Below are 115,343 nucleotides of genomic sequence, written 5' to 3' on the forward strand. Positions count from 1 at the left end.
AGGTCGGGCCGGATGTTCCCGATAATCGGCCAGATGAGCACCGCGGCGACGACGGCGACGGCGATCCACGGGCTGCTGAAGTCGGTGACCCCGAATCCGGCGCCGGCGTCGTGACCCCAGAACAGGAAGACCGCGAAGAACATGAAGAAGATGTTCCACTCCAGCGGCACCGCCAGAGGGATGGTGGAGATGATGAACGCGTGGAGGGCGAGCATGCCGAGCACGGCGATGAAGGTGAGGACCCGGTTCGTGGAGAACAGCAGGATCAGCGGGGCCCCGCCCTCGAGGAGCGTGCCGGGGACATGGGCCATGAAATGGGTGAACCCGGAGGGCCGCAGGTCATCGGGGTAATTCGGCTCTTCCGGTTTCAGAGTGCGTTGATTGCGCCCCGGAGTCCGCCCGAGTGGATCAGTGACCGCAAGATGTAGTTGGCCTTGTTCCGGAATCCCAGGGCGATACCGCGCAGGTGTCCCAGCTTGCCGTTGATGTTCTCGACCGGACCGTTGGACGCACCGGTGTCGAAGTACGCGAGGATGTCAGCCTGCCGCCGCCACAGGGTCTGACCCAGCACCCGCAGTTCCCGCAAGTCATTGGGGATCTTCACGTGCAGAGCCTTGATCACCTTGAACATCCGCAGCTTCCCGTCGCGTGGCCGGTCAGCCTGATAGGCGGCAAGAATCTCCTGGTAGAAATACCACGTCACCTGCACCGGCAGGTGCGCCTCGGCGGTGAGCACGTCATCAAGTTTCACCGCGTTGGCCGGGGTCACCAGTGACTTGCGGGTCAGCAGGATGCGCCGGATCCCGTACAACGGATCCCCGGACCGCCCTCGGTGTCCTGTCGTCTCATTCTGGACCCTTTGCCGACATGCGGTGAGCTTGTCGATGGCCAGATGGACGACATGGAACGGGTCCATGACCTGCCGGGCCTGGCTCAGATGCTGGGTCGCGGCTTTCGCGTAGCCGGTGAATCCGTCCATGGTCACCACCCGGATCCTGTGGCGGAACGTGCTGCCGCGGGCGTCGAGCCAGTCGCCGAACGCGTCGGCACTGCGGCCGGGCACCATATCGAGCAGTCGGGCCGAGCCCACCCCGTCGACCAGTGGGGTCAGGTCCACGATCACGGTGACGAACCCCGGTGACCCGTCACCACGGACGTGCTTCCACTTGTGCTCGTCGACGCCGAGGACCCGGACCCGGTCCAACCGGGACGGATCCTGATAGGACAACTGCCGGCAGGCCGACAGGGCCAGTTGGTTGACCTTGTCCCAGCCGATACCCAACGCCCGGGCACAGGCGGTCACGCTCATCCCGTCGGTCGCCATGCGCTGGAGGATCCAGCGGGTCACTCGGCAGGTTACGGACTGTCGATCGTCGGCCGCCTGTGGGATCGACGCCCGGAAGATCGTGACCTCACAGTCGTCGTTGCCGCAGGCCAGTCGGGGTACACGGACGTGCAGGAGGCTGGGGTGGCCGACGATAGGCAGGTCCGTGAGCCGGCGTTCGACATGGTCACGGACCCGGCAGGCATGCCCGCAGCCCGGGCAGTTGGAATCGACGGTCACCGGGTGGCAGAACAGGTGGGTGACGTTTTCGGCGTCGGCGGCATTGTCGATGGACAGGCCCAACTCGGCGGTGCGGCAGATCGTGTCAGCGACGAGGTTCGGGACAGCAGAAGGCGTGACGGTAGGGTGAGACATGGATCCTGGAGCGGCTGGATGGTGATTAGACACCTTCATCCTGTCACTGCAGGATCCTTCTGCATTTCCGGCCCCAGCCCCTACATGTTGTGGTGACCCATTCAGCCTGCTTCACATCTGATACGCACTCTTCATCCGGAAGAGCCGGTAATTCTTGTACAGTTTGCGCTTGATCCAGGTGCCCGGCACCCAGGGGGCGTTGGCGATCATGGCGCACACGGTGGGGGAGAAGTGGTGGCCGATCTTGGAGAAGGCCGCGCCGCACCAGACGACGACGATGACGATCTTCGCGGCGAGGATCATGTCGGTGTAGTTGCTGAGGACGGCGAAGGCCAGCAGGATCAGCGGGTACTGCTCCGAGCGGGCCGCGAGGAAGACGGTCTTGTCGCGCAGTCCCATGACGCAGATGAGGACGATGTAGCTGAGGACCGCCCAGGCGGGCAGCAGTCCCGCCTTCGCATCCGGCACGATGTCGTAGCGCTCACCCGGGGCCACCAGCAGGTAGATCAGGTTGGCGAGGATGACGGCGTAGAGGACCACATCGAACATGGTCCGTCGGTCACCGCGGGTGAACGGGATCTTCTCCCACGGCGGCAGCCGGATCGTGTCCGGACGCAGCCAGTAGTGGAAACCGCCGAACAGCGGCTTGACGTTGAAGGAGAGCGGGCCGGAGGACGCCGAGAGGCCGAGAATCTCGCAGAGGATCGTCCAGACCATCAGTTTGAGGTAGACCATCGGTTCGGTCCACCAGTCGGTGAAGTTCCCCCACCCGCCGAGATCCGGGGTGGTGAGTCCGACGATGAGGATGCCGAAGCCGACGTAGGCGGCCATCTTGGCGACGTAGAAGAGCGACAGTACCTTCGGGACGCCGAAACCGTGGTCGACCCAGTGCTGGTCGAGGACCCGCATCCGGTCGGAGAACGGCAGGCGGACGACCTTGTCGAGGTCTCCGGGCGGGAGTTCGGGTGAGGTGAAACCCATGATCTTGTCCTTACGCGGTCGTGGAGTACGTGGCGTACGTGGTGTGGAGTGTCAGACGGTGGTGGTCAGGCCGGCGCGCAGCGTCGGCTTGTCGATCTTGCCCACCGGGTTCTTCGGGATCTCGTCGACGATCTGCAGGTCGACGGGGACCTTGATCTTGGTGAGATGGCGCCGGCAGTGGGCCAGCAGCTCGTCGGTGGTCAGCGGGCTGCCCTGCATGAGCGAGACGACGGCGACCGGTTCCTCGCCCAGCCGGGGGTGGGGGCGGGCGATGACCGCGGCCTCGAGCACCCCGTCCACCCCGTAGAGCAGTGCCTCGATCTCCTTGGGGTAGATGTTTTCCCCGCCGCGGATGATCATGTCCTTGATCCGGTCGATGATGGTGAGGTAGCCGTCCTCGTCGAGGCTGCCGACGTCACCGGTGTGCAGCCAGCCGTCGACGACGGTCTCGGCGGTCGCCGCGGGCCGGTTGAGGTAGCCCTGCATGACCGTGGGGCCGGAGATGAGGACCTGGCCGGCGGTGCCGGTCGGGACGTCGGCACCGGCCTCGTCGACGATCCGGATGGTCTGGCCGGGCATGGCGGGGCCGACGGTCCCGACCTTGCAGGGCCCGGCCACCGGGTTGCAGGCGTTGGCGCAGGTCCCCTCGGTCAGGCCGTAGCCTTCGACGACGGTGATGCCGAGCTGTTCCTCGGCCCGGACCAGCAGTTCCGGGGACGCCGGTGCCGCCCCGCAGATGACGAACCGCAGCGAGCCGGTGTCCGGCCGGTCCTCCAGCGGCAGGTCGGTGATGTGGGAGAGGATCGTGGGGACGCAGGAGAAGTACGTCGGACGGTGGGTTTCGACGAGCTCCAGGAACGGGCGGGGAGCGAACCGTTCCACCATCGTGATCCCGGCGCCGACCCGCATCGGGGTGAGCACACTGACGAGGATCGCGTTGACGTGGAACAACGGCAGGACGAGGATGCAGTGGTCGTCGCCGGTGATGCCGGTCCGTTCCGTCATGGCGGCGGTCATGGCGTCCAGTTGGGCGTGACCGAGCATCGCGCCCTTCGGGCGGCCGGTCGAGCCGCTGGTGTAGACGACCAGGGCGGTGTCCTCCCCGGACAACGGTGCCGGATCGGCGAGCTCGTCGGACGCCCCGCCAGGGTCCGGCAGCCCGACGATCTCCGCCGCGTCGAGGACGGTGGTCAGGTCGTCGAACCGGCCGGGTTCGGTGCAGACGAGGACGCCGGCGCCGGAGTCGGTGAGCTGCCGGGCGGCCTCGGTGTCGGTGAAGACCGGGTTGACGGGGGTGACGACGGCACCGAGATACCAGGCGCCGAACATGGCGGCCAGGAATTCCGTGCAGTTCGGGAGCATGACGGCGACGACGTCGCCCCGGCGGACGCCGAGTGCGTGGAGCCGGGCGGCGACGGCGCGGGCACGCCCGGTGAGTTCCCGGCGGGTCCATCCCCGGTGCCGGTCGCGCACGGCGGGCAGGTCCGGCTGCTCGGCAGCGCTGTCGGTGCCGTCGGGGCCGTTCCAGGGGAGATAGGGGAAAAGCACGATGTCCTCCTCGTGATGTGGGGTGACATCACTCTAAGGAGGCTGTGACCGGGGTCACATCGGCTCGGGCGGACGAAGAATCCGGCGGTGGTTGTGCCCGGTGAACAAAAATCCCGGGCCCGTCAGGCCCAGCCGACGGAGCGTTCCACCGCCCGGTTCCACACGGCGAAGGCGGCGTCCCGCTCCTCCTCGGAGGCCTGCGGGAGGTAGGTCCGGTCCTCCTGCCACAGCGCGCGGATCTCCGCGACATCCTCGAAGTAGCCGACTGCGAGCCCCGCCGCGTAGGCGGCGCCGAGCGCCGTGGTCTCGGGGACCTTCGGCACCGTCACCGGCACCCCCAGCTGGTCGGCCTGGAACTGCATGAGCAGACTGTTGACCACCATGCCGCCGTCGGCCTTCAGACCGGTCAGCGGCACCCCGGAATCGGCGTTCATCGCGTCGACGACCTCCCTGGTCTGGAAGGCGGTGGCCTCCAGCGCGGCCCGGGCGATGTGCGACTTGTTGACGTACCGGGTCAGTCCCACGATCACCCCGCGGGCACTCGGGTCCCAGCGGGGTGCGAGCAGACCGGAGAACGCGGGGACGACCACGCAGCCGCCGTTGTCGTCCTCGGCGCGCGCCAGGTCCTCGATCTCGTCGGAGGAGCGGATGAGGCCGAAATTGTCGCGCAGCCACTGCACCAGTGAGCCGGTGACCGCGACCGAGCCTTCGAGGGCGTACACCGCGTCGGCGTCCCCGATCTGGTAGGCGACGGTGCTGATCAGACCGTGGTCCGAGGTCTTCGGTTCGGTGCCCGTGTTGAGCAGCAGGAAGTTTCCGGTGCCGTAGGTGCACTTCGCCTCACCCGGCTCGGTGCACGCCTGCCCGAACGTCGCGGCCTGCTGGTCGCCGAGGATCCCGGCGATCGGCACCCCGTTGACCGGGCCCGACCGGCGGACCTTGTCGATGACCCCGGAAGAGCTGACGATCTCCGGCAGCAGGGACATCGGCACCCCCATCGCCGCGCACAGCTCCGGGTCCCAGGTGCGGGTCCGCAGATCCATGAGCATGGTCCGGGACGCATTGGTGACGTCGGTGACGTGGCGGGCCCGGTGCCGTTGGCTGCGTCCGGTGTGGCGGGACCGGCGGGTGAGTTCCCACACCAGCCAGGAGTCCATTGTCCCGAAAGCCAGTTCGCCGTGCTCGGCACGCTCCCGGACCCCGGGGACGTTGTCGAGGATCCACCGGATCTTCGGTCCCGCGAAGTAGGTGGAGACCGGCAGCCCGGTCCGGTCCCGGAACATCTCCGCCCGGCCGGTGTTCTCCAGCTCATCGCAGATGTCCGCGGTGCGCGTGTCCTGCCAGACGATCGCGTTGTAGACCGGCTCACCGGTCTCGCGGTCCCAGATGACCGTCGTCTCCCGCTGGTTCGTGATCCCCAGTGCGGCGATGTCCTCGGTGCCGATGTCGGCGCGGGCCACGGCGTCCGCGATGACGCGCCGGGTGTTCAGCCGGATCTCCTCCGGGTCGTGCTCGACCCAGCCGGGGCGGGGGAAGATCTGGCGGTGTTCGAGCTGCCCGACCGAGACCACGGCACCGTCGGCGTCGAAGACCATCGCGCGGGTGGAGGTGGTGCCCTGGTCGAGGGCGAGGAGGTAGCCCCGGCCGTGACGGTCGGTACGGAAGCGGGCGAACAGGTCGGCCATCGTTACCGGATCTTCAGCAGCGGCTCGGACTTCTTCACGCCGTCACCGGCGGAGACATGGATCTCGTCGACGATGCCGGCCTTGTGCGCCTTCACCGGGTTCTCCATCTTCATCGCCTCGAGGACGAGGACCCGGTCGCCTTCGGCGACCTCCTGGCCGGGCTCGACGAGCAGTTTGACGACCGTGCCCTGCATCGGCGCGGCGATCTCGTCGCCGGAGGCGGCGGCACCGCCGGTGCCGGTGGTGCGGCGGGCCGGACGCCGCTTGGGGCCGCCGGTACCGATGAGGTCGGCGGGGACGGCGACCTCGATGCGGCGACCGTCGACCTCGACGGTGATGCGACGGGTCGGGGCGGGGGTCTCGTCACCGACGGGGGCGGTGTCTTCCCCGTCCCACGGCTGCAGCGGGTTGTCCCACTCCTCCTCGATCCAGCGGGTGTAGACGTCGAACCCGGCGACGTCGGCAGCGCTGGTTGTCCCGGCACTGTCGGCACCGTCGGCGAGCTCCGGGGCGAACGCCGGGTCGGTGACCACCGCCCGGTGGAAGGGGATGACCGTCGGCAGACCCTCGACGAGGTACTCGTCGAGTGCCCGGGCGGAGCGCTGGAGCGCCTCGGCGCGGGTCTCCCCGGTCACGATGAGCTTCGCCAGCATCGAATCGAACTGGCCGCCGACGACGGAACCCTGCTCGACCCCGGAATCCACCCGGACGCCGGGGCCCGCGGGCTCGCGGTAGGTGGTCAGCGTGCCCGGGTGGGGGATGAAGCCGGCGCCCGGGTCCTCGCCGTTGATACGGAACTCGAAGGCGTGGCCCCGCATCTCCGGGTCGGTGGTGCGGGACAGCTCCCGGCCCTCGGCGATGCGGAACTGCTCGCGGACCAGGTCCCATCCGGTGACCTGCTCGGTGACCGGGTGCTCGACCTGCAGCCGCGTGTTGACCTCGAGGAAGGAGATGAGTCCGTCGGCGCCGACGAGGAATTCGACGGTCCCGGCGCCGTGGTAGCCGGCGGCGCGCAGGATGTCCCTGGACGAGGACCGGAGGCGGGCGTCCTGCTCCGCGGAGAGGAACGGGGCGGGGGCCTCCTCGACGAGCTTCTGGAAGCGACGCTGCAGGGAACAGTCCCGGGTGGAGGCGACGACATAGTTGCCGTGCATGTCGCCGAGGACCTGGCACTCGACGTGGCGGGCCCGGTCGAGGTACCGCTCGACGAAGCACTCACCGCGGCCGAAGGCGGCGGTGGCCTCCCGGGTCGCGGACTCGAAGAGCTCCGGGATCTCCCCGAGCGTGTGCGCGACCTTCATGCCGCGGCCGCCGCCGCCGAAGGCGGCCTTGATCGCCACGGGCAGGCCGTGGGCACGGGCGAAGGCGACGACCTCGTCGGCGTCCGCCACCGGTCCGTCGGTACCGGGCGCCATCGGGGCACCCACCTGCTCCGCGTAGTGCCGGGCGGTGACCTTGTCGCCGAGCTCCCGGATGGCGGTCGGCGGGGGGCCGATCCAGATCAGACCCGCGTCCTCGACCGCCTGCGCGAAATCGGCGTTCTCGGAGAGGAAGCCGTAGCCGGGGTGGACGGCGTCCGCGCCCGAGCGGACGGCGGCGTCGATGATCTTCACCGTGTCCAGGTAGCTGTCCGCGGCAGTCCGGCCGCCGAGCGCGAACGCCTCGTCGGCCATCCGCACGAACGGTGCGGTGGCATCCGGTTCGGCGTAGACGGCGACCGTGGCGAGGCCCTCGTCGCGTGCGGCACGGATGACTCGGACCGCGATCTCACCGCGGTTGGCGATGAGTACCTTGCGGATTCTCCGGGTTGCTGCCGGGACTGACGGCACTGACTTCTCCTCACTCACGACAAAACAGCTGATGCAAAACTCTAGAAACGCTACTACGGCGGCCATCGGCCGGGCCAGCCCGCCCGTTAGCCGGCATCGGCAGGCCCGGACGGAATCAGTCGACGGCGATCGGCATCCGGACCATGTTGCCCCACTCCATCCAGGACCCGTCGTAGCACCGGACCGTGTCCCAGCCGAGCAGGTGGTGCAGCACGAACCACAGATGTGCGGCGCGTTCCCCGGCGTGGCAGTAGGTCACGGTGGAGACGGTGGCGTCCAGCCCGGCGGCGGTGAGCATCGCCTCGATCTCCGACCTGGGGCGGAACCGGCCGCTCGGGAGCACCGCCGCATCATGGCGCAGGTTCACCGCGCCCGGGATGTGGCCGGCCCGGCTGACGGGTCCGGTCGGGCCGGTCGTGCCACCGTCCCCGGCGCCGTGGAACTCGTCCGCGTCCCGCAGGTCGATGATCTGCAGGTCCGGTGTGCCGGTGAGGTGCTGGTCGACGGCTTCCCGGACCCGGTCGACGAAGACCCGGAAGGTGGTGTCGTCGCGCTCCACCACGGGGTAGCCGGACGTCGGTGCCGGTGGGGCATCGTAGGAGGTCTCCCGTTCCTCCTGCATCCAGGCGTCCCGGCCGCCGTCGAGGAGGCGGACATCCGGGTGGCCGAAGAGCTCGAAGACCCAGAACGTGTAGGAGGCCCAGAGATTCCCCTCGTCGCCGTAGATGATGACCGTGTCATCCCGGGAGATTCCCTTCTCGTCCATGAGACGGGCGAACGCGGCCCCGTCGACGAAGTCGCGGGTGACCGGGTCGCCGAGATCGCTGTGCAGGTCGATGCGGATGGCGGTGGGCAGGTGCCCGATGTTGTAGCGGATCGGGTCGGAGTCCGACTCGACCACCTTCAACCCGTGCCCGCCGAGTTTCGCACCCAGCCAGGAACTGGTCACCATCTTCTCCGGGTGGGCGTACTGTGCCAGCTGTGGGCTGGGGTCCAACTCGATTCCCATGGGTGGGGATACCGCCTTTCGTCTCGTCACCGTGCATTCTAGCCGCCTGCGGGGGTGCCGGATGCGGCGACCGCGCCACGGCGGCGGGCGGGAATGCCGGGAATGTCAGCGCCAGAATTCGTGGATGTCATGTCCGGCCGCTGCGGCGGCGCGCCGGACCAGCGGCAGAGACAGCCCGATGACGCTCGACGGGTCGCCCTCGATCCGGTCGATGAACCAGCCGCCGAGGGCTTCCAGGGTGAACGCCCCGGCACACTCCAGGGGTTCACCGGTCGCCGCGTAGGCGGCGATGTCGGCGTCCGAGGCGTCGGCGAAGTGCACGACGGTTTCGCTGACTGCGGTGCGGACTGCGCCGCCGTCTTCCGGGGTGGTGAAGGCGTGCCCGGTGACCAGGGTGGCGCTGCGGCCGCGCTGGGCCCGCCACCGTGCCACCGTGCGGTCGACGGTGTGCGGTTTCCCCTGCAGTTCGCCGTCGAGCAGCAGCATCGAGTCCGCGGCGACGACGAGGGACCCGGCGGGGATGTCCCCGGCGAACTGGTCGGTGACCGCGCGGCTCTTCGCCGCCGCGAGGTGACTGACCACCTGTGCCGGCGTCGGATCGGCCACGCGGGAGCGCAGCTCGGCCACGGCGGCGTCCTCGTCGACCCCGGGGACGAGGACCAGCGGTTCCACGCCGGCGGCGCGCAGCACGGACAGCCGGGACGGGGAGGAGGACGCCAGGACGATGCGGGGCCGGTCTGATCGCTCAGGCAGCTCAGGCACGGTAGCCGCCGGGGTTGAAGGTGGCGGGACCGAACAGCTGCTCCGCCGGGGTACCCCAGGTGCCCCGGTTGCTGCGCCGGGCGGCGAGGCGGGCGGTGGTGGCGGGGGAGAGCGTCGCCGACGAGGCCGGGTCGGCCGCGGCGACGGCGGAGAGTGCGGCGACGACGGCCGCGAGCTCGGTGTCGGTGGGGGCACCGCGCAGGACGGTGACGGGCAGGGTCGACGGGGTCGACGGCACTGCCGGGGAGGTGGACGTGACGGTCATGTGCGGTTCCTTACAGCGGCAGGTTGCCGTGCTTGCGCGGGGCGGACTGGACGAGTTTGCGCTCCACCAGCGCCAGGCCGTCGATGAGGCGACGCCGGGTCTCCGACGGCGGGATCACCATGTCGACATAGCCGCGTTCCGCGGCGGCGTACGGGTTGACCAGCGTGCTCTCGACCTCGTCGAGGAGGGAGGCGCGCAGGGCGTCGACATCCTTGCGGCGTCGCTCGGCCTTGGCGAGGGTCTCGGCGTGCACCGCGGAGACGGTGTTCTCCGCGTCCGCGTTGGAGATCTGGGCGGTTGGCCAGGCGTAGACGAGGTCCGCGCCGATGTTCTTCGAGCCCAGCGCCACATAGGAGGTGCCGTAGGCCTTGCGGGTCACGACCGTGACCATGCCGACGGTCGCCTCGGCCACCGCGTACAGCAGCGGGGCGGACTGCCGCAGCAGCCCGGCCCGCTCTCCGTCGACACCGGGCAGGAAACCGGGCGAATCGACGACGAAGACGAGGGGGAGGTTGAAGGCGTCGCAGAAGCGGATGAACCGGGCGGCCTTGCGGGCGGCGTCCGCGTCGAGCGCACCGGCGAGGACGAGCGGCTGGGTGGCGACCACTCCGACGCTCCGGCCGTCGACCCGGGCGAACGCGGTGACCACGTTGCCGGCGAAGTCGGGCTGCAGCTCCAGCAGACTGTCCGGGTCGACGACGCCGGCGAGCACGTCGTGGACGTCGTACCCGCCGAGCGGGGAATCGGGCAGCAGGGTGTCCAGGGCGGCGGTGTCCGGGGCAGCGTCCGGGGCGGTTCCCGCCGCCTCGACGACGGGGGCGGGCGCCCGGTTGTTCGCCGGCAGCTGGGCGAGCAGGTCCCGGACCGTGGCCAGTGCGTCACTGTCGGAACTGACGGCCAGATGCGAGGTGCCGTTGGCCATGAGGACATCCGCGGACCCCAGTTCGGCGGCGGTGGTCTCCTCGCCGACGACCTGTGCGGTGGTCTGCGGGTCGGTGAGGTAGAGCGCCCCGGCGTCCCGCACCGTGACGACGAGGTCGGCCAGTGCCGGCTGGTGGGCCTCGGTGCCCGCGGTCGGCCCGGCGATCACCGAGATCTGCGGCACCACTCCGGACAGCTGCGTGCGCAGCCGGTACAGCCGGGCGGCGGTCCCCAGCGAGACCACACCCTCCTTCACCCGGCCACCGGTCGAGTCGTGGATGCCGATGAGCGGCACCCCGGAGCGCAGCGCGAGCTCCATGACCTTCACCAGCTTCTCGCCGTGGGTCTCGCCGACGGTGCCGTCGAAGACCGTGGCGTCCTGCGAGAACACGCAGACCTGACGACCGTCGACGGTGCCGTACCCGGTGACCACACCGTCGGTGACCGGGCGTTCCCGGTCCAGGTTGAAGGAGGTGGAGCGGTGACGGGCGAGGGCGTCGATCTCGGTGAACGAGCCGTCGTCGAGCAGCCCGGTGACCCGCTCGCGGGCGGTGAGGCGCCCGGCGCCGTGGACGGCGGCGACGGCATCCTCACCGGCGGGGGCCGCGGTCTCCGCGAGCCGGGAGCGCAGGTCGTCTAGTTTCCCGGCGGTCGTCGCGAGGTCGGGGGAGGAGGACGGGGCGGAGCTGGCAGTCATGGGCTTCAGTCTAAGAGCTTTCGGGTCGCAGATCGATGGCGGGCTAGTCTGGTCGGCATGAACGACGCGACCACGGCCGATGTTAACGGACCAGGGACCGGGGATTCCCGACATCCCGTCAGCGCGGCGGCGGTCGCCGCCCACCTGACGGACACGCCGCTCACCGTGACCTGGGTCGAGCACACCGGATCGACGAACAGCGACCTCAGCGCCGCAGCCGGACGCGGCGAGGTCGCCGACCGGACTGTCCTGCTCACCGAACGGCAGGACGCCGCCCGCGGCCGCCTCGGCCGACCGTGGACCGCGCCCCAGGGGTCGCAGACGATCCTCAGCGTGCTGCTGCGCCCGGACCCGGCGACCGAACCCGTCGACCCCGAACGGTTCGGCGAGCTGCCGCTGTTCATCGGCGTCGCCGCCGCCGAGACCGCCCGGGCCTACGGGGTGCCCGCCGGCCTGAAGTGGCCCAACGACCTGGTCGTGCCGGACGCTGTGCCGGACGCCGCACCGGGCGCGACCGGGTACCGCAAACTCGCCGGTATCCTCGTCGAGGCCGTCACCGTCGACCCGCCGACCATCGTCGTCGGTATGGGCCTCAACGTGTCGATGACCGCCGCCGAGTTCGCGGCGGCCGGCCTGCCCGCCGCCACCTCGCTGATCCTCGCCGGCGCCGAGATCCCGGATGCGGCGACCCGTGCCCGGTTCACCGCCGACCTGCTCCGCAACATCGTCGGGGTCGACCGTGCCTGGCGCGCCGGGGGAGAGGCGTCCCGCGCGGTGCGGGACCGGTACCGGGCCCTGTCGGAGACCCTCGGCGCCCGGGTGCGCGCCGAACTGCCCGGCGACCGGGTCCTCACCGGCACCGCCGTGGACCTGGGGCAGCACGGCGAACTGGTGCTGCGCACCGACGGCGGGGAGACGGTCACCGTCACCGCCGGCGACGTCACCCACCTGCGTCCCGCCGCCGACGGGCGTTAGGGGTCCCGCGCAGTGCCCAAGATCAGGTTCGCCCCCGACGAGCAGATCCTCGCCGAACTCAGCCCGACCCGCCGCAGTACCGTCATGCCGCTGGTCGAACTGGTGCTGCTCACCGGCATCGCCTGGTTGGGGATCGGACTGCTCGACGCGCACCTCGCACACATCGCCGAGACGACCCTCGGCTACGTCCCGGAGAACATCACCCGCGTCCCCGAGCTCGTCGCCGACGGCGGTGCCACCGCCACCGTCTGGGGCCGCCGCCTCCTGCTGCTCGCCTGGGTCTGGCTCGCGTGGCGGCGGTGCGGCCGGTTCCTGCTGTACCGGCAGCGGTCCCGCATGATCCTCACCGACCGGCGGCTGATCACCGCCACCGGCCACCTGCGCAGCAGGATCGGGGAGATCCCGCTCGACCAGATCGGCGACGTCACCCGCCGCGGCACCACCGTCGACGTGTGGCCGCGCGGCGGCGGCCGGCCGCTGCGGCTGACCGACGTCCCCTTCGCCGCCCGTTTCACCCGCATGGTCAGCGACCGGATCGTGCCGTACGCCCGCCCGGTATACTGACCGACCGTGAGTGAAACCGCGCCTGACACAGCTGACACAGCAGATACCGCAGATACCGCGAACCCGGATCTCCGACTCGCCCGACCGGAGGCCCACGCCCCGGACATGCCGCTGGTGACCGTCATCGGTGACGGCCAGCTGGCACGGATGATGCAGCAGGCCGGCATCGAACTCGGCCTCACCGTCCGCCTCCTCGCCGGCTCCGGCGGTGCCTCCGCCGCCCAGGCCACCGGCGACGTGTGGCTCGGCGACTACACCGACGAGACCGCCGTCCGCGCCGTCAGTGAGGGAGCAGACGCGGTCACCTTCGACCACGAGCACGTGCCCAACGGCTTCCTGACCGACCTCATCGCCGAGGGCGTGAACGTCCAGCCGCAGCCCACCGCCCTGATCAACGCGCAGGACAAGCTCGTCATGCGGCGGCGGATGCGGGAGATCGGCGCCCCGGTGCCGCCGTTCGCCGAGATCCTCTCCGTCGCCGACGGGGACGGGTTCTGGGACGCCACCGACGGTGCGGTCTGCCTCAAGGCCCGCCGTGGCGGCTACGACGGCAAGGGCGTGTGGTTCCCCGCCACCCGCGAGGAGAACTCCGACCTCGTCGCCGAACTGCTCGACCAGGGTGTGCCGCTGATGGCGGAGAAGAAGGTCACCCTCGTCCGGGAACTGTCCGCCATGGTCGCGCGCACCCCCTCCGGGGAGACCGCCTCCTGGCCCGTCGTCGAGTCCGTGCAGGCTGACGGCATCTGCTACCTGGCCGTCGCCCCGGCACCGGTCGTGTCGGAGGCGCAGGAACGGGTCGTGGCGCAGGCTCATGCGCTCGCCCGCGACGTCGCCGCCGAACTGGGGGTGACCGGGGTGCTGGCCGTCGAACTCTTCGAGACCGTCGACGCCGCCGGCCAGCCCGAACTCATCGTCAACGAACTGGCGATGCGCCCGCACAACACCGGCCACTGGACCCAGGACGGGTGCGTGACCAGCCAGTTCGAGCAGCACCTGCGGGCGGTGCTCGACCGGCCGCTGGGGTCCACCGAGCTGACCGCCACCACCACCGTGATGGCCAACGTGCTCGGCGACCCGGTGGCGGATCCCGCCCAGCCGATGCCGGCACGGATGGACGAGGTCTGGCGCCGCTTCCCGACGGCGAAGATCCACCTGTACGGCAAGGAGTGGCGTCCCCGCCGCAAGATCGGGCACGTCAACATGTCACTGCCCCTCGGCGTCCCCGCCACCGCAGACAATGTCGAGGCACTGCGGCGGGACGCCCGCCTCGCCTCCGACTACCTCGTCACCGCAACCTGGAAGGACCAGTAGAGAACATGGCCGCAACGGCAGAGAACACCGGACCGCTCGTCGGGATCGTCATGGGGTCGGACTCCGACTGGCCCACCGTCGAACCCGCCGCCGAGGTCCTCGCGGAATTCGGCATCCCGATGCAGGTCGGCGTCGTGTCCGCGCACCGCACCCCGGAACGCATGATGGAGTACGCGCGGACCGCCCACGAGCAGGGCGTGGACGTCATCATCGCCTGTGCCGGCGGCGCCGCCCACCTGCCGGGCATGGTCGCCGCCGCCACCCCGCTGCCGGTCATCGGCATCCCGCGGGCGCTGAAGAACCTCGACGGACTCGATTCGCTGCTGTCGATCGTCCAGATGCCCTCCGGCGTGCCGACCGCCACCGTCTCCATCGACGGGGCGAAGAACGCCGGCCTGCTCGCCGCCCGCATCCTCGGGACCGCCTACCCGGCCCTGCGGACCCGGATGCTGGCCTACCAGCAGAAGATGCACGACGAGGTGCTGGAGAAGGACCGGCGCCTCAAACAGAAGCTCATGGGGGAGTAGCGCGGCGGTGATGTCGTGATCTCGGGATCCGTCCTGGTCAGTGTCCTGCTGATCCTGCTGGCGGGAGTGACCGCCTGGAGCGTGAAGACACGGTCACGGTGGGCCGGCAACGGGTGGCTGATGCTCGCCCTGGCCGAACTCGCCTGGCTGTGGATGCTCGTCATCGCCGGCGGGGTGGGGGTCGCCGGCTGGCTGTGGGTGACGTTCGCACTGGTTCAGGTGTTCCTTGTCGCCGTCGGGGTGCTCGTCGCCCGGTGGATGGGGGACGCCCTGCCCGGTGTCGACGGTCGTGGCTGGTTCCACCTGTCGACGGTGGTGGCCGCCGCCGGGGCGTTCAGCCTCGGTATCGGTGCGGTCGTCCTGCTGGTGCGCTGTTGGCGGGGCCTGGCGGACGGGGCACCGCAGGGCAACTCGGACGGGCTGGTGGCGCTGATCGTCCTCGGGGTGGTCGGCCTGCTGGTGTGGGCCGCCGGCGTGTTCTCCCTGCTGAAGTTCGTCCGGGACGTCCGCCGGGGGCGGCACCGTGCGGTGCCCCGGCGGGCGGACGCCGTCATCGTCCTCGGCGCCGGGCTGGTCCACAACCGGGTCAGTCACCTGCTGGCGTGCCGGTGCGACCGGGGTGCGGACGCCTGGTGGACCCTGACCGCGGCGGCGCCGGCGTCCCGCGTGCCGCTCATCGTCACCGGCGGACGCGGCGAGGACGAGCCCTGCACCGAGGCGGAGGCGATGCACCTGTACCTGTCGCAGCGGGGGATCCCGCGCGGGGCGGTGCTGGAGGAGGACCGGGCGACGGACACCACGGAGAACCTGCATTTCAGTCTCGACCTGCTGGCCGAGCGTGGGGTGCGGGATCCGCATGTGGTGGTGTGCACCTCGGATTTCCATGTGCTGCGCACGGAGCGGATCGTGGAGATCCTCCGGGCGGAGCGGGGTGCGGCCGGGCGGCCGTTCGCGGCGGTGGTGCTCGGTGCGCCGACGCCGAAGCCGTCGATTCCGGCGTCCTATCTGCGGGAGTTCGTCGCCCTGACGATCCACCGGCTGCTCGGCCGGGCGTGACGGGCTGACGGGCCAGACGGAGACTGGCTGGCGCAGTCCCCGGTAGGCTCACGTGCCGGCTGCCGCGCTGACCTTCAGCGTCGGCTCTCGTACCGTGCCCCGCCTCCCCGTCTGCCGACCTGCCGACCTGGCGAAGTATTACCAGGGGCGCCCGGTAGCACTTTTCGCGACCTGGCCTTTTCCCGGGATCTGCGCGGAAATCCGGCGATGACCCGGTAACACTTCCGGCGCCGTCGGTTGGTGCGTTCCCGCTGAGCTTGAGCCCGCCCCCTCAGCCCTCCCCCTCAGCCCGTCCCTCGGTCCGGTCCTCAGCTTGAGCCAGGTGGACTACTGCAGATGTCGGTTTTACGAACCGAGGGGTCATCCACGTCCCGGGGTGGTCGGGTTCACGAACCCAGGTGCGGTCTCAGGACCGAAAATTCGACCTGTCGGTTCGTTCCGTGGGAATCCGGGTCAGTGTATCCACGGCGTCCCCGGGAAGTCCTGGTCGAAGCACCCCCGGTTGAAGCATACCCGGTCGACCTAGTCGTAGGTGCGCCACGTCCGCCAGGCGAGCCAGGTGAGCACCAGCAGCACCAGCAGCAGGATCGCCGGGCCGACCGACGGGGAGTCCCGGAACATGTTCCACACCGCCTGGACGAGCGCGAGGACATCGAAGACGGCGAGGAAGCCCAGGGCGGACTCCCACATCATCCGGCGGCGCCGGGATTCGGAGGCGTCGGGATGTGGCCGGTCTCCTGCGGCCACTACTTCACTCCGCCGGCGGTCAGACCGGAGACGATCCGCCGCTGGAACACCAGCACCATGATCACCAGCGGCACGGTGACGATCGCCCCGGCGGCCATGACGGCGGCATACGGGTACTCGTAGGCGTTCGCGCCGGAGAACCGGGCGATCGCCACCGTCACCGGTTCCGTCGCCGTGGTGGACAGCTGCTTGGCCAGCATGAACTCGTTCCACGTGTTGATGAAGGCGAGGATCGCGGTGGTGAACACCGCGGGGGCTGCCAGCGGCAGGATGATCTTCCGGAACGCCAGGCTGCGGGAGGCACCGTCAACTCGGGCGGCCTCCTCCAGCTTCCATGGCAGTTCCCGGAAGAACGAGGTGAGTGTGTAGACCGTCAGCGGCAGCACGAAGGAGATGTTCGGGATGATCAGCGCCTGGTAGGTGCCGATCCAGCCCAGGTCGCCGAACAGCTGGAACAGCGGGGTGACCAGGGCGACACCGGGGAACATCGAGGCGCCGAGGATGATTCCGGTGACGAATCCCTTCCCCCGGAAGTCGATGCGGGCCAGGGCGTAGGCGGTGAACACGCCGACGACCAGGGCGATGGCGGTGGTGGCGGCGCCGATGATCAGCGAGTTGCCGATCGAGGCGAGGAAGTTGTTGCCCTTGTCGGTGGCCAGTGCCTCGGAGAAGTTGGCGAGGGTGAGGTGACTGGGCAGCGGGAAGGTGTCGAAGGTGTGCGACTTGTCGCGGAAGGCGGTGACCAGCATCCAGTAGAACGGGGCGAGCGCCCAGACGACGATGACGATCACGCCGAGGTAGTTGCCGACGGTGCGGCCGAGGGAGTGTCGGGTCCGGTTCACTGTGCGTCCTCCTTCTTGCGCAGCGACCAGCGTCGCTTCTTCCCGTTCTTCCCGGACGCCGTGGGCATGTTCTGGGTCCCCGCCACATCAGCACCGAGGAACTTCACCATGATGAAGGCGACGGCGAAGATGAGCAGGAAGATCAGGGTGGAGATCGCCGAGGCGGAGTTGAAGTTGCCGCCCTGCATGTCCTCGATGACCAGCTGGCTGAGCACGGCGGTCGGCGAGTTGGAGGAGCCGCTGATCATGATGACCGGCAGGTCGTACATGCGCAGGGCGTCCAGCATGCGGAACAGGACCGCGACCATGAGGGCCGGCTTGACCAGCGGCAGCGTGATCTTCGTGAACTGCTGCCAGCGGGAGGCGCCGTCGACCCGGGCGGCCTCGTAGACCCCGGCGGGGACCATCTGCAGTCCGGCGAGGATGAGCAGCGCCATGAACGGGGCGGTCTTCCACACGTCGGCGATGATCACCGCGAATCTCGCGGCCCACGGGTCGGTCGTCCAGGCGACGTCGAGTCCGGTGAGGGAGTTGACGATGCCGTCGGGGGCGAACATGAACTGCCACAGTTTCGCGGTGACGGCGGTGGGGATGGCCCAGGGGACCAGCACGGCGGCGCGCAGCAGGCTGCGGCCGACGAAGCTGCGGTTCATCACGGTGGCCATCCAGAGACCGAGGACGGTCTCGAGCGCGACGGTGACGACGACGAAGAACAGGGTGACGCGCAGGGCGGGCCAGAAGTCCATGGCCAGGTTGCCCGGGGCACAGGTCGAGACGGTGCCGTTGGGGGACATGCAGCGCTGGGTCAGCCAGTACAGGTAGTGGTCGAAGCCGGCGAAACCGCCGTCGACGAACATGCCCGTGGACTTGTCCAGGTGCCGGTCCGACTGGAAGGACAGGTAGACCGCCCGGACGACCGGGTAGCCGATGACGACCGCCAGCAGGGCCATGCTGGGGCCGACGAGCCACACGGGCCGGAAGTCACGCTTCTTCGGTGTCTTCGTTGTCGTTGTCGTTGCCACGGTGAGTCACCTTACGTCAGGGGAGGAACTGTCCGGTCCTACTCGGTGACGTTGCGGATCGCGGAGTCCATGTCGGCGGTGGCGGTGTCCACGTCCTTCTTCCCGGTGATGGCCGCGTAGCCGTTGTCCTGCACGGCCTTCGACAGCTCGTCGTAGTTCGGGGAGACCGGGCGGGGCTTCGCGTTCTCCAGGGACTGCTTCAGCGCCGGCAGGTAGGGCTGGTCGGCGATGAGCGACTGGTCGTCGTAGATGGAGGACAGCACCGGCGGGAAGGACGCCTCAGCGAAGGACTTCTGGTTGTCCTCGTTGATGATGAACTTCATGAAGTCCAGGGCGGTCCCCATGTGCTTGGAGTTGACGTTGATGCCGTTGTTGTAGCCGCCGAGGGTGGAGACCCCGGTGCCGTCCTTGGCGACGAGCGGCTGGACCTCGACCTTGCCCTTGGTGGCGGCACCGTCGGCCTGGGACTCGGCGTACATGTACGGCCAGTTGATGGCCATGGCCGTCTTGCCGCCGGTGAAGGACAGGTTGGTCTCCTCCTCGCTGGCGGCGGTGGAGGACGGGGCGATGGTCTTGTCCTTGTAGGCGTCCACGAGGGCCTGCAGGCCGGCCTTCGAGGCGTCCGAGGTGACGGTGGGGCGGCCGTCCTCACCGAGGATGCCGCCACCCCAGCCGTCCATGAAGTTGCCGGTGTTGATGGTGACACCCTCGTACTGCTTGAGCTGGGTGGTCAGGCAGTCCTTGTTCTCCTCGACGATGGCCTTGCAGGCCTCGACGACGTCATCCCACTTCTGCGGGGCGTCCTTGACCTGGTCGGTGTTGCGGTAGAGCAGCTGACCGTTGGTGTTCTGCGGCAGGGCGTAGAGCGTGTCGTTGTAGGTCGCGGACTGCACCGGGGCGTCCAGGATGCCGTCGGTGCTGGTCGCCAGATCGCCGGTGAGCGGGGCGAGCCAGCCGTTCGCGGCGAACTGGGCGGTCCAGATGACGTCGAGGGCCATGACGTCGTACTCGTCGGAACCGGACTGCAGCGACTTCACGAGCGTGTCGCGCTGGTCGCCCTCTTCACCGGCGAGCTCCTTGAGCGTCACCTTCTCGTCGGGGTGGTCCTTGTTCCACGCCTCGATGACCGGGGTGAGCTTGTTCGTGTCGTTCTTGCCCATCGCGAAGGTGATGGGGCCGTGGTCGGTGTTGATGTCACCGCCGGATCCGTCATCGTCGGAGGAGCAGGCGACGAGTCCGGTGGTGAGACCGGCGGCCGCGAGCGTGGCGAGCAGCTTCTTGGGCAGGGTGGCCATGGGATGACCCCTTTCAGTGGGCGGGAACCTCTGTCGACGTCGCCGGGGGCACTCGCTCCCCGGGTCCTTCGGGACAGTGTAGTGACCCCGGCGGACAGACGGGGGCATTGGTGACGGTTCACCGGAGTTCCGGACGCCCGTTTCGGGGGTGTGGAGGGGTGGCCGCAGCTCAGGCGGGCGCGACCGCCTGCCCGTCGGCGTCGAAGAAGTACAGCCGCGCCCCCTCACTGAGCGTGAAGGTCACCGACCCGCCGACCGGCGGCAGCGTCCCCGGGTGGTCCTGGGTCCGGGCCGTGACCTGGCCGTAGGGCGTGTCGGCGTAGACGTTCGCGTCCGCCCCGAGCTCCTCGACGAGGGTGACGGTGCCGGTGAGACCGGGGGCAGCTCCACCTGCGGCCTCGCCGGGGGTGACGGTGAGGTGCTCCGGGCGGACGCCGACCCGCACCGCGCCGGCCGGGCCGGTCACACCCAGCTCGGGGACGGTCCCGGCCGTGCCGTCGGGGGTGTCGAGCAGGTTCATCGCGGGGGAGCCGATGAAGCCGGCGACGAAGTCGTTGACCGGGTCGGTGTACAGGTTCTGCGGCGTGTCCACCTGCTGCAGCTCGCCGTCCTTGAGCACCGCGACCCGGTGCCCCATCGTCATCGCCTCGACCTGGTCGTGGGTGACGTACACGGTGGTGACGTCGAGGTTCTTCTGCAGCGTGACGATCTGCGCACGGGTCTGGACGCGCAGCTTGGCGTCCAGGTTGGACAGCGGCTCGTCCATGAGGAAGACCTTCGGCTCCCGGACGATCGCCCGGCCCATCGCCACCCGCTGCCGCTGGCCGCCGGAGAGGTCCTTCGGCTTGCGGTCGAGGAACTCGGTGAGCCCCAGCAGTTCGGCGGCGTGGTCGACCCGCTCGGCGATCTCCGCCTTCGGCCGCTTCTTGATGGACAGCGCGAAGCCCATGTTCTCCCGCACCGTCATGTGGGGGTAGAGGGCGTAGTCCTGGAAGACCATGGCGATGTCCCGGTCGCCGGGTTCGGTGCCGGTGACGTCGCGGCCGCCGATGGAGATCGTGCCCGCCGCCGTCGGCTCCAGTCCGGCCAGTGCCCGCAGGATGGTGGACTTGCCGCAGCCCGACGGGCCCACGAGCACGAGGAACTCCCCGGCGGCGATGTCGAGGGAGAGGTCCTTGACCGTCGGGGCGTCCGCACCCGGGTAGCGGATCTGTACGTGATCGAAGACGACGTCAGCCTTGGTTGCCATGGTGGAGGATCATACCGCAGGCTGATCCCGCCCCGCGGGCATGCGCCGTAAGGTGGGGCGCTGTGACTGAGTCCCCGGTGGTGCAGGCGGGCCCGGGTCCCTTCTGGCGGGACCGCGGGTTCTGGGTGCAGGCTGTCATCCAGTCCGCCCTGTTCCTCTTCTTCGGGGCGGTGGACCTGGCGAGCCGCGTCAACGTCGACGACCATAGCGACCACACCGTCACCGCACTGCTGCTCATCGCCGGGTACGGCATCACCTTCGTCGGTCTGCTGCTGCAGCGCCGGCGGCCGGAACCCGGTCTCGCCGTCGTGGCGGTGGGGCTGGTGACCGTCGCGGCGAGCCTGTCGGGCATCTATGTACTGGCGGCGGGCATCGTCGGCTACGAGGCGTGGTTCATCTCCGGGTTCATCCGGTTGCGCCGTCGACTGTGGCTGGGCGTCCTGCTCGTCGGTGCGGTGACGACGGCGGTGCTTGCCGTGCTCTCCCCGGTCAAGGGCATCGGCTGGGGCGGAGCGCAGGGTGCGGAGGAGCTCTACGGGGTGGCGCCGACTGTCCGGGAGACCGCGGTGGCCCTGACGGTCCTGACGGTGCTCATCCTGGTCTCCGTCGCCCTGTGCTGGCAGCTCGGCCTGGGCGTCCGGCACCAGCACGAGCGCATCGAGAACCTCGCCGCCCGCGCCGAACTCGCCGCTGTCGCCGAGCGCAACCGCATCGCCCGCGAGATGCACGACATCGTCGCCCATTCCCTCACCGCCGTCATCGCCCAGGCCGACGGTGGCCGCTATGCGGGGAAGAAGCACCCGGAGAAGGCCATCGAGGCACTCGACACGATCAGCTCCACCGGTCGGGAGGCGCTGGCGCAGATGCGGCAGCTGCTCAGCGTGCTGCGGGAGGACGACTACCGGGACGTCGGCGCGGCGCCGGGTGTCAGCGGGGTGCCGGCGCTGGTGGCGGACGCCCGCCGCTCCGGGCTGCGGGTCTCCTCGGAGACCGTCGGGACGCCGCGGGAGATCTCCGCCACCGTCGGCCTCACCGTGTACCGCACGGTGCAGGAATGTCTGACCAACGTGCTCAAACACGCGGGCCGGGTGGAGACGGCGCTGGTGCTCGACTGGTCGGTGCCCGGAGCTCTCACCATCCGGGTCGACAATGCCCCCGGCACCGGACTGGTGGACGCTGCCTCCCCGGCCGGCAGTGTCGGCGGACCCGGTGGCCAGGGGCTCGCCGGCCTGTCCGAACGGGCCCGGATCCACGGCGGGTCCGCCACCTGGGGACCGTCGGAGGTCTGGCCGGGCGGGTGGCGGGTGACGGTTATGCTGGCGGTATGACCGGACACATCACCGTCGCCCTGGCCGACGACCAGCAGCTGGTCCGCGCCGGGTTCGCCATGGTGCTCGACTCGCAGGACGACATCGACGTGGTCTGGCAGGCCGCCGACGGGGCGGAGGCGGTACGGTCCGCCGCGCAGCAGCCGGTGGACATCATCCTCATGGACGTGCAGATGCCGACCCTCGACGGGATCGCGGCGACCCGGCAGATCGTGGACGCCGGGGTGACCGGCCCCGGTGGGGAACCGACCCGGGTGGTGGTGCTCACCACCTTCGACAACGACGAGTACGTGATGAACTCCATCGCCGCCGGGGCCAGTGGTTTCCTGCTCAAGGACGCCGACCCGGAGGAACTCATCGACGCGGTCCGGACGGTGGGGGAGGCCTCGGCGGTGATCTCGCCGAAGGCGACGGCGCGGCTGCTGCGGCAGGTGCGGGAGAGCGGCCCTGTTCCCGCGGCACCTGTCGTACCGGGGCCCGATGATGATCTCGGACTGGTCGATCCGTTGACCCCGCGGGAGCGGGAGATCCTGGTGCTCATGGCGACCGGGTCCTCGAACCAGGAGATCGCTGCGCGACTGTTCGTCTCCCTGCCGACGGTGAAGACGCACGTCGGTAGGGTACTGGCGAAGACCGGCTCGCGGGACCGGGTCCACGCGGTGCTCTTCGCCTTCCGGTGCGGGCTGGTGGATCCGGGGTCGGTGCTGGACGGGGAGTAGCGGGCTGCGTGGCGGGCCTGTACATCGGCCGGGACGGCCCGGGGAGTTACACGGGGGGGTGATATCCGGGGTGGGAGAAGTCGATGGGTGAGGGCGGTTCCGGAGGGGTTCTGAACAGGAAAGACATGTGAAGATATGCATTTTTGAAAGATGGGAACGGAAATTAATGATGTGTCACATATGTGCATTTATTGCATAACGACGTATTTTCTCTGCTATCTTCCCTCGGGTGTCTACCTGTAGTCCACACTCCAGGTAGTCCGTTGACGATTCAAGAAGAAACCGACAGTGCCGCTGACCTGCGTATGCGGCTGGTCAGTGGCGCGCATAGCCGACAGGACCCTCACGACCGTGGGCACGCACCCCTTGAACAACACCGGAGTGACCCTGAGAGCGGGGGTGAGCAGCACCGGTACCGGGAGGCACCGTGCTGTCTCCCACACCCGTCGTGGGGCAGCTGTGGTGATCGGCACTCTGGGCGTCTCCGGTATCGGCGCCTCCACTGCCACCGGTGCCGGCGCGGACATCGTGGACTACCTGCCGTGGCCGGCCCAGGTGTCCGGTGGGGAGGTCACCCTGGGTGACCGGGAGGAGTCCCGTACCACCGCCGACGGGTGGGTGCTGCATGCAGGGAAGACCAACGAGTCGCTGTACCTTTCCCCGGCGTTGGACGGTGGCCTGTCCACCGGGGAGTTCTTCGGCACCCTCGACGGGCGGGTGTGGATCGACGGGGACGGGGCCCCGGAACTGACCGGCGCGTTCTTCGAGACGGGATACCAGATCGGCTGCGGTGTGGATATCGCCGGTGGCGTGTCGGCGCAGGCCGGCTTCACCCAGGGGGTCGCACCGCACGCCGATGCGGGCATCACCGGTGGACCGAGTGCGAATGTCGCACTGCCGGACATCGCGGGGATGCAGGCCGGGGCAGATGCCACCGCGACGATGCAGGCGGGGGTCGACGGGAAGGCGGAGGCGGACCAGAACTTCACCGCGCAGCTGAACCCGGGGTCGGTCACCGATGTGCCGCTGGTGTCCCAGCCGCTCGATCCGGAGTTCAAGCGGGCTGCCGCCGGGTTCACCGGTGCGCACCTGCAGATCAACGGATGCCTGGGGCCGGTGAGCGTCCGCTCCTATGTCACGGTCACCTCCACGTCACCGACGTCGACTGATGCGGTCAGTGTCTACGGCGACGCCCGCCGGGTCCGCTGACCATTCCGCTTTGTCGACATCTCGTCGACATTTCTTCTGCCTGGAGGTTGAACTACATGCTCTCTCATTCTTCCCGTGCACGTCGGTGGCTGACCCGGGGTGCGGTGGCCACCGCCGGCATCGGTATCGTCGCCGGGGCGCTGGCCCCGGCGGCCTCGGCCGCGAACAGCTCCACCATCCCCACCGGCAGTCGTTTTGACTGCCGGGTGTACGACGACCTGGTCGCCGGCCCCCTGCGAGCCGGAGAGACCTTCGGCGACTGCCGGCTTCCCGCCGGAGCATTCGTCGCAGGAGGCCCGGGGACCGCGGACTCCTACTCACTCGGTCAGGTCTTTCTGCCTGACGGCGCCAGCTATTCCGCCTGGATCGACAAGGTCTGGTGAGCGGCACAATGACAACGTCAACAACGTCAACGGCAACGACAGCAACAACACCGGTCACCCGTCCCGCGGACCAGGATGACCAGTCTCCTGCCCGGGTCGATCCCGCTCCTGAGTCCGCCGATTCCGCGGTGGGGGTGCCGGTCGCCAAGATCATCGTCGGAGTGTGCATCGTCCTGGCCGGACTGTGGTGGTCCTGGCAGCGCTTCGCCACACTCGGCCATGGCGAGTACGTGTACACCATGTTCGGCTACATGCTGGTGATGATGCTCGGTGGTGGACTGCTGGCCAACGGGGTGATCACCATCGTCAAGCAGATCCGCGACGGCATCACCGGTGGCAAAGAAGATACTGCGTCCGAAGCATCCGGACCCCGGGAAGGCACTCGGTGAACGGCACAGCACCCCTGAGGTTCCGACTGGCCGCGGGTGCGGCCATCGCAGCGTTCGGGCTCCTGGCACTCGCCGGGGTGGTCGGCGTGCTGACCGCCCCGGAGACGTCCGCGCAGGAGGCCCCGGAGTGGGTCACCGAAACCCCCGAGCAGCGGTGCGCAAGGCAGACTGCTGAATGGGACGCCTCCATGGAGGCCGCGTGGCGGGCCGCTCATCCCGGTCAGGAACCCGGTCCGGGTGCCTGGCCGCCGTACATCTGCGTCGACGTGCCTACCCCCGATGTCCCGGTACCGCCTGTGCCGCCGGTCGGTGGTGGATCGGTGACGGTCGGTAACCCGCCGGGGCGTGAACACCAGTGGGACATCCGCGGCGATGAACCCAGCGAGTACCGGCAGGACATGCGCCTGGGATCCGCCCGCGACCACCGCACTGCACCGCAGGCCGGTACGACCGCAACGTCCGGTCGCAGGGCCGGTGATTCCGCCCGATCCAATGTTCCTCTGCCGTCGGGGTGGTCGACGACCGCCACCGACAGTGAGGGCAACCCCCGTGACGTGCGGGTGGTGGACACCGAGGACGGTGTCCTGGTCGTTGATCCGGAGGGTCGGGCGACCGGTGATGTTCTGGTCACTGATCCGGACACCGGTGAGTCCCGGCTGGAACACCGTGACGGTGTGAGTGGCCATGAGATCGGCGCGCCCGAGGACAGGGAGAATAGCGGCGGCGGGTCTGGTGGTCCGGCAGAACCGCGTGCAGACAATTCAGCCGGTGCGGCGGCCGCCGGTGGCGACGAAACGGGTGACATTGATCCGGCAGTGCCGGTGGGTGTCGCCGGTGCGCTGGCCGGCGGGTTCGTCGCGGTCCGGGGTAACCGGGGATTCCGTAATGGTCGGGGTGGCTCCGGTCGCTCTCAGCCTGGCACTCTGCCTGGCTTGGATGCTGCCCCGCGGGTGACGATCAGTCATCTCACCGGTGCCGAGCAGACCATCTTCGCGCTGCTGTCGCCGGCGTCTGACCACACCCAGGAGTTCGACCTGAACATCCCCGAGGGCGGACACGCTGAGATCCGACCTGACGGTGGCGTTGATGTCCTTGATGCTGACGGCACTCTGGTGCGTCAGGTCGCTCCGCCATGGGCGTTCGATGCCCGGGGTATCCCGCAGCCCACGTGGTTCACGATCGATCCGGAGACCGGGAACCTTGTCCAGCACGTTGCCCCGCTGGAGGGGGCGCTGTACCCGATCATTGCAGACCCGGCGGAAGAGATCGGGTATGAGAAACCCTCAGACGGCAGTGGTGCTCCCCCCCCGCTGCTCCCGACGGCTTCGAGTATGTGCCGAATGATGTGTGCACACCTGACTATCCTTACGGCTACTGGAGTTTGCAGGAGAGACAAAAAGAGGAGTCTCCGTCGGACTATGTGGGTTCCGAAGAGCAACGGCAAGACAATAATGCTCTTGCGGCTGCTTCGACAGGAAACAACAATCCTGCTGACATCAGGGCGCAGCAAGAAGCTGACGAGGTAAGGGCGGCGGAAGCTCAGGCTCTGATTGCGGATGGAGAAGCGGGCTACAATCGGCTCGACGGCAAGGAGGAAAATGGTACTAATGCGGCTCCAATCATAGGATATGAAAACACTTCCGATGGTGCGGGGGCCCCACCCGATGCGCCTGAAGGGTACGAATATGTTCCTCGGGATATCTGTACCGCAGAGTATCCTAACGGTTTTTGGGAGCTGCAGGAAGAGACTCTGGATTCGGATGCGGAGCCTGGATACCCCCAGATTCCAGGTGAGTCGACTCTTGCCAACAGTGGAGTGGACGGAGCTGCCTCGACCCTCAATCAGAGCCAGGAGGTGACGGAGTATGGCAATCACGCCAAACCCCATGTTCCAAGCACCGCGGAAAATCTAATTTCTGATGCAGGTCGGATAGCTAAGCTCGTTGGCATTGCAGCGGCTGGGTACAATATTGTGACAGCTGATAATCCTGCAGAACAGGCATCCAAGGAAGCAGGTGGAGCTATTGGAGGGACTGCTGGTGCAGCGATTTTGGGAACAGTTGGAGCAGCGGGAGGTCCCGTCGGTGCGGCTCTGCTTGGCGGCGCTGGAGCTGTCGTGGGTGACTGGGCTGGACAGCACGTGGGAGGATGGGTTCACGGGATTTTCTCGTGAAGATGGAATCCCATGATTCTCGGCATTATATTGTTTTCCTTAGCACTATTGATTTCTATCATCGCGTCCAGTGGACTTGACGGCTTTGGGTTTTGGACCGGATTATTGTGGAACGCGTGTGCCATTCTTGGAACGGCTGCGATAGTGTCAATCCGTCCTGAAGTCGACGAATATGTTCAATTAATTGTTATCCTCCTATCCCTGTCTGTAATATGTTTTCTGGCGAACTACAGGATGCATGGATCTTGGCATAGATTTATCGTTGACTGGTGTACGGTGCCGATGTATGTCACTATTCTTACACTGAAGATACTTGGCATAATGGTCGGGGGTGACACCAAAAAAGGACTTAGGCATTGGGAGACTTGTTTGTTTGAAATTGTAACTTACAAGCCAAAAGTCTCAAAGTCCGCAGCCCGATGGGGTATCCATCCGTTGAAGGAACGGAAACAAAATAAGGATCAAAATGAATGAAACTGAGAACGCGTACCCGTGCTCAACTATCAATTTATTAAGCGAGGCTGTCGGACCCGTCGAAATGATGCCCGTAGTGAGTTTCAATAAGTATTTGAGCGCTCTGAAGGTGCCGGATGCGTGGGTGCGAGTAGATTATTCGGAGAGTCCTGACGGCTGCGCATTGTACTCGAATTTGAAGACTATTTCATCTGTGGATGGGCCAATTGCTGATACGATCGTAGTCTCGGGTTTTAAGTTTTCGGGGTCAGTATCGAGACGAATGTTGATATCCGCCGCGCGGTCGGAGTCGAATGCCGTAGGATTTCGTTTTAACGGGCCATCGGAATCCTCTGAGTGGTGTCATATGAAAGGTAACTATGATGCTCATGGGATTCGTCATGCTTCCGAAAGTGCATATCGATCAGTAGGGGATAGCTCAGTCTTGCAAGTGACTCTCACGTTGGTATCTTCTCAAGCGATCGATCAGGGAATTATGGATTGGTGTCTCAATATATAAGAGTGAAGCTTCTCAGTGTGGGGCTGTTGTTTCATGTTCTTTGAAATCGAGGACTACGTCGAGAATTCGGCAGGGAAGAATGATTTCAGAGTTGGCCCGGGTGAAGGAGGCGCCCATCTTCCTTGCATCTGTGTAGTCTGGGTCGGTGAACCAGGCAGTTCGTGCATCTTTGAAGTCAATATCGATCAACCGGGAATGACGATTATGATCAGCCTATGGGAAGACACGATATGTCGACAACTACCACAGTCGTCATTTGTCCTAGCGCGGGATCAGAGGGTAGTTCTGAAGTGCGCTACGAACATACTGGCTCTTCCGGATCGGGAGTGCGTAGCGGGGATGAAGCAAGGCGGATGAGGGACCACAACATGTAGGGGGTTGGGGCCGGGAACGTAGAAGGACCCTGCAGTGACAGGATGAAGGTGTCTAATCAACAACCTCGTCAACCACAGGATCCATGCCCAACCCTACCGTCACCTCCGCTTCTGCCCCGAACCTCGTCGCCGACACCATCTGCCGCACAGCCGAGTTGGGCCTGTCGATCGACAACGCCGCCGACGCCGGCGAGGTCACCCACCTGTTCTGCCACCCCACCGCCATCGACGCTGCATGCCCTGGTTGCCACGAGGTCGGGACACTGCGCGATCACGTCGAACGACGGCTGACCGACCTCCCGATCGTTGGACATCCGTGTGTGCTGCACGTGAGTGTGCCGCGTTACGCCTGCGACAACCCACGCTGCCAGGGCAGCATCTTCCGGGCTGGACTTCCCCGAGCTGCTGGTCGCAAGCAGTCGGTGACCCGGCGGGTGACCCGGTGGATCCTGCAACGCATGGCCATCGACAATATGAGTGTCAAAGCCTGCGCCCGCGCGTTGGGTATCGGCTGGGACAAGACCAATGATCTTGCCGTTGCCGCATGTCGGCACCTGGCCTACGGGGACCCGAACCGTCTCAAACACGTCCGGGTCCTCGGGGTGGACGAACACAAGTGGAAGCACGTCCGCGGTGACGGCTCCCCGGGATTCGTCACCGTGATCTGTGACCTCACCGGGGTCGTGAACGGTACCGGCCCGGCACGCCTGTTGGACATGGTGCCGGGCAGGTCAGCTGACGCGTTGGGCGACTGGCTGGCCGATCGGGACCAGAACTTCCGCGACACCGTCAAGATCACCACGATGGACGGGTTCACCGGCTACGCCACCGCCGCCGAGAAGCACCTCGCCCACGCGCGGACGGTGATGGACCCGTTCCACGTGGTCCACCTGGCAGCGGGCAAGCTCGATGACTGCCGACGGCGGGTGCAGAACGATACGCTGGGCCACCGGGGCAGGAAAGGCGATCCGCTGTACGGCATTCGCCGCACGATGCTGACCCGGATCTCCCTGGTGACCCCGAAACGCGGTGAGCGACTCGATGAGGTGCTCACCGCTGATGAGCATGTGGCGGTCCAGGTCACGTGGCGCTACTACCAGGAGATGATCGCCGCCTACGGTGAGGACCAGCCTCGTGAAGGAAAGAAGCGGATGTTCAAGGTGATGAAAGCACTGGACAAGAAAGTGCCCGATGAGCTCAAGGAGCTGCGCAGTCTGGGCCGGACGTTGAACAAGCGCAGGAAGGACATCCTGGCGTTCTTCGACACCCGGGCATCCAACGGTCCTGTCGAGGCCTTAAATGGCAGGCTCGAGCACCTGCGGGGCATCGCGTTGGGGTTCCGGAACAAGGCCAACTACATCTTGCGGTCACTGATCCACTCGGGTGGACTCCGGGGCGCAATCAACGCACTCTGAAACCGGAAGAGCCAACATACTGTGCACGATTGGGACTGGTATTATTTTGGCGCTCATGAGGAGGTTGATCAGGCAGAATATGCCCCGAAAAATACTTATGAGGCTTCATTGATGGGGATCGCTAAGCCTTTTGAGGTTTCCGGCGAAGGAAATGTAATTTCGGAGGCGGTCCGACTGTGAGAACCAAATTTCTCCCGAGGTCAGATAGGTCCGACTGTGTTATATATGGAATTGCGACAGCAATCCCATTCTATATAGTATTCCATATACTCCTAAGAGGGGTGATAGGCCAGTTCGTATCCTATGACGCTGTTGTAGTTTATCGTCTCTGCGGAGTGATGACGCTACCCGGGATCGGAATCATAGCCTACTCGTTTGCGGAAGTCATAATACTAGCAGTGGTCTACGTTGTATTGTTTTTATATTTCAAGCCGAAAATGGAATTCGTCGTCAAGTCATCCGGATTTTCCGGAACCATCTTTTTGATTTCTGTTCCTTGGTCGTTATATAGCTACACTATGGCGATTTCGGAAATTGTCAAATAGAAGTACCCAGCGTTATTCGTAGCGCGCCTATATATGGTGGCGCTGACTCTTGTGAGCTCTGGGTGGGCACTGTCTCCGGCGCCGTTCGACGGAACGATGCTTTCGGACAATATTTAGGACTGAATCGAAATACGCGGACCTTCGGTGTAGGAAGTTCCCCAGCCTGCTCCGAGATGCTGCTCGACGAAGTCGGAGCCCCTAATTCTAGTGGCTTCAGGGCTACTGCCCTGGCGCGCGAATTCCGATGACGGTGAAATCACCGCTCGTCCCGATTAGATTGGTGAATCCACCGTCGGCGTCACTGAGCCGACTCTTCCCGCTGGTCGGTGCCCGAGCCACCACAGCCGACGGGTGGGTGTGGATCGGCGGGGACGGGGCCTCGAAGCGGACCGTCGCATACTTCGAGACGGGCTAACAGATCGGTTGCGGCGTCGATATCGGCGGCGGTACGTCGGCGCAGGGCCGGTTTCACCCAAGGGGTGCAAAGCCCGACGATGTGGGCAGCACCGGTGGTCCGAGTGCGCATGTCGAGCTGCCGGACATCGCAGGCAAGGGTTATTAGTCAGCAGGCTAGACTCTTTGACTGACGGTATAGAGGAACGTTTCCAGAAGCTCAGGGATCTGCAATGGTGGTATATATTATATTGCTTCTTATGATTACTGCGACACTTTTGTCGGGCTTGAGGATGAGCCTATATCCTCGTCCGCGTTCGGAGTATAGAAAAGCGGTGGCGCACGGATCGACGATTTCTATCAGCGCCTTAATCCTGATTGTGGAATCGTCGGCGCCATTGCTACCGGGGATTTGTCGTTGGCCGTATTCGGTGTGGCGGCGTCAATAATTCAATATTGGCTCGTGCGTTGGCGCGAAGAGAGCCTCATCGCACTGCCAAAACTGAAGAAGGTGGTGGTCGACATTCGAGTATATGTACGAACCTGGAGGGATGGTCGGAAAAGGCTGGCAGAATTTTGTTTCGGTCGAGGGTGGAAATTGCCGGACGATTACCCTGAGTCCGCCAGAGAACTGTTCAGTGTACTAGATCATGAGCAATAATCGATGTATAGCATAGTTGGATGTTTGGATCCGTGGTGTCCATCCTTTTGGGGTTGCTTTTAGTGGCTCTTCCGGATGAAGAGTGCGTAGCAGGTGTGCAGCAGGCCGGATGGGCCACCACAACATGTAGGGGCTGGGGCCGGGAACGTAGAAGGACCCTGCAGTGACAGGATGAAGGTGTCTTAAGCATCCATCCAACCGCTCCAGGATCCATGTCTCACCCTACCGTTACCCCTGGTCCCGCCCCGAACCTCGTCGCCGACACGATCTGCCGGACTGCCGAGCTGGGCCTGTCGATCGACAACGCCGCCGACGCCGGAAACGTCACCCACCTGTACTGCCACCCAGTGACCTTCGACCTCAACTGCCCGGGCTGCGGGTATGCCTGCCGGGTCCGTGACCATGTCGAACGCCGGCTTACGGACCTGCCTATCGTCGGCCACCCCAGCCTCCTGCACGTCCGTGTACCCCGGCTGGCCTGCGGCAACGACGATTGTCCTGTCACCGTCTTCCGGGCGTCGATCCCACAGGCCGCTGAGGATCGACAGTCTGTGACCCACCGGGTGACCCGCTGGATCCTCCAGCGCATGGCCATCGACGGCATGAGCGTGAAAGCCTGCGCCCGGGCATTGGGGATCGGCTGGGACAAGACCAACCAGCTGGCCCTGACAGCCTGCCGGCACCTGTCCTACGGAGATCCCACCCGACTGGACCGGGTCCGGATCCTCGGCGTGGACGAGCACAAATGGAAGCACGTCCGCGGCGACGGGTCCCCCGGCTTCGTCACCGTCATCGTGGACCTGACCCCACTGGTCGACGGGGTAGGCTCGGCCCGGCTCCTGGACATGGTGCCCGGCCGCAGTGCCGACGCCTTCGGCGACTGGCTCGATGCCCGCGGCAGCACGTTCCGCCACCGGATCCGGGTCGTGACCATGGACGGGTTCACCGGCTACGCGAAAGCCGCGACCCAGCATCTGAGTCAGGCCAGGCAGGTCATGGACCCGTTCCACGTCGTCCATCTGGCCATCGACAAGCTCACCGCATGCCGACAAAGGGTCCAGAATGAGACGACAGGTCACCGCGGGCGGTCGGGGGATCCGTTGTACGGGATCCGGCGCATCCTGCTGACCCGCAAGTCACTGGTGACCCCGACCAACGCGGCGAAGCTCGATGAGGTGCTCACCAGCGAGGCACACCTTCCGGTGCAGATGACGTGGCATTTCTACCAGGAGATTCTTGCGGCATACCAAGCGGACCGGCCCCGCGACGGGAAGCTGCGGATGTTCAAGGTCATCAAGGCGCTACACGTGAAGATCCCCAACGACCTGCGGGAACTGCGGGTGCTGGGCCAGACGCTGTGGCGGCGACGAGCCGACATCCTCGCCTACTTCGACACCGGTGCGTCCAACGGGCCGGTGGAGAACATCAACGGCAAGCTGGAGCACCTGCGCGGTATCGCCCTGGGGTTCAGGAACAAGGCCAACTACATCTTGAGGTCACTGATCCACTCGGGCGGACTCCGGGGTGCAATCAACGCACTCTGAAACCGGAAGAGCCCTTTTAGTCAGCCAGAGAGGGATTCCCGGTCATCGCGGTGGCTGGTGGAGTCTACAAAACCCTGTGGTTACAACATGATATGGAGGCTGTTGTTCGAATGCGGTTATTTGTACTGCTAGTGGCGGCTCCTGCGGTTCGGGTGATGGCGGGTGTTACAGGAGGGGTAGTTGCTGGCGCGGCAATCAGTCAACGGGTTCCAGGAGGGTTCTTATGACCCATAGTGATTTTAAGTTTGGAAAAAGCATCGGTACTTACATACTGATATTTGGTGGGCAAGGCATCAGTATCGTTCTGATGATTGTTCTTATCGCCCATGGGTCTCTTAGTGGGGACATCTCCTCGCTTGTCGTCGCTGTTGTCCTGTGTGCTTTCACTCTGATGTGGGTCATGACGTATCTGTGCAACAGAAGGTCTAAGAGCGGTGGACCGGCGGATATAATTAATGGAGAATATAGGCTATCTCTGGTTGATCGTCTCGCATCCTACCCCTCATTCATTTCATTCTTCGTGGTTGTCGTGTTCGTTGGGTGGAAAATGCTCGGCGCTGCGGACGGGGTCATGTCGTGGCGTAGAAAGTCGACAACGGTACTTGTTGTGGGCTGCATCGGAATCGTCGTGTATATCGCCGAAGCGCTGAGGCCCTGGAAGATCAGAGTGACAGATGATGAAGTGGTTCTCTTGAGATACGGTACGGTGTCCCGTATCACCCGCGTTTCGCTGTTACATTCGCGTGGAACATCACTGCAGGGAGTGATTGTCGACGGGGAGATGGTGGCAGGGAAAGGTGCTGCCGGTGCTCCGGCTCGGTGTGTGGTGGACTTCCCGCTCCGCGGTTGGAAAGCGGTTGACGCAACCACCGCTCATACCCAGGTATGACCGGCCAGCGCCACAGACCACCACACAATCAGCCCGTGGACCGATGAACGCCGGCCGGCCGGCGACGACCATGTAGTCCATGATCACCGTCACCGACCTGCACAAGAGGTACGGCAGGAAAGAAGCCGTCACCGACCTCTCCTTCACCGTCCCCGATGCCACCGTCACCGGCTTCCTCGGCCCCAACGGCTCCGGCAAATCCACCACGATGCGCTGCATCCTCGGCCTCGACCGACCCAGCTCCGGCACCGTCACCGTCGACGGCAGCGACTTCACCGCCCTGCCCGACAAGTCCTCCGTCGCCGGCGCCCTGCTCGACGCCGGCTGGTTCAGCCCCGCCCGCAGCGGACGGTCCCACCTGCGCGTCCTCGCCCGCGGCGCCGGCATTCCCGACCGCCGGGTCGAGGAGTGCCTCGCGATCGTCGGGCTCACCGAGGCGGCGTCCAAGAAAGTGGGCGGCTACTCGCTCGGCATGAAGCAGCGCCTCGGCCTCGCCGGCGCCCTGCTCGGCGATCCGAAGCACCTCATCCTCGACGAACCCGTCAACGGCCTCGACCCGGAGGGCGTCAGCTGGATGCGTCACACCATCCGCACGCTGGCGGCCCAGGGCCGTGCCGTCCTCGTCTCCTCCCACCTGCTGTCGGAGATGCAGCTCACCGCCGACCGCCTCGTCGTCATCGGCCGCGGTCGGATGATCGGCGAGTACACCATGGACGAGTTCCTCGCCGGCGGCAGCCACGTCCTGGTCGAAACCCCCTCACCGCAGTTCAGCGAATCATTGGGCACCCGGCTGCGCGACGCCGGTTTCGCCGCCGCCTTTGGGACCGGGGGCGGGGACCGTCCGTCCGCCGACCTCACCGTCGAGATCCCCGACGGCGGCACCGACGCCGAGGTCCGCCGGGCCGTCGCCGAGATCGCCCTGGCGGCGTCCGTCCCGGTCACCGGGCTGCGCGCCGAGACCGCCGACCTGGAATCCAGGTTCCTCGCCGCCACCGCGGACGCCCAGGAGTACCGCACCGAAACCGCCACCGCCGGAAGGAACTGACCGTCATGTCCACCCCGTCCACCCTGTCCACGCAGTCTACCCTGACCACATTCATCCGCGCCGTCCACGCCGAGACGACGAAACTGTTCAGCGTCCGCGCCTCCGCCGTGTACGCCGTCCTGCTCACCGGCTCCCTGTTCGGCCCGGTCACCCTCATCGGCATCTTCGGCAAACACGGCACCGACATGGACTGGTCCACCATCCTGTTCGGCCTGCAGATCTTCCAGCTCATCGCCGTGATCTTCGCCGCCGCCACCACCGCCGGCGACATCCGCAACCACCTGCACGCCCAGGCATTCCTCACCCAGGCACGCCGCTGGCAGTGGGTCGCCGCGAAAATACTCGTCACCACGGTCTTCATCGCCGTCACCTTCGTGGTCGGCACCGTCCTGGCCGTCGGCGTCGGCGCAGCCCTCGGCGGCACCCTGGCCCTCGGCACGGCTACGCACCTGCCGGTCGTCGGGCTGGTGACCTCGGTCCTGTTCGCCGCGATGACCGTCGGCCTGGCCTGCATCATCCGCTCCCAGGTGGCCGCGGTCGCCGTGCCGGTGGCGTGGCTGCTCGTCATCGACGGGATGCTCGGCATGGCCGCCGAACACATCGACATCTTCCGCCCGCTCGCCGCCGTCGCCCCCGGGCAGCGGATGAACCAGCTCATGTCCGGGGAGGACCCGCTGGGCCTCGGCCTGGGCACCGCCGCCTGCTACCTGGTGATCGTCGCCTGGTTCGTCGTCCTCAGCGCCGTCGGCCTGTGGCGCAACCACCGCGCCGACGTCCGCTGAGCCACCCGGTAGCCTGGCGGCATGGACATCCCGCTCGGACAGACCGGCCGCACCCTGCACCTCCCCGACGACTGGGAGATGCTCAACACCCTCCCGGAGGACGCCCCGGGCACCGTCGCGGTGGGCTACCAGCTCGCCGGGAGCAACGCGGTGGTGACGATCGCGCCACTGACCTCCCAGATGATGCCGGTGGACCGGGACGAGGTCGTCGCCGGCATCCGCCCGAGCCTGCGGGAGTTCCACGCCGGACTCGTCGAGGCGGACGCGGGGGAGACCCCCGCCGGGGACGTCATCGTCTACACCATCGTCAAGACCCTCCCGCCGGACGAGGGGGACGGCTCCGGGACCGGCGCCGGGATGCAGTACAACCTCACCCTGCACCTGGCGGTGGACAACGGCGAGTACCTCGAACCCTGGCAGATCCAGGGCTTCTTCACCGAGACCGGCGTCACCGGGCTGCGGGACGCCGCGGTGATGGACCTCAAGCGCCGCGAGGGAGCCATCGAGATCACCGACGGGGGACTCGTCGGCTGGTTCGTCGACCCCTACGACCCGTCCCTGACCCCGGCCGACGGCTACCTGCTGGCGAACCTCTCGGAGGACCGGGAGTACGACGCCCGCTTCGCCGAGCATCCGCTGTCGCAGGCGCGTGACCTGGTCACCGCCGTCATCGGCATCGACTGAGGCCGGCTCAGTCTGCGACCGTGCCGCGTTCCACCTCGGCGAGATGGGCCAGCCGGGCCGCGGCACCGTCGGTGCTGACGACCACCGATCCGCCGACGAACAGCGGGAGCAGCCGGTCGACGAGACCGTCGGTGTCCGACCAGGCGGGGGAGACCGCACGCACGGCGTCCTGCCCGAACCGTGCCGCCGCCCGGGCCTGCAGGTCCGCACCGGTGAGCGCGGCACCCGAGGCGTCCCGCAGCAGCACCTCGCCGGCCCCGGACTCCGGGCCGGCGTAGCGGTCGCCCTGCACCCGCAGCTCCGGCGACAGGTCGGTCACCCCGAACGGCACCTCGCCGCCGGATTCCGCCACCCCCCGGCCGAACGGGTCGGTGGACAGGGCGAGCACCTCACCGGTGAAGTCGGGGTGCGCGTCCGGATCCGTGGTGACCAGCGCCGCGGCGTCCCCGAACGCGGGGGAGGCCGGTGAACACACCGCCACTCCGGCCCGCCAGCAGCCGAGCACCAGCGCGGCGGGCAGCCAGTCGGCCGGCGCATCCACCGCGACCGTGTCCCCGGGCATCAGCCCCAGCTCCCCGGCGACGAGATTGCCGCCCTTCGCCGCCCAGTTCGCCGCCGTCGCCGCCGACAGTTCCATCCGCCCGCGGTCGGTGTACGTCGTGATGCGGGGGGACGCCGGGTCCGCCGCGAGAAAGGGCGCCATGAGATCCATGGCGGCCAGACTACCCGGCGACCTCCGCCGGATTCCCGAGCACCGGGCCGAGGAGCACCAGCGCGGCGAACACCACCACAGCCACCAGAGTGACCGCGGTGACCACCGTCGCCCACCTGCGCGCCAGTGTCGACGAGCCCCGCAGGAACAGCCACGACACGACCGCGCCGACCAGGGCGCCGGCGGTGTTGCACAGCACGTCAGTGACATCGCTGCGCCCCAGCAGGAAGATGTACTGCGTCACCTCGATGAGCACACTGGCCGCCGCGGCCACGCCCACGGTCAGCCACAGCCGGCGGGTGAGATTCATCAGCAGCAGTCCGACCGGCACGAAGAAGGCGACATTGCCGAGGATGTCGAAGGCGGCGCCGAAGGTCGTCGACGAATCGTGGATGATCCCGAACGGCACGAGCCGCAGCTCGCGGGTGCGCTGGTTCTCCGGCTTCCACAGCAGCCCGATCGAGTAGAAGGACTTCAGGCACGTCAGCGCCACCACCACGCCGACGTAGCCGACGAGTGCGGTCCAGGTCCACCGCGTCCGGCCGGGTGCGGGCCGGCGGCGCCCGACCGTGCCGGGGATCGTGCGCGGGACACGTGGGGCAGGCATGCCGGTGAGTGTAGACATGGCTGACAGCCTAGGTGCGGGGGATGCCCGGGGGATGGGGGTGAGCTGGCAGCGGCCTGGCATCCGCCGGTCCGGCTAGCGTGGGGGCATGGACAGCTCCACCGTCTACACCGTCGACCAGATCCGCCAGGCCGAGACACCGCTGCTGGATGCCGAGACCCGCACCGATGAACTCATGCAGTCCGCCGCCGCCGGGGTCTCCGCCGCCGCCCGGATGATGCTGACCCGCACCCCGGTGAACCCCCGGGCGACGCGCATCCTGCTCGCCGTCGGTGGCGGCGGCAACGGCGGGGACGCCCTCTACGCCGGCCGGGACCTGCTCGCCGAGGGGTGGTCGGTGGACGCCGTGCTGCTGGGCCGCGACCGGACCACCGGGGAGGTACGGGCACAGCAGACCGCGCTGGACGCCTTCACCGGGGCCGGGGGACAGGTGGTCGACTTTGACGACCTGTGGGCCGACCGGCCCGCCCCGTACCGGCTGCTCATCGACGGGATCCTCGGCATGGGCGGGGCCGGCGGGGTGTGGCCGGAGGCGGCGGTGGTGCTGGACATGGCCGACCGCTGGATGGTCCCGCTGCTGTCGGTCGACGTGCCCTCCGGCATCGACGCGGACACCGGTGCCACCCCCGACCCGGTGGAGGCGACCGACCCGCTGGTGGGAGCCGCCATGCCGTTCCCGTCCCATGCCGTCGCCGACGTCACCGTCACCTTCGGCGGCTGGCGGCGGGCCCATGCGGTCAGCGCCTGGTGCGGGCAGGTGTTGCTCGCCGACCCCGCCCTGGACTCCGGGGACTCGATCGGTGACCGGCTCGCGGAGATCGACCGGTGGTCGTCGCGGGGGCCGGGCGTCCACGTCGGCTTCTCGCTGGCGGTCATCCCTGCCCCGGACGCCCGGCACGTGCGCGGGGGTCTCGACCACGGCGGCCGGTGGGACCCCGCCATCCCGGTGGAGTCCGGCCTGGTCGAACCCGACCTGCACGCCGCGCAGCTGGAGGGACCCACCGAGCCCGGCCCCGACGACGACAAGTACACCGGCGGGGTGGTGGGGATCTGTGCGGGTTCCTCGACCTATCCGGGGGCCGGGGTGCTGGCCACCACCGGTGCGGTCCGGACGACGAGTGCGATGGTGCGCTACGTCGGCGGTGGCGCCCCCGAGGTGCTGCGCGCGACCCCGGAGGTCATCTGGTCGCCGACGGTCGCCGAGACCGGCCGGGTGCAGGCCTGGGCCGTCGGACCGGGGCGGGGGACCGGGGAGCTCGCCGCCGCCGAACTCGCCACGCTGCTGGACCGGCCCGAGCCGCTGCTCATCGACGCCGACGCCCTGACCCTGCTCGCCGAGCGGGCAGAACTGCGGGACAAACTCATCGCCCGGTCACCGGGGGAGCAGGGGGCACAGCGTGATGACCGGGTGACCCTGCTGACCCCGCACGCCGGGGAGTTCCGGCGGTTGGCCGCTGCGGTGGACGCCGGCATCCCCGACCCGGACGAGGACCGGATCGCCGCGACGGTGGCCCTGGCTGAGGCGCTGCACTGTGCGGTGCTGCTCAAGGGCCGGCACACCGTCGTGGTGGACCGGGCGCGGGCCGGACGGGACGGTGACAACCCCTCGACCCGGGTGATCTGCGTGGATGCGGGGACCTCCTGGGGTGCGACGCCGGGCTCTGGTGACGTGCTCTCCGGGATCACGGGTGCGCTGCTGGCCGAACACGCCGCACGGTACCCGCGGGTGGCCTTCCCGGCGGCGCGGGCCGTGGCACTGCACTCGCTGGCCGCGGCGGTCGCCGCGGAGACCCCCGACGGTTATGCGCCGACCTCGGCGTCCCGTATCGCGGATGCCGTGCCGCGGGCCTGGGCGCGCAGCGGCCCCGCCACCACCCGGCGCAGCACCGCGTCCTGAACCGGGGGGCCTGGCACCAGCGGCCTCCGTCCGCCGGTCAGTTGACGCACATGAGTCCGTCGCCGCCGGCGTCGATCGGGTCCTTGTTCTCCTCGGTGCTGGTGTCCCCCATGGTGCCCGGGGTGCCGACGGAGCCGCTGCTGCTGCCGGACCCGGATCCGCTGCTGCTGCCGGACCCGGAGCTGTCGCTGCTGCCGGACGTGGAGCTGTCGAGCGTGCGGGTGTCGTCCGCGGTCGCACCGGGGCCGGAGTAGTCGTTGGCGAGGGTCACGCTGACGGTGCCGGGGGCGAGGCTGCTGTCCTGGACGACCTCCAGGCCACCGAGCCGCTTCGCCAGGTCCCGGGCCGCCGGGTCGCTGGTGTCTGCGACGTTGACCTGGCTCTCGGAGACCCCCGACTCGTCGTGGTTGCCGACCTCGCCCATGGCGAAGCCCCGGTCGGAAACGAGGTCGCCGACGCGGGAGGCCAGACCGTCGACACTGCCGCCGTTGAAGATGTTGACCGTGGTCTCGGCCGGGTCGTAGTCCGGGATGTTGTCGTCCGCAGACTCCGAGGATCCGGAAGAGCCCGAGGAGTCGGAGCTGTCGGAGGAGTCGCCGTCCTCGCCGAGCAGATCCTCGAAGAACTTGTGCACCTGCTCGGGGTCGACGGTGACCACGGACTGTTCGCCGTCGTCGCTGGTGCCGTCGATGCTGGTGACCGGGATGGTCTGGAAGGTGACATTGCCGCCGGAGAGATTCTGCATCTGGGTGGCCAGGTTCATGATGTCCCAGCCGGAGTCGATCGTCACCGAACTCTCGATTGCTTTATTGAGTCTGTCGAGCATTCCGTGGTCTGTGAGGGTCTTCGAGCTCAGGATCTTGTTCGACAGGCTCGCCAGGTAGGCCTGCTGCCGGGTGATGCGGTCGAGGTCACCACGGGGGAGATCGTGGCGCTGCCGGACGAAGCTCAGGGCGTCCTGGCCATCGAGGGTCTGCCGGCCCGCCGGGAAGTTCGCACCGGACAGCGGCTCGTCGACCGGGTTGTTGAGGCAGACGTCCACGCCGCCGACGGCGTCAGTCAGCATCTGGAACCCCAGGAGACCGACTTCGGCATAGTGGTCAACGGTGATGCCGGTGAGGTTGCCGACGGAGTGGATGAGGGCCTCTCGGCCGGCCTGGGTGGACTTCTCGTCGATGGACTTCTCGTCAGGCTCCCTGCCCTCGGCGGCGGCCTCCTGCTCGAGTTCGTCCTTCTTCATGAACTTCGTTCCGCCGTAGACACCGTTGAGCTTGGTGTTGCCCAGCTCGTCGCCACCGTCGACGTAACTGTCGCGCGGCAGGGAGACTGCGGTGGCGGAGGAGCCGTCATTGGGGATCCGGATGAGGATCATCGTGTCGGTGCTGGTGGTGTCCGCCTCACCGGCACGCAGCATGTCGATCTGCTCCTGGGACAGCGGGTTGCCCTTGGCGTCGGTCCGCGAGTCAATACCGACGAGGAGGATATCGGTGGCGCCGTCCTTTTGGTCGCCGAGGTTGAGACCCCCGGCCTGGTTGATGTTGCTGTCGAGCCGGCCGATGGCGGAATAGGCGTAGCCGCCGGTCACGAGCAGGAGGACCGCGACGATCGCGAGGACGACCTTGACCGGGGTGGGGCCGAGCTGGCGGTGGACGAGGGCGGCACCGTCCCCGGCGACGGTGCGGGGGGTGCGGGTGCCCGGGGTGCGACTGTCCGACGCGGAGGAACTGTTCCGGGAGCGCCGGTCGCCCCGGGGCGTGCCCGCGCCCCGCTGATCGTGGGGGTCGCCGGAATCACGGGAGCGCCTGGAGTGGCGGCCTCCGGTGGAGTCGCTCATCGTTCACCTTTCGGTTCTGGGCACGGGTCGGGGCAGACTTTACTAGCTGACGGGGCGAACGCCACGGCCGCGGCCGTATCATTCACCTGTGAGAATCATCGCAACTGGCGCGACCGGTCAGGTCGGGCGGGAACTTGTGGCCCTCGGCGCCGAGCCACTGACCCGCCGCGAACTCGACCTCACCGGGGGTAGCAGAGACACCGTCATGACCGCGGCCCGCCGGCTCTTCGACGGGGCGGACGCCGTCATCCACACCGCGGCCTTCACCGCCGTCGACGCGGCCGAGGACCCGTCGAACGCGGCCGAGGTCACCGCGGTCAACGCCGTCGCCCCCGGCCTGCTGGCCCGGGCCGCCCGGGAGGTCGGGGCCCGGTTCCTCCACGTCTCCACCGACTATGTCTTCTCCGGCCGGCCCGCCGGGGACCGGCCGTGGCGGGTCGATGACCCGGTGCGTCCGGTGAATGTCTACGGGGCGACGAAGGAGCAGGGTGAGCGGGGTGTGCTCGACGCCGGCGGGACGGTGGTGCGCACGTCCTGGGTGTGGTCGGGTCCCGCGGCACCGGGCAAGGATTTCGTCACGACGATGGCCGAGCTCGCCGGGCGCGGGGTGGATCCGCAGGTCGTGGACGACCAGACGGGGCGTCCCACCTACGCACCGGATCTCGCCGCGGGACTGTGGGATCTTGTACGGCGTCCGGACGCCGCCACGCCGGGCATCCTCAACTACACGAACTCCGGGGAGCCGGTGACCTGGTGCGGCCTCGCCCGCGCCGTGTTCGCGGGACTGGGCCACGATCCGGAGCGGGTGCGGCCCTGCACGACGGCGGAGTACCCGACACCGGCGCCGCGTCCGGAATGGTCGGTGCTCGACCTCGCCCCGTGGACGGCGGCGGTGGGCCGACCGCCGGAGTGGCGGGACGCGCTGGCCCGTGGTTTACGGTGGTAGCCGTGAATGACAGCGCAGCGCCGATCGGCATCGTGACCGTGACCTACTCCCCGGGGGAGTACCTCACCCGGTTCCTGGACTCCGTCCCGGGGGCCACCGACCGGGGGGCGGTGGTCGTGATGGCGGACAACGGGTCGACCGACGGCGCCCCGGAGGCCGCGGAGGCGAAGTACAGCTTCGCCGAGCTGCTGCACACCGGCGGAAACATCGGCTACGGGGCGGGCATGGACCGGGGGATCGACACACTGCGGGCGCGCCGGGCCGCCGGGGAGATCGACGACGAGTTCGTCGTCATCGTCAACCCGGACGTCGTCTTCCACCCCGGGGCTGTCGACGAACTCATCGCGGCGGCGGAACGCCACCCGCGCGCCGGGGCGGTCGGCCCGCTGATCCACGAGGTCGACGGGTCGGTGTACCCGTCGGCACGGGCGGTGCCGACCCTGGTCTCCGGTATCGGGCATGCCCTGCTGGGCAAGGTGTGGAAGGACAACCCGTTCAGCCGCCGGTACCGCGACGACGCGGACATGACCCGGGAACGGACCTCCGGGTGGTTGTCGGGCTCCTGCCAGCTGCTGCGCTGGGACGCCTTTGACGCGATCGGCGGCTTCGACGAGCGGTACTTCATGTACATGGAGGACATGGACCTGGGGGACCGGCTGGCCCGTTCGGGCCGGGAGAACATCTTCACCCCGGCGGCGGAGATCACCCACGCCCAGGGGCATTCGGCTTCGGCCCACCCGGAGATCACGGTGCCGGCGCACCACGAGAGTGCCTACCGGTTCCAGGCGGACCGGCTGGACGCCCGGTGGCAGGCTCCGGTGCGGTGGGTGCTGTGGGCGGGGCTGAAGGTCCGGTGTGCGGTCGCGCTGTGGTCGGCACAGCGGGCGCTGAGAACAGGGCAGGCAGAGCGCAACTAGGGCGCAACTGGGGCGCACCGCCGGTGCCCCCGGCCGTGGCGGTGCACGACGGCGTCCGGTGGGCGCGGTACCCTGCGACGGGTGACCGACAACCGTAGGTCCGTCCGACTGCCCCTCACCCATCCTGACAGGGAAGGAATTTTCCAGGCCATGACTGACACCCCCGCGTCCGATCTCGCCGCCGGGACCGACGCCGTCATTCTCGTCGGCGGTAAGGGTACCCGGCTGCGTCCGCTGACGAACTCGATCCCGAAGCCGATGCTCCCGGTGGCCGGCTACCCGTTCCTGTCCCACCTGCTCGCCCGCATCCGGGCGGCGGGGATGACCCATGTGGTGCTGGGGACGTCGTTCAAGGCGGAGGTCTTCGAGGAGTACTTCGGCGACGGCGCCGATTTCGGTCTGGAGATCGAGTACGTCGTCGAGGATGAACCGCTGGGCACCGGCGGCGGTATCCGGAATGTCCTGCCGCGGCTGCGCCACGACCGTGCGATGGTGTTCAACGGTGACATCCTCGGCGGCACCGATCTGCAGGCTGTGCTGGACACCCACGCCCGCAATGAGGCGGATGTGACGCTGCACCTGCTGCGGGTCCCCGACCCGCGGGCCTTCGGCTGCGTGCCCACGGACAGTGACGGCCGGGTGACCGCGTTTCTGGAGAAGACGGAGGATCCGCCGACGGACCAGATCAACGCGGGATGCTACGTCTTCCAGCGTGAGGTGATCGAGACGATCCCGGCGGGCAAGTCGGTCTCGGTCGAGCGCGAGGTGTTCCCGGAGCTGCTCGCCCGGGGCGCGCGCGTGTTCGGGCATGTGGACCAGGCGTACTGGCGTGACCTGGGGACGCCCGGTGACTTCGTGCGCGGTTCCTCGGACCTGGTCCGGGGGATCGCACCGTCCCCGCTGCTCGACGGCCGGCACGGCGAGTCCCTCGTCGACGGTTCCGCCGCGGTCGCCGGCGGTGCGCTGCTCCTCGGCGGCACCGTGGTGGGGCGTGGCTCCGAGGTCGGTGGCGGCGTCCGTATCGACAGTTCGGTCGTCTTCGAGGGCGTGGAGATCGAGGCGGGTGCGATCATCGAGAACAGTGTGATCGCCGCGGGTGCCCGTATCGGGGCCCGGGCGCACCTCTCCGGTGCCGTCATCGGTGAGGGTGCCGTCATCGGCGCCCGGTGCGAACTGGTCGACGGGGCGCGGGTGTGGCCCGGCATCGTCATCCCGGACGGCGGGGTGCGGTTCTCTCCCGACGTGTGACGGGACTCCCCGAGGGGCGCCGGGGGACGCCGGGGACACCGGGGGACGCCGGACAGGGGGGGGGTGGGGGGCTTTCAGATCGGGGGCGGACCACATTTTTTCAATATCTTGTGGTTTTCCGCCCCACGCAGGGTAATTTCACCCAGATGTTGTGCCGGGCGGGGGTGGCGTGTGGACATGTCGTGTCCGAGCTGCTCCACGTCTGGAGCACGACTGTGTTTCCTGTGACGGATGTGACGGAAGTGGCAGTAGGTCGAGGGCGGTGTGGTTGACGGGGGAGAACTACCCGTGTGTAATCTCATAAGAAACAGCCCGACGACCAACGGAAAGGGGAGTGGCGTGGACAAGCCGACCGATGCTTTTCCCGGTCCGGTCTCTGACGGGTCGTCCGCTGAGGATGTGATCCGGAACGGCCGGCTCGTTGTCGGGAACACCGATCCGGACGCGCTGGCACCCCACTCGGACCTCACCAGCGACTTCGACGTCCTCTTCGAGGCGGTCGAGCAGGACTGGCAGGAGCAGGCGCTGTGCGCCCAGACCGATCCGGAGGCGTTCTTCCCGGAGAAGGGCGGATCGACCCGGGAGGCGAAGCGGATCTGCCGCGCATGCGGGGTCCGCGACGAGTGCCTCGAGTACGCACTCGAACATGATGAGCGGTTCGGGATCTGGGGCGGACTGTCCGAGCGCGAGCGTCGCCGCCTCAAGAAGCGGCTGGGGTAGCCGCCGGGACCGGACGTCAGTCCCAGAAGTCCCAGTCGAGACGGGGGTCGACCCGGTCCGGGGTGATGTTCAGGTAGGTCGACACCAGCCGGGCGAAGATGAACCGCAGCCACTGCTCGGTCTCCTCCGGGGTCTCCGCACGCTGCTCGACCGGACGGCGGAAGACGATGAGGCGGGGGCGGGTCGGGGTACCTTCCTCGTCGACACCTGCGGGAACCAGCCGTCCCAGCGGCACCGGACCGTCCGCGGCGACTTCGTCGGACCACCGGGGGGCGGAGACCTCCAGCCGCATGCGGGGGACCGTGTCCACGGCGATGTCGAGGCCGTCGAGCTCGTCGCCGAACCGGTCGAGGACGTCCGCGTAGACGTCCAGGACAGCGCTGTCGAACTTCTCCGACCGGGTCTGCTGCCGGGGCAGCCGGGGCATGAGTACACCCCGCAGGCCGCGTCCCCTGGTGTCGCGCTGGATCGACCGTGCCGACCTGTCGTGACCGAAGCTCCCGGTGTGTCCGTCCATGCCGGTCATTCTATCCCGGGGACACGGCACGGCCGGGTCACGACAGGCGCGGGCGGCGATCCACTAGAGTAGGGCGGGTGACCGACTTCCGACTGTGTTCAAGACCCGGCTGTGGACGTCCGGCGGTGGCGACCCTGCGTTACAACTACGGTGCCAGGGTGGCGACGGTGGGCTCCCTCGATGCTCAGAGTGACCCGCACAGCTGGGACCTGTGTTCCCGGCACCTCGGCCGGCTCTCCGTCCCCGAAGGATGGACGCTCGACCACGTCGACGGCGGTGTCAGCGAGGACTTCTCCGACGAGGAGATGCAGGTCCTCGCCGAGGCACTCGCCGCGGATGACGGTGACGGGCAGGCCGACGGACCGGGTCAACCGGGCCGGCCGGGCCGGACAGACACAACCGGACCGCGGAAGACCCCGGACCCCGTCGCATCGACGAGGGTGGTCCGCACCGCGGACCTGGAACAGCCGAGCGGACGCCACCCCTCCCGGCGCAACCTGCCGCGGCACACGCCGCCGCGTCACCTGCACGCCGTGCGCGACCTGCAGGAATGACCCGGTACATTCCTCACCCCACCCGATGTGAGTCACCCCGACCGTAAAGGAGCACCAGATCATGACTTCCAGCGAGACGCCCCGGAAACCCCGGACCCGCGAGTCACTCGCCTCCGTCGTCAAGGCCTACGACGTCCGAGGCGTCGTCGGTGACGGCATCGACGCGGACCTCGTCCGCGACGCCGGGGCGGCCTTCGCCCACCTCATGCGGGGTGAAGGGGCGTCCGCGGTGGTCATCGGCCACGACATGCGGCCGAGCTCCCCGGACCTCGCGGCGGCGTTCGCCGAGGGGGTGCGTTCGCAGGGACTGGACAGCACCACGCTCGGGCTGACCTCCACCGACGAGCTGTACTTCGCCTCGGGCTCGCTCGACTGCCCCGGTGCGATGTTCACCGCCTCGCACAACCCGGCGAAGTACAACGGCATCAAGATGTGCCGTTCCGGCGCACGCCCGGTGGGGCAGGAGACCGGGCTGGCGGAGATCGTCGACATGCTCGTCGACGGCGTCCCCGCCTATGACGGGGCCGAGGGGAGCGCCTCGGAGAAGGACGTCCTCGACGACTACGCGACCTACCTGAAGAAGCTCGTGCCGCTGGACATCCGGCCGCTGACCGTGACCGTCGACGCGGGCAACGGGATGGGCGGCCTCAGCGCCCCGGCCGTGCTCGGCACCGAGCCGGCGCTCACGGTCGACCCGCTCTACTTCGAGCTCGACGGCACCTTCCCGAACCACGAGGCCAACCCGCTGGACCCGAAGAACCTCGTCGACCTGCAGAAGTACACCGTCGAGAAGAAGGCCGACATCGGCATCGCCTTCGACGGCGACGCCGACCGGTGCTTCATCGTCGACGAGCTCGGCGAAGCCGTGAGCCCCTCGGCGATCTGCGGCATCATCGCCGAGCGCTATCTCGACCAGAACCCGGGCGCGACGATCATCCACAACCTCATCACCTCCAAGGCGGTGCCGGAGCTCATCCGCGAGAAGGGCGGCACGCCGGTCCGGACCCGGGTCGGCCACTCCTTCATCAAGGCGAGGATGGCCGAGGAGCACGCCGTGTTCGGTGGGGAGCACTCCGCCCACTACTACTTCTCGGACTTCTTCAACGCCGACTCCGGCATGCTCGCCGCGCTGCACGTGCTGGCGACCCTCGGTGGCCAGGACCTGCCGCTGTCGGAGCTCAAGAAGGCGTACTCGCGCTACGAGGCCTCCGGGGAGATCAACTCCGAGGTCGCCGACCAGGCGGACCGTACCCGCGCCGTCGTCGAGGCCTTCGCCGCGGAGACCGAGTCCACCGATGACCTCGACGGTGTGACCGTCGAACTGTCCGACGGGTCGTGGTTCAACGTCCGAGCCTCCAACACCGAGCCGCTGCTGCGCCTCAACGTCGAGGCGAAGACCCACGAGCGGGTGCAGGAGATCGTCGACAAGGCCCTCGCGGTCATCCGTGGATGACGGAGGACCGACTGTGACTGTAGCGACCGTGCACCGGGTGGAAGGGACTGTCCGTACCTACGCCTGGGGATCCCGCACCGCCCTGGCGGAGCTGACCGGACGACCACTGCCGACCGACCATCCCGAAGCGGAGATGTGGTTCGGCGCCCACCCCGCCGCCGCATGCCGGCTCGACGGCACGGACGGGTCCCTGGCGGACGCCATCGCGGCCGATCCCGACGGCCAGCTGGGTCCGCACCGCGACGGCGACCGGCTGCCGTTCCTGCTGAAGTTGCTCGCCGCGGACCAGGCACTGAGCCTCCAGGCCCATCCGACGAAGGAACAGGCGGAGGAGGGCTTCGACCGGGAGAACCGGGAGGGCGTCCCGCTGACCGCCTCGAACCGCAACTACAAGGACGACAACCACAAGCCCGAGCTGCTTGTCGCGCTCACCCGGTTCGAGGCGCTCACCGGATTCCGGCCGCTGGAGCGGTCCCGCCGGCTCCTGGCGGTGCTCGATGTGCCGGAGCTGGCCCGCACCACCGCCGTCCTCGGCGGTGCCGATGCCGATGAAGACCTGCGTGCGCTGGTCACCACCTGGATCACTCTCCCGGAGAGCGCGAAGGCTCCGCTGGTCGATGCGGTGGCGGCGGCCTGCCGTGGTCTGCCCGCGCGTGCCGGGGCGGGGGACACGGCCGTCGAGGAATGGATGCTCGGCGCCGCGGAGGTGGCTGCCGGCCTGGCCGCACAGTATCCCGGCGATTCCGGGGTGCTGATCTCACTGCTGCTCAACCATGTCGTGCTGGAGCCGGGGGAGGCGGTGTTCCTCTCCGCCGGACAGCTGCACGCCTACCTGCACGGTACCGGTGTGGAGATCATGGCGAACTCGGACAACGTCCTGCGCGGGGGACTGACCACGAAGCACGTGGACGTCCCCGAGCTCATGCGGGTCGTGGACTTCAGCCAGTTGGCGGATCCGGTACGGCACGCGGACGCCACCGGCTTCTACGAGGTCCCGGTGCGGGACTTCACCCTGCGCCGCTGTGAGGAGGGCCGCGCCGTCGAGGTCAGCGGTCCGGCAGTCGTGCTGGCCACCCGGACGGGTGTGGAACTCGCCGGCGACGGGGTGGACGGCGGCGTCCCCGAAATCCTGCGGCCGGGACAGGCGGCGTGGGTTCCGGCGGCGTGTCCTCCGGTGTCGGTCACGGCGCTCGGTCAGGGGTTCATCGCGACGGCGGGATGACGCCGGGCGTGACAGACATGACCGGCGTGACCGGTTCGACCTGCACGGCCGACTGACCGGGGCAGATCCGTCCCGGGGGATCAGCGCGCGGTGGTGGTGTCCGTGGTGCCGCCGGTCGTTGCCGCGCGGCTGCTCTGGCCGGGGAGCGGCCCGGTCCGGTGGCCCTGTGCCGCGGTGTCCGGTGCCCCCGTCGCCTCTGACGGCTCAGACGGCTCCGCCGGCTCCGATGGTTCGGCGGCGATGCCGGGTCGGGCGGGGCTGTCCGGGTTGTCGGGCTTGACGGGGTTGACGGGCTTGTCGGGCCGGGCAGATTCCGCCGGGGAGCTCGTTCCGCTGCCCGGGAGATCGGGCAGGTCCGGCAGGTCGGAGATGCCGGGCAGATCCGGGATCCCGATACCGTCGGAGGTGGGCGGCGTCGTCAGAGTGGTGGTTGTCGTCGGGCTGTCCGCGGTGTCCGACGGAGCCGGTGCATTCGCCGTGAGGGGACCGGGTGCCGTCTGTTCCGGTGATCCCGGGTTCACGTAGTGGCCGCCGTCCCAGGAGTTCGGCGGGAGGAAGGGGTCATCGGTGAGTGGTGCGTAACCGGTTGTCGGGACAGACTGGGGTGACGGATCCTGCCAGGGACGGTCCGCTCCCGGGGTGCCCTGGTTCTGGGGGCGGCCCTGGTCCTGCGACGGGCGGGAGGGGCGCGAGGTGGCCTCGCTGACCGTGGAGGTCACGTTGTGGCCGTTGGCGGCCTCGTTGACGTCCTGGTGTGACGGCTGCTTGTCGGGGCCGGCGGACTGCCAGGCGACGAGACCGACTCCGGCGGCGATGACGAGGCCGACGGCGGCGAAGGCACCGACGAGCCGGTTGCCGCGCTGCGCTGCGCGGCGTTCGTCGGCGATGAGGGACTGGTGGTGTGCGGTGGTGCCCTCGTCGGCACCCCGTCCGGGCGTGGTGGACCCGTTGTCGGCGGGCGGCTCGGGGGTGATGTCGTAGTTCATGGTCGCCCTCCTTCCTGGCTTCCGGTGATCACCGAGTATCACGAAATGGTCACGAAATTGCTTCTACCGTAGCACGGCATAAGTCCTAGATAAACCCCTTTCCGTGATCGCGTCGTGACCAGTTTGTGACCTAAATTAGTGGCCCGCTACCGTATGGCGCACAGCACATTCCGCCCGGGCCGGGGGTCGACCGGCCGTCGGTACCTTCCGGACCCGACCCCGGCACGCCGTCTATTCTGGGGCGCAAGCGGCGGTGAGGGACCGCCGGACCCGGTTGAAAGGACCCGAGAGATGAGCACCTGGGACGAGTCGGTCTTCACGGACGAGGCGGCCACGGACTTCCTCGATGAATGTGACGACCTCGAGCAGGCGGACTTCGTCGCCGCACTGGTGGACGCCACGACGGTGGCACTCAATCACGCCGGACGGGGCACGGCGGACTTCCGGACGGGGCTGTGTGCCGCGACAGTGGCGGCGATCTGGTCGGGTGCACCTTTCACCGCCGCCGATGCGGTGGACGCCCACCCGCACATCCGCACCGGGATCGGGGAGTGCCCCGAAGAGCTCGAAGCGGTCGCGCTCCAGTTGCTGGACCGGGAGCTGGAGACGACGGGGGACGACGCGCCGGACGGACTGGAGACGGCGGTCGAGGCACTGAGCTGACAGCGGCCCGGCACCGGCCCCGGCCCCGGCACCGTGGTAGACGCCGGGGCCGACGGCGGCTGAGGCTGCCGGCCGTGTCCCGGACCCTGCTCGGCGGGTCACCTCGGCGAGCGCGCTAGGCTGTGGTGGAGAAAAAGTAGTCCCCGTACTACCCCGTCCCCCCGCTAGGAGCATTCACGCATGGCTGACACCGCAGATCTCACCTTCGACCCGGTCGCGGACCTGGCCGTCGACAACAACGGCGACCTCCAGTACAAGGTCCGCGACCTGTCGCTGGCCGCGGAGGGCCGCGAGCAGCTGCGGCTCGCGGAGTACGAGATGCCGGGTCTGATGGAACTGCGCCGCGAGTACGCCGACGAGAAGCCGCTCGCCGGCGCGCGCATCGCCGGCTCGATCCACATGACGGTCCAGACCGCGGTGCTCATCGAGACGCTCACCGCCCTCGGCGCCGAGGTCCGGTGGGCCTCCTGCAACATCTTCTCCACCCAGGACGAGGCCGCCGCGGCCGTCGTCGTCGGTGCGGACGGTACCCCGGAGGACCCGAAGGGCGTCCCGGTGTTCGCGTGGAAGGGCGAGAGCCTCGACGAGTACTGGTGGTGCCTGGAGCAGGTCTTCGACTGGGGCGACGTGCAGCCCAACATGATCCTCGACGACGGTGGCGACGCCACCAACGCCGTCATCACCGGCAAGGAGTTCGAGGGCAACGGCCTGGTGCCGGAGCCGTCGACCGAGGACCCGGACGAGTACCAGGCCTTCCTGCGCATGCTTGCCCGCGTCTACGGCAAGGACGCCACCCGCTGGACCAACGCCGCGGAGTCCGTCAAGGGCGTCACCGAGGAGACCACCACCGGTGTCCACCGCCTGTACCACTTCGCCGAGCAGGGCACGCTGCCCTTCCCGGCGATGAACGTCAACGACGCGGTCACCAAGTCCAAGTTCGACAACCGCTACGGCACCCGCCACTCCGTCATCGACGGCATCAACCGCGGCACCGACATGCTCATCGGCGGCAAGGCCGCGCTGGTCTGCGGCTACGGTGACGTGGGCAAGGGTGTCGCCGAGGCGCTCAAGGGCCAGGGTGCCCGGGTGAAGGTCACCGAGGCCGACCCGATCAACGCCCTGCAGGCCCTCATGGACGGCTTCCCGGTCGTCACCGTCGACGACGCGATCGGCGAGGCCGACCTCGTCATCACCTCGACCGGCAACCTGGGCATCATCTCCTTCGCGCAGATGCAGAAGATGAAGAACCACGCGGTGCTCGGCAACATCGGCCACTTCGACAACGAGATCGACATGGCCTCGCTGATCCACCGTCCCGATGTCTCCCGCATCACCATCAAGCCGCAGGTCGACGAGTTCACCTTCCCGGACGCCGACGGCAACCCGCTGAGCATCGTGGTCCTGTCCGAGGGACGCCTGCTGAACCTCGGCAACGCGACCGGCCACCCCAGCTTCGTCATGTCGAACTCCTTCGCCGACCAGACGATCGCCCAGATCGAGCTGTTCACCAACGGCGACAAGTACGGCAACGAGGTCTACCGCCTGCCGAAGATCCTCGACGAGAAGGTCGCCCGGATCCACGTCGAGGCACTCGGCGGTCACCTCACCACGCTCACCAAGGAGCAGGCCGAGTACATCGGTGTGGATGTCGAGGGTCCGTTCAAGCCCGAGCACTACCGCTACTAGGATCCGGCGCGCATGATCATCGCGTTCGAGGGCATCGACGGTGCCGGCAAGAACACCGTCGTCACGGCGCTGGAGAAGGAGCTCATCGCCCGGGAGGTCCCGGTCGCACGGCTCGCCTTCCCCCGCTACGAGGCCTCGGTCCACGCGCAGCTGGCGTCCGCCGCGCTGCACGGGGAGATGGGTGACCTCGTCGATTCCGCCTACGGCATGGCGACACTGTTCGCCCTGGACCGGGCCGAGGTCGCCGAGGACCTGGCGGGGTTCGACACGGACGGCTATGTCGTCCTGCTCGACCGCTGGGTCGCCTCGAACGCGGCGTACTCCGCGGCGCGGCTGCAGCAGAATCCGGTGACCGGCGACGTCGTCGGCTGGGTCGCCGCCCTCGAGTTCGACCAGCTCGGCGTCCCGTCACCGGATCTGCAGGTCCTCGTCGACGTCCCCGACCAGGTGGCCGCCGACCGGGTCTCGGACCGGGCCGTACAGGACGCCACCCGGGAGCCGGACGTCTACGAGGCGGACAACGGGCTGCAGGTGCGGACGTTGACCGCCTACCGTGCCCTGGCTGACGCGCAGTGGAATTCCCCGTGGCTCGTGCTGGACAACAGCGGCGACCGGGGAGCCCTGGACGCGCAGCTCGCCGAACTCGCCGACGCCGTGGCGTCCGAGGGGTCGGAGGATCCCGCCGCCGACGGGCGGTAGCCGGCACCTTCCCGGATGATGCCGGCGGGAGCGGCTGCGCCGGACCTGACAGTCCCTCAGACATCACTGATGTGACAGACTGGTGTCCATGGCTGCCAAGATTCTCGTCGTCGACGACGACCCCGCGATCTCCGAGATGTTGACGATGGTCCTCCAGGGGGAGGGTTTCGACACGGTCGCGGTCGGCGACGGGGAACATGCCGTGACAGCGGCACGGGAGCAGCACCCCGACCTCATTCTCCTCGACCTCATGCTGCCGGGGATGAACGGCATCGACGCCTGCCGCGCCATCCGGGAGTTCTCGACGGTGCCCATCGTCATGCTCACGGCGCGGACCGACACGGTCGACGTCGTCCTCGGTCTCGAGAGCGGCGCGGACGACTACGTGCCGAAGCCGTTCAAGCCGAAGGAGCTCGTGGCCCGGGTCCGCGCCCGGCTGCGCCGCACCCCGGAGGAGACTCCCGAGAGCGCCCGCATCGGGGACATCACCATCGACTTCGGCGGGCACCAGGTCGCCCGCGCCGGTGTGCCGATCTCGCTGACCCCCATCGAGTTCGAACTTCTGGCGACGATGGTCTCCCGGCCCCGGCAGGTCTTCTCCCGGGAGGAGCTGCTCGAGAAGGTCTGGGGATACCGCAAGAGCGGTGACACCCGCCTGGTGAACGTCCACATCCAGCGGTTGCGCTCGAAGATCGAGAAGGATCCGGACAACCCCACCGTCATCCTCACCGTGCGCGGCGTCGGTTACAAGACGGGGGAGTAGGAGCCGCCGTGGACTCCACTGACGACCGTGGTGCCGGAGCGGCACCGGACAGTCCGGTGCCCGGCACAGTTTCCGGCACAGCGTCCGGTGAGGTTCCCGGTGCGACGTCCGACGCCGGGTCCGGCCGGCACGGCCATCACGGCATCCGTCGCCGGATCAACCGGCCCGCACTGCCGTTCTCCCGGGGCCGGGGCAACGGCTTCCGGCACGGCTCCGGGGGACACGGTTCCCACGATCCCCGCACGGTGCCCCGCGGGGAGATGGGGCCGGGGAGTGCCCGGGAGGCCGTACGCCTGCTGTTCCGGCGGCCGGTGACCTTCCTCGACCGGGCGTGGGAACTGCTGCGCCAGCGGTGGCGCACCTCGATCCAGATGCGGGTCATCGGCAGCGTGTTCCTGTCGTCGCTGCTGGTCCTGCTGTCTCTCGGGTTCGTCCTGACGAGCTTCGTGACCCAGCAGCTCCTCGACTCGAAGCATGACACGGCGGTCGACGAGATCGACCGGGCGCGGTCGGTGGTGGAGACCCAGTTCCGGAACTCGGACACGTCCAACCCGCTGCCGCTGCGGATCGGTGCGGCGCGCGCCGCGCTCACCGACCGCACCTCCGGGGCGGGGGACACCACGGCCGGAAACGGTACCGTCTACCAGGCCGTGCTCATCGCCCCGGATCTGGCGGGCAATGACGTGGCGAGCCCGGAGGGTATCCCGATCCCGGACAATCTCCGACGTTTCGTGCAGCACGGCCAGGTCACCACCGAGTACACCACGGTCAGGGAATCCGACGGGTCGCACAAGGCGCTCGTCGTCGGCAGTCCCGTCAGCTCGGATATCCGGGGCGTGGAGCTGTACCTGGTGATGCCGCTGGACAACGAGGAGAGCTCGCTGGGGCTGATGCGTGGCCTGCTGTCGGCCGGTGGACTGGTGCTGCTGGTGCTGCTCGTCGTCATCGCCTGGGTGTTCTCCCAGCAGCTGACGGTCCCGGTGCGTACCGCCTCCCGGATCGCGGAGCGGTTCGCGGCCGGTCACCTGCGGGAGCGCATGGCCGTCGACGGTGAAGACGAGGTCGCCCGGCTGGCCATCAGTTTCAACGAGATGGCGGAGAGCCTGTCCCACCAGATCCGTCAGCTCGAGGACTTCGGTTCACTGCAGCAGCAGTTCACCTCGGATGTCTCCCATGAGCTCCGGACGCCGCTGACGACGGTCCGGATGGCGTCCGACCTCATCCACGACAACGCCGAGGATCTCGATCCGGTGACCCGTCGGGCGTCGGAACTGATGAACGCGGAACTCGACCGTTTCGAGATGCTGCTCGGTGACCTGCTGGAGATCTCCCGTCACGATGCGGGTGTGGCGAACCTCTCCCTGGAGAAGGTCGACGTGCGTGGCGTGGTGCGCTCGCCGCTGGAGCAGGTCCGGGCGATCGCCGAGGACGTCGGCTGCGATATCGAACTCGACCTCCCCGATGAGCCGGTGATGGTGCAGGTGGATTCCCGTCGCGTCGAGCGGATCCTGCGGAACCTGCTGGCCAACGCGGTGGACCACAGTGAGGGGCGGCCGGTGCGGGTCGCGATGCGCACCGGCGGCGGGTCGCTGGCGGTTTCCGTCGTCGATCACGGCATGGGTCTGAAGCCGGGCGAGTCGGATCTGGTGTTCAACCGGTTCTGGCGGTCCGACCCGTCCCGGGAGCGCCGGACCGGCGGTACCGGGCTCGGGTTGGCGATCGCCAAGGAGGACGCCCAGCTGCACGGCGGGCGTCTGGAGGCGACCGGTGAGCCGGGTCTCGGCGCGTGCTTCCGCCTGACCCTGCCGCTGGAGCCCGGTGACGAGGTCCGGACGTCGCCGCTGCCGCTGGAGATTGACCGGGTCGACCCGGCCGACACCGCCGACACCGCCGACCCGTCCGGCGCGGCCGGTCCCGGGGACGCGGAACACGTGGCCGGTACGGACGGCACGGATGGCACGGCAGGAACGGACACCACGGACGCCGGTGCGGTCGATGATGCTGCACCGGGCGTCTCCGTGGCACACCCGGAGGAGATCGAGCAGGCGGACACCGTGTTCGGGGCCTCCGACCGGGATGCCGGGGATTCGGTGGGTGGCGTCGTCGACCAGCGGGACAGTGTGGATGTCACGGCCGGATCGGCGGTGACCGACAGTTCCTTCGGGGTCGACATCAGTGCTTTCGAGGGGCTGACCGAGGACGAACTGAGGATCGCCCTGAAGGAGGCGGCGGACATGGACTCCGGGGCCGTGGATGACACGGTCGACGACGGCGCCGACGGTGACAACTGCGCCGACGGTGCCGACAGTGGCGACAGTGCTGACAGCGTGGACAGTGCCGACAGTGCAGATGAGGAGGTGCGGGGTGAGGACCGTGACGGGAACTGAGCGTCGACGGATCATGGCGGTGGCCGCGACGGTCGCGGTGACAGGACTGGTCTCGGCCTGCGCGACGATCCCCGGTGACTCGTCGCCGGAGGCCGTGTCCAGTTACGCGTCGGCGCCGTACCAGGAGAATGTCCCCTCCCCGCAGCAGGGGCGGGCCCCCGACCTGCTGCTGCGCGACTTCTTCACGGCGTCCGCCCACCCGGGCAACAACCACCAGGCGGCGCGGGCGTTCCTCACCCGGAGCGCGGACGACGCCTGGCAGGACGCGACCGGCACCGTCATCCTCGACCGGATGGACCTCAACGCCGACGGCGCGGTCCATGACGGCCGGATCTCCTACACGGTGCGGGGCACCATCGTCGGCCGGCTCGGCAGCGGCGGGGTCTACGTCCCCGATTCCCGGACCTTCGAGGACACGCTGGAACTGACCCGGGTGGACGGGGAGTGGCGGATCTCCCGGCTGCCGGAGGGGGTCGTCCTCGACCGCACCGACTTCACCGCGACCCACACCGCCCGGGACATCTACTTCCTGGATCCCACCCGCCGGTTCCTCGTCCCGGACCGCCGGTGGATCTACAACCGCCAGGGCAACATCGGTGCCGCGCTGGTCTCGCTGCTCGCCGGCGGACCGCGCGAGGGACTGTCCCGCGGTGTGGTCAACTCCGTGCCGACCAGCGACCTGGTGCGGACCTCCGACAGTCCGGACGGCCAGTTCACCGCGGACCTCACCGGTCTCGCGGACATCAGCAGCGAGGACCGGAAGGTGCTGGCGGCACAGATCGTGTGGACGCTGGCGGCGTCCGATATCCGCGGCCCGTACCGCATCCTCGCGGACGGGACGCCGATCAAGGACGGTGACCGGTCCGAGTGGTCACTGGGTGACGTCAAGGAATTCGATCCGTCGCCGGTGGCGTCCGCCCCGTTGCGGGCGGTGCGCGACGGCTCCCTGGTGACGGTCACCGACGGGACCGCACAGCCGACGCCGGGCTGGACGGCCGCCGGAACATTCGAGTCCGCGGACGTCGCGGGCGACAACGGGGCCGTCGCTGCGGTGACCGGCAGCGGTGACAGGCGGAAGCTCCAGGTCGGCAAGCCGGACGAGAATCCGGTGACGGTGGACGAGGCGGACTCCTTCACCCGCCCGAGCTGGACCGGTGATTCCCAGACGGTCTACGCGGTCGCCGACGGTGACAAGCTCCGTCGGTACACCCGGGAGGCCACGGGCCACGGGCTGTCGCGTACGGAGGTGGATTCGTCGTCGTTGAAGGCGACCGGGATCCAGGATCCCCGGATCAGTGTGCTGTCGGTGTCCCGCGACGGGACCCGGGTCGCGATGATCATCAACGCGCAGGTCTACGTCAGCACCCTGGAGCGGGGCGGTGGCGACGGCAGGGACGGTGGACCGGACACGGTGCGGCTCGGGACGCCGGTCCAGGTCGGCCGGGAACTGGGGCCGACGGTGTCGGTCGGCTGGCGGCCGGACGGGTCCCTGCTGGTCGGCACACGCGCGTTCGACGGGCCGGTCTGGACGGTGGCCGTCGACGGGGCCGAGGCGACCCGGCTGTCGGCGCGGAACGTCACCCCGCCGGTGGTGGCCGTCACCGACACCGGGAAGGTGACCTACATCCTCGATGAACGGGCCGTGCTCCAGCTGGAGGACGACGACGAGTCCGAGTCCGACTCCGAGAACGCCATCTGGCGGGAGGTTCCCGCGCTGCAGGGCGACCGGGCGTTCCCCGTCATCGGGGACAACTGAGCTGGGAGGTCGGTCAGATGGGGGGACTGCCGGCGGAACTCGCGGCGCTGATCTGGCGCCGGGACTGTCCGGGGTGCGGTGCGCCGGGGGAGGGGGTGTGCCCCGACTGCCGGATCCGGTTGCGCGCCGTACCCCACCGGGTGGGCACGGTGGACTGGCCGCCGACCTTCGCGGCCGGCCCCTACGGCGGACCGCACCGGGCGGTGGTCCTGGCGGCGAAGTCCCACCACCGCAGCGACGCCGTCCGGGTCCTCGGGGAGGTCACGGCGGGCACGGTGCGGCATCTGGTCGCCGAGGGTGCCGTCGCCGATCCGCGACTGGTACCGCTGCTCCTGCTGCCGGCCCCGACGCGACCGTCGGCGGCGAGGAGGCGGGGCGGTTGTGTGGTCCTCGGGGCCTGCCGGGCGGCGGCCGGATCGTTGACGGCCGGCGGGGGGACGGTGCGGGTGGGGCAGGTGTGCCGGCTCGCCGAGGGGGCGAGGGACTCGGTCGGACTCGACCGGGTCCGGCGTCGGGAGAACATCTCCGCGGCCCTGCGGTTCGACACCGGGACGCTGGCGCAGCAGGCCGCCTGGGTCGCGCGGACCGGCGCGACGGTGGTGGTGGTCGACGATGTGAGCACGACCGGGGCGACGGTACGGCAGTTCAGCCTGGCGTGCGCGGCCCGGGGACTGCGGCCGGTCGCCGCCGTGGTGGTGGCGGACGCCTGAGCGGTGCCGGGCGGCGGCGGGAGCGGACCCGGGGCGGACCCGGGGCGGAATCCGTTGCGGCGCCGATCGCTCCCGGACGGGAACGGGGGTGGTCCGGGGTTCCCCGTCCGGGGGCGGTGCGGGGTACCGGGAACGGGCATCTGACGTCCGTTCTGGGTACTATGGGGGTGACAACGAAGCCACCGGCTCGTAGCCGTCCAGGGACAGTAAGGTCCGTGGAGCGGTGGGTGGCGGAACATGATCCGGGAGGATGAGCATGGCTGTGCAGAACGACCAGACCACCGCGAACGAGGGCGTTGCCGCCCCGGAGACCCAGGTCGAGATCACCGGCCGGAACGTACAGGTTCCGGAGCACTTCGCCGAGCGTGTGAACGCGAAGCTCGCCAAGGTGGAGCGGCTGGATCCCACCCTCACCTATTTCCACGTCGAGCTGCAGCACGAGCGCAACCCGCGCCGCACCGACGAGTCCGACCGTATCCAGATCACCGCCACCGGTAAGGGCCACATCGCCCGTGCCGAGGCGAAGGAGGACACGTTCTACTCCGCGCTCGAGGCTGCGGTGGCCAAGATGGAGCGCTCGCTGCGCAAGGTCAAGGCCCGTCGCAAGATCGCGCTGTCCGGGCACCGCGCCCCGATGTCCGTCGGGGAGGCGACCGCCGAGCTCGTCGACGAGGCGAAGAAGGAGGAGGCCACCCCGGGTCCGTTCGATGTCGATCCGTACGCGGACCAGTTCCTCCCGGGCCAGGTCGTCCGTGAGAAGGAGCACCCCGCCACCCCGATGAGCGTCGATGAGGCGCTCAGCGAGATGGAGCTCGTCGGGCACGACTTCTTCCTCTTCGTCAACGAGGAGAACGGGAAGCCCTCCGTGGTCTACCGTCGTCACGCCTACGACTACGGGCTGATCGCCCTCAAGGCGCCGGTCACCGAGGCCGCCGAGTAGCCGCCGGAACACCGGACATGCGGGGTGACCCCCGCCCGCCGGGCCCCGGTCGACGCGGTCGCGTCGACCGGGGCCCGGTCTGTCATGACCGGCCGGGTGCCGGCCGACACCGGCCGACACCGGCCGACACCGGCCGACACCGGTCGACAGAGTGTGATCTGTCCTACAGTCGGGTGGTCCAGGGGTGGACGGTGACGGGGGACGGCACGGTATACTGGCGGTTTGATCAGGATCACCGCCTACTGCAGAAGGGCATTCGGCACGTGCTAGGACTTTCGAAGATTCTCCGCCTCGGTGAGGGACGGGCGGTCAAGCGCCTGTCCGGTATCGCGGACCAGGTCATTGCCAAGGAGGACGCGTACGCGGCACTCAGCGATGAGGAACTGCAGGCGAAGACCGGGGAACTGAAGGAACGCCTCGAGAAGGGGGAGTCGCTCGACGACATCCTGCTCGACGCGTTCGCCACCGCCCGTGAGGCCTCCTGGCGTGTGCTCGGCCAGAAGCACTACAAGGTGCAGATCATGGGCGGTGCCGCGCTGCACTGGGGCTATGTCGCCGAGATGAAGACCGGTGAGGGCAAGACCCTGACCTGTGTGCTCCCCGCCTACCTCAACGCCCTGTCCGGCGACGGCGTGCACGTCGTCACGGTCAACGACTACCTCGCCAAGCGTGACTCGGAGTGGATGGGACGTGTCCACCGTTTCCTCGGACTGGACACGGACGTGATCCTCTCGGGCAAGAAGCCTGCTGAACGGCGGGACGCCTACAACGCCGACATCACCTACGGCACCAACAACGAGTTCGGCTTCGACTATCTGCGCGACAACATGGCGCACTCCCTCGACGACCTCGTGCAGCGCGGCCACAACTACGCCGTCGTGGACGAGGTCGACTCGATCCTCATCGACGAGGCCAGGACGCCGCTGATCATCTCCGGCCCGGTCGGTGGCTCGTCGCAGTGGTTCACGGCCTTCGCGCGGATCGTCCCGAAGATGACCCTCGACATCCATTACGAGGTCGACCCCAAGAAGAAGACCATCGGTGTGAAGGAGGAGGGGGTCGAGTTCGTCGAGGACCAGCTCGGTATCGACAACCTCTACTCGCCGGAGCACTCGCAGCTGGTGAGCTACCTCAACAACGCCATCAAGGCGAAGGAGCTGTTCACCCGGGACAAGGACTACATCGTCCGCAACGGCGAAGTGCTCATCGTCGACGAATTCACCGGACGCATCCTGGAGGGCCGCCGCTACAACGAGGGTATGCACCAGGCCATCGAGGCCAAGGAGAACGTCGAGATCAAGAACGAGAACCAGACGCTCGCGACGGTCACGCTGCAGAACTACTTCCGGCTCTACGACAAGCTGTCGGGAATGACCGGTACCGCCGAGACGGAGGCCGCGGAGCTCAAGCAGATCTACAAGCTCGACGTCGCCCCGATCCCGACGAACAAGCCCAACCAGCGCGTCGACGACATCGACCTGGTCTACAAGACCCAGGAGGCGAAGTTCGACGCGGTCGCCGACGACATCGCCGAGCGTGTCGAGAAGGGGCAGCCGGTGCTCGTCGGCACCACCTCGGTGGAGCGGTCCGAGTACCTGTCCCAGCTGCTCTCCGCCCGCCACATCCGGCACAACGTCCTCAATGCGAAGTTCCACGAGAAGGAGGCCGAGATCGTCGCCCAGGCCGGGCGGCTCAAGGCCGTCACCGTCGCCACCAACATGGCCGGCCGTGGTACCGACATCGTGCTCGGCGGCAACCCGGACATCATCTGTGACATCGAGCTGCGGGAGAAGGGCTACGACCCGGTCGAGGATCCGGAGGCCTACGAGAAGGCCTGGGACGACGCGATCGAGAAGGCCCGTGCGAAGTCCGACGAGGAAGCGAAGAAGGTCTGCGAGGTCGGCGGCCTGTACGTCCTGGGCACCGAGCGCCACGAGTCCCGCCGTATCGACAACCAGCTGCGCGGCCGCTGTGCCCGCCAGGGCGACCCGGGTGAGACCCGGTTCTACCTGTCGATGCGTGACGAACTCATGACCCGCTTCGTCGGCCAGGCCATGGAGAACATGATGACCCGGCTGAACGTGCCGGACGACATGCCGATCGACTCGAAGATGGTCACCAACGCCATCAAGGGCGCGCAGTCCCAGGTGGAGAACTCCAACTTCGAGATGCGCAAGAACGTCCTGAAGTACGACGAGGTCCTCAACGAGCAGCGCAAGGTGATCTACGGCGAGCGTCGGCAGATCCTCGAGGGCGAGAACGTCGCCGAGAACGTCCGTTCGATGATGGATGACACGATCGCCGCCTACGTCGACGGTGCCACCGCCGAAGGCTACGTGGAGGACTGGGACCTCGATGAACTGTGGAAGGCGCTTGAGGCGCTCTACACCCCGGGGGTGAACGCCCGGGAGCTCATCGACGGCTCCGAGTACGGCAAGCCGGGGGAGCTGTCCGCCGGTCAGCTGCTCGATGCCCTGCAGAAGGACGCCAACGCGCAGTACGACGAGCTGGAGGAGGCTGTCGCCGCGGTCGGTGGCGAGGAGCAGATGCGCGGGATGGAACGCGGTGTACTGCTCAACGTCGTCGACCAGAAGTGGCGTGAGCACCTCTACGAGATGGACTACCTCAAGGAGGGCATCGGCCTGCGCGCCATGGCCCAGCGCGACCCGCTGGTCGAGTACCAGCGTGAGGGCGGTGACATGTTCCGCCGGATGAACGACGGGATCAAGGAGGAGACGGTCCGCCAGCTCTTCCTGGTCCGCCAGCAGCTGGCGAACAGTGCCACGACGACCGGGGACCGCAAGACCGGTCAGGAACAGCAGCAGGACCAGTCGGTGCCGAAGACCATCATCGGCGGCTGATCCGCGCGCCGTCGTCGGTACGGGGGACCGGGACGGGCCGGTGCGGCGTCCGCCGCCCGGGTCAGAGCAGGGTGAGCTCGTCGATGAGCCAGTGCGGTCCGTGTCTGCCCAGGCACCCGACGAGGGCGCGCACCCTGTCGTGGATCAGGACGCTGCCCATGAACGCCGGTCGACCACGGTGGGCGGGCGGCAGATGGACACGGAGCAGCCGGGACGGGGTGCCGGGCCGGGGGAGCGTCCCCCGGTGGTCGGCCCGGATCTGGCGCTGCAACTGCTCCACGGTGCCGACGGTGAACGGTCCGTTCCGCAGGGCGGCGACCGGCCGCCGGCCGTCGAAGGCCTCCAACCAGGCGGTGAGCAGCCGTGCGACCTGGTTCCGCAGCGTCTCCCGTGCGGCGGGATCGTCGGCTGCCGGCCCCAGCAGGTCCGGACCGGCCACGGGCGTGGCCTGTGGCCGGGGCGGGTGCGGCAGGCCGACCGGCCGCATCAGGTACACGAGCCCGGGCACCGGGGCGAGTGACGGTTGTTCCCCCATGCGGCCATGCTAGCCTGCCGGAGCGGTGCGCGCGGTGACATGGCAGAATGGCGGATATGCGTGCATTGATTGTCGACTACTGCGGCGTCCTCGACGGCGCCGAGGAGGACCGCCGCCGCTGGCGGAAGGTCCTCACCGCGGCGAAGGAGGCGGGCTTCGGTACCGCCATCCTCTCCAACGACCCGGGTGGTCCGGCCGCGGATCCGATCCGGACCTGGCAGGAGGCCGGGTACGTGGACACGGTCGTCCTGTCCGGTGAGGTCGGTGTGGACAAGCCGGACCCGGAGATCTTCGAGATCACCGCGGAACGGCTCGATGTGCCGGTCAACGACTGTGTGCTCGTGGACGACTCGATCCTCAACATCAAGGGTGCGGTCGAAGCCGGGCTGATCGGCGTGTACTACCAGCAGTTCGACCGTGCGATCGTGGAGATCACCGGTCTCCTCGATCTCGAGGGGACGTTCTGACCATGGCCGGCACAGCTGACACGTCCACCGTGCGGGTCTACGTCCCGGCGACCTTCGGCATGTTGGGGACCCTGGCCCGGGAGGAGAAGATGCCGGTGCACTCCGGGCTCGGTTTCGCCCTGACCCCCGCGCTGCGTGACTTCTACGAGGCCGGGGACGACGAGGAGATCGAGTACTCCGCATTCCTCGAGGCGGCGCGTGCGTCACTGCGCCTGCTCACCGCCGGGGACAGCGAGTTCCCGCACCGTCGTGTCGTCATCTCCGCGGACCTTCCCGCTGAGGCGGTGACGTACACCCCGGAGAAGGGTGAGTCGGTCGTCACCCTGGCACCGCCGGAGATCACCGTGGCCCAGTTGGCGGCGATCCACGTCGACGACGAGGACAATGAAGCGGCGACCGCCGCCGCGGTCGAGGTGGTCGATGCCGCCGATCTCGGTGACGAGGACGCCGAGATCGCCGTCGGCGACGCCGAGGACAAGCTCATGAGCTGGTACGACGCCAAGGAACTCGGCGTCCTCGTCGACCTGCTCTAGTCGACCTGCGCCGGACGCCCTGCTCAGGTCGACCTGCGTCGGACGCCTTTTCCCGCTGAGGTCGTGAACTCGACCACCGGGATGATGTGGACGGCAGCTCCGGTCTCCGCGGAACGAACCGACAGGTCGATTTTTCTGTCCCCGGACAGCGCCTGGATTCGTGAACCCGACATCCGTCGCAGCCGGCCGACCCCCGGATTCGTGAACCCGGCACCGGCACCGACCGGGTTGAGGACCGGGCGGAGGATCAGGCGGAGAGCTGCGCTCAGCGGGCTAGAGCTCCCACTCGTTGTTGTCGTAGAGCGTGCGCAGCAGCAGCCGCACGGCAGCGACCCGACGGGCGCTGGCGCCGGTGAGGGTGTCCAGTGCACATTCCGGATCGGCCGGGGGTCCGAGGTGGGTACAGCCGCGCGGGCAGTCGTCGACGACGTCGCGCAGGTCCTCGAACGCGTCGATCACCTGGTCAGGCTCGATGTGGGCCAGACCGAAACTCCGGATCCCGGGGGTGTCGATGATCCAGCCGTCACGGTCCCGCCCGTCACCGCCGGGCAGGCGCAGCGCGACGGACTGGGTCGAGGTGTGCCGGCCCTTGCCGACGCCGGAGACATCGCCGGTGGCGCGGTCCGCGTCCGGGACCAGCCGGTTGACCAGTGTGGATTTTCCCACCCCGGAGTGCCCGATCAGGGCGGTGACATGGCCCGCCACGAGGTCGGTGACGGGGGTGAGGGGATCGTCACGGCCGCAGACGACCACCCGGATGTCCAGGTCGGCGAACTCGGCGGCGAACTCCGCCGGATCGGCCAGATCCGACTTCGTCAGACAGAGCACGGGGGTCAGGCCACCGGCGAAGGCGGCGATGAGGGCGCGCTCGACGAAACCCGCCCGCGGCGGCGGATCGGCGACGGCGGTGACGATGAGCAGCTGGTCGGCGTTGGCGACGACGATCCGCTCGTAGGCGTCGTTGTCGTCGGCGGTGCGGCGCAGTACCGTGCTGCGTTCCTCCAACCGGACGATGCGGGCGAGGGTGCCGTCCCTGCCGGAGGTGTCTCCGACGACGGCCACGCGGTCGCCCACGACGACCGGGGTGCGGCCGAGTTCCCGGGCCCGCATGCAGATCGCCGGCGGTGCGTCCGCATCCGCGTCGTCGAGCACCACGCCCCAGCGGCCGCGGTCCTTCGTCACCACCATGCCGGTTGCGGCGTCCCGGTGGGACGGGCGGTCCTTGGTCCGTGGCCGTGACCCTTTCGCCGGGCGTACCCGGACGTCGGATTCGTCGTAGCGCCGTCTGCCCATGCTGCTCCTCAACCCGCGATCATCTGCTGCCAGCGGGACTCGAAGTCCGGCAGGGTTTTCGTGGTGGTGGTGATGTCCTCGATGACGATACCGGGGACCACGAGTCCGAGCACCGCACCGGCGGTGGCCATCCGGTGGTCGGCGTAGGTGTGCCACACGGCGCCGTCCGGGGCGTGGAGCGGGGCCGGGTCGATGACGAGACCGTCGGCGGTCTGGGTCACCCCGCAGCCCACGGCGGTCAGTTCGGCTTCGAGGGCCGCGAGGCGGTCGGTCTCGTGCCCGCGCAGGTGCGCAATGCCCGACAGGGTACTGGGCCCGGTCGCCAGCGCGCAGAGCGCGGCGACGGTGGGGGTCAGCTCCCCGATGTCGTGCATGTCCCAGGAGATTCCGTTCAGCGGCCCGGTACCGCGGACCAGCAGCGACCGGGTGTGTGCGTGGTACTCCACCTCGGCGCCCATGTCGGACAGGATGGTGCGGAACTGGTCACCGGGCTGGGTGGTGGTCTGCGGCCAGTCACGGACCAGCACGCTGCCGCCGGTGACGGCCGCGGCGGCGAGGAACGGTGTGGCGTTCGACAGGTCCGGTTCGACCTGCCGGTGCCTCGCCCGGACCGGGCCAGGGGAGACGTGCCAGCGGTTGAACTCCACGTCGACGTGCACGCCCGCCTCCCGCAGCATGGCCACCGTCATCTCCACGTGGGGCTGGCTGGGGATGGCGGCACCCTCGTGGACGACGGTGACGCCCTCGTCGAAGCGCGACCCGGCGAGCAGTAGTCCGGAGACGAACTGGGAGGACGCCGAGGCGTCGATGTGCACCTCCCCGCCCCGCAGTCCGCCGTGGCCGACCACCCGGAAGGGCAGCGGCGTGTCCGGGTCGCCCGAGCCGACGATGTCGGCCCCGAGCGCGGTCAGAGAATCGAGGGTGGTGGACATCGGACGGTGCCGCGCCTCCTCGTCGGCGGTGAAGACGACCTCCCCGTCGGCGAGGGTGGCGACAGCGGGCAGGAACCGCAGGACCGTCCCGGCGAGACCGCACCGGACCTCGCCGCCGTGGAGGGGGCCGGGGACGACGGTGATACTGTCGCCGTCCCAGGTCATCGTCGCGCCGAGGGTGCCCAGGGCGTCCGCCATCAGGCGGGTGTCCCGGCTGTCGAGGGCACCGTCGATCTGCCCGGGCCCGTCGGCGAGGGCGGCCAGGACCAGTGCCCGGTTGGTGATGGACTTGGAACCGGGGACGGAGACCTCGGCATGCACCGGGGCGACGGTGGTCGGGGCGGGCCAGGGGACAGGGCGCGACGTGCTCATGGGGCCATTGTCCCACGCGCGGGTATCCTCGGTCGCATGTGCGGCCGCTATGTCCTCTTCAGCGCCACCGAGACCTACCTGGGTGCGGTCTCCGGACTGCTCGGCGAGCAGGTCGGCGTCCTGCCGGGGGCGGATCTGCCCGCCGTGAGCTGGAATGTCGCGCCGACCCACCGGGTGGACGTCGTCCGCCGCTGGAACGGGACGCCGCTGCTGGGGCCGGCGCGCTGGGGGTACCCGGCCCCGTGGCTGTCCGGCGGATCCGGGGTGCTGTTCAACGCCCGCGGCGAGACCGCCTTCGACAAGCCCGCGTTCCGCGGCTCCGAACCGTGCCTGGTGGTCATGGACGGCTGGTACGAGTGGAACGCGAAGCGACCCTTCCTCGTCACCGGTGACGGGCCGCTGACCGTCGCGGGACTGTGCCGGGTGATCGACGGCGACCTGCGGGTGACGGTGGTGACCGGCCCGTCGCAGGACCCGGTCGCCTGGCTGCACGACCGGATGCCCCATGTCCTCGGCGCCGGGGACGCCGCCGCCTGGCTCGACGGCGACCCGGACACACTGCGTGCACTGGCCGCCGGGCCGGTGCAGGGCAGTGTGCTGGCGACCCTGACGACGACGGCGGTCTCCCGGGCGGTGGGGAACGTGGCGAACAACGGTCCGGACCTCGTCGTCCCGGTGCCGGACGCGCATAATGGGGGAGAGTGACGGCGGCGGTCCGGAATAGCCGGGGTCCGTCGGCCGTTGGAGGGAGTGGCCCCCGTGGTCGTGCCCGAGCTGATGAGGAAGGATCCATGAGTCACACAGTGAAGCGCACCGACGACAGCGACGAGCAACTGCTCGCCCGCTTCGAGGAAGACGCGCTACCGCTGCTGGACCAGCTCTACGGAGCCGCCCTGCGGATGACCCGCAACCCGGCGGACGCGCAGGATCTGGTCCAGGACGCGTACATGAAGGCCTTCCAGGCCTTCGGGTCGTACCGCCCGGGGACGAATCTCAAGGCGTGGATGTACCGCATCCTGACCAACACCTACATCAACCAGTACCGGAAGGCGCAGCGTCGCCCGAAGGAGACCTCGGATGAGGAGGTGACGGACTGGCAGCTCGCCGACGTGGCCTCCCACGCCTCGACCGGACTGCAGTCCGCCGAGATCGAGGCACTCCGGCGCATTCCGGATCAGCGGATCCAGGATGCACTGATGGAGCTGTCCGATGACTACCGCATGGTCGTGTACTACGCGGATGTCGAGGGGCTGCCCTACAAGGAGATCGCCGAGATCATGGGCACACCCATCGGCACGGTGATGAGCCGACTGCACCGCGGACGCAAGCAGCTCCGCGCGAAGCTGAAGGACGTCGCCGCGGAGCAGGGCATCGGGCTGGGGGACGCCGCCGGGACCGTGACGACTGCGGGGACCGGGGCGTCCCGGAAGAACGCGAAGACGGCGAAAGCCGCTACGACACAGAAGACGAAAGCGTGATCCACCATGACTGAGAAGCCGGCGAAGACCGACTGCGACAGGCTGGTCGAGGTGCTGTACGAGTACGTCGACGGCGACTGCGACGAGGCCCTGAGGCAGAAACTCTCGGAGCATGTGGAGCATTGTCCGGCGTGCCTCGAGCAGCTCGGTATCGAGCAGCAGGTCCGGCAGCTCCTCCAGGTCCGGTGCGCGGGCCAGGCGCCCGAGGGACTGCGGGGCCGGATCGTCACCGCGCTGCGGTCGTCGTGCACCACGGTGACGACGGTGACGACGCAGGACGGTACGGTGCAGGCCACGGAGGTCACGCAGACCCGGGTGGAGCGCGGCGTCCGGTAGGTCCCGCCGCCGGGACGTGTCCGGCGTCCCCGTCACATGACAGTGGGCCCGGTCCGGGATGATTCCCGGGCCGGGCCCACTGTCAGCGCCGTTCACGGACGGGCTGTGACACGAACGTCAGGCGTTCGGACGGCTGCCGTGGTTGGCCTTCTTCTTGCGGCGGTCCTTGCGCTTACGGCCACGCTTGCTCATGGGTGACTCCTCCTTAACACTCGACGGGCGGGTGGTCAGAGTGCTCAGAGGTGAACCCGCGTGACCACCGGGTAACTCAGTCAGTGTAGCGAAAGGCCCTGACGGCGGGGAAATCCCCCCTGCCGTCAGGGCCTGTCGACCGTGCTGTGGTCCCTCTGCGGTCCCCGTGCGGTCGCTCTGCGGTGCCTACGACCTACGCGGTCGCGGCGGTGCGGCGGGTGCGGCCGCGGTTGTTGCGGCGCTTCAGGGCGCGGCGCTCGTCCTCGCTCATGCCGCCCCAGACGCCGGCGTCCTGGCCGGAGGCGATGGCCCAGGCGAGGCACTCGTGGGTGACCGGGCACTTGTTGCAGACCAGCTTCGCCTTGGCGATCTGGGCGAGTGCGGGGCCGGAGTTTCCGACCGGGAAGAACAGCTCCGGGTCCTCGCTGCGGCAGATGGCTTCGTGGCGCCAGTCCATGGTGATCTTCTCCTTCTCCCCGGTCAGGGGACGTCCTTGAGACGCAGTACAGTCGTTCGGTGTGGTGGGTGGTGGCCGTCCGGGGCCGCGTGGCACGGACCGGTCGGGGACCCGTGGTGATCCGGGTCGGGTAGTCTGGGTGAACAAAGTGCGGCCGCGACCGGTAGAGTGTGGATGTCGTCACGGTCAGGGCCACAGATCGGAGTGGGGGAGGCGGGATTTCATCCGCTCGTAACCTCACGTCCCTCTCACTGTTACGTGTTAGATGATGGCACGTCTTTCCGACTTCCGCTAGGGTTGAATCTGGATTAGTGAGTAAGCTCACAGGTTCTCGATTTGGTGATTCAGGTAAGGGTGGACTATCAGACTGATCTGTCTGTTCCGCCGGTCGCGAGGGTGGTGGGCTGTCGGTGTTCAGCCGGTGTCCGTTCGGTGTCCGTTCGGTGTCCGGCCGTGCCGGTCGCAGGCACTCTCGGAGGTAGCATGATCCCATGCTTTCCGAGAAGTACCGGTTCATCCGTGCAGGTGTGCCGAATCCGCTGGTGATCCTCGCGGCCGTCTCGATCGTCGGCGGCGTGGTCGCGGCCGTCGTCTTCGGCGTCGCCTATCTCGGGTACGACGCGCCCGAGGCCGACGAGGACGTGAAGATGGACATGACGGTCACCGGGGTGATCGTGTGCGCCTTCTTCCTGTCGTGCGTGACACTCGGCATCGCCATCCTCCGCGGCAAGACCTGGGGGGTCTCCGCGGCAGTGGTCACCACCCTGGTGCTCATCCCGGTGGCGTGGAGCATGTTCACGTCCGGTCAACCGGCCCTGGGCATCCTCCTGGTCGTCCTGATCGTCCTGTCCTTCGGGCTGATCTTCAACCCGTCGTCCAAGGAATGGATCGACAGCCGGTACGACATCCGGCAGGCCGCGAAGGACGCGAAGGCGACACGGTCGGCGAAGGCGACGCGGCGCCGTTAGGCGTACTCCGTCCCCTTTCCCGCGTCCTCCCTCTCTCCGTGTCCTTCCCCGGAATCGTCACCGATTTCCGTTCGGCCGGCCCGGGAAACCCGGATCCGGTGATGAAGTCGGGGAAGGGTCGGAGAAGGAACGGGGAAGGCAGCCCCGATGTGCGCATCGCGCGACCGGAGGATGGTCCGGCAGGGGTCCGACCATCCCCACGTCGCGCAATGCCGACATTCGACCATCCTGGCCGGCGACCCCGGCCGGGCCAGGGTCAGCCGGGCTGCCCGCCGCTGAGCCCCACCAGTTCGTCACCGCGCTGTTCGACCACGGTCCCGCCCTGGACCCGCAGGGAGACCGGGCCGGTCCAGTCACCACGGTCGACCGGGACGGTCCGTTCCACATGCCCGTCGTTCCAGTCCACCACAGAGATACCGCCGTCGACCGGGACCAGCAGGCGGCCGGCCATGTCCGCACCGGTGCCGAGTGCGGGAACGTGGAACCGCGGGTCGAGGTTGTCGGGTCCGAAACCGGTGACCTGGTGACCGTCGAACCACGTCATGTGGTGCGGCAGGTCCGCAGTGTCCGGCAGGAACAGACCGTTGTCGGTGGTGAACCGCCCGAGATCGGCCGGAGCGCCGTCGGCCGGGTATTCGTCGTAGCTGCCGTCGGTCCGCAGCACCTGGTACCGGGCCGCCCCGTCGGCTCCGCTGTGCCCGCCGTCTCCGCTGTGCCCGCTGTGCCCGCTGTGCCCGCTGTGTCCGTCAGCCTCGCTGTCGGCGGGGACGTAGATGAGGGCGGCATGCTGGGCGACCGCCACCAGCTGTGACCCGGCGGGCACCGAGAAGTCGTGGTCGACCTCGGGGGTTCCCGCGTCCTCGGGGTCGGCGTCCTGCAGACTGACCGACCGCTTCTCACTGCCGGGGCAGTCCATGGAGGTGGCCAGCAGGGATTTACGGGTGAGAGCGCCGATGTACCGGCAGCCCGCGGTCGGCTGCGTGCCCGGATTCACCAGGATGCCCGGCTCGCCGGCCTCCACGGTGCGCACCAGATCGGACCGCCACAGTTCCACCCGGTCGTCGGAGAGGAGACCGACATGGTCGAGTGACCGGAACAGGCCGGCGTGCGTGGCGGCGTCCGGACCGGGGCCGGAGCGGGTATCGACGTAGTCGCCGGTACCGACGCTGAAGCTGGTGACGTCCCCGCACCCCTTCGGACCCCGGTAGACGGCGACGACGCGGGACCAGCCGGCGGTGGCACCGCAGAGGTCACGGTCGCGGGTGTAGTGCCAGATCTCGTCGCCCGTCGAGGCGTCCCGCACGGTGACGGTGCGTTTCCCGGTCGTGATGACCGAGCCGTCGACGACGACGGGGGAGGGGGTTGTGGAGGGGGTGCGCCACACCTCGGTGAGCGAGTCCGGCGGGGTGGCGGGGTCGTCCGGGACAGCGTCGGCGGTGACCGCGGCGGTGGTGTGGTCGGTGTTCCGGGCGTCGGAGAAGAACCAGGTCCCCACGGCGACCGCGAGGACGATGACGGCGATGACCGCGGTGACCGCGAGATCGAGCCGGGTCCGGCGCTCCGGAGGTGTCACCGTGACGTCCCCTGCGACGACCGCCGTGACGGCCGCCGACGGTTGCCGTGATCCCGCCCGCCGTGGTCCCGGTCGGGACGGGGACGCCGTGCCGGTGCGGTGGCGGACGCGGCCCCCTGGACCTTCAGCGGCTTACCGACACGGTCACCGATGCCCTCCGGCAGACCGAACTCGGTGAGGAACTCCGGGGAGGAGGAGAACCACCGGGGCGGATCGGGGTGCCCGAGGTGGAGCGTCTCGTCGATGGCCTGCCACCGGGTCACCTCGTCCCAGCCGACGAGGGTGACCGCGACGCCGGAGTGGCCGGCACGGCCGGTGCGCCCGATGCGGTGGACATAGGTCTTGTCATCCTCGGGAACCTGGTAGTTGATGACGTGGGTGACATCGTCGACGTCGATACCCCGGGCGGCGACATCGGTGGCGACCATGATGTCCACCGTGCCCTCCCGGAACGCGGCGAGGGACTGCTCGCGGTCCTTCTGCCGCATGTCGCCGTGGACCGCCCCGACCCGGAAACCCAGGTCGGCGAGGTCGTTGGCGACCATCGCCGCCTGCCGCTTGGTGCGGGCGAACACGATGGTGCGGCCGCGGCCCGGGGTCTGCAGGAGCCGGGCGAGCACGCTCATCCGGTCGAGCTTGTGCGACTGGAAGACGGTCTGTGTGGTGGTCGCGTGGGTGGGCTGGGCGTCGGTCGTGTCCGCCCGGATCCGGACCGGGTGGTCCATGAATCCCCGGCTGAGCGCGACGATCGGCCCGGGCATCGTCGCGGAGAAGAGCATCGTCTGCCGGTGCGGGGCGGTCTGCGCCATGATCGCCTTGACGTCGTCGAGGAAACCCTGGTCGAGCATTTCGTCGGCCTCGTCGAGGACGAGGATCTCGACGTGGGACAGGTCGAGCAGCTGCTGGCGGGACAGGTCGAGCAGCCGGCCGGGCGTCCCGACGACGATGTCGGTGCCGTGGGCGAGGGCCTCGGTCTGCTTCTCGAAGGGGACGCCACCGTAGATGGTGGTCACCGTGAGCGGCAGATGCGCGGCGGCGTCCGACAGGTCCTCGGCGACCTGGATGCACAGTTCCCGGGTGGGGACGACGACGAGGGCACGGACGGTCCCGTCGGGGGCGGTCACGTCCGCGTCGTCGAAGACACGGTCGAGCAGCGGGACGCCGAATCCGAGGGTCTTGCCCATGCCGGTCCGCGCCTGGCCGATGAGATCCTTGCCGGTGAGCGCGATCGGGAGGGTGCGCTCCTGGATGGCGAAAGTACGGTCGATGCCCTTCTCGGCGAGAGCGTCCACGATTTCGGCGGCCACCCCGAGTTCCGTGAATGTGGGCCGGGCCTCGTCCGCCATCGTGTGTCTGCCTTTCCTACCGTCCGCCTGGTCACCGCGCTGAGCCGCGCGGCGCTATGATGGTCCACGTTACAGCGCGTATTCACATCCGCGAAAGCACACTTAAGGAAAGGCGTGGAGAGACCCGTATGGATATCAAGGTCGGTTTCGTCAGCTCCCCCAGGGACCTCGTCATCAACAGCAAGGACGAGGACCGGGACGCGCTCCTGGGCCGCGTCGAAGAGTTCCTCGGCAAGGACAGCGGAGTGCTGAAGCTCGAGGACTCGAAGGGTGCGGTGGTCGTGGTCGTCCGCGAGCAGGTCGCCTACATCGAGGTCGGCGCCGCCGTGGCCCGCGCCGTGGGGTTCATCTGATCGCATGGGGTCTGACGACCACGCTCCCGGTCCACTGCACCGGGAGCGTTTCACTGTGCCGCCGGTGCGGCACAGCCGCCCGGACACGGATCCGGGACGTGACGCGGCCCTCGCGGCACAGGAGCGGGCGACCCGCGAAGCCGAACAGCGCCGTCGCCGGTGGATGGGGGCCAGCGCCGTGCTCGGTTTCCTGCTCGTCGTCGCCGTCAGCGTGATGGTCGTCATCGAGGTGGCCCACACCGGTGACGATGAGGCCGGGCCAGCCCCGGACGTCGTCGGGACGGCGACGTCCGGCGGATCGTCGCCCGGTCCGTTGCCCGGGGTCCCGACCGGTGACCACGTCGGTGCACTGCCCGACGGCCCCCGGGTCTCCCGGGAGGGTAAGGAGACCTGGCACGGGGTCGGCACCCCGGGCGCCCACGCGGGCAGCACAGGCGGCAAAGACGGCAAGGACGGCGAAGACAGCACAGAGGGAGTCCGGACCTGGAGCTACGTGGTCGAGGTGGAGGACGGCGCCGACACCGCCACATTCGGTGGCGGGGACGCCTTCTCCGCGACCGTCGACGCGACCCTGTCCGACCCGCGGTCCTGGATCGCCGGTGGGAAGGTCGCCTTCCGGCACGTCAGCGTGCACGGACCCGAGACCCCTGATCTGCGGATCCGGTTGACCACGCCGACGACGACCGCGCAGTTGTGCGGCAGCGAGATCGACCTGGAGACCAGTTGCTTCCTCGGCTCCGGCGCCGTCGGCGGGGCCGGTGACACCGCCGGTGAAGGCACCGTGATCATCAACCTGGCCCGCTGGGTCCGCGGTGCGCTGCCCTTCGCCGGCGACCTCGGCTCCTACCGGCAGTACGTCGTCAACCACGAGGTCGGCCACGGTATCGGCTACGCCCGGCACCAGCCCTGTCCGTCGGACGGCGCGCTGGCTCCGATGATGATGCAGCAGACACTCAGTCTGTCCAACCGTGACCTGGCGCGGCTCGACGGGGAGGACGGCAGTTACCCGGATGAACAGAGCACCTGCCGGATGAACGCCTGGCCACACCCGGAGGGTTCCGCGGCGGCCGACCGCTGACCCCCGGCGGCTACCATGGTCGCCATGGTTGATTCGACTCCACCGCCGGACAGCATCCGCACGGGATTCCAGGTGGCGCACGCGACCCCTGTCGCCCTCGGTGGTGCGTGGGGTGACGGCTGGCGCTGTGACCGGGCCGTCCTGCTGCCCTCCGGCGATCCGGCACGCGGCACCTGGACCGCGCGCATCATGGACCGGATCCGGCCGGTGGGGGTGTCGGTGGCACGTCCGCTGCGGTCCAGCGACGGGCGTTACTCGGTCGGCGGATGGACGGCACGGACGTTCCTGTCCGGCCACCGTGCGCCACGGTTCGATGAGACGGCCGCCGGGATCCTGCGGTTCAACGAGGCACTCGTGGACGAGCAGCGTCCGGCTTTCCTCACGGCACCGGTGCCGGTCGCCGACGGGCCGCAGTCGCGGGGCCCGATGGTCTGGGGGGACACGGAACTGTTCGCCGCCGCGGACGCCGCCGCCTGGGCCGACGACCCGACCGTGTCACTGGCCCCGGTCATGGATCCGACGACGGTACCGCGCGACGATGTGGCCGCGGCGGTGGAGAAGGCCGCCGGCCTGCTGCTGCTGCGCGAGGAGGTGACCGCCCCGGACCAGCTGGTCCACGGTGACGCCCTGGGATGCACCGTCTACGACGGCTACGCGGATCCGGCGGTCGTCGACTTCGTCCCCGCCTGGCACCCGACGGCATGGTCGGTCGCCCTGCTCGTGGTGGATGCGCTGGCCTGGGCCAATGCCGAGGACGCACTGCTGGACCGGTGGCGGCACCTGCCCGATTTCGACCAGATCCTGCTGCGGGCGGTCATCTACCGGCTCTTCGTCCATGCAGTGCTCCCGGACAGCACCGCCGAGGCGTGGCCGGGACTCGCCCGGGTGGCCGACATCGTCGCGGTCCGGGCCGGCTCAGCACCCGTGACCGACCCGGGGGAACCGTTGCTGTCCGGTGGCCGTGCTACAGATGACTCCGGAAGCACAGCCCCGGCGGATACGGCAGGCACGACAGCACAGACGGACGCCGGGCGGACACCGGAGACGACGGAGGAATGACCGTGGGGGACGCCATGGGGGACCGGACAGCACAGGACACGACAGGGACGGCGGACACGACGGCGGCGCGGGAGGAGGCCCGTCGCAACGCCGAACTGCGCCGCAGGATCGGCTCGGCAGACGACGTCCGCATCCGGCTGGACACCGGCGCTGCGCACACGTCGGGCCCCGTCAGACACTGGGAGGGGCTCGCCGGCGCCGTGGTCACCGGCGACGACCGGGTCGACCGGGATATGCCGTACGCGGTACTGGGCGGCCCGGGCACCGGGAAGACCTCGCTACTGCTCGACACGCTCCTCAATTACCTGCGGGGTGGCGGTGACCCTGCCGGGGTCATGGTCGTCACCCCGTCCAAGGAGGCGGCGACAGAACTGCGCGGCCGGTTGACCGAACTGCTGCGCGACGATCCGGACTACGCGGCCACCGGGACCCCGGTGCGCTCGGTGCACTCCTGGGCCTTCGCCCTGCTGCGTGCGGTCACACAGCGCCGGGGGGATCCGTTGCCACGTCTGATGACCGGTGCCGACCATGACCTGCGCATCAGGGAACTGCTGCGGGGCCAGGCCGAGGACGGGACCGGCCGGTGGCCGGAACGGATCCGCCCTGCCCTGCCGCTGGTGGGGTTCGCCCGTCAGCTCCGCGACCTGCTGCTGCGCGCCTCGGAGCGCGGCATCGGCGCGGCGCGGCTGACGGAACTGGGGCACCGCCACGGGCTGGACATGTGGGTCGCCGCCGGCGACTTCCTCCGCGAGTACGACCAGGTCCAGCGGCTGTCCGGGTCACACAGCCTCAACGCGTCCGACCTGCTGCACCGCACACTCGACGAACTCACCGGCACCCCGGACGGCCGGGCGGTCGTCGAGGCGCAGCGGCGCCGGATCCGGCTGGTGCTCGTCGATGACGCCCACAACCTCGACCCGGCGTCCGGCGCCCTGGTCCGCGCCTTCGCGGTCCCCGGGGTGCGGACGCTGGTCGCCGGGGACCCGGACCAGTGCGTCTTCCACTTCCGCGGCGCCGACGAGGACTTCCTCACCGGGATGGCCGCCGACCCGGACCACCGGATCGTCCTGTCCCGGACCCACCGGCTCGGCGCGTCGGCGGTCACGGCGGTGAACCGGCTGGAACGCCGGCTGCCCGCCGCACCGACCCGGGTGCCGCTGCGGGGCGGGGAGTCCGCGGACGGGGCGACGGTGCCGGACCTGGAGATCCGCCGGGCGCCGTCGGAGACGGCACAACGGCTCGTCGTCGCCGATGCGGTCCGCCGGGCCCGCGCTCTCGACGGCGTGCCCTGGGACCGTATCGCCGTCGTCGTCCGGTCCACCGGGGAGATCGCCGGTCTGCGCCGCGCCCTGCTCAGCCACGGCGTCCCCGTGAAAGTCGACCCGACGAGCGTGATTCTCGCCGAGCAGCCGCTCGTCGCCGCACTGCTGCTGGCGTTGGACGCCCTGTCGCGTCCGCTCACCGTCGCCGAGATGCAGCGGCTGGTGGAGAGCCCGATCGGCGGGGCCGATCCGGTGATGCTGCGCCGGATGGAGCGCGCCGCCGCCCCGGCGGTCGCCGGATCCGGGCTCCGCGCCATGGAGGCGGTCGGCCTCGTGGTCACCGGGCGTGCGGACCCGCACGAGGCGGAGCGGTGGACCAGCCGCTTCGGCCCCCGCGAACAGCAGGTCCTCACCCGGATCCGGACCGTCACCGACGCCGGTCGTGCCGCCCTCGACAGCGGCGGATCGGTGGAGGCGGTGCTCTGGGAGGTGTGGCAGGCCACCGGCCTGTCCACCCGACTGCAGACCCAGGCGTTGCGGGGCGGCACGCTGGGCTCCCAGGCGGACCGGGACCTCGACGCAGTGATGAGCCTCTTCGACATCGCCGGCGACCTGGTGGAGCGCACCCCGGCGATCAGCCTGACGACCTTCCTCGACGGGGTCCGGTCCCAGGAACTGCCCACCGGCGGCCGTGACCGGCGCGGGGTCCGTCCCGATGCCGTCGAGATCCTCCCGGCGCACGCCGCCGCCGGGCGGGAGTGGTCGGTCGTCGTCGTCGCGGGTGTGCAGGAGGACACCTGGCCGGCGGGACCGACGGTCGGCGGACTGTTCGGTCAGCAGGAACTGGTGGACCTCGCCGACCGCGGTATCGACCCGGCGGTGCCCGTGTCCCGGTCCGCCGCCGCCCTGGCGGAGGAGCGCAGGCTCTTCCTCCTCGCGGTCTCCCGCGCCACCCGGCGCACCGTGGTGACCGCCGTGTCCTCCGCCGGTGACGAGGCAGCGGTCCCGTCCCGGTTCCTCGACGAGATCAACGGGGACACCGTCGCCGACACCGAGGAGGAACCGCTGCCGCACCCCACCGAGGCGACGGTGGACGCCCTGCCCCGCGTCCTCGCGGTCGAACCCCTCGTCGCCGAGTTGCGCGACGCGGTCTGCGATCCCCGCCGGCCCGGTCACGAGCGGCGTGCCGCCGCAGACAACCTCGCCCGGCTCGCCGCCGCCGGGGTCTACGGGGCAGCCCCGGTGACATGGTGGGGGACCGCGGAGCCGTCGTCCACCGGCCCGGCGGTCGCCCACCGCCACGGTGACGCCACCCCGACGGTACGGATCAGTCCGACGCTGCTGGAGAACCTCGGCGCCGGGGCCACCGGCCCGACCGGCACAGACGCGGCGTGCGACCTGCGGTCCTTCCTCGACCGGCTGCGCAGCGTCCCGACCACCGAGCCGATGAAGGTCGGCACCATGATCCACGCGGTGGCGGAGGGCTTCGCCGTCGGTCTGACCCTCGGGGAGGCGCAGGAGACCGTCACCACCGTGGTCCCGTGGCTCGTCGACGGACCGGAGTGGACCGCCGCCCCGCTCACCGCCAGCTGCCTGGAGGCGGTGGAACGCCTCCACGACTGGTTGGCCGGCCGGGCCGGCACCGGCCGCACCGTCGAGGTCGAGAAGAAGCTCGAGCACGTCATCGGCCGGACCCCGCCCGACGCGGACGGAACCAGCCTGCCGGTGGTCCTCGCCGGCCGGACCGACCGACTGGAGACCGCCGCGGACGGGGCCACCACCGTCATCGACTTCAAGACCGGAAAACACGCGAAAACGAAGGAGGAGGCCGCGGTGAGCCCCCAGCTCTCGGCCTACCAGCTGCTGATGTCCCTGGAACCCGGCCGGCAGGCGGACGGGGCCATGCTCGTCTACCCGCGGGTCCCGACCGCCTCGGTGAAGACACTCCAGCAGGGCCGGCTGAGCGACGCCGACCTCGCGGAGTTCCGCGAGGTCGCCCTGGCCGCCGCCGCGCGGGTCGCCGGGCCGGCCTTCACGGCCACCGACGGGTGCGACGGCACCGAATACGCGTGCCTGTGCCCGGCCTGCCGCGCCGGGGAGCAGGTGGTATAGATGACGCACCTCGACCCGACGGCCCTGATCGACCCGGTGGAACTGTCGCAGCAGTGGCTGCGCCAGGAGTACGCCCCCACACCCCAGCAGGCGGCGGTGATCGGCGCCTCTGCCGGCCCCACTCTCGTCGTCGCCGGTGCAGGGGCCGGCAAGACCGAGACCATGGCGGCCCGGGTGGTGTGGCTGGTCGCCAACGGTCTCGTCCTGCCCGAACAGGTGCTCGGCCTGACCTTCACCCGCAAGGCCGCGCGGGAACTCGGGGTCCGGATCCGGTCCCGGCTGCAGGCACTGGCGGCGTCCGGGCTCGTCGACGACCTGCCGGCCGATGACCCCCGGCGCCGTGCACTGCAGGCGATCACCCCCACCGTCGCGACCTACGACTCGTACGCCGGCGACATCGTCCGCGAGTACGGACTGCTGCTGCCGATGGAGCCGGCCGGGCGCATCATCACCGACACCGAACGCTGGATGATCGCCCGTGACGTGGTGCTCTCCCGCACCGAGGGGTTCACCACCCACCGGTCGGTGCCGTCGATCATCGATGACATGCTCGAACTCAACGACGGCATGGACAACCACCTCGCCGGCGCCGACGAGGTCGACGAGGAATGCCGGATCACCGCCGTCGAACTCGACGGCCTGCCGGACCGCGACGGCAAGGTGCTCAAGGGTGTCGACGGCCGGCTGACCGCCATCGGCGACGCCCTGACCTACCGGCGGGAACTGCTCACCGTCGTCGCGGACTACCGTGCCCGGCTGTCGGAGATGAACCTGCTGACCTTCGGGCAGCAGATGTCGAAGGCCGCCCAGCTCGTCGACGCCCACCCCGAGGTCGGGGAGGCGCAGCGCCGCCGGTTCCGGGTGGTCATGCTCGACGAGTACCAGGACACCGGCCATGCCCAGCGGGTGCTGCTGCGCGGACTGTTCGGCGGCGGTGCGGACCCCGACCTCACCGTCACCGCGGTGGGCGACCCGATGCAGTCCATCTACGGTTTCCGCGGGGCGACCGCGGCGAACCTCGCGCACTTCCGCACCGATTTCCCGGTGGCGGACCCGGCGTCAGACCCGGCCGGTGACGGTGCACCGACGCCGGCACCCCGACTGGAACTGACGACCTCCTGGCGCAATCCGGCCCGCGTGCTGGACCTGGCCAACACCGTCTCGCGCTGGTCGATGGCGGACGGCGCCGGCGGGAGCGGTGCCGGTGGAGACGATGCCGGTGACGGCACCGGTGCCCCGGTCTCCCCGCTGGTCTCCCGGCCCGGCGCCGGCACCGGCGAGGTGAAGGCCGCCTGGTTCGACACCCGCGAGGAGGAACTCACCTGGCTCGCCGATGACCTGGCGGACCGCTACCGCAACCGGGACACCTCCGCCGGGGCCGCCCCGTTCTCCGCGGCGGTCCTGCTGCGCAAGAACGCCGAGGCCCGCCCGCTCCACGACCTGCTCGTCGAGCGCGGCGTCCCGGTCGAGACGACCGCGGGCCCCGGCCTGCTGGAGGTCCCGGAGGTCGCGGACGTCTACGCGACGCTCCGGATCCTCGTGGATCCCGCCGACGATATCGCCCTGCTCCGGCTGCTCACCGGGGTGCGGTGGAACATCGGGGCGGCGGACCTGCAGGCCCTGGCGCGCCGGGTGGACCAGTTGTCGCAGCGGGACCGGCGGTACCGGCAGCACAGCCCGGGCGCTGATGCCGCCGACGGCGCTGACGGCGCCGGTGCCGTCGATGTCGTCGATGGTGCGGAGAACACCGGCCTCACCGCGCTCGTCACTCCGCAGCCCGGGGATTCCCCGGCGATGGCCGGCGTCCGCCGCCGCCTCGCCGAGATCGACCGGGACGCCGCCCGGGTCCCCGTCGGCCTCGCGGAGGCACTCGCCGACCTGCGCGGTATGACGGAATTCGGGATGAGTGACGAGGGGGTGCGACGGTTGTCCGATCTCGGACGCGAACTGCGGTATCTGCGCCTCCAGTCGCTCGGGAAACCGTTGCCGGACCTCATCGCCGACATCGAGCAGATGACCGGGGTCCGCACCGAGGTCCTCACCCGCTACCACCGCGAACCCGGCCGGTCGATCGGCACCAGCCACCTCGACCGCTTCGCCGAGGTCGTGCGGTCCTTCGCCGACCTCAGCACGGCCTCACCGGGCGCCCTGGTGGACTACCTGCGCTCGGCCGAGGAACGGGAGAAGGGGCTCGAGGCCGGTGAGGTGGAGGTCCTCACCGACTGCGTCCAGCTGCTCACCGTGCACAAGGCGAAGGGACTGGAATGGGACATCGTCGCCGTCCCGCACGCCACCCGGGCAACCTACGCGGACGCCGTGAAACGGCCGACCGTCACCTCGTGGACGACCAACGCCCGCGTCCTGCCGTCCGGACTGCGCGGGGATGCCACCGATGACCCGTCGGACACCACCGGCATGCCGGTGCTCGACCTGTCGGACGTGGTGGACCGTAAGGGCGTGGTCGAGGCGGAGGACCGCTTCAAGGAGCAGCTCGGCGTGCACGACGCGAAGGAGGACGACCGGCTGTTCTATGTCGCCCTCACCCGCAGTCGACGGGTCCTCCTCGTCTCCGGGGCGGCCTTCAACGGCACCGCGAAAAAGCCGGTCGACCCGTCGGTGGCACTCACCCTGATCCGCGACCGGCTCGCGGCGACGGCCCCGGAATGCGTGGTGACCTGGTCGGACCTGGGGATGGTGTACTCGAAGGCGGAGCTGAAACGGCTGGAGAAGGGACCGCACCACCGGGAGGATGCGGTGATGGTCCCGGCATCCCCGGCGGCACGCAACGACCTCGTCGCCGACGTCGTCCGGGTGATCCCCACCCCACCTCCGGCCCGGTGGCCGCGGCCCACGCTGACCGAGCGGCAGCCCGGTGTGGCGGACGGCACCGGTCTCGTCACCGCAGCAGGAGAGACGACCGGAGTGACGATCGGAGAGACGACCGGCGGGACGGACGGAGGCACCGCACCGGACCCGGACCCCGGCACGCTCGCCGACCAGTGGCGCCGGGAGACGGCACTGCTCATCCGCGAGTACACGGCCCGGTCCGCCCCCGAAGTCGTGGTGCCCCTCGGGGCACGGCTGACGGCGACAGAGGCGGTGTCCCTGTCCCGGAACCCGGAGGAGTTCGCCCGTCGTCGCCGCCGTCCGGTGCCGTTGGAACCACGGCCCTACACCAAACGGGGCACCGCCTTCCACAACTGGGTGGAGCGGCACTTCGGCACCGGTACCGGACAGCTGTTCGACGAGGATGAACTGCCGGGCGCCGCCGACGCGACCCTCGCAGACCCGGCCCTGACCCGGCTCAAGGAGCGGTTCCTCGACAGCACCTGGGCGGCGCGCACCCCGGTGACCGTCGAGGGGTCCTATTCGGTGACGCTGGCCGGGCATCTGTTCGAGGGTCGGATCGACGCGGTCTTCCATGACGGTGACGACCCGCTGTCCGGCTGGACCGTCGTCGACTGGAAGACCGGTCGCCGTCCCGTCGGCCGTGACCTGCAGGACGCGTCGATGCAGCTGGCGGTCTACCGGCTCGCGTGGGCGAAGCTGCTGAGCAGCCGTCAGGGGGTCACCGTTCCCCCGGACGCGGTGCGTGCGTGCTTCCACTATGTGCTGTCGAACGAGACCTATGAACCGGGTACACTCCCGTCAGCAGAGGACCTGGCGGACTGGATCGGAGGACACGGCGATGAATGACCGTTTCCGCGACCGTTTCCGCACTGACAGCGAGGTCGACGCGCTGCCGCCCCACGCGCTGCTCAAGGTCGTCAACATCCCGGAGGCCACCCCGGTGAGCCCCTGGTGGCTGATCATCCGCCGCATGATCTACGCCCTGGTGCTCATCTTCGTCGCCTCGACGGTGGTGTACCTGGAGCGGGACGGCTACACCGGCGTCCGCACCTACCTGGACGCCGTCTACTACTCGTCGGTGTCCCTGTCGACCACCGGCTACGGTGACATCACCCCGGTCACCCAGACCGCCCGGCTGGTCAACGTCCTGGTCATCACCCCGATGCGGATCATCTTCCTGGTCCTGCTGGTCGGGACGACCCTGTCGGTGCTCACCGAGGAATCCCGCAAATCGCTGAAGATCCGTCGCTGGAGGAAGCACATGCGCAACCACACCGTCGTCGTCGGCTACGGCACCAAGGGGCGGGCGGCGGTCACCGCCATGCTCGCCGACGGCGTCACCGCGTCGCAGATCGTCGTCGTCGACAGCGACCCGGAGGTCCTCACCCACGCCTCCTCGCGCGGCCTGGTGACCGTGCAGGGCTCGGCGACGAAATCCGATGTGCTGAAACTCGCCGGGGTGACCCGCGCCCGCGCCGTGGTCGTCGCCCCCAACATGGATGACACGGCCGTGCTCATCACCCTGTCGGTGCGGGAGATCGCCCCGTCGGCGACGATCGTCGCCTCGGTGCGGGAGTCGGAGAACTCCCACCTGCTGCGGCAGTCGGGCGCGGACTCGGTCGTGGTCTCCTCCGAGACTGCCGGCCGGATGCTCGGTCTGGCGACCGTGAGCCCGTCGGTCACCGGCATGATGGAGGACCTGCTCAGCCCGGACGAGGGATTCTCCGTCGCCGAACGGATGGTCGGCGACGACGAGGTGGGCGGCAGCCCCCGGAACCTGGAGGACATCGTGCTGGGCGTGGTGCGCTCCGGTGAGCTGTACCGCATCGACTCGGTCGAGGCGGAGACCGTGGAGCCCGGCGACCGGATCCTCTACATCCGCCGCATCACCGACACCGCCGCCGAGGCGAACCCGCAGTGACCGACCGCCTCGCCGAACTGAATCTGTCCGCGCTCGACCCCGAACAGCTCCGCGCCGCGACCGCGCCCCGGGGCCCGGTGTGCATCATCGCCGGCGCCGGCACCGGCAAGACCCGGACCATCACCCACCGGATCGCCCACCTGGTCTCCGGCGGCTACGTGAACCCCGACCATGTCCTGGCCGTCACGTTCACCAGCCGGGCCGCGGCGGAACTGCGCGAACGCCTGACGATGATGGGGGTGGCCCGGGTCCAGGCCAAGACCTTCCACGCCGCCGCCCGCGGCCAGCTGAAGTACTTCTGGCCGAAGATCGTCGGGGACACCCCCTGGCGGCTGCTGGACAACAAGTTCGCGCTCGTCGCCCGTGTCGCACGGTCGGCCGGGGTGCAGACCGACAAGACCACACTCAAGGACCTGCTCGGTGAGATCGAATGGGCGAAGTCCTCGCTCATCGCCCCCGGGGACTATCCGGCCCACATCGGCCCGGACCGACGGGACTGCCCGGTGGCTCCGGAACAGTTCGTCCGGATCTTCGAGGGCTACGAGCGGGCGAAGGTGACCCCCGAGGGGGTCCTCATGGACTTCGACGACCTGCTGCAGTCGATGGCGGGCGCCCTCGAGGCCGACCGCGGGGTGGCCGACGAGTTCCGGTCCCGCTACCGCACCTTCGTCGTCGACGAGTACCAGGACGTCACCCCGCTGCAGCAGCGGCTGCTCGACGCCTGGCTCGGTGACCGGGACGACCTCACCGTCGTCGGGGACGCGAACCAGACCATCTACTCGTTCAACGGGGCGAGCCCCGAGCACCTGCTGCGGTTCTCGACCCGTTACCCGCAGGCGACGACGGTCCGCCTGTTCCGCGACTACCGGTCGACCCCGCAGGTCGTCGACCTGGCGAACAACGTCATCGGGCGGGCGACGGGCCGGATGGCGGGCACGCGGCTGCAGCTCGAGGGGCAGCGTCCGGCCGGCCCGCCCGCGGAGTTCACCGAGTACCCCGACGAGACCGCGGAGGCGGCCGGGGTCGCCGAGCGGATCGGTGCGCTCATCCGGTCCGGGGTGAAGCCCTCGGAGATCGCGGTGCTCTACCGCATCAACGCGCAGTCCGCGGCGGTGGAGTACGCCCTCGATTCCGCCGGCATCAACTACCAGGTCAAGGGTGGTGAAGGGTTCTTCCAGCGCGGTGAGATCCGGCAGGCCGTCAGCGCGCTGGGGCAGGCGGCGCGCCGCGAACAGGCCCGCGCGAAACTCATCGCCTCGGGGGATGCGGCCGCCGCCGACACATCCACGGACGGTTCAGCGGATGACGTGTCCTTCGCCGGCACCGGCCACCTCGTCGGCCAGGTGCGCGCCGCCCTCGTCCCGGTCGGTCTGACCCCCGCCGAGCCGACCGGTGCCCAGGAACGGGCCCGCTGGCAGTCCCTGGAGGCACTGGTCAACCTCACCGAGGAACTCGCCGCGACCACGCCCGGCCTCGACCTCGCCGGTCTGCTCGGGCTGCTGCGCGAGCGTGCCCAGGCGAAGAACCCGCCGAAGGTGGAGAGTGTCACCCTCGCCAGCATCCACGCCGCCAAGGGGCTGGAGTGGGACGCGGTGTTCCTCATCGGACTCGTCGACGGCACCGTCCCGATCCGCTACGCGCTGAAGGGATCACACAGCGAGGAGGCGATCGAGGAGGAGCGTCGACTGCTCTACGTCGGGGTGACCCGTGCCCGGGAGCACCTGGAGCTGTCCTGGTCGCAGGCCCGCCAGCCCGGTGGGAAAGCCAATCGGCGGCGCACCCGGTTCCTCGACGGCCTGGTGCCCTGGGAGAAGGAACGGGACGAGAAGCGCGCCCGGGAGGCGGCGTCCCGCCCCGGCCGGGTGAAGGGCGCCCCGAAGGACGCCTGTGCGGTCTGCGGTACCCGGCTGCCCACCCCGGAACAGCGGATCCTCGGCGTGTGCGAGGAGCATGCGAAGGAGATGGACCAGGTGCTGGTCACCGAGCTGCGGTCGTGGCGTTCGGCACTGGCGAAGCAGCGGGGTGTGCCTGCTTACGTGGTGATGAGTGATGCCACGTTGCGTGCGGTGGCGCTCAAGGCCCCGACCACCCCGCAGCAGCTGGTGCAGGTGCCGGGCATCGGCCCGGTGAAGGTCGAGCAGTTCGGCGAGGACATCCTCGGCATCGTCCGGAACTACAGCTGAGCCGATACCCCCGAAAAGTTTCCCCGGCCACGCTATCCTCGACCCCGGAGGTGTTTGCGATGACCAGGACAGTCCTGTGGCCGATGATCGTGACGGCAGGTTTCGTGGTGATGATCATCGGGGTGGCCGCGGATGCGGACCCCGTGACGGTCACCGGTGCCGTCATCGGCACGGTGGGGGCGGTGATCGCCCTGCTCGACGGTGGAGTGACGGCGCTGGCCATGCGGCGCAGCGGTGCCCATGCCGCATCCGACGGAGCCGTGCCCGCGGTGTCCTCGCCCCAGGCGGGCCTCGTCTACGCCGTGGCGGCCGTCATCGCGGGTGCGGGCTTCCTGTCCTGGTTCGTCGGGGACGGGGACGGGAACCTCGGCGGCACCGTCATGATGGTGGTCGGGGCACTGGTGCTGTGGGGTGCGGTGCTGTGGAAAGCGCTGCTGCCGCGAGCGCGCAGGCGGCGCAGTCCGGCCGTCGTGTGATCTCGGTGGACGTCGAGACGAGGGTCTCCGGATCGAGATAGCGGCGCCGACCGCAGAGATCCGGGGCGTCGGTGTCGTCGGACCTGATCCGGGCGTCCTGCAGCGCCAGGAGGTCGGGGAGCAGCGCGCGGACGGCGCCGGCGGCCAGCCCGGCCGAGAGTTCGACAGTGGGGGTGTCCACCGGCGCGCCACCGGCGGTCGCCTGTGCGCGGACCATCTGCCACCGGCTGTCGGCCGCGAGATATGCGGCGTCGAGGCAGGACAGGCACGGCGTGCGGCCCGGCACGACCAACGGTCCCACCGCCGTCCGGCCGTCGACCATGCCCCACGTCAGATGCGGCACCTGCTGTTCCATCAGCTGGAAACTGAGATCGGCCGACGGGAACAGCTGGCCCGCCAGCAGGACCAGGGCATCCGATCCGAGCTGGGTGAACGTGTCGGACGTCGGGGCGATCCCGGTCGCCGCCACCCCACGCCGGCGCAGCGTGTGGACCAGCGGTCGGGTGAAGCGTTCCGGGCCGGTGGCGTACACCGGGTACGGGGTGGGGTCCGCCCGGAGCAGCCCGGTCTGTTCCAGCTCGTCGACGATGCCGCGTGCGTGGACCGGCGGGATGCCGCAGTGGCTGAGAATGCGCGTCAGGAAAGACCGGTCGACGGGGCGCCGCACCTCACGCAGCACCTGCAGCACCTGGCTGACAGGCACACCGGAGGGGACCGGCAGGACCAGACTGTGCGCGGGGATCACCCCGAACTGGAGATGCCCGCCGGGCCGCAGGATGAGGTCGGTGGCCCCACGGAGGCGCACTCTGCCCTCCCCGTCACCGCGGTGTGTGCCTGACTGTCGGATCATCGTCGTGTTCCCCCGAAATTCCCCGGTCCCCGTTGTCTCTCCGGCTACCGGTACTGTAGCGGAGTGAATGACCTGCTGTCTGTGTAACTGAGGTAAACGAGGTTCCCATGGCCCGAGCTCCGCGCCGTCCGACCGCGGCACAGCGCGCCGTCGTCGAGGACTTCGCACCGGACGTGGAGATCCGGCTGTCGGGGCGCCGGAAGCGCACCATCGCCGCCCGTATGGAGGGCGACCGGGTGGTGGTGCTCGCACCGCTGGACATGGCGGCGAAGGATCTGCGGTCGAGTACCGAGGACCTCGTCGGCCGGGTCCGTAGACGGCACGCGGGCGCGGGGCAGACCGTGTCGGACGCCGCACTGGCCGAGCGCGCCGCCCTGCTCAACCACCGGTACCTGGAGAACCGTGCGACCTTCGCCAGCGTGGTGTGGGTCTCGAACATGTCACGGCGGTGGGGGAGCTGTTCGGTGAAATCAGGCCGGATCCGGATCTCCGACCGGCTGAAGGATGTGCCGGGCTACGTCCTGGATTCCGTGCTCATCCACGAGATGGTGCACACCTGGATCCCCGACCACGGCACAGAGTTCCACGAGTGGGCGGACCGGGCACCGCAGGCCGAGCGGGCCACCGGCTACCTGGAGGCGTACGGCCGATGGGGGACCGGGTAGCCGCCGGGTAGACTCGGCGGCCATGGGACACAGCAGCGAACGGGGCCGCCGCCGGGCATCCGGTGTCGTCGCCCTGGGGGTCACCGCGGCCCTGGCGACCACACTGACCGGCTGCTCCTCCGACGACAACAAGGTCGACGACCAGGAGTACGCGCAGATCTGCCGCGACCAGCAGACCGAGGAGCGGCTCCCCGACGAGGAGTGCGAGAACCGGGTGGGGCATTCGCACATGAGTGCCGCGTGGTTCTTCCTGCCACTGCTGCTCAGCGGCAACCGCGGTGCCACCGTGCCGGCGGTCGGCTCGGCCGTACCGCAGTCGACCGGGTCGGCGACCTCCCCCGGCGGGGCGGCGACGCACAGGGCGCCGAGCCAGGGCGGCAGCGGCCGCGACATCGCCCGCGGTGGTTTCGGCTCCTCCGGGGGCGGTGCCGGAAACGGGAAGAACAACAGCGGCTCCGGCCACGGCAGTGGCAGCGGCAGCCACGGCCACGGCGGAAGCATGGGCGGCTGATGGAACGCATCACCAGCACGCCCCGCGACGGCTGGGAGGAGATCATCCGCTCGCAGGGGCTGACCTACTCCACCAGTGAACTGCCCGGCGGCGGGACGACCGAGTACTGGAACGAATCCGCGGCCTACGTCTTCACCCTCGCCGAGGTCGAGGCGCTGGAACCCCAGGTGGAGCAGCTGCACCGGATGGCGCTGGAGGCGGCCCGCTTCCTCGCCGACGAACAGTGGCGTCCCGGCAGCCCCTGGCGCTGCCTCGGCCTGCCGGAGTACGCCGTGGAGTACGCGGTGAACTCGCTGAACCGGGGTGATCCGGACCTGTACGGCCGGTTCGACCTGGTGTACTCCGGGGTGCCGGGCGAGCCGGTGAAGATGCTGGAGTACAACGCGGACACCGCCACCGGCATCGTGGAATCCGCCATCTGCCAGTGGTACTGGTACGAGGCGCTGCACGGTGCCACACCGGGCCGGGACCAGTGGAACTACCTGTTCGAGGCGATCCGGGACCGGTTCGCCACGCTGCGCCTGCTGCTGCCCGGCGGCGGCATGCACTTCGCCCACACCGAACTGGAACGTACCGGTGAGGACATCATGAACACCGCCGTGCTGCGGGACTGTGCCGACCAGGCGGGCTGGCGGACGACCTCGCTGCTCATGAGCGACATCGGCTGGGACGCCTCGCTCAAGGAGTTCGTCGACCTGGCGGACGAGCCGATCCAGAACATCTTCAAGCTCTACCCGTGGGAGGACATGATGGCCGAGGAGTTCGGCCCGCTGCTCGCCGCGCAGCGTCCCACGGGCTGGATCGAGCCGGCGTGGAAGATGTTCCTGTCGACCAAGGTCCTCGGTGCGGCGATGTGGCACCTGTACCCGGACCACGAGAACCTGCTGCCGAGCTATGTCGACGGTCCGCGGGACATGACGTCCTGGGTGAAGAAGCCGTTGCACGGCCGGGAGGGCGACAACATCGAGATCTTCCGGGCCGACAGTGGCGAGCACCTGGTCCAGCCGGGACGCTACGGTGCCGAAGGCCACGTCTGGCAGCAGTACACGCAGATCCCGAATTTCCCCGGGCCGGACGGTGCACCGAACTATCCGGTGCTGGGGGCGTGGGTGGTCAACGGGGAGTCCGTGGGTGTGGGGATCCGCGAGTCGGACGGGCCGGTCACGGACTACTACGCCCGGTTCGTGCCGAACCTCATCGACGGCTGAGCCGCCTGTCCCGTTGCCGTCGGACGCCGCGGGTGGCCGGACTACCGGTCGGTGTCGTCCCCGTCGCCGTTGTTGTCGCCGTTGTCGTCCTTGTCGTCGTCGCTGCCGCTGTCGTCGTCACCCTGGTTGAGTGAACGCTCCAGCTTCTCGATCTCGCTGATCGGGTCGAAGCCGGCCGAATCGGTCTCGGCGAGGATCGAGTCGATGAACTCGGCGGGGGAGTCCAGGTCGGAGTCCACCGGCAGGAAGTCGGGGTGGTTCCACACGGCGTCCCGGCGCTCCTTGCCGACGGCGGTGGTCAGTCGCGACCACAGGTCGGCGGCCAGCGAGGCCTTCGGGGCGTCCAGGTCGATACCGACGGTGTCCGCGAGGAGCTTCATGCCCGGCTGCTGGGTGTCGCGGTACATCGACCAGGCGGTGCCGATGCTGTTCGTCGCCGGCAGGCGGCTGGACAGGGCATCGGCGACGACGACGTCGACCCAGCCCTCCACCAGCGACAGGCTGGTCCCCAGCCGGGTGCGGGCGTGCTCGGTGGAGGAGACGATCTTCGGGGCGAGATCCGAGCTCTGCAGGCTCTGCATCATCTCCTGCATCTTCGCCGGATCATTCATCGACTCCGGATCGAAGGAGCGCATGGCCTCCTCCATCGCGGAATTGTCCAGGGCGAGACCGGAGGCGAACTCCCCGACATCGAGGATGAGCCGCTCGACGAGCCACGGCACATGCTGGAACAGGCGCAGAGTCGCAGCCTCGCGGGCCGCCAGGTAGATCAGCGTCTCGCGGCGTTCCGCCCCGAGCTTGTCCGCCAGCGCGTCGAGCCGGCCGGTGGCCACGGCGGCGACGGTGCCCTGGGCCAGCGGGATACCCCACTGGGTGGAGGTGACGACCTCCTTCGACAGTTCGCCGAGGGCCTTGCCCAGCTGCATCCCGAAGTTCATCCCGTTGACCTGGCTGATGATCCCCTTCATGGGGCCGAGCTGGGCCTTGGCCTCCTCCGGCAGGCCGGCGAGGGCGGCGTCCCCCAGCTTGTCGGCGAGCGGGTCGATGATCCGCTTCCACGTCGGCATGGTCTCCTCGAGCCAGCGCTCGGGGGAGAAGGAGACGGAGGCGGTCGCACCGGCGGGCAGCACGGTGGCCTCGTCGAGCCACAGTTCGGCGAGGCGGACGGACTCGGCGACAGCCTGGCTGTCGTTGACCGTGGTGCCGCGCGCGGCGGCGCCGGTGATCTGCTGACGGGCGATGCGTCCAGCGAGTGCGTAGTTCACCGGGCCCTGGGCGTCCGGCGAGTTCATGTCCTTGCCGAAGCCGCTCAGCATGGCGCCGAACTGGCCGAGAATGTCACCGAGACCGGGACCCTGCTGGCCACCCTGGCCGCCGCCGGGCTGACCTCCGAACAGGAAACCGAAGGGGTTCGAGCCGAAGCCGAACGGGTCGTTGTTGTTGCCGTGACCGCCGTTGTTGCCGTCCCGGTCCCGGTCGTCGTCGGACTCGTCGTCGGGGCCGTGGAAACCGAAACCGAAGTTACTCATGGTCCCGAGAATACCTCCGGTGTCCGCAGGTCCCCACCGTCCGGCGTGCGCTGACAGCGAACAACTCCCGGCACCTGCGACGCGCACCGGCCCGTGCGGGGACGGGTCGGCGGGGAACTCCTTGTAGAGTGTTCGGGGTGAGTTCCCGCAGCAGCAGTACGAAGACCCCCTCCGGGGCGCGCCGCCGCACCCGCACCGTCATCGCCGGGGCAGTCCCGGTCGTCGTCCTCGTGGGGCTGCTGGGCATGCCGTCGGTCCCAGGGACCGACATCGACCTCACCGTCCCCTTCGCCGCGGAAGGGGAGGGGCCCACCTTCGACACCCTCGGCGAGGTCGACGGTCGGCAGGTCGTCGACATCGGTGGCGCGAAGCCCGGTGAACTCGACGAGACGACCGGTCAGCTGAACATGACGACGGTGGCGGTCCGCCACAACCTCAGTCTCGCCCAGATGATGGGCCGCTGGCTGGGCAGCGATGACACGGTCGTGCCGATCGAGCAGGTCTTCCCGTCGAACGTCTCCCAGGAGGAGACGGCACGGCAGAACGCCGCCGCGTTCGCCAACTCGGAATCGAACGCGACGATCGCGGCGATGAGCTACCTGAAGCACCCGCTGGAGACGATGGTCTACGCGGTCGCCGATGACGCGCCCGCCGACGGCACCGTCAAACAGGACGACGTCGTCACCTCCGTCGACGGCAAGGACGTCACCCTGCCCGGCGATGTCGCGGACGCCGTCGCCGGCTACAAGCCGGGCGACGAGGTGACCCTCGGGCTGCGCCGAGGCACCCGTGACGTGACCGAGAAGGTCACCCTCGGGAAGATGCCCGACGAACTGAAGAAGGCGGACTCCGGAGATTCGACCGGCAGCAGGGACGGCAACGGCGGCTACCTCGGGGTGACGATGGTCGCCCAGCCCGCGGGCGGGCTGCGGGTGAGCTACAACCTCAACGACATCGGCGGGCCCAGCGCCGGACTCATGTTCTCGCTGGCCGTCGTCGACAAGCTCTCGCCCGGCGAGCTCACCGGCGGGAAGTTCATCGCCGGGACCGGCACCATCGACAGCGACGGCACCGTCGGACCGATCGGCGGGGTGACCCACAAGATCGCCGCCGCCGCGCACGCCGGTGCAGAGGTGTTCCTGGTCCCCTCCGGCAACTGCGCCGAGGCCGCGGGCAAGGACTACGACAGTGACATCACGCTGCTCAAGGTCGACAGTCTCGACGGCGCGGTGACCGCGCTGAAGGACTACAACGCCGGCGGTTCACCCGAGACCTGCCGGTAACCGACCACCGGCTACTGCCGGAAGTCCAGTTCCTCGCCCTCGAAGGTCTCGCGCAGTGCGGCGACCACCCCGGGAGCCAGATTGTCGCCACCGAGCAGCTCGACCCGGTCCTGACCGAACGGGTCGGCGGCCAGCTCCTCCTCGGTGGGACGCAGCTGCACCAGGGTCAGCTCCGGGCCGCCGTCGACGATCCCGGTGAACAGCCGCGCCTGCCGGGGCTCCGGATCGGCACCGGCGGCGGAGTTGCGGAACACGATCTCCTGGGCGAGGACCGCGCCGACGACCGGGCCGGGCCACCGCACCGTGGCGATGTACTCGCCGAGTTCCTCGGAGCCCGGGCGGATGTGGTCGGGCAGCTCGTCCTGGACGACGAGGGTGAGCGGGTGGGCACCACCGTCGAGGTCGGCGTCCTGTCCGCCGGCGGCGAGGGCGTCCTGCACGAGGTGGGCGGGCACGAGCGCGAACAGGGTGGCGGGCCGGTCCCACCCCTCAGCCTGGACGAAATCGACGGCCTCGCGCACGGCGGCGTTCAACGGGCGGGGGTCTGTCGTGAAGTGACTGTCGTTCATCTCATCCTCGGTTCGATGGTGTGGTCAGGGGGCGTGGTGGCCCCCGACAGGGTTCTGACAGGTAGTCTAGGTGCTGTTCACGACCGCCCAGGACGCAGACCGCACGCAGGAGACCCCAACCTTGTCCATACCCTCCATGCCAGACATCCCGAAACCGGGACGTAAGTCGAAGATCATCGGGATCATCGCGGTGGTGATCGCCGTCCTTGTGTTCCTGGTCCCGGTGCTGGTGACGAACTACACCGACCTGCTGTGGTTCCGCTCGATCGACTTCTCGAACGTCTTCCTCGGCGTGGTCGCCACGCGCGTCATCCTCTTCGTCGTCTTCGGCCTCGTCGCCGCGATCGTCACCTGGGCGGCCTGCTACGCGCCCTACCGGGCGACCGCCCGCCACGCCCCCGACACGGTGGAGGACGCCGTCGGGGCCCTCGGCATCGACGGTGAATCGGCCTCGCCGCTGGCGGAGCACCGTACCGCGATCCGCAAGTCGCTGCGTCCGCTCCTCGTCATCGTGCCGCTCATCGCCTTCGTCATCGCCGGCATGGTGGCACAGGGCCGGTGGCGGACCGTCCGACTGTTCTTCTCCGGCGGTGACTTCGGCCAGAAGGACCCCCAGTTCCACAAGGACCTGGGGTTCTACGCCTTCACGCTGCCGTTCCTCGAGTTCGTGCTCAGCGTGATCAGCGTCCTGCTCATCGTCGCTTTCATCCTCAACCTCATCGCCCACTACCTGCTCGGCGCCATCGGCACCGGGAACCCGCGCACCGGCCAGAAGGCGCACGTCGGCAAGTCCGCCCGGGTGCAGCTGGCGGTCATCGCCGGGCTGTTCATGCTGTTCAAGGCGGTCGACTACTGGTTCCAGCGCTACGGACTGCTGAACAAGGAGCACGGCACCTTCACCGGCGGTTCCTACACCGACATCAATGCGTTGCTGCCCGCGAAGATCCTGCTCCTGGTCATCTCGATCTTCGTGGCGATCATGTTCTTCGGCACCATCGTGCTCAGGGACCTGCGGCTGCCCGCCCTCGCGGTCGTGCTCATGGTCGTCTCCTCCCTGGCGATCGGCGTCGGCTGGCCGGCGATCATGGAGCAGTTCACCGTCAACCCGAACCGTGCCGACAAGGAGCGGGAGTACATCGCCCGCAACATCCAGTCGACCCGTGAGGCCTACGGCATCACCGACGACACGGTCACCTACGACAACGACTGGGGCGGCGACTCGTCGGGCTCGGCCAGCGAGCGCCGTTCGATCGCCGACGATGACGCGACCCTGTCGAACATCCGGCTGCTCGACCCGGACATCCTGAGCCCGACCTTCACCCAGCAGCAGCAGCTGCGGAACTTCTACGGCTTCTCCGACGAACTGTCGGTCGACCGCTACACGGTCAACGGCCAGATGCGGGACTTCATCGTCGCCGCCCGCGAGATCGACCCGAACTCGCTGTCCGGCAACCAGACCGACTGGATCAACAAGCACACCGTCTACACCCACGGCAACGGCTTCATCGCCGCCCCCGCCAACAAGGTCGACGAGGTTGCCCGTGACGTGGGCTCCGCCCGTGGCGGCTACCCGGTCTACACCGTGGCGGACCTGCAGCACCTCGACGGCAAGCAGGGCGGCGAGCTGCAGCTCGACATGAAGCAGCCGCGCATCTACTTCGGCCCGAAGATCGCCAGTGGTGCCGGGGACAACCAGGACTACGCCATCGTCGGCGACGACGGCTCCGGCAACGACCGCGAGTACGACACCGACAACTCCAGCTACACCTACGACGGGTCCGGCGGAGTGAACGTGTCCAACATCTTCAACCGTGCGATGTACGCCACGAAGTTCGGTTCGATGAACATGCTGCTCTCCGACGTCATCGGCGATGACTCGAAGCTGCTGTACGACCGCGACCCGCGCGAGCGCGTCCACAAGGTCGCCCCGTGGCTGACCACCGACTCGAAGACCTACCCGGTCGTCGTCGACGGCCGCATCAAGTGGGTCGTCGACGGGTACACCACCCTGGACGACCTGCCCTACTCGCAGCGCACCCGGCTCGATTCCGCGACGGAGGACGCCGCCAACAACGATCCGGCGGCCCAGCAGCGCGCGGTCTCCAACTCGGTGAGCTACATCCGCAACTCGGTGAAGGCCGTGGTGGACTCCTACGACGGCACCGTGGACCTCTACGAATTCGACGAGAAGGACCCGGTGCTCAAGGCCTGGGAGGGGGTGTTCCCCGGCGTCGTCAAGCCGAAGAGCGACATCAGCGACGAGCTGAAGAACCACCTGCGGTACCCGGAGGACATGTTCAAGGTCCAGCGCGAACTGATCGCCAAGTACCACGTCGACGACCCGGGCGTGTTCTTCACCAACGACGCCTTCTGGTCGGTGCCCTCCGATCCGACCGCGCCGGAGGGACGCCAGGAACTCGCCCAGCCGCCGTACCACGTCGTGGCGACGGACCCGGAGACGAACAAGGCCAGCTTCCAGCTGATCACCCCGTTCCGTGGGCTGCGCCGTGAGTTCCTCGCCGCGCAGATGTCGGTGAGCTCTGACCCGCAGACCTACGGCAGGATCCACGTCCGGACCCTGCCGACGAACACCCAGACCCAGGGTCCGAAGCAGGCGCAGGACGCCATGATGTCCTCCGACGAGATCGCCCGTGAGCGGACTCTGCTGCAGGGGACGAACACCCTGACCAACGGCAACCTGCTGACCCTGCCGGTCGGCGACGGCCAGATCCTCTATGTCGAGCCGGTGTACTCGCAGCGCGCCGATCAGGCGTCGGCCTTCCCGAAGCTGCTGCGCGTGCTGGTCAGTTACAACGGTCAGGTCGGTTACGCCCCGACGATCGGTGAGGCGCTGCAGCAGGTCGGCATCGACGCGAATGCGGTGACCACGACGCAGGAGGCCGGCGGCGACTCCTCCGGTTCCGGGAAGCAGGACGGCTCCTCGGACGCCGGGTCGGGCAAGAATGACGGCAACGGCGGCAAGGGCGACTCGTCGTCGGCGACCCCGGCACCGTCGGGGGACGCCAAGGCGCCCACTGCGGACCAGATGAAGCGCATCACCGACGCGATGGACAAGGTCGAGAAGGCCCGCTCCGGCGGTTCCTTCGAGGACTTCGGTAAGGCCCTCGACGAACTGGACGCCGCGGTGGCTGCCGCGAACGGCAAGTAGTCGGGACCGTCGACATCCCCTGTATGGCCCGGATAACCGGGTTGTGCAGGGGATTCGCGTTCCCCGGGGGAGTGGGCTACACTATCCCATGTCGCCGAGAGAGCGGATCGCAGAGATCGGTTCTCACACGGTAACCCGTCGCGGGGTGGAGCAGCTCGGTAGCTCGCTGGGCTCATAACCCAGAGGTCGTAGGTTCGAATCCTGCCCCCGCTACAAAGAAAGAAAGTGCAGGTCATCGGCTAAAACCGGTGGCCTGCACTTCTGTTTGTGGACCACCTATGGACCGTTTACTAGGCGGAAAACCGGGGGCCTTCGTCGTATGTGCAGAGGTGGCCCCGGTCCTGGTCCCCGCCCTGGTGCTGGGTCTGATACTGCACTCCCTGTCACCGCCGACGACGCTGAAGCGGTGACGGGGAGTGCAGTTTCTGTCGTTCACCGTGGGCACCCTGCCGGTCACTGCCACTGACTGCCACTCACCGCCGCTGTCCGCCCGCTGTCCGCCGCGGCCTGCGCCGGCGGAGCGGCTGGCAGCGGATCTGTCCGCGTGGCAGCGGTAAACGTCGCTCACCATCATGGTGATCGACGTTTACCGCTGCCGGACCGTCAGAACCGCTGCCACTCCGAAGGTTGCGCTGCCGGTCCGTCAGAACCGCTGCAGGCCGGACGTTCGACCGGCGATGGACCGGGGTCACCGGGAAGGTGGTACCGGCAGTGCCATGACAGGGCATGGCGTCCTGCCGCACACTGGGTCCTGCAACCGACAAGGAGGCAGCCAGACAGTGAAGACACAGCAGACACTGACCCTCGACGACGCCCGCCGGATCATCGACGCAGGAATCGCGGAGTCCGACCGGATCGGCTCACCCAGCAACATCGCCGTAGCGGATGCCGGCGGCAACCTCGTCGCCCACGCCCGGATGGACGATGCGCAGCTCGGCAGCATCGGGCACTCCATCGACAAGGCGCACACCGCGGTGCTGTTCCGGTCCGCCACCGGCGACCTTGCCGAGGACAGCCGACCCGGCGGCCAGTTCTGGGGTATGGCGCTCAGCGACGGCGGCCGGGTACTGGTGTTCGCCGGAGGCTTCCCGGTCGTCGTCGACGGCGAGGTCATCGGGGCGGTCGGGGTGAGCGGCGGCTCCCGTGAGCAGGACAGTACCGTCGCCGAGGCCGCCGCCGCAGCGGCGCTCCAGGACCAGCACTAGACACAACCGGCACCGGACACAGCCACCGCCATACACAGACACCACAGACCAGAGAAGACAATCCGTCAGAAAGAGGTCACAGACATGTCGGACACCTACCTGATCACCGGAGCCGGAAGCGGCTTCGGCAAGGAGATCGCCCTGCGCCTCGCGGAGCAGGGCCACGACGTCATCGCGGGTGTGGAGATCATCGCCCAGGTCAACACGCTGCGGGCCGAGGCCCGCGACCGCAACGTCACCCTGCGCGTCGAGAAGCTGGACGTCACCGACGAGGGCGACCGCCGCAAGGCGCTGTCCTGGGACGTCGACGTCCTGCTGAACAACGCCGGCATCTCGGAGGGCGGCTCCGCCGTGGATCTTCCCGCCGAGGTCATGCGCCGCCAGTTCGAGGTGAATGTCTTCGGGCCAGTGCTGCTGACCCAGGGCATCGCCAAGCAGATGGTGGCGAAGGGGAAGGACCACACGGCGCGCATCGTGTTCATGTCCTCCGTCGCCGGCCTGACCGTCGACCCGTTCACCGGCGCCTACGCCGGATCCAAGCACGCCGTCGAGGCCTTCGCCGACGCGCTCGACCAGGAACTCGCCGAATACGGGGTGACGGTCGCGACGATCAACCCCGGGCCGTTCCTCACCGGCTTCAACGACACGATGTTCGAGGAGTGGAAGTCCTGGGACGATGACCCGTCCACCCGCCTGTACGACTACAGCGAGCTGCACTTCCCGCATGAGCAGTTCGACCCGGAGGAGGTCATCACGACCAGCATCGCGGTCCTGACGGGGAAGGACACGGCATACCGTCACGTCCTGCCCGCGAGCACCGTCGATGACATCCGGGGCCAGATGGACGGAGAATGGGACCGGACCGTCAATGACGGCACCCGGCCGGCGCTCGTCCAGACCGCCTACGACATCGCGCCCTACACCCCGGTGCAGGACAACTGACAGAGACAGACACTGACAGACAGAACCAGCCAGAACAGAAAGGCACAGGAGCACAACCATGAGTAACGCACTGATCATCTCCACGAACTACGGCACCGAGACCGACGAGATCGGCAAGCCCCTCGAGGCGCTGAAGGAGGCCGGGGTGGCCACCACCGTCGCCTCCGTCGACGGCGGCGGCATCCAGACGCTCGGCGGTGACCGGACGACCGGCCCCGTGGTGGACAGCGACACGACCCTCGCGGACGTCACGGCGTCCGACTACGACATCGTCGTCATCCCCGGCGGCACCCTGAACGCGGACGCCCTGCGCATCGACCCGGACGCCCAGCGCATCGTGCGGGACGCCGCCACCGCCGGCACCCCGGTCGCCGCGATCTGCCACGGGCCGTGGCTGCTGGTCAACACCGACCTCGTCGTCGGCAAGACCCTGACCTCGTACCCGAGCCTCGCCACGGACGTGACCAACGCCGGCGGGTCGTGGGTCGACGAGGAGGTGTCGGTGGACACCACGAACGGGTTCACCCTCATCACCTCCCGCACCCCCGATGATCTGCCGGCGTTCAACCGCGCCGTGCTGGACGCCCTGGCCTAGCGGGGTCCGATGACCGTACCTGAGCTGCGGAACTACCGGCGGGACGCCATCGTCGGCCTGCTCCGCCACCGGCGCGCCCATGTCGACCCGGACCCGGCGTCCCCCGCCTTCGACCCGGTCAGCGACCGGCGGGTGGCGGGGATGCGCCGTGAGGAGGTCGCCTGGGCGGCCGGTATCAGTCTCGACTACTACGTCAAGCTGGAGCAGGGCAGGATGCTGAATCCCTCGCCGTCGGTGCTGCGCAGCATCATGGACGCCCTGCAGCTCAGTGATCTCGACCGGCGCTATCTCGGGCTGCTGTTCGAGGATGCGGAGCCGCACGTGGTGCGCACCACGGCGGGTGACCGTGATCGGGCCCGTGCGACCCTGGACGAGGTTGCGGCGCACTTCCCGGCGGCGACGATGCGGCACCTCCTGGACCGGGATCTCGGCATCACGCTGCCGGATGCGGCCTCCCGACGGGTCCTGTTTCCCGGGGTCGCCGAGCCGCCCGGGGAGGTGTCGCTGGTGGAGTACATGTTCTCCGCCCGGTACCGGCGCTACAGCCACCGGGTGTACGTCGACTGGCGTGACAAGGCGGCCGAGGTGATCGGCCTGGTCCACATGAAACTGGCCACCCGGGTGGCGTCCGACGCTCTGACGGCGACAGTGCAGCGGTTGCTCGACGACCCGGCGTTCCGTCGGCTGTGGACCCGCTACGTCCCCTACGAGAATGCGTCGGGTTCCTGGCGGGTACGGCTCGTCGACAGCGGGGGCTCAGCCGGGGACGGGAAAGGGGCCGGCACCGTGCGCGATCTGTCGTTCCTCACCGTCACCGCCCCGGACGACCCGGAGCAGTCGCTGGTGATCTACCGCTGAGCCGGAGACCGGGCCGGTCACACCGGCGGGACCTCACCGACCATGTCCACCCGCCCGGTGGCGTCGTTCCAGGTGAAGGTGGCGGTGGACCGCCCGGTCGGGTCCGCGTTCGCGTCGCCGGCCTGCGGCCAGTGCCAGGTGACGCGCAGTGAGTTGTCCGCCAGGCGTTCGATGTCGGGGTAGAAACCGTACGCCTTCTCGGTGGCGGTGCCGATGTACCGCCCGTGGTGGAACAGCATGACCTGGGTCGGGGAGGAGACGGTCTCGTGGGCCACCGGGAGGATGACCGAGGACAGGGCAGCACAGGGGTCGTAGGTCTCGATGGTGGCCGCGCCGGGAGCGTAGGGGTATCCCTGCTCGGGCAGCGGGACCTCGCCGTACCAGCGCATCACGGCGTCCTTCCCGGTGAGCCCGGAACAGCTGCCGGGGTCGTCGGTGGGAGGGGATGTCTCCCCGGGTGGTGGGGTGACGGAGCCGGTCGGGGGACTGGCGGTGGCGGACGGCGTGACGGTCTGTGTGACGGTTTCCGGCGCTGCGGCGGAGGTGGTGCTCGCGTCGGCGCCGTCGTCGTCGGAGCTGCAGGCACCGAGCAGCAGGACGCCGGCGGCCAGCAGGACAGGGGCACCGCGGCGCACCGGGCGGTTCTCACGGGCGGTGGAGTGCATGACGGGTGGTTCCTTTCGGGGTGTTCCGGTCACACCGGCGGGACGTCGCCGGTCATGTCGACCTGCCCGGTGGCGTCGTTCCAGGTGAAGGTGGCCGTGGAGGTGCCGGAGGCCCCGGCGTTGGACTCGCCCTTACGGGGCCAGTGCCAGGTGACCTGGATCTGGTTCGCGTCGGTGCGCTGCACCGTGGGGTGGAAGCCGTAGGCCTCGCTGGTGGCGGTGCCGATGTACCGGCCGTTGTGGAAGAGCATGATCTGGTAGGGGGAGGAGGCGGTGCCGCCCTGGATGGGCAGGATCATCCAGGACAGGGCGGCGCAGGCGTCGTAGCCGTCGGTCTCGACACTGCCGGTGGCCCACGGGTAGCCCTCGGCATTGGGTGGGACGTCGCCGGCCCACCGCGCGGCGGCCTGGGCGGCGTCCAGCCCCGAACAGGGATCGGCCGGATCGGCGGGGCCGCCGGGGTCGTCAGGATCGGCAGGCGCGACGGGGCTGGGGGACACCGCCGGGCCGCCGGCGCCTCCGCCGCGGGTGGGGGCCGGAGCGGTGACGGTCTGCGTGACGGTCCCGGGCGCCGCGGCGGAGGTGGTGCCGTTGCTGCCGTCGCTGTCGCCGGAGCTGCACGCCCCGAGCAGCAGGACGCCGGCGGCCAGGACGGCGGGGGCTGTGCGCCGGAGGCGCCGGGCTGCAGTGGTCGGGACGGCGGTGGATGTGGTGGGGGACATGACGAGATCCTCTTCTCGTTTCCTGGACCGTAACTGCCTTATGTTTCCCTTCCACAACCGTCACCCGGCGCGGAAACGCTACACGGCCGCCTTCTCAGGTTCCGCTGCACCGGATCCGGCGGCGGTCGGGGCGTCCTCCTGGGCAGCATTTTTCGCCGTGACCTGCTTGACGATGATCACCGCGATCGCGGAGACGATCATGCCGACGATGACGGCGATGAGGAAGCCCCACCAGTTGTCCATCAGCGGCATGACCCAGACTCCGCCGTGCGGGGCGCGGCTGGTGGCGCCGAACTCCATCGACAGGGCGCCGGTGACCGCCCCGCCGACCATCATCGTGGGGATGATGCGCAACGGGTCTGCGGCCATGAACGGGATCGCGCCCTCGGAGATGAAGGACGCCCCGAGCAGCCAGGACGCCTTGCCGTTCTCCCGTTCCTCCTTGGTCCACATCTTCGGCCGGACGGTGGTGGCCAGGGCCAGGGCGAGCGGCGGCACCATGCCGGCGGCGATCACCGCCGCCATGATCTTGAAGGACGCCTCGTCCCCGGTCGACAGGCCGGCGGTGGCGAACAGGTAGGCGGACTTGTTGATCGGGCCACCGAGGTCGGCGCACATCATGAGGCCGAGGATGATGCCGAGCAGCCAGGGGGCGCCGTCGGACATGGTGGTCAGCCAGTTCTGCAGCCCGTCCATCGCGGCGGCCAGTGGCCTGCCGAGGACGAGGAACATCGCACCGGCGGTGATGAGCGAGGCGACGAGCGGGATGATGACCACGGGCATCATGGAGGCCAGCCAGCGGGGGACCTTCAGCGACTGGATCCACAGTGCGACCAGACCGGCGATGATGCCGGTGACCAGGCCGCCGAGGAAGCCGGCGCCGACGGCGACGGAGACGGCACCGCCGACGAAACCGGGGACGATGCCGGGCCGGTCGGCCAGGGCGTAGGCGGTGTAGCCGGACAGGGCGGGCACCAGGAAGGTCATCGCGAGTGATCCGGCACCGTTGAAGACCATGCCGAGGTAGAGCAGCAGGCCGGAGCGGTCGGTGAGCTGGTCACCGGCGTCCGTCTGGTAGCTGAGGTGGTCCGGCAGGTTCCACAGTGAGTAGTCGGTGACGTGGTCCTCCCAGACATTGGCGACGTCGTAGCCGCCGATGAGGAAGCTGATGGCCATGAGCAGGCCGCCGGCGGCGACGAACGGGACCATGTAGGACACGCCGGTCATGACGGCCTGCTGGATGCGCCGGCCCCAGCCCAGTTCGGTGTCCTCGTCACCGCTGTCGGCACCGGAACTGTCGTCGCCGGAGACCCGGCGGGGGTTGTCGGCGGTGGAGGCTTCGACGGCGCGGTCGATCAGTTCCTCGGGCTCGGAGATGCCCTTCTGGACGGGGACGTCCACGACGGGCTTTCCCGCGAAGCGGCCGATGTCGCGGACGGCCACGCCGTGGGCGAAGATGACGGCGTCGGCCGCGTCGATCTGTGCCTTCGTCAGTTTCTCGGTGCCGGAGGAGCCCTGGGTCTCGATGACGAGTTCGACGTCGTCACGTTTGTCGGCGGCGCCGGTCAGGGCGTCCGCGGCCATGTAGGTGTGGGCGATGCCGGTGGGGCAGGAGGTCACCCCGACGAGCCGGGTGATCTTCTTCTGCTCAGGTTCCGGTGCCGGTTCGGCGGCAGCGGCGGGCGCCGCCGGCTTCTTCTTTTTCTTCGCGAGGACGCCGCTGACCAGGTCCACGATCTCCTCGCGCGACCCGGCGGCGCGCAGCGAGGCCACGAAGTCCTTGTTCACCAGCGACCGGGCGAGGGTCGAGAGGATCTTCATGTGTTCCTTACCGCCGCCCTCGGGCGCCAGGATCATGAACACGAGATCGGCCGGGCCGTCCTCGGCGCCGAAGTCGGTGGCGGTGGCGAGCCGGGCGACGCCCAGGGACGGTTGGCTGACCGCGGCGGTGCGGCAGTGGGGGATGGCGATGCCGCCGGGCAGCCCGGTCGCGGCCTTCTGTTCCCGGTCGTGGATGTCGGCGAGGAGCTGGTCGGTGCCGGTCGCCCGCCCGGCGTCGACCTGCAGGTCGGCCAGGGCGGTGAGCACCGCCTCCTTGTCGGCGGGCAGGTCGGCATCGAGGGAGACGAGCTCGGGGATGAGGACCCGGGGTTCTCCGGTGCTGGTGTTGGGGCCGTGATCTGGGGTGGTCATGTCAGTCCTCCGGTGACTGCGGTACGCGGACAGGGACGGGAAGTGTGGTGGGCAGGTCGGTGGGGGTCGGCAGGGTGGTGCCGGGCAGGGTGACGGCGGTGGTGCCGTGGGCGACGGCGAGGGCGAGCCGGTCGGCGGGGGTGAGACCCCGGACCGCGCCGAGGAGGTAGCCGGCGAGGGTCGAATCCCCGGCGCCGACCGTGGAGACCACCTCCACCGTCGGGCCGGCGCAGAACCAGGCGGCGCCGTCCTCGACCAGGAGCGCCCCGGCGGCGCCGAGGCTGACGAGGACCGCCCCGAATCCGCGGTCGGTCAGACCGGACGCCGCGGCGACGACGCCGCTGAGGTCGCCCGCGGCTGCGGCGGCTTCCAGGGCGTCCCCGTCGGGGGAGGTCCCGCCGAACGCCGCGACGATCTGGGCGAGTTCGTGCGAATTGGGTTTCACCAGATCGGGGACGGCGGCGGGATCCTCTGCCGCGCGGGTCACGAGGGCGGCGAGCGGCTCGTCGGAGGTGTCGACGGCCACCCGCAGTCCCCGTCGGTGCGCGGCGGCGGTGACGCGCGCGTACCAGTCGGCCGGGTAGTCGGGCGGGAGTGAGCCGGCGAGGACCAGCCACCGGTCTGCCGCCTCCGTGTCACCGGCGGCCTCGGCGGCCGCGGCCACGGCGTCATCGACGGCGGCGGCGAGCCCGGCACCGTCGGTGTCCGGTGGGCCGGGGGAGTTGATCTTGGTGGTCACCCCGTCGGTGTCGGTCAGGGTGACGTTGACCCGCGCCGGGGCGTCCCCGGTGAAGCGGGTGGGCACGCCGCCGGCGGTGAGGAGGCGGGCGAAGGTTCCGGTGTCCGGGGCGGGGACGACCGACAGGACGTCCTCGCCGGCGTGGTGGATCACGCCGGCGACGTTGACCCCTTTGCCGCCGGCCTGGTCGGTGCCGTGGCGGACCCGGTTGACGCCGCCGACGGTCAACGGCCCCGCGAGGGCCTGGGTGCGGTCGATGCTGGGGTTCGGGGTGACGGTGATGATCATGCGTGGATCACGTCCAATCCTGAGGAGCTGAGTTCGCGGAGAACGGGGTGGTCGGGGGAGGCGTCGGTGATGAGCACGTCGATGTCCCGGACGTCGGCGAAGCGGTAGAGCAGTTCCGCGCCGAGTTTGGAGGCGTCCGCGAGGACGACGGTGGTGTGGGCGGCGTGCGCCATGGCGGCCTTCGTCTGGCCTTCGGCGGGGTCGGGTGTGGAGAATCCGAAACCGGGGGTCACCCCGTTGGTGCCGAGGAAGGCGACGTCGGCGCGGAGCCGGGCGAGGTCGGCGACCGCGTCCGCCCCGACGACCGACTGGGTGACGCCCCGGATCCGGCCGCCGACGATCCGTAACCGGGTGTGGTCGGCGGCGGCGAGCCGTTGGGCGAACAGCAGGGAGTTGGTGACGACCGACAGGTCGGGGTGGTCGGTGACGTGGTCGGCGAGCAGGGCGGTGGTGGTTCCGGCGTCGACGATGACGGATCCCCCGTCCGGGGGGAGGTAGCGTGCGGCGGCGGCGGCGATCCGGGTTTTTCCGGCCCGGTCGCGGCGCAGACGCACCTCGACGGAGTTCTCGTCGTCGCTGCGCCGACTGTAGGGGACCGCACCGCCGTGGACCCGGCGGACCCGGTGCTCCCGTTCGAGGACGCCCAGGTCACGGCGGACCGTCTCCGGGGAGACGTCGACGAGGTCGGCGAGGTCGGCGACGGAGACGCTGCCGCGGGCGAGGATCTCGCCGGCGATCGTCTCCTGGCGCTGTGGTGCGTACATTGTTCCGCCACCTGTCCGTTTCGGGGTTGGCTCTGCCTATTGTCTGTGTGTTCCTGTGGGAAGTCAACGGTTATATGGGAATAAACAGGCAGAACCGGGCACGAACGGTCACCCGGGGGTATGTTTCGAGGGGGATACAGGGGTGCCCGACAGTGGGGGAGGTAGGCTCACCGGCAACCCCCGACGTCCACCCCGAGGAGCCCGCCGTCATGGCCCGCCACGCCCGATCCCGTCACCGTCGCCCCGCCCCTGCGACAGCGTCCCTCGCCGCCTGTGCCGCCGTGCTGCTCGCCGGCGCCGTCGGGGCGTCCGCCCCCGCAGCGGGCGCCGACCCGGTCGACGACATCCTCGCCGCCACCGGTGCTCCCGGGCCGCACCGCGTGGCGGGGACCTACTTCACCTCGCCGGGGATCCCCGGGGCCGCCGACGCCGCCCGCCCCGGCGTCCTCATCGGTCCCTCCACCCCGCTGCTCGTCGGGGACGCCCTGTGCACCGCCACCGTCGCCGGCTATGACGCCGACGGCAACCCCGTGGCCGTCACCGCCGGACACTGCGGGGCGCCGGGGACCCCGGTGACCTCGGGCGACGACCCGGAGCAGACGCCGGTCGGCACGGTGGTGCGGACCGGGGCGCAGGACAACGGCGTGATCCTGCTCAACGACAACGCGGTGGTCACCCGCAGCTACAACGACGTCACCGTCGACGACCTCGGCGGGCCGGCCCCCGCCCCGCTGCAGGAGGTGTGCAAGACCGGTATCGCCACCGGCCGCAGCTGCGGCCCGGTGCTCGGCCAGGCCGGGACGGAGATCGCCGCCCAGATCTGCGCCGGACACGGTGATTCCGGCGCCCCGGTCTCGGTCGGCGGCCGACTGGTCGGCGTGATCAGCGGCGGCCTCGCCGCCCTGCCGCCGTGTGTCCACCCGCTGCAGGGTCCGGTGCATTCCCCCACGCTCATCCCCACCTGGGACGCGGTCGCCGCGGAGATGGACGCCGCCGGTGGCATCGGCGCCGGCTTCCGGCTGCCTGCCTAGGACAGGTCCGGGCCGGTGTCGCCGGCTCAGCTGCCTCAGCCGAGCCGGCCGCGCCCCAGCTGGAGCAGCGAATTCGCGATGGCGACACCCTCGTGGCCGAGTTCGTCGCGGAACTTGTTGAGGATCGCGGTCTCCCGGTTGTAGACCAGCTTGGTGCCGCCCGAGGCGGTCCGCGTCCGCCCGATGATCCCGGAGATCTCCGACCGCCGCTTCACCGCGTCGATGATGGTCTGGTCCAGCTGGTTGATCTCGGTGCGGTAGGCCTGGATCTCGGCGTCCGACAGGGGGTCGTCGGTACCGCTGCTCATCCGCTGTTCGGGGGACATGTTCGATTCTCCGCTCATGGTCCGGATTCTACGTCCGCCGGGGGTTGTAGGGTGTGGTGTACCCAGCTTTAGTGAGGAGCACAGCAGCGTGAACCCCGGCATGTCCGAGCCGCAGATCCCCTTCGCCGACGGTCCGGAGTTCCCGGTCGAACCCGACTTCCCCGGGGGCGCCGACGATGCGGCGCAGTGGGCGCCGCCGCCGGAGGAGGACCTGCCCCCGGAGGACGCCGACGTGGTACTCCGGGAATTCGACGCCGCCACCGCGCACCTGGCGCCGCTGCCGAGCACCCCGGCGATCCGGCCCCGGTCGATGCGTCCGGACGCCACAGCGGGCACCGGCGACGCGACGGGCGCCCCGGGGCGTCCCGCCCCCGGTGCAGGGGAGGAGCAGCTGCTCGCCGGCCTCAACCCCGCCCAGCGCGAGGCCGTGGTCCACACCGGGTCGCCGCTGCTCATCGTGGCCGGCGCCGGATCGGGCAAGACCAGCGTGCTCACCCGCCGGATCGCCTGGCTGCTGGCCCACGGTGTGGCGCCCTGGCAGGTGCTGGCGATCACGTTCACCAACAAGGCCGCCGCGGAGATGCGGGAACGGATCACCGACCTTGTCGGCCCGGTCGCCGAGCGGATGTGGATCGCCACCTTCCACTCGGTGTGCGTGCGGATCCTGCGGGCGAACGCGCAGCTGGTCGACGGTCTGAACACGAACTTCACGATCTACGACTCGGACGACATGAAGCGTCTGGTCACGATGATCCTCAAGGACCGTGGGCTCGACAGCAAGGAATTCGCGCCGCGCGCGGTGCTCAACGTCATCTCCGGCTGGAAGAACGAACTGCAGGGGCCCGAGGAGGCGCTGCGCGAGGCGACCGAGGACAGCAACCGGCACCGGGAGCAGATCGCACTGGTCTTCGGCGACTACCAGGCCCGGCTGCGCTCGGCCAACGCCGTCGACTTCGACGACCTCATCGGGGAGGTCGTCGCCCTGCTGCAGGCCAATCCGGCGGTGGCGGAGCACTACCGGCGCCGGTTCCGCCACGTCCTCGTCGACGAGTACCAGGACACCAACCACGCCCAGTACGTGCTGGTCCGCACCCTCGTCGGCGAGGACGAGCGAGCCGGTGAGCTGTGCGTCGTCGGTGACGCCGACCAGTCGATCTACGCCTTCCGCGGCGCGACGATCCGCAACATCGAGGAGTTCGAACGGGACTACCCGCACGCCCGCACCATCCTGCTCGAACAGAACTACCGGTCGACCCAGAACATCCTGTCGGCGGCGAACGCGGTCATCTCGAAGAACTCCGGACGCCGCGAGAAGAATCTCTGGACCGACCAGGGCGACGGCCCCCTCATCGGCGGTTACGTCGCCGACAACGAGCATGACGAGGCGCGGTTCATCACGCAGACCATCGACCAGCTCGTCGACGAGGGTGAGGCGGGCTACGGCGACATCGCGGTGATGTACCGCACCAACAACGCCTCCCGTGTCATCGAGGACATGCTGGTGCGCTCCGGGGTGCCCTACAAGGTCGTCGGCGGGACCCGGTTCTACGAGCGCCGGGAGATCCGCGACATCGTCGCCTACCTCAAGGTCCTCGACAATCCCGAGGACACGATGGCGCTGCGACGGATCATCAACACCCCGCGGCGCGGTATCGGCGACCGGGCGCTGGCCCAGGTCACCGTCCACGCCGAGAACATGGGACTGAGTTTCGCCGGGGGGCTGCGCGCCGCAGCCGCCGGCGAGGTCCCCGGGCTGAGCGGGCGTGGCCGCAACGGCATCGCCGGGTTCCTCGAGCTCATGGACGGACTGCGTGCGGACGCCGACAGTCATGTCATGACCGCCTCGGACGGCAGTTCACTGGGACTGCCGGATCTCGGCGCCCTCGTCCGGGACGTCCTCGACCGGACGGGTTATGTCACGTCGCTGGAGACCTCGAACGATCCGCAGGACGGGGCGCGTCTCGACAACCTCAACGAGCTGGTCTCGGTCGGTCACGAGTTCTCGCAGGAGGCGGTCAACGTCGCGGCCTATGACGCGATGCCCGACCGTGCCGGGGCGGACGACACGACCGGTGGCGAGGGGACCGCTGCCGGTGCCGACGGTGCCGACGGTGCTGACGGCGCCGATGGTGCTGCGGCGGAGGCGGCGGCGGAGGCGGCGGCCGAGGCGGTGCTCGCCGAAGGGGAACCGGAGCCGGGCAGCCTGCAGGCCTTCCTGGAACGGGTCAGTCTCGTCGCCGACGCCGACCAGATCCCCGCCGAGGAACAGGACCTCGTGACCCTGATGACCCTGCACACCGCCAAGGGACTCGAGTTCCCGGTGGTGTTCCTCACCGGATGGGAGGACGGTCAGTTCCCGCACCAGCGGGCACTCGGCGATCCCACCGAACTCGCCGAGGAACGGCGTCTGGCCTACGTGGGCATCACGCGTGCCCGCAAGCGGCTGTACCTCACCCGGGCGATGACACGGTCGTCGTGGGGCACTCCGGCGAACAATCCGCCGTCGCGGTTCCTCTCGGAGATCCCCGGGAACCTCATCGACTGGATCCGCGAGGAGCCCACCCCGTCGTGGGGCGGCGGCTCCGGCGGTTACGCCGACGGGACGAGTTTCGGGGGTGGCTGGTCCGGTGGTTTCGACGGGCACGGTTCCCGGGGCCAGGCGCGTCGCACCGCTCCGAAGCGGCAGGCCCCTGCGGCGCCGAAGCACAGCAACAAGGATCTGCACCTGGAGGTCGGTGACCGGGTCAACCACGACAAGTACGGGTTGGGGACCGTGAAGAGCGTCGACGGGAGCGGACCCCGGACCACCGTGATGATCGACTTCGGTGCGAGCGGGACGGTGCGGCTGATGCTCATCGGCGGCGTGCCGATGGAGAAGCTGTAGGCCGGGAGTCGGCAGCAGGCAGCGCATCTGTCACGCCGGCAGGTCATCTGTCGTGCCGGCAGGCCATCCGTCGCGCTGGCAGCTGCAGGCTGGCAGGCCATCTGTCGTGGCGGCAGGCCAAAACGGCGTTCACCCGGGGCTTCGCGGCACTTTTGGCCTGCCGTTCCGACAGATGCGCTGCCACCGGGGTCATCACCGGCGGACCGTGGGGTGGACCGTGGAGTGGACCGTGGGGTGGTCGTGGGGTGACCGTGGGGTGGTCGTGGGGTGACCGTGGGGTGACCGTGGGGTGACCGGGGCGAGGCGGAGGGAACTCCGGCTGCAGACTGCAGAAACACCACAAGACTGCAGAAACACCACAGCACCGGGCTGACGGGGCCCGGTGCTGTGGTGTGGTCCGTCCGCTGCGGTGGGACGGGGAGGGGGAACGGCTCTAGACGTTGATGCCGCGGTCGGCGAGCCAGCCGACGGGGTCGATGGCGTTGACGCCGTCGGGGTAGACCTCGAAGTGGCAGTGCGGGCCGGTGGAGAAGCCCTCGGAGCCGACACCGGCGATCTTCTGGCCGGCGGTGACCTGCTGGCCGACGGTGACGTCGATGGTCTGCATGTGACCGTAGACGGTGATGGTGCCGTCATCGTGCTTGATGCGGACCCAGTTGCCGAAGCCGGAGGCCGGGCCGGCGTCGATGACGGTGCCCTTCTGGGCGGCGACGATCGGGGTGCCCAGCGGGGCGGCGAGGTCGATGCCCTTGTGCATGGTGCCCCAGCGGACCTCGAAACCGGAGGTGTAGGTGCCGTCGGTCGGCTTGACCGTCTCCGGGGCGCGGGACTGCAGGTCGGCGGTGACCCGCTGCTGGGCGAACTGCACGGCGCTGTCGAGCTGGCCGGCGAGATCGGAGATCTGCTGGCTCTGCGGGACCGACAGGACCTGGGCGGCGGCCTGGACGTCGGGGACGCCGGCACCCTGGGCCAGGTTCTGGGAGTCGGCGGCCAGGGCGATCTTCTGGCTGTCGCCGGACTTCTGGACGGTAGCCGCACCCGCACCGGTTGCTCCGGCTGCTGCGACACCGGTGACTGCGACGGCGGCGAAGGCGATACGCCGCTTGGCTGTGGTGTCGATGCGCCGGTGGGTTCCGCTGCGCTGTGCTTCAGTAGTCATCCGCTGCACTGTCTCCATCAAGTAGGTCCCGGCTACGACGTGGACTTCGTAACCGTATCGTTATCTGACAGTGGAAAACAGTAACGGTCCGTGACATGCCGGGCAAGCCATTCGGCGAAAAGATCACGAAAAGGTATCGATCGCGGTCATGAACGGGGGGTCAACCGGGGGTTGACGGTTTGCGAACGGGCAGGTGACAGCCATTCCGGGTGGGAAGCGCGGGGGTGGCCGGAAAACCCGGGTGTAACGGACCTCCCCCGGATCACACAGGGGTGCGCCGTGACACACCGGCATGCGCCGTGACAGGCAGGAGCTGCGCCGTGACCTCACCGGGAGGTCATCGGGAGGTCGTCGGCCCCGCAGGCGGCGTCCTGACGTGCCGCGGAGCCACTGTCGGCGTGTCCACTGTGAAAGGGGAGGGGTGTCTTGGGCACAATGGGTCAGGTGAACATGGAGTCGCAGCGTCATGGTGGCCGGTCCCAGCGGAACAGTCGTGGACCGGAACCTCGTCGACGGCGCACCGGCACCTACATCGACCCGAACGCCAGCCGCCGTGAACAGCGCGAGGCGGCGCAGGAGCGGCTGAGTCGCCGCAGTGCCGGTCGCGCCCGGGGTAACGAGGGCTTCGTCGACGGCGCCCACGGGGCCCCGGCGTCGCGTGACCACGGTGCCCGGCAGGCCCGCGGCGTCCCCGTCCCCGATGCGGAGACCGCAGGAGCCCCCGACCGCCCCCGGTCCGCCTCACCCGCCCCCCGGCGGCCCCGGTCCGGATTCCGCGGCCGGGTCGCCGACTGGTGGGAGATCTGGGGTCCCCACATCCGCCGTTTCCTGCCGACGGTCGTCATCAACCATGCGGTGACTCTCGCCCTGATCTGCGCCGTCGCCGTGGTCATCGGGGTCGGCGGATCACTGCGGGCCGTTCCCGCGATGATCGGCTCGTTCTGGATGCTGGTGAACCTCGCCCCGGTGAACTTCTCCGGCTCGGTCCTGGGCGTCGCTCCGCTCCTGCCGGCACTGCTCATCCTGTTCGGGCACGCCCGCCGGGTCCGTAGTGCGTGCGGGAACCGGATCAGCGTCCGGGACATCCGGGCCTTCGGTGCCCTGGCCGTCATCGTCCCCGCCGTGGTCACCGTGATCGCATGGCTGATGCTGTGGGACGCCTCGCATGTCTTCGACGTCTCACCGCCGAACATCCTGGTCGCCCTGTTGACGACCGTGGTCTTCAACGGTGTGGTCTTCATCGTCGGTCTGGGGCCCCGGATCTGGCGTGCGCTGCTGCTGCGCCGGGGACTGCCCACCTGGCCGGTCGAGTCCGTGCTGCTCGCCGGCCGGTTCAGTGGCGTCCTCCTGGCGGCGGGTGCGGTGGCGGTCATCGTCCAGCTGCTGCTCAACACCGGTGGGGTGTCGGCCGCCTACGACATCTCCGGTGGTGCGGCCGGTGCGCTGGGCCTGACCTTGCTCAGCCTGCTGTACCTCCCGAACCTCGCGGTCGGTGGCGCGGCGGTGCTCATGGGCGGCGAGATGCACGTCGGGGATGCTTCGGCGTCCCTGTTCGCAGTCACCAACGCCAACCTGCCGCCGCTGCCGCTGCTGGCCGCGATGCCCAACGGTGACCTGCGGTTCGCCCCGGTGCTGCTGGTGGTTCCCGCGGTTCTGGCGATCGGTACCGTGTACCTGTACCTGCGGGGCCGGTCCTATGTGGAGGCACCGCTGTGGACCGCGGTCGGCGGGGGAGTGGCCGCCGCGGTGATCGGGTTCCTGCTGGCCTGGGCCGGTGGCGGAACCCTCGGTTACTTCGGTGGTGTCGGCGCGCTGCTGTGGCTGACTCCGCTGCTCTTCCTCGGATGGCTCCTGGTGCCCACCGTCATCGTGCTGTTGTGGATCGCCCGCGTGGGACGCAGCGTCACCGAGACCGCCGCCGACATCCCGGAGACGGTCGAGGACGGCGACGGTGGAGATGACGGCGTTGAGGCCGACGTTGAGGCCGAGACGGACGCTGACGCCGAAGCCGGTGAAGACGCCGAAGACGGCGATGATGCCGGGAACGCTGAGGCTGCAGAGGTTGAGGCAGAGGATGCCGGAGACGCTGACGACGCCGGGGATTCTGAGGCTGCGGAAGCTGAGGCAGACACCGACGACGAGGCGGAGACCGGAGCCGACACCGACGCCGGGGACGAGCCTGACGGCGAGGACACGGACGAGGACGCCGCCGAGGACACCGACGCGCACGGCACAGAGGAGCCGGACACTGAGCCGGACACCGAGCCCGACACCGAGTCCGGCGCCGAGCCGCACAGCGAGCCGGGCACCGGATCAGAGGCCGAGGAGGACGCCGACGACGGCGACGGCACGGGCGACCGGTAAGGTGGATCACCGTGAGTGAGGCGGTTCCCCCAGAGTCCATCCCCGTGTCGACGTCGACGGCGTCCCCGGTTGTCCCGGTCATCCCGGAACCCGGTCAGCCGCTGCGCATCGTCGTCCTCGGATCCGGTGAGGGAACGTTGCTGCAGTCGCTGATCGACGGCCTCGATTCCACCGTGAAGATCGTCGCCGTCGGCTCCGACCGGAACTGCCGGGTCCTCGACCGGGCGGCGTCCGCCGGAATCCCCACGTTCCTCGTGGAGTACACCCGCGGCGACGACCGGTCCGACTGGAACCGTCGGCTGGCGGAGGCCATCGCGGCCCACACCCCCGATGTCGTGGTCAGCGCCGGCTTCATGCGCATTCTCGGGCCCGAGGTCGTCGGTCGGTTCCGCGGCCGCATCTTCAACACCCACCCCGCACTGCTCCCCGCGTTCCCCGGGGCCCACGCCGTCGAGGACGCCCTCGACTACGGGGTCGCACTCACCGGGTCTACGGTCCACCTCGTCGACGACGGTGTGGACACCGGCCCGATCCTCGCTCAGCAGGCGGTGCCGGTGCACCGCGGAGACACCCGCGGGACCCTGCACGAACGGATCAAGACCGTGGAGCGGCGCCTCATCGTCGACGTGCTCCACCGGACGGCCCGGAGCGGCTACACCATCGACGGACGAAAGGCCTGGATCAATGACTGACAACGACTCCCGCAAGCCCATCAGGCGCGCTCTCATCAGCGTCTACGACAAGACCGGACTGGAGGAGCTCGCCACCGGGCTCCATGAGGCGGGTGTCCAGATCGTCTCCACCGGGTCCACCGCGACCCGCATCGCGGACGCCGGCGTCCCGGTCACCCCGGTCGAGGACCTCACCGGGTTCCCGGAGTGTCTCGAGGGCCGGGTGAAGACGCTGCACCCGCGCGTCCACGCCGGCATCCTCGCCGACACCCGCAAGCCGGAGCACCTCGCCCAGCTCGAGGAACTGGGTGTGGAGCCGTTCCAGCTCGTCATCGTGAACCTCTACCCGTTCACCGACACGGTCGCCTCCGGGGCGGACTTCGACGCCTGCGTGGAGCAGATCGACATCGGCGGCCCCTCGATGGTCCGCGCGGCGGCGAAGAACCACCCCTCCGTCGCGGTCGTCACCGACCCGGCCGAGTACGGCAATGTCGTCGCCGCCGCCAAGGAGGGTGGCTACACCCTCGCCGAGCGCCGGCTGCTCGCCACCCAGGCGTTCCGCCACACGGCGTCCTACGACGTCGCGGTCGCGACCTGGCTGACGCAGCAGACCGCCGAGGGCGAGTACGAGCAGTTCCCCGAGTGGATCGGTGAGGTCCACGAGCGGGCCCACACGCTGCGCTACGGCGAGAACCCGCACCAGGCCGCCGCGGTGTACACCACCCCGGGCGCCACCGGTGGTCTGGCCAACGCCGAGCAGTTCCACGGCAAGGCGATGAGCTACAACAACTACACCGACGCGGACGCCGCCTGGCGCGCCACCTGGGACCACAGTGAGCCCTGCGTGGCCATCATCAAGCACGCGAACCCCTGCGGTATCGCCGTCGCCGCCGATGTCGCCACCGCGCACCGCGCCGCCCACGCCTGTGACCCGGTCTCCGCGTACGGCGGAGTGATCGCCGTCAACCGTGAGGTCTCCGTGGAGATGGCCGAGCAGGTCGCCGGCATCTTCACCGAGGTCATCATCGCCCCGTCCTACGAGGACGGCGCGGTCGAGGTGCTCAGCCGCAAGAAGAACATCCGCATCCTGCGCACGGACGCCCCGGTGCGCGAGGGCGCCGTGGACCACAAGGAAATCTCCGGTGGCCTGCTCGTCCAGCAGCGTGACCTGGTCGACGCCTCCGGCGACGACCCGGCGAACTGGACGCTGGCCGCCGGCGAGGCCGCCGACGAGCAGACCCTCGCCGACCTGCGGTTCGCCTGGACCACGGTGCGTGCCGTGAAGTCCAACGCGATTCTGCTGGCCAAGGACGGCGCCACCGTGGGCGTGGGCATGGGCCAGGTCAACCGTGTCGACTCGGCGAAGATCGCCGTCCAGCGGGCGAACACCCTCGCCGGCGACGAGCAGCGCGCGGTGGGTGCCGTCGCGGCCTCCGACGCGTTCTTCCCGTTCGCCGACGGTTTCGAGGCACTGGCCGAGGCCGGTGTGAAGGCCGTCGTCCAGCCCGGTGGGTCGGTGCGCGACCAGGAGGTCATCGACGCGGCCGTGAAGGCCGGCGTGACGATGTACCTCACCGGTGAGCGTCACTTCGCGCACTAGTTTCCGCTACGGTGGCGGCCATGGATGCCGTCGCCGAACTGCGCACGATGGAGCGCCGGGGCACTGACACTGACAGTGCCCTGGCGCTCTTCGATTCCCTGCCGCCGGTGACGGTGGCCGACATGCTGGGCGACTGGCACGGGGCCGGGGTGGCGACCGGCAACCCGCTGGACGGCGTCCTCGAACTCTCC

At 69.1% G+C, this 115,343-nt stretch carries 100 protein-coding genes and 1 tRNA gene (2 of these 101 only partly in view); 64 read left to right on the forward strand and 37 right to left on the reverse strand.

Annotated elements, in window-relative coordinates:
• From FSW06_RS13530 to FSW06_RS13575, 10 genes are all read right to left on the reverse strand, one after another.
• On the reverse strand, positions 1 to 311 hold the start of the coding sequence (locus tag FSW06_RS13530) for a DUF3556 domain-containing protein (RefSeq protein WP_050801956.1). The gene continues 688 nt to the left of window position 1, outside the view; 311 of the gene's 999 nt are visible here — the first part of the coding sequence; it begins with the start codon at positions 309 to 311; its stop codon lies beyond the left edge, outside the window.
• 56 nt (positions 312 to 367) lie between these two features.
• A complete protein-coding gene (locus tag FSW06_RS13535) occupies positions 368 to 1,699 on the reverse strand; it encodes an ISL3 family transposase (RefSeq protein ID WP_146881352.1) in 1,332 nt (443 codons plus the stop codon).
• Between the two features lie 111 nt (positions 1,700 to 1,810).
• Positions 1,811 to 2,680: a DUF3556 domain-containing protein gene (locus FSW06_RS13540; protein WP_010119761.1), complete on the reverse strand. Its 870-nt coding sequence runs from the start codon at positions 2,678 to 2,680 to the stop codon at positions 1,811 to 1,813.
• 51 nt (positions 2,681 to 2,731) lie between these two features.
• Complete coding sequence (locus FSW06_RS13545) at positions 2,732 to 4,228, reverse strand: class I adenylate-forming enzyme family protein (protein WP_010119758.1); 1,497 nt, start codon at positions 4,226 to 4,228, stop codon at positions 2,732 to 2,734.
• A 122-nt stretch (positions 4,229 to 4,350) separates the two neighbouring features.
• Positions 4,351 to 5,913, reverse strand: coding sequence for a glycerol kinase GlpK (glpK, locus tag FSW06_RS13550; RefSeq protein ID WP_010119756.1), 1,563 nt, complete (start codon positions 5,911 to 5,913; stop codon positions 4,351 to 4,353).
• Positions 5,914 to 5,915: 2 nt separating this feature from the next.
• Entirely contained in the window at positions 5,916 to 7,742 is a 1,827-nt protein-coding gene (locus tag FSW06_RS13555) for an acetyl/propionyl/methylcrotonyl-CoA carboxylase subunit alpha (protein WP_010119754.1), read from the reverse strand.
• A 115-nt stretch (positions 7,743 to 7,857) separates the two neighbouring features.
• Positions 7,858 to 8,751 carry a sulfurtransferase gene (locus FSW06_RS13560; RefSeq protein WP_010119750.1) on the reverse strand — a complete coding sequence of 298 codons (894 nt, stop codon included), beginning with the start codon at positions 8,749 to 8,751 and terminating at the stop codon, positions 7,858 to 7,860.
• A gap of 105 nt (positions 8,752 to 8,856) precedes the next feature.
• The gene (locus tag FSW06_RS13565) at positions 8,857 to 9,513 is read right to left on the reverse strand and encodes a nucleoside triphosphate pyrophosphatase (RefSeq protein WP_010119747.1); all 657 of its coding nucleotides are present in this window, start codon (positions 9,511 to 9,513) and stop codon (positions 8,857 to 8,859) included.
• Positions 9,506 to 9,778 carry an acyl-CoA carboxylase epsilon subunit gene (locus FSW06_RS13570; protein ID WP_010119745.1) on the reverse strand — a complete coding sequence of 91 codons (273 nt, stop codon included), beginning with the start codon at positions 9,776 to 9,778 and terminating at the stop codon, positions 9,506 to 9,508. The genes FSW06_RS13565 and FSW06_RS13570 overlap by 8 nt, the downstream gene beginning before the upstream one ends.
• 10 nt (positions 9,779 to 9,788) lie before the next feature.
• A complete protein-coding gene (locus FSW06_RS13575) occupies positions 9,789 to 11,396 on the reverse strand; it encodes an acyl-CoA carboxylase subunit beta (protein ID WP_010119743.1) in 1,608 nt (535 codons plus the stop codon).
• 57 nt (positions 11,397 to 11,453) lie between these two features.
• On the opposite strand from FSW06_RS13575, the gene FSW06_RS13580 reads away from it, so the two are divergent.
• From FSW06_RS13580 to FSW06_RS13600, 5 genes are all read left to right on the forward strand, one after another.
• On the forward strand, positions 11,454 to 12,371 hold the full coding sequence (locus tag FSW06_RS13580) for a biotin--[acetyl-CoA-carboxylase] ligase (RefSeq protein WP_010119741.1): 918 nt from the start codon (positions 11,454 to 11,456) through the stop codon (positions 12,369 to 12,371).
• Between the two features lie 12 nt (positions 12,372 to 12,383).
• On the forward strand, positions 12,384 to 12,935 hold the full coding sequence (locus FSW06_RS13585) for a hypothetical protein (RefSeq protein WP_010119740.1): 552 nt from the start codon (positions 12,384 to 12,386) through the stop codon (positions 12,933 to 12,935).
• Between the two features lie 105 nt (positions 12,936 to 13,040).
• A complete protein-coding gene (locus FSW06_RS13590; protein WP_010119738.1) occupies positions 13,041 to 14,246 on the forward strand; it encodes a 5-(carboxyamino)imidazole ribonucleotide synthase in 1,206 nt (401 codons plus the stop codon).
• Between the two features lie 5 nt (positions 14,247 to 14,251).
• Positions 14,252 to 14,773, forward strand: a complete 522-nt coding sequence (gene purE, locus FSW06_RS13595; RefSeq protein ID WP_010119737.1) for a 5-(carboxyamino)imidazole ribonucleotide mutase — start codon at positions 14,252 to 14,254, stop codon at positions 14,771 to 14,773.
• 15 nt (positions 14,774 to 14,788) lie between these two features.
• Positions 14,789 to 15,829: a YdcF family protein gene (locus tag FSW06_RS13600; protein ID WP_010119736.1), complete on the forward strand. Its 1,041-nt coding sequence runs from the start codon at positions 14,789 to 14,791 to the stop codon at positions 15,827 to 15,829.
• A 522-nt stretch (positions 15,830 to 16,351) separates the two neighbouring features.
• Here FSW06_RS13600 and FSW06_RS13605 read toward each other — a convergent pair.
• The 5 genes from FSW06_RS13605 to FSW06_RS13625 all read right to left on the reverse strand — a co-directional run bounded on the left by FSW06_RS13605 (position 16,352) and on the right by FSW06_RS13625 (position 20,984).
• Entirely contained in the window at positions 16,352 to 16,576 is a 225-nt protein-coding gene (locus FSW06_RS13605) for a hypothetical protein (protein ID WP_010119735.1), read from the reverse strand.
• Positions 16,576 to 17,418, reverse strand: a complete 843-nt coding sequence (locus tag FSW06_RS13610) for a carbohydrate ABC transporter permease (protein WP_010119734.1) — start codon at positions 17,416 to 17,418, stop codon at positions 16,576 to 16,578. The genes FSW06_RS13605 and FSW06_RS13610 overlap by 1 nt, the downstream gene beginning before the upstream one ends.
• Positions 17,415 to 18,368, reverse strand: a complete 954-nt coding sequence (locus tag FSW06_RS13615; RefSeq protein WP_050801953.1) for a carbohydrate ABC transporter permease — start codon at positions 18,366 to 18,368, stop codon at positions 17,415 to 17,417. Before FSW06_RS13615 ends, FSW06_RS13610 begins: the two co-directional genes overlap by 4 nt.
• 110 nt (positions 18,369 to 18,478) lie before the next feature.
• Entirely contained in the window at positions 18,479 to 19,735 is a 1,257-nt protein-coding gene (locus tag FSW06_RS13620; protein ID WP_010119732.1) for an ABC transporter substrate-binding protein, read from the reverse strand.
• 169 nt (positions 19,736 to 19,904) lie between these two features.
• A complete protein-coding gene (locus FSW06_RS13625) occupies positions 19,905 to 20,984 on the reverse strand; it encodes an ABC transporter ATP-binding protein (RefSeq protein WP_010119730.1) in 1,080 nt (359 codons plus the stop codon).
• A 62-nt stretch (positions 20,985 to 21,046) separates the two neighbouring features.
• Here FSW06_RS13625 and FSW06_RS13630 point away from each other — a divergent pair, with 62 nt between their 5' ends.
• From FSW06_RS13630 to FSW06_RS13685, 12 genes are all read left to right on the forward strand, one after another.
• Positions 21,047 to 22,312, forward strand: coding sequence for a sensor histidine kinase (locus tag FSW06_RS13630; protein WP_010119728.1), 1,266 nt, complete (start codon positions 21,047 to 21,049; stop codon positions 22,310 to 22,312).
• Positions 22,309 to 23,031 (forward strand): response regulator, encoded by a 723-nt coding sequence (locus tag FSW06_RS13635; protein WP_010119727.1) that lies wholly within the window; start codon positions 22,309 to 22,311, stop codon positions 23,029 to 23,031. Before FSW06_RS13630 ends, FSW06_RS13635 begins: the two co-directional genes overlap by 4 nt.
• Positions 23,032 to 23,493: 462 nt before the next feature.
• Positions 23,494 to 24,240, forward strand: a complete 747-nt coding sequence (locus FSW06_RS13640; RefSeq protein ID WP_139024423.1) for an MspA family porin — start codon at positions 23,494 to 23,496, stop codon at positions 24,238 to 24,240.
• Between the two features lie 56 nt (positions 24,241 to 24,296).
• Positions 24,297 to 24,623, forward strand: a complete 327-nt coding sequence (locus tag FSW06_RS13645) for a hypothetical protein (RefSeq protein ID WP_029449214.1) — start codon at positions 24,297 to 24,299, stop codon at positions 24,621 to 24,623.
• Between the two features lie 8 nt (positions 24,624 to 24,631).
• Positions 24,632 to 25,012: a hypothetical protein gene (locus tag FSW06_RS14650; protein ID WP_211354171.1), complete on the forward strand. Its 381-nt coding sequence runs from the start codon at positions 24,632 to 24,634 to the stop codon at positions 25,010 to 25,012.
• Positions 25,009 to 26,538: an RNA-binding protein gene (locus FSW06_RS13655; RefSeq protein ID WP_139024422.1), complete on the forward strand. Its 1,530-nt coding sequence runs from the start codon at positions 25,009 to 25,011 to the stop codon at positions 26,536 to 26,538. Before FSW06_RS14650 ends, FSW06_RS13655 begins: the two co-directional genes overlap by 4 nt.
• A 2,077-nt stretch (positions 26,539 to 28,615) precedes the next feature.
• Complete coding sequence (locus FSW06_RS13660) at positions 28,616 to 29,947, forward strand: ISL3 family transposase (RefSeq protein WP_029450384.1); 1,332 nt, start codon at positions 28,616 to 28,618, stop codon at positions 29,945 to 29,947.
• A gap of 1,811 nt (positions 29,948 to 31,758) precedes the next feature.
• The gene (locus FSW06_RS13665; protein ID WP_146881353.1) at positions 31,759 to 33,090 is read left to right on the forward strand and encodes an ISL3 family transposase; all 1,332 of its coding nucleotides are present in this window, start codon (positions 31,759 to 31,761) and stop codon (positions 33,088 to 33,090) included.
• Between the two features lie 223 nt (positions 33,091 to 33,313).
• Positions 33,314 to 33,979 (forward strand): hypothetical protein, encoded by a 666-nt coding sequence (locus FSW06_RS13670; RefSeq protein WP_139024415.1) that lies wholly within the window; start codon positions 33,314 to 33,316, stop codon positions 33,977 to 33,979.
• Positions 33,980 to 34,058: 79 nt separating this feature from the next.
• Complete coding sequence (locus FSW06_RS13675) at positions 34,059 to 35,024, forward strand: ABC transporter ATP-binding protein (protein ID WP_010119708.1); 966 nt, start codon at positions 34,059 to 34,061, stop codon at positions 35,022 to 35,024.
• 5 nt (positions 35,025 to 35,029) lie between these two features.
• Positions 35,030 to 35,806 (forward strand): ABC transporter permease subunit, encoded by a 777-nt coding sequence (locus FSW06_RS13680; RefSeq protein ID WP_010119707.1) that lies wholly within the window; start codon positions 35,030 to 35,032, stop codon positions 35,804 to 35,806.
• A 21-nt stretch (positions 35,807 to 35,827) separates the two neighbouring features.
• The gene (locus FSW06_RS13685; protein ID WP_010119706.1) at positions 35,828 to 36,490 is read left to right on the forward strand and encodes a hypothetical protein; all 663 of its coding nucleotides are present in this window, start codon (positions 35,828 to 35,830) and stop codon (positions 36,488 to 36,490) included.
• Between the two features lie 7 nt (positions 36,491 to 36,497).
• Here the strand turns inward: FSW06_RS13685 and FSW06_RS13690 are convergent, their stop codons facing one another.
• On the reverse strand, positions 36,498 to 37,202 hold the full coding sequence (locus FSW06_RS13690; RefSeq protein ID WP_010119705.1) for a TIGR03089 family protein: 705 nt from the start codon (positions 37,200 to 37,202) through the stop codon (positions 36,498 to 36,500).
• A 10-nt stretch (positions 37,203 to 37,212) separates the two neighbouring features.
• Positions 37,213 to 37,809 (reverse strand): VanZ family protein, encoded by a 597-nt coding sequence (locus FSW06_RS13695; protein ID WP_139024414.1) that lies wholly within the window; start codon positions 37,807 to 37,809, stop codon positions 37,213 to 37,215.
• A gap of 106 nt (positions 37,810 to 37,915) precedes the next feature.
• On the opposite strand from FSW06_RS13695, the gene FSW06_RS13700 reads away from it, so the two are divergent.
• Positions 37,916 to 39,724 carry a bifunctional ADP-dependent NAD(P)H-hydrate dehydratase/NAD(P)H-hydrate epimerase gene (locus FSW06_RS13700; protein ID WP_010119703.1) on the forward strand — a complete coding sequence of 603 codons (1,809 nt, stop codon included), beginning with the start codon at positions 37,916 to 37,918 and terminating at the stop codon, positions 39,722 to 39,724.
• 37 nt (positions 39,725 to 39,761) lie between these two features.
• Here the strand turns inward: FSW06_RS13700 and FSW06_RS13705 are convergent, their stop codons facing one another.
• Positions 39,762 to 41,558, reverse strand: coding sequence for an LCP family protein (locus tag FSW06_RS13705; RefSeq protein WP_010119702.1), 1,797 nt, complete (start codon positions 41,556 to 41,558; stop codon positions 39,762 to 39,764).
• 88 nt (positions 41,559 to 41,646) lie between these two features.
• Between FSW06_RS13705 and rfbD the strand changes: the two genes are divergently transcribed.
• The 4 genes from rfbD to FSW06_RS13725 all read left to right on the forward strand — a co-directional run bounded on the left by rfbD (position 41,647) and on the right by FSW06_RS13725 (position 45,389).
• Positions 41,647 to 42,504: a dTDP-4-dehydrorhamnose reductase gene (rfbD, locus tag FSW06_RS13710; RefSeq protein WP_238525937.1), complete on the forward strand. Its 858-nt coding sequence runs from the start codon at positions 41,647 to 41,649 to the stop codon at positions 42,502 to 42,504.
• A 2-nt stretch (positions 42,505 to 42,506) separates the two neighbouring features.
• Positions 42,507 to 43,421, forward strand: a complete 915-nt coding sequence (locus tag FSW06_RS13715) for a glycosyltransferase family 2 protein (RefSeq protein ID WP_010119700.1) — start codon at positions 42,507 to 42,509, stop codon at positions 43,419 to 43,421.
• A gap of 150 nt (positions 43,422 to 43,571) precedes the next feature.
• Positions 43,572 to 44,669, forward strand: coding sequence for a mannose-1-phosphate guanylyltransferase (gene manB / locus FSW06_RS13720; RefSeq protein ID WP_010119699.1), 1,098 nt, complete (start codon positions 43,572 to 43,574; stop codon positions 44,667 to 44,669).
• A 399-nt stretch (positions 44,670 to 45,068) separates the two neighbouring features.
• Entirely contained in the window at positions 45,069 to 45,389 is a 321-nt protein-coding gene (locus FSW06_RS13725) for a WhiB family transcriptional regulator (protein ID WP_416372534.1), read from the forward strand.
• 16 nt (positions 45,390 to 45,405) lie between these two features.
• Here FSW06_RS13725 and FSW06_RS13730 read toward each other — a convergent pair whose 3' ends face one another.
• Complete coding sequence (locus FSW06_RS13730; RefSeq protein WP_010119697.1) at positions 45,406 to 45,915, reverse strand: metallopeptidase family protein; 510 nt, start codon at positions 45,913 to 45,915, stop codon at positions 45,406 to 45,408.
• 116 nt (positions 45,916 to 46,031) lie between these two features.
• Between FSW06_RS13730 and FSW06_RS13735 the strand changes: the two genes are divergently transcribed.
• From FSW06_RS13735 to manA, 3 genes are all read left to right on the forward strand, one after another.
• A complete protein-coding gene (locus tag FSW06_RS13735) occupies positions 46,032 to 46,460 on the forward strand; it encodes a DUF3499 family protein (RefSeq protein ID WP_010119696.1) in 429 nt (142 codons plus the stop codon).
• 61 nt (positions 46,461 to 46,521) lie between these two features.
• The gene (locus FSW06_RS13740) at positions 46,522 to 47,913 is read left to right on the forward strand and encodes a phosphomannomutase/phosphoglucomutase (RefSeq protein ID WP_010119695.1); all 1,392 of its coding nucleotides are present in this window, start codon (positions 46,522 to 46,524) and stop codon (positions 47,911 to 47,913) included.
• 28 nt (positions 47,914 to 47,941) lie between these two features.
• Positions 47,942 to 49,135, forward strand: a complete 1,194-nt coding sequence (gene manA / locus FSW06_RS13745) for a mannose-6-phosphate isomerase, class I (protein ID WP_010119694.1) — start codon at positions 47,942 to 47,944, stop codon at positions 49,133 to 49,135.
• 80 nt (positions 49,136 to 49,215) lie between these two features.
• Here the strand turns inward: manA and FSW06_RS13750 are convergent, their stop codons facing one another.
• A complete protein-coding gene (locus tag FSW06_RS13750; protein WP_010119693.1) occupies positions 49,216 to 50,121 on the reverse strand; it encodes a hypothetical protein in 906 nt (301 codons plus the stop codon).
• A gap of 291 nt (positions 50,122 to 50,412) precedes the next feature.
• On the opposite strand from FSW06_RS13750, the gene FSW06_RS13755 reads away from it, so the two are divergent.
• The 9 genes from FSW06_RS13755 to secA all read left to right on the forward strand — a co-directional run bounded on the left by FSW06_RS13755 (position 50,413) and on the right by secA (position 62,586).
• Complete coding sequence (locus FSW06_RS13755; protein ID WP_010119692.1) at positions 50,413 to 50,784, forward strand: DUF4259 domain-containing protein; 372 nt, start codon at positions 50,413 to 50,415, stop codon at positions 50,782 to 50,784.
• A 180-nt stretch (positions 50,785 to 50,964) separates the two neighbouring features.
• Complete coding sequence (gene ahcY, locus FSW06_RS13760) at positions 50,965 to 52,470, forward strand: adenosylhomocysteinase (protein WP_010119691.1); 1,506 nt, start codon at positions 50,965 to 50,967, stop codon at positions 52,468 to 52,470.
• Positions 52,471 to 52,482: 12 nt separating this feature from the next.
• Positions 52,483 to 53,169, forward strand: a complete 687-nt coding sequence (locus FSW06_RS13765) for a dTMP kinase (protein ID WP_010119690.1) — start codon at positions 52,483 to 52,485, stop codon at positions 53,167 to 53,169.
• Between the two features lie 88 nt (positions 53,170 to 53,257).
• The gene (gene mtrA / locus FSW06_RS13770) at positions 53,258 to 53,932 is read left to right on the forward strand and encodes an MtrAB system response regulator MtrA (protein WP_010119689.1); all 675 of its coding nucleotides are present in this window, start codon (positions 53,258 to 53,260) and stop codon (positions 53,930 to 53,932) included.
• 8 nt (positions 53,933 to 53,940) lie between these two features.
• Positions 53,941 to 56,319, forward strand: coding sequence for an MtrAB system histidine kinase MtrB (gene mtrB, locus FSW06_RS13775; protein ID WP_010119688.1), 2,379 nt, complete (start codon positions 53,941 to 53,943; stop codon positions 56,317 to 56,319).
• Positions 56,306 to 58,075 (forward strand): MtrAB system accessory lipoprotein LpqB, encoded by a 1,770-nt coding sequence (gene lpqB / locus FSW06_RS13780; protein WP_238525935.1) that lies wholly within the window; start codon positions 56,306 to 56,308, stop codon positions 58,073 to 58,075. The genes mtrB and lpqB overlap by 14 nt, the downstream gene beginning before the upstream one ends.
• 17 nt (positions 58,076 to 58,092) lie before the next feature.
• Positions 58,093 to 58,785, forward strand: coding sequence for a hypothetical protein (locus FSW06_RS13785; protein ID WP_010119686.1), 693 nt, complete (start codon positions 58,093 to 58,095; stop codon positions 58,783 to 58,785).
• Positions 58,786 to 59,041: 256 nt separating this feature from the next.
• Entirely contained in the window at positions 59,042 to 59,725 is a 684-nt protein-coding gene (hpf, locus tag FSW06_RS13790) for a ribosome hibernation-promoting factor, HPF/YfiA family (protein ID WP_010119684.1), read from the forward strand.
• Between the two features lie 263 nt (positions 59,726 to 59,988).
• Positions 59,989 to 62,586: a preprotein translocase subunit SecA gene (secA, locus tag FSW06_RS13795; RefSeq protein ID WP_010119682.1), complete on the forward strand. Its 2,598-nt coding sequence runs from the start codon at positions 59,989 to 59,991 to the stop codon at positions 62,584 to 62,586.
• Between the two features lie 61 nt (positions 62,587 to 62,647).
• Here the strand turns inward: secA and FSW06_RS13800 are convergent, their stop codons facing one another.
• Entirely contained in the window at positions 62,648 to 63,121 is a 474-nt protein-coding gene (locus FSW06_RS13800) for an Rv3235 family protein (RefSeq protein WP_010119680.1), read from the reverse strand.
• Positions 63,122 to 63,177: 56 nt separating this feature from the next.
• On the opposite strand from FSW06_RS13800, the gene FSW06_RS13805 reads away from it, so the two are divergent.
• Both FSW06_RS13805 and FSW06_RS13810 read left to right on the forward strand, forming a co-directional pair.
• Positions 63,178 to 63,588, forward strand: coding sequence for an HAD family hydrolase (locus FSW06_RS13805; RefSeq protein WP_010119678.1), 411 nt, complete (start codon positions 63,178 to 63,180; stop codon positions 63,586 to 63,588).
• A 29-nt stretch (positions 63,589 to 63,617) separates the two neighbouring features.
• Positions 63,618 to 64,121 (forward strand): DUF6912 family protein, encoded by a 504-nt coding sequence (locus tag FSW06_RS13810; RefSeq protein WP_029449193.1) that lies wholly within the window; start codon positions 63,618 to 63,620, stop codon positions 64,119 to 64,121.
• Positions 64,122 to 64,394: 273 nt separating this feature from the next.
• Here the strand turns inward: FSW06_RS13810 and rsgA are convergent, their stop codons facing one another.
• Complete coding sequence (gene rsgA / locus FSW06_RS13815; protein ID WP_010119675.1) at positions 64,395 to 65,414, reverse strand: ribosome small subunit-dependent GTPase A; 1,020 nt, start codon at positions 65,412 to 65,414, stop codon at positions 64,395 to 64,397.
• A gap of 8 nt (positions 65,415 to 65,422) precedes the next feature.
• Positions 65,423 to 66,718, reverse strand: coding sequence for a 3-phosphoshikimate 1-carboxyvinyltransferase (aroA, locus tag FSW06_RS13820; RefSeq protein WP_010119674.1), 1,296 nt, complete (start codon positions 66,716 to 66,718; stop codon positions 65,423 to 65,425).
• A gap of 36 nt (positions 66,719 to 66,754) precedes the next feature.
• Here aroA and FSW06_RS13825 point away from each other — a divergent pair, with 36 nt between their 5' ends.
• From FSW06_RS13825 to rsrA, 3 genes are all read left to right on the forward strand, one after another.
• On the forward strand, positions 66,755 to 67,423 hold the full coding sequence (locus tag FSW06_RS13825) for an SOS response-associated peptidase (RefSeq protein ID WP_010119672.1): 669 nt from the start codon (positions 66,755 to 66,757) through the stop codon (positions 67,421 to 67,423).
• A gap of 86 nt (positions 67,424 to 67,509) precedes the next feature.
• Entirely contained in the window at positions 67,510 to 68,196 is a 687-nt protein-coding gene (locus tag FSW06_RS13830) for a sigma-70 family RNA polymerase sigma factor (protein WP_050801946.1), read from the forward strand.
• 6 nt (positions 68,197 to 68,202) lie between these two features.
• On the forward strand, positions 68,203 to 68,532 hold the full coding sequence (rsrA, locus tag FSW06_RS13835; protein WP_010119669.1) for a mycothiol system anti-sigma-R factor: 330 nt from the start codon (positions 68,203 to 68,205) through the stop codon (positions 68,530 to 68,532).
• A gap of 117 nt (positions 68,533 to 68,649) precedes the next feature.
• Here the strand turns inward: rsrA and FSW06_RS15085 are convergent, their stop codons facing one another.
• Together FSW06_RS15085 and FSW06_RS13840 are read right to left on the reverse strand one after the other, a co-directional pair.
• The gene (locus FSW06_RS15085; protein ID WP_414121740.1) at positions 68,650 to 68,724 is read right to left on the reverse strand and encodes a 50S ribosomal protein bL37; all 75 of its coding nucleotides are present in this window, start codon (positions 68,722 to 68,724) and stop codon (positions 68,650 to 68,652) included.
• Positions 68,725 to 68,917: 193 nt separating this feature from the next.
• The gene (locus FSW06_RS13840; protein ID WP_010119668.1) at positions 68,918 to 69,181 is read right to left on the reverse strand and encodes a WhiB family transcriptional regulator; all 264 of its coding nucleotides are present in this window, start codon (positions 69,179 to 69,181) and stop codon (positions 68,918 to 68,920) included.
• A 491-nt stretch (positions 69,182 to 69,672) separates the two neighbouring features.
• On the opposite strand from FSW06_RS13840, the gene FSW06_RS13845 reads away from it, so the two are divergent.
• Entirely contained in the window at positions 69,673 to 70,149 is a 477-nt protein-coding gene (locus tag FSW06_RS13845) for a hypothetical protein (protein WP_010119667.1), read from the forward strand.
• A gap of 256 nt (positions 70,150 to 70,405) precedes the next feature.
• Here the strand turns inward: FSW06_RS13845 and FSW06_RS13850 are convergent, their stop codons facing one another.
• Both FSW06_RS13850 and FSW06_RS13855 read right to left on the reverse strand, forming a co-directional pair.
• Entirely contained in the window at positions 70,406 to 71,722 is a 1,317-nt protein-coding gene (locus tag FSW06_RS13850) for an Rv3212 family protein (protein ID WP_010119665.1), read from the reverse strand.
• Positions 71,719 to 73,068 carry a DEAD/DEAH box helicase gene (locus FSW06_RS13855; protein WP_010119664.1) on the reverse strand — a complete coding sequence of 450 codons (1,350 nt, stop codon included), beginning with the start codon at positions 73,066 to 73,068 and terminating at the stop codon, positions 71,719 to 71,721. The genes FSW06_RS13850 and FSW06_RS13855 overlap by 4 nt, the downstream gene beginning before the upstream one ends.
• A 128-nt stretch (positions 73,069 to 73,196) precedes the next feature.
• Between FSW06_RS13855 and FSW06_RS13860 the strand changes: the two genes are divergently transcribed.
• The 8 genes from FSW06_RS13860 to FSW06_RS13895 all read left to right on the forward strand — a co-directional run bounded on the left by FSW06_RS13860 (position 73,197) and on the right by FSW06_RS13895 (position 86,362).
• On the forward strand, positions 73,197 to 73,421 hold the full coding sequence (locus tag FSW06_RS13860) for a DUF3107 domain-containing protein (RefSeq protein WP_010119663.1): 225 nt from the start codon (positions 73,197 to 73,199) through the stop codon (positions 73,419 to 73,421).
• A 64-nt stretch (positions 73,422 to 73,485) separates the two neighbouring features.
• A complete protein-coding gene (locus FSW06_RS13865) occupies positions 73,486 to 74,499 on the forward strand; it encodes a DUF3152 domain-containing protein (RefSeq protein WP_238525934.1) in 1,014 nt (337 codons plus the stop codon).
• A gap of 24 nt (positions 74,500 to 74,523) precedes the next feature.
• Positions 74,524 to 75,558 (forward strand): TIGR02569 family protein, encoded by a 1,035-nt coding sequence (locus tag FSW06_RS13870; RefSeq protein WP_050801950.1) that lies wholly within the window; start codon positions 74,524 to 74,526, stop codon positions 75,556 to 75,558.
• Positions 75,555 to 78,932, forward strand: coding sequence for an ATP-dependent helicase (locus FSW06_RS13875; protein ID WP_010119660.1), 3,378 nt, complete (start codon positions 75,555 to 75,557; stop codon positions 78,930 to 78,932). Before FSW06_RS13870 ends, FSW06_RS13875 begins: the two co-directional genes overlap by 4 nt.
• Positions 78,933 to 82,628, forward strand: coding sequence for a UvrD-helicase domain-containing protein (locus tag FSW06_RS13880; protein ID WP_010119659.1), 3,696 nt, complete (start codon positions 78,933 to 78,935; stop codon positions 82,626 to 82,628).
• Positions 82,621 to 83,703: a potassium channel family protein gene (locus FSW06_RS13885; RefSeq protein ID WP_010119658.1), complete on the forward strand. Its 1,083-nt coding sequence runs from the start codon at positions 82,621 to 82,623 to the stop codon at positions 83,701 to 83,703. Before FSW06_RS13880 ends, FSW06_RS13885 begins: the two co-directional genes overlap by 8 nt.
• Positions 83,700 to 85,886: an ATP-dependent DNA helicase UvrD2 gene (locus FSW06_RS13890; RefSeq protein ID WP_010119655.1), complete on the forward strand. Its 2,187-nt coding sequence runs from the start codon at positions 83,700 to 83,702 to the stop codon at positions 85,884 to 85,886. Before FSW06_RS13885 ends, FSW06_RS13890 begins: the two co-directional genes overlap by 4 nt.
• 59 nt (positions 85,887 to 85,945) lie before the next feature.
• Positions 85,946 to 86,362, forward strand: a complete 417-nt coding sequence (locus tag FSW06_RS13895) for a hypothetical protein (protein ID WP_139024412.1) — start codon at positions 85,946 to 85,948, stop codon at positions 86,360 to 86,362.
• Here FSW06_RS13895 and FSW06_RS13900 read toward each other — a convergent pair.
• Positions 86,265 to 87,212: a TOMM precursor leader peptide-binding protein gene (locus tag FSW06_RS13900; RefSeq protein ID WP_211354172.1), complete on the reverse strand. Its 948-nt coding sequence runs from the start codon at positions 87,210 to 87,212 to the stop codon at positions 86,265 to 86,267. The two genes, FSW06_RS13895 and FSW06_RS13900, sit on opposite strands and share 98 nt — an antisense overlap.
• Before the next feature lie 107 nt (positions 87,213 to 87,319).
• On the opposite strand from FSW06_RS13900, the gene FSW06_RS13905 reads away from it, so the two are divergent.
• The 3 genes from FSW06_RS13905 to FSW06_RS13915 are packed head-to-tail and all read left to right on the forward strand — an operon-like array spanning position 87,320 to position 89,596.
• A complete protein-coding gene (locus FSW06_RS13905; protein WP_010119652.1) occupies positions 87,320 to 87,877 on the forward strand; it encodes a M48 metallopeptidase family protein in 558 nt (185 codons plus the stop codon).
• Positions 87,878 to 87,899: 22 nt separating this feature from the next.
• A complete protein-coding gene (locus FSW06_RS13910; RefSeq protein ID WP_010119651.1) occupies positions 87,900 to 88,388 on the forward strand; it encodes a hypothetical protein in 489 nt (162 codons plus the stop codon).
• Positions 88,388 to 89,596, forward strand: a complete 1,209-nt coding sequence (locus FSW06_RS13915) for a glutathionylspermidine synthase family protein (RefSeq protein ID WP_010119650.1) — start codon at positions 88,388 to 88,390, stop codon at positions 89,594 to 89,596. Before FSW06_RS13910 ends, FSW06_RS13915 begins: the two co-directional genes overlap by 1 nt.
• Before the next feature lie 41 nt (positions 89,597 to 89,637).
• Here FSW06_RS13915 and FSW06_RS13920 read toward each other — a convergent pair whose 3' ends face one another.
• Positions 89,638 to 91,125, reverse strand: a complete 1,488-nt coding sequence (locus FSW06_RS13920) for a zinc-dependent metalloprotease (RefSeq protein ID WP_010119647.1) — start codon at positions 91,123 to 91,125, stop codon at positions 89,638 to 89,640.
• A gap of 128 nt (positions 91,126 to 91,253) precedes the next feature.
• On the opposite strand from FSW06_RS13920, the gene FSW06_RS13925 reads away from it, so the two are divergent.
• Positions 91,254 to 92,408, forward strand: a complete 1,155-nt coding sequence (locus FSW06_RS13925; RefSeq protein ID WP_010119646.1) for a YlbL family protein — start codon at positions 91,254 to 91,256, stop codon at positions 92,406 to 92,408.
• An 11-nt stretch (positions 92,409 to 92,419) separates the two neighbouring features.
• Here the strand turns inward: FSW06_RS13925 and FSW06_RS13930 are convergent, their stop codons facing one another.
• The gene (locus FSW06_RS13930) at positions 92,420 to 92,977 is read right to left on the reverse strand and encodes a PPA1309 family protein (protein ID WP_010119644.1); all 558 of its coding nucleotides are present in this window, start codon (positions 92,975 to 92,977) and stop codon (positions 92,420 to 92,422) included.
• Positions 92,978 to 93,113: 136 nt separating this feature from the next.
• Here FSW06_RS13930 and FSW06_RS13935 point away from each other — a divergent pair, with 136 nt between their 5' ends.
• From FSW06_RS13935 to FSW06_RS13960, 6 genes are all read left to right on the forward strand, one after another.
• Positions 93,114 to 96,146 (forward strand): UPF0182 family protein, encoded by a 3,033-nt coding sequence (locus FSW06_RS13935; RefSeq protein WP_040429975.1) that lies wholly within the window; start codon positions 93,114 to 93,116, stop codon positions 96,144 to 96,146.
• A gap of 139 nt (positions 96,147 to 96,285) precedes the next feature.
• Positions 96,286 to 96,359: transfer RNA gene (locus FSW06_RS13940), tRNA-Met, on the forward strand.
• A gap of 566 nt (positions 96,360 to 96,925) precedes the next feature.
• Positions 96,926 to 97,351 (forward strand): GlcG/HbpS family heme-binding protein, encoded by a 426-nt coding sequence (locus FSW06_RS13945; protein ID WP_010119641.1) that lies wholly within the window; start codon positions 96,926 to 96,928, stop codon positions 97,349 to 97,351.
• Positions 97,352 to 97,435: 84 nt separating this feature from the next.
• Positions 97,436 to 98,293: an SDR family oxidoreductase gene (locus FSW06_RS13950; RefSeq protein ID WP_010119640.1), complete on the forward strand. Its 858-nt coding sequence runs from the start codon at positions 97,436 to 97,438 to the stop codon at positions 98,291 to 98,293.
• Between the two features lie 58 nt (positions 98,294 to 98,351).
• The gene (locus tag FSW06_RS13955; protein ID WP_010119639.1) at positions 98,352 to 98,888 is read left to right on the forward strand and encodes a type 1 glutamine amidotransferase domain-containing protein; all 537 of its coding nucleotides are present in this window, start codon (positions 98,352 to 98,354) and stop codon (positions 98,886 to 98,888) included.
• Positions 98,889 to 98,897: 9 nt separating this feature from the next.
• Entirely contained in the window at positions 98,898 to 99,746 is an 849-nt protein-coding gene (locus tag FSW06_RS13960) for a helix-turn-helix domain-containing protein (protein WP_010119638.1), read from the forward strand.
• A 17-nt stretch (positions 99,747 to 99,763) separates the two neighbouring features.
• Here the strand turns inward: FSW06_RS13960 and FSW06_RS13965 are convergent, their stop codons facing one another.
• From FSW06_RS13965 to FSW06_RS13985, 5 genes are all read right to left on the reverse strand, one after another.
• Positions 99,764 to 100,411: an LppP/LprE family lipoprotein gene (locus FSW06_RS13965; RefSeq protein ID WP_010119637.1), complete on the reverse strand. Its 648-nt coding sequence runs from the start codon at positions 100,409 to 100,411 to the stop codon at positions 99,764 to 99,766.
• Between the two features lie 29 nt (positions 100,412 to 100,440).
• Positions 100,441 to 101,133 carry an LppP/LprE family lipoprotein gene (locus tag FSW06_RS13970; RefSeq protein WP_010119636.1) on the reverse strand — a complete coding sequence of 231 codons (693 nt, stop codon included), beginning with the start codon at positions 101,131 to 101,133 and terminating at the stop codon, positions 100,441 to 100,443.
• A 78-nt stretch (positions 101,134 to 101,211) separates the two neighbouring features.
• Positions 101,212 to 103,326: a PTS fructose transporter subunit IIABC gene (locus FSW06_RS13975; RefSeq protein ID WP_010119634.1), complete on the reverse strand. Its 2,115-nt coding sequence runs from the start codon at positions 103,324 to 103,326 to the stop codon at positions 101,212 to 101,214.
• 1 nt (position 103,327) lies between these two features.
• Complete coding sequence (locus FSW06_RS13980; RefSeq protein WP_010119632.1) at positions 103,328 to 104,353, reverse strand: 1-phosphofructokinase family hexose kinase; 1,026 nt, start codon at positions 104,351 to 104,353, stop codon at positions 103,328 to 103,330.
• The gene (locus tag FSW06_RS13985; RefSeq protein ID WP_010119628.1) at positions 104,350 to 105,117 is read right to left on the reverse strand and encodes a DeoR/GlpR family DNA-binding transcription regulator; all 768 of its coding nucleotides are present in this window, start codon (positions 105,115 to 105,117) and stop codon (positions 104,350 to 104,352) included. Before FSW06_RS13985 ends, FSW06_RS13980 begins: the two co-directional genes overlap by 4 nt.
• Positions 105,118 to 105,326: 209 nt before the next feature.
• Here FSW06_RS13985 and FSW06_RS13990 point away from each other — a divergent pair, with 209 nt between their 5' ends.
• Positions 105,327 to 106,148, forward strand: a complete 822-nt coding sequence (locus FSW06_RS13990; RefSeq protein WP_146881354.1) for a chymotrypsin family serine protease — start codon at positions 105,327 to 105,329, stop codon at positions 106,146 to 106,148.
• A 35-nt stretch (positions 106,149 to 106,183) separates the two neighbouring features.
• Here the strand turns inward: FSW06_RS13990 and FSW06_RS13995 are convergent, their stop codons facing one another.
• A complete protein-coding gene (locus FSW06_RS13995; protein WP_238525929.1) occupies positions 106,184 to 106,492 on the reverse strand; it encodes a chorismate mutase in 309 nt (102 codons plus the stop codon).
• An 82-nt stretch (positions 106,493 to 106,574) separates the two neighbouring features.
• On the opposite strand from FSW06_RS13995, the gene FSW06_RS14000 reads away from it, so the two are divergent.
• On the forward strand, positions 106,575 to 109,358 hold the full coding sequence (locus FSW06_RS14000; RefSeq protein ID WP_420794963.1) for a UvrD-helicase domain-containing protein: 2,784 nt from the start codon (positions 106,575 to 106,577) through the stop codon (positions 109,356 to 109,358).
• A gap of 433 nt (positions 109,359 to 109,791) precedes the next feature.
• Here the strand turns inward: FSW06_RS14000 and FSW06_RS14005 are convergent, their stop codons facing one another.
• A complete protein-coding gene (locus FSW06_RS14005; protein ID WP_010119611.1) occupies positions 109,792 to 110,517 on the reverse strand; it encodes a M23 family metallopeptidase in 726 nt (241 codons plus the stop codon).
• A gap of 450 nt (positions 110,518 to 110,967) precedes the next feature.
• Here FSW06_RS14005 and FSW06_RS14010 point away from each other — a divergent pair, with 450 nt between their 5' ends.
• The 4 genes in view from FSW06_RS14010 to FSW06_RS14025 are tightly spaced (at most 44 nt apart) and all read left to right on the forward strand, a layout consistent with a single transcriptional unit that may run on beyond the window.
• A complete protein-coding gene (locus FSW06_RS14010) occupies positions 110,968 to 112,881 on the forward strand; it encodes a cell division protein PerM (RefSeq protein ID WP_211354173.1) in 1,914 nt (637 codons plus the stop codon).
• A gap of 44 nt (positions 112,882 to 112,925) precedes the next feature.
• On the forward strand, positions 112,926 to 113,573 hold the full coding sequence (purN, locus tag FSW06_RS14015; RefSeq protein WP_010119609.1) for a phosphoribosylglycinamide formyltransferase: 648 nt from the start codon (positions 112,926 to 112,928) through the stop codon (positions 113,571 to 113,573).
• A complete protein-coding gene (gene purH / locus FSW06_RS14020; RefSeq protein ID WP_010119608.1) occupies positions 113,566 to 115,152 on the forward strand; it encodes a bifunctional phosphoribosylaminoimidazolecarboxamide formyltransferase/IMP cyclohydrolase in 1,587 nt (528 codons plus the stop codon). Before purN ends, purH begins: the two co-directional genes overlap by 8 nt.
• A gap of 20 nt (positions 115,153 to 115,172) precedes the next feature.
• Positions 115,173 to 115,343, forward strand: the 5' end (the start) of a protein-coding gene (locus tag FSW06_RS14025) for a DUF4334 domain-containing protein (protein ID WP_010119606.1). It continues 366 nt past the right edge of the window; 171 of the gene's 537 nt are visible here — the first part of the coding sequence; it begins with the start codon at positions 115,173 to 115,175; its stop codon lies off the right edge, out of view.

Origin of the sequence: Corynebacterium nuruki S6-4, from assembly GCF_007970465.1 — a bacterium.
Taxonomy (GTDB): Bacteria; Actinomycetota; Actinomycetes; order Mycobacteriales; family Mycobacteriaceae; genus Corynebacterium; species Corynebacterium nuruki.

Bases quoted from the DNA above. Each gene is read 5' to 3' on its own strand.
- FSW06_RS13535 (WP_146881352.1), bottom strand. From the start codon at position 1,699: ATGTCTCACCCTACCGTCACGCCTTCTGCTGTCCCGAACCTCGTCGCT.
- FSW06_RS13540 (WP_010119761.1), bottom strand. From the start codon at position 2,680: ATGGGTTTCACCTCACCCGAACTCCCGCCCGGAGACCTCGACAAGGTC.
- glpK (WP_010119756.1), bottom strand. From the start codon at position 5,913: ATGGCCGACCTGTTCGCCCGCTTCCGTACCGACCGTCACGGCCGGGGC.
- FSW06_RS13560 (WP_010119750.1), bottom strand. From the start codon at position 8,751: ATGGGAATCGAGTTGGACCCCAGCCCACAGCTGGCACAGTACGCCCAC.
- FSW06_RS13570 (WP_010119745.1), bottom strand. From the start codon at position 9,778: ATGACCGTCACGTCCACCTCCCCGGCAGTGCCGTCGACCCCGTCGACC.
- FSW06_RS13575 (WP_010119743.1), bottom strand. From the start codon at position 11,396: ATGACTGCCAGCTCCGCCCCGTCCTCCTCCCCCGACCTCGCGACGACC.
- FSW06_RS13580 (WP_010119741.1), top strand. From the start codon at position 11,454: ATGAACGACGCGACCACGGCCGATGTTAACGGACCAGGGACCGGGGAT.
- FSW06_RS13590 (WP_010119738.1), top strand. From the start codon at position 13,041: ATGCCGCTGGTGACCGTCATCGGTGACGGCCAGCTGGCACGGATGATG.
- purE (WP_010119737.1), top strand. From the start codon at position 14,252: ATGGCCGCAACGGCAGAGAACACCGGACCGCTCGTCGGGATCGTCATG.
- FSW06_RS13615 (WP_050801953.1), bottom strand. From the start codon at position 18,368: ATGGCCCTGCTGGCGGTCGTCATCGGCTACCCGGTCGTCCGGGCGGTC.
- FSW06_RS13620 (WP_010119732.1), bottom strand. From the start codon at position 19,735: ATGGCCACCCTGCCCAAGAAGCTGCTCGCCACGCTCGCGGCCGCCGGT.
- FSW06_RS13625 (WP_010119730.1), bottom strand. From the start codon at position 20,984: ATGGCAACCAAGGCTGACGTCGTCTTCGATCACGTACAGATCCGCTAC.
- FSW06_RS13635 (WP_010119727.1), top strand. From the start codon at position 22,309: ATGACCGGACACATCACCGTCGCCCTGGCCGACGACCAGCAGCTGGTC.
- FSW06_RS13645 (WP_029449214.1), top strand. From the start codon at position 24,297: ATGCTCTCTCATTCTTCCCGTGCACGTCGGTGGCTGACCCGGGGTGCG.
- FSW06_RS14650 (WP_211354171.1), top strand. From the start codon at position 24,632: ATGACAACGTCAACAACGTCAACGGCAACGACAGCAACAACACCGGTC.
- FSW06_RS13660 (WP_029450384.1), top strand. From the start codon at position 28,616: ATGCCCAACCCTACCGTCACCTCCGCTTCTGCCCCGAACCTCGTCGCC.
- FSW06_RS13665 (WP_146881353.1), top strand. From the start codon at position 31,759: ATGTCTCACCCTACCGTTACCCCTGGTCCCGCCCCGAACCTCGTCGCC.
- FSW06_RS13670 (WP_139024415.1), top strand. From the start codon at position 33,314: ATGACCCATAGTGATTTTAAGTTTGGAAAAAGCATCGGTACTTACATA.
- FSW06_RS13675 (WP_010119708.1), top strand. From the start codon at position 34,059: ATGATCACCGTCACCGACCTGCACAAGAGGTACGGCAGGAAAGAAGCC.
- FSW06_RS13680 (WP_010119707.1), top strand. From the start codon at position 35,030: ATGTCCACCCCGTCCACCCTGTCCACGCAGTCTACCCTGACCACATTC.
- FSW06_RS13685 (WP_010119706.1), top strand. From the start codon at position 35,828: ATGGACATCCCGCTCGGACAGACCGGCCGCACCCTGCACCTCCCCGAC.
- FSW06_RS13690 (WP_010119705.1), bottom strand. From the start codon at position 37,202: ATGGATCTCATGGCGCCCTTTCTCGCGGCGGACCCGGCGTCCCCCCGC.
- FSW06_RS13695 (WP_139024414.1), bottom strand. From the start codon at position 37,809: ATGCCTGCCCCACGTGTCCCGCGCACGATCCCCGGCACGGTCGGGCGC.
- FSW06_RS13700 (WP_010119703.1), top strand. From the start codon at position 37,916: ATGGACAGCTCCACCGTCTACACCGTCGACCAGATCCGCCAGGCCGAG.
- FSW06_RS13705 (WP_010119702.1), bottom strand. From the start codon at position 41,558: ATGAGCGACTCCACCGGAGGCCGCCACTCCAGGCGCTCCCGTGATTCC.
- manB (WP_010119699.1), top strand. From the start codon at position 43,572: ATGACTGACACCCCCGCGTCCGATCTCGCCGCCGGGACCGACGCCGTC.
- FSW06_RS13730 (WP_010119697.1), bottom strand. From the start codon at position 45,915: ATGACCGGCATGGACGGACACACCGGGAGCTTCGGTCACGACAGGTCG.
- FSW06_RS13740 (WP_010119695.1), top strand. From the start codon at position 46,522: ATGACTTCCAGCGAGACGCCCCGGAAACCCCGGACCCGCGAGTCACTC.
- FSW06_RS13750 (WP_010119693.1), bottom strand. From the start codon at position 50,121: ATGAACTACGACATCACCCCCGAGCCGCCCGCCGACAACGGGTCCACC.
- FSW06_RS13755 (WP_010119692.1), top strand. From the start codon at position 50,413: ATGAGCACCTGGGACGAGTCGGTCTTCACGGACGAGGCGGCCACGGAC.
- ahcY (WP_010119691.1), top strand. From the start codon at position 50,965: ATGGCTGACACCGCAGATCTCACCTTCGACCCGGTCGCGGACCTGGCC.
- FSW06_RS13765 (WP_010119690.1), top strand. From the start codon at position 52,483: ATGATCATCGCGTTCGAGGGCATCGACGGTGCCGGCAAGAACACCGTC.
- mtrA (WP_010119689.1), top strand. From the start codon at position 53,258: ATGGCTGCCAAGATTCTCGTCGTCGACGACGACCCCGCGATCTCCGAG.
- FSW06_RS13785 (WP_010119686.1), top strand. From the start codon at position 58,093: ATGGGGGGACTGCCGGCGGAACTCGCGGCGCTGATCTGGCGCCGGGAC.
- hpf (WP_010119684.1), top strand. From the start codon at position 59,042: ATGGCTGTGCAGAACGACCAGACCACCGCGAACGAGGGCGTTGCCGCC.
- FSW06_RS13800 (WP_010119680.1), bottom strand. From the start codon at position 63,121: ATGGGGGAACAACCGTCACTCGCCCCGGTGCCCGGGCTCGTGTACCTG.
- FSW06_RS13805 (WP_010119678.1), top strand. From the start codon at position 63,178: ATGCGTGCATTGATTGTCGACTACTGCGGCGTCCTCGACGGCGCCGAG.
- rsgA (WP_010119675.1), bottom strand. From the start codon at position 65,414: ATGGGCAGACGGCGCTACGACGAATCCGACGTCCGGGTACGCCCGGCG.
- aroA (WP_010119674.1), bottom strand. From the start codon at position 66,718: ATGAGCACGTCGCGCCCTGTCCCCTGGCCCGCCCCGACCACCGTCGCC.
- FSW06_RS13825 (WP_010119672.1), top strand. From the start codon at position 66,755: ATGTGCGGCCGCTATGTCCTCTTCAGCGCCACCGAGACCTACCTGGGT.
- FSW06_RS13830 (WP_050801946.1), top strand. From the start codon at position 67,510: ATGAGTCACACAGTGAAGCGCACCGACGACAGCGACGAGCAACTGCTC.
- rsrA (WP_010119669.1), top strand. From the start codon at position 68,203: ATGACTGAGAAGCCGGCGAAGACCGACTGCGACAGGCTGGTCGAGGTG.
- FSW06_RS13840 (WP_010119668.1), bottom strand. From the start codon at position 69,181: ATGGACTGGCGCCACGAAGCCATCTGCCGCAGCGAGGACCCGGAGCTG.
- FSW06_RS13845 (WP_010119667.1), top strand. From the start codon at position 69,673: ATGCTTTCCGAGAAGTACCGGTTCATCCGTGCAGGTGTGCCGAATCCG.
- FSW06_RS13855 (WP_010119664.1), bottom strand. From the start codon at position 73,068: ATGGCGGACGAGGCCCGGCCCACATTCACGGAACTCGGGGTGGCCGCC.
- FSW06_RS13860 (WP_010119663.1), top strand. From the start codon at position 73,197: ATGGATATCAAGGTCGGTTTCGTCAGCTCCCCCAGGGACCTCGTCATC.
- FSW06_RS13870 (WP_050801950.1), top strand. From the start codon at position 74,524: ATGGTTGATTCGACTCCACCGCCGGACAGCATCCGCACGGGATTCCAG.
- FSW06_RS13875 (WP_010119660.1), top strand. From the start codon at position 75,555: ATGACCGTGGGGGACGCCATGGGGGACCGGACAGCACAGGACACGACA.
- FSW06_RS13880 (WP_010119659.1), top strand. From the start codon at position 78,933: ATGACGCACCTCGACCCGACGGCCCTGATCGACCCGGTGGAACTGTCG.
- FSW06_RS13885 (WP_010119658.1), top strand. From the start codon at position 82,621: ATGAATGACCGTTTCCGCGACCGTTTCCGCACTGACAGCGAGGTCGAC.
- FSW06_RS13895 (WP_139024412.1), top strand. From the start codon at position 85,946: ATGACCAGGACAGTCCTGTGGCCGATGATCGTGACGGCAGGTTTCGTG.
- FSW06_RS13900 (WP_211354172.1), bottom strand. From the start codon at position 87,212: ATGATCCGACAGTCAGGCACACACCGCGGTGACGGGGAGGGCAGAGTG.
- FSW06_RS13905 (WP_010119652.1), top strand. From the start codon at position 87,320: ATGGCCCGAGCTCCGCGCCGTCCGACCGCGGCACAGCGCGCCGTCGTC.
- FSW06_RS13910 (WP_010119651.1), top strand. From the start codon at position 87,900: ATGGGACACAGCAGCGAACGGGGCCGCCGCCGGGCATCCGGTGTCGTC.
- FSW06_RS13915 (WP_010119650.1), top strand. From the start codon at position 88,388: ATGGAACGCATCACCAGCACGCCCCGCGACGGCTGGGAGGAGATCATC.
- FSW06_RS13920 (WP_010119647.1), bottom strand. From the start codon at position 91,125: ATGAGTAACTTCGGTTTCGGTTTCCACGGCCCCGACGACGAGTCCGAC.
- FSW06_RS13930 (WP_010119644.1), bottom strand. From the start codon at position 92,977: ATGAACGACAGTCACTTCACGACAGACCCCCGCCCGTTGAACGCCGCC.
- FSW06_RS13935 (WP_040429975.1), top strand. From the start codon at position 93,114: ATGCCAGACATCCCGAAACCGGGACGTAAGTCGAAGATCATCGGGATC.
- FSW06_RS13950 (WP_010119640.1), top strand. From the start codon at position 97,436: ATGTCGGACACCTACCTGATCACCGGAGCCGGAAGCGGCTTCGGCAAG.
- FSW06_RS13955 (WP_010119639.1), top strand. From the start codon at position 98,352: ATGAGTAACGCACTGATCATCTCCACGAACTACGGCACCGAGACCGAC.
- FSW06_RS13960 (WP_010119638.1), top strand. From the start codon at position 98,898: ATGACCGTACCTGAGCTGCGGAACTACCGGCGGGACGCCATCGTCGGC.
- FSW06_RS13965 (WP_010119637.1), bottom strand. From the start codon at position 100,411: ATGCACTCCACCGCCCGTGAGAACCGCCCGGTGCGCCGCGGTGCCCCT.
- FSW06_RS13970 (WP_010119636.1), bottom strand. From the start codon at position 101,133: ATGTCCCCCACCACATCCACCGCCGTCCCGACCACTGCAGCCCGGCGC.
- FSW06_RS13975 (WP_010119634.1), bottom strand. From the start codon at position 103,326: ATGACCACCCCAGATCACGGCCCCAACACCAGCACCGGAGAACCCCGG.
- FSW06_RS13980 (WP_010119632.1), bottom strand. From the start codon at position 104,353: ATGATCATCACCGTCACCCCGAACCCCAGCATCGACCGCACCCAGGCC.
- FSW06_RS13985 (WP_010119628.1), bottom strand. From the start codon at position 105,117: ATGTACGCACCACAGCGCCAGGAGACGATCGCCGGCGAGATCCTCGCC.
- FSW06_RS13990 (WP_146881354.1), top strand. From the start codon at position 105,327: ATGGCCCGCCACGCCCGATCCCGTCACCGTCGCCCCGCCCCTGCGACA.
- FSW06_RS13995 (WP_238525929.1), bottom strand. From the start codon at position 106,492: ATGAGCGGAGAATCGAACATGTCCCCCGAACAGCGGATGAGCAGCGGT.
- FSW06_RS14000 (WP_420794963.1), top strand. From the start codon at position 106,575: ATGTCCGAGCCGCAGATCCCCTTCGCCGACGGTCCGGAGTTCCCGGTC.
- FSW06_RS14005 (WP_010119611.1), bottom strand. From the start codon at position 110,517: ATGACTACTGAAGCACAGCGCAGCGGAACCCACCGGCGCATCGACACC.
- FSW06_RS14010 (WP_211354173.1), top strand. From the start codon at position 110,968: ATGGAGTCGCAGCGTCATGGTGGCCGGTCCCAGCGGAACAGTCGTGGA.
- purH (WP_010119608.1), top strand. From the start codon at position 113,566: ATGACTGACAACGACTCCCGCAAGCCCATCAGGCGCGCTCTCATCAGC.